General features: G+C 58.3%; 112 protein-coding genes and 3 pseudogenes (1 of these 115 running past the window's edge). 58 read left to right on the top strand and 57 right to left on the bottom strand.

Going from position 1 to position 113,960, the window contains the following annotated elements; all coding sequences use genetic code 11:
• From ACT6VE_RS20170 to ACT6VE_RS20140, 7 genes are all read left to right on the top strand, one after another.
• On the top strand, positions 1–388 hold the 3' portion of the coding sequence (locus ACT6VE_RS20170) for a cytochrome b (protein WP_052114352.1). 137 nt of this gene lie to the left of the window's left edge; only the last 388 of its 525 coding nucleotides appear in the window; its start codon lies beyond the left edge, outside the window; the stop codon is at positions 386–388.
• 970 nt (positions 389–1,358) lie between these two features.
• Positions 1,359–2,498 carry a YVTN family beta-propeller repeat protein gene (locus ACT6VE_RS20165; RefSeq protein ID WP_225246839.1) on the top strand — a complete coding sequence of 380 codons (1,140 nt, stop codon included), beginning with the start codon at positions 1,359–1,361 and terminating at the stop codon, positions 2,496–2,498.
• A 70-nt stretch (positions 2,499–2,568) separates the two neighbouring features.
• Entirely contained in the window at positions 2,569–2,970 is a 402-nt protein-coding gene (locus ACT6VE_RS20160; protein ID WP_115672697.1) for a hypothetical protein, read from the top strand.
• 75 nt (positions 2,971–3,045) lie between these two features.
• Positions 3,046–4,530, top strand: coding sequence for a multicopper oxidase family protein (locus ACT6VE_RS20155; RefSeq protein WP_037094843.1), 1,485 nt, complete (start codon positions 3,046–3,048; stop codon positions 4,528–4,530).
• Positions 4,527–4,961: a c-type cytochrome gene (locus ACT6VE_RS20150; protein WP_077546207.1), complete on the top strand. Its 435-nt coding sequence runs from the start codon at positions 4,527–4,529 to the stop codon at positions 4,959–4,961. Before ACT6VE_RS20155 ends, ACT6VE_RS20150 begins: the two co-directional genes overlap by 4 nt.
• Positions 4,962–5,225: 264 nt before the next feature.
• Positions 5,226–5,534, top strand: a complete 309-nt coding sequence (locus ACT6VE_RS20145; RefSeq protein WP_444800253.1) for a c-type cytochrome — start codon at positions 5,226–5,228, stop codon at positions 5,532–5,534.
• A 125-nt stretch (positions 5,535–5,659) separates the two neighbouring features.
• Positions 5,660–6,028 (top strand): hypothetical protein, encoded by a 369-nt coding sequence (locus ACT6VE_RS20140; RefSeq protein WP_052821447.1) that lies wholly within the window; start codon positions 5,660–5,662, stop codon positions 6,026–6,028.
• 38 nt (positions 6,029–6,066) lie between these two features.
• Here ACT6VE_RS20140 and ACT6VE_RS20135 read toward each other — a convergent pair whose 3' ends face one another.
• Together ACT6VE_RS20135 and ACT6VE_RS20130 are read right to left on the bottom strand one after the other, a co-directional pair.
• A complete protein-coding gene (locus tag ACT6VE_RS20135) occupies positions 6,067–6,351 on the bottom strand; it encodes a copper-binding protein (RefSeq protein WP_312360865.1) in 285 nt (94 codons plus the stop codon).
• A 48-nt stretch (positions 6,352–6,399) separates the two neighbouring features.
• Positions 6,400–6,981: a recombinase family protein gene (locus ACT6VE_RS20130; RefSeq protein ID WP_024897959.1), complete on the bottom strand. Its 582-nt coding sequence runs from the start codon at positions 6,979–6,981 to the stop codon at positions 6,400–6,402.
• Between the two features lie 165 nt (positions 6,982–7,146).
• Between ACT6VE_RS20130 and ACT6VE_RS20125 the strand changes: the two genes are divergently transcribed.
• On the top strand, positions 7,147–10,113 hold the full coding sequence (locus ACT6VE_RS20125) for a Tn3 family transposase (RefSeq protein WP_444800294.1): 2,967 nt from the start codon (positions 7,147–7,149) through the stop codon (positions 10,111–10,113).
• On the opposite strand, the gene ACT6VE_RS20120 is transcribed toward ACT6VE_RS20125, so the two are convergent.
• Both ACT6VE_RS20120 and ACT6VE_RS20115 read right to left on the bottom strand, forming a co-directional pair.
• Positions 10,041–11,693: an ABC transporter substrate-binding protein gene (locus ACT6VE_RS20120; protein WP_444800252.1), complete on the bottom strand. Its 1,653-nt coding sequence runs from the start codon at positions 11,691–11,693 to the stop codon at positions 10,041–10,043. The genes ACT6VE_RS20125 and ACT6VE_RS20120 overlap by 73 nt on opposite strands.
• Positions 11,694–11,719: 26 nt before the next feature.
• Positions 11,720–12,937, bottom strand: a complete 1,218-nt coding sequence (locus tag ACT6VE_RS20115; protein ID WP_444800251.1) for a trans-sulfuration enzyme family protein — start codon at positions 12,935–12,937, stop codon at positions 11,720–11,722.
• 110 nt (positions 12,938–13,047) lie between these two features.
• Between ACT6VE_RS20115 and ACT6VE_RS20110 the strand changes: the two genes are divergently transcribed.
• Positions 13,048–13,929: a LysR substrate-binding domain-containing protein gene (locus tag ACT6VE_RS20110; RefSeq protein WP_444800250.1), complete on the top strand. Its 882-nt coding sequence runs from the start codon at positions 13,048–13,050 to the stop codon at positions 13,927–13,929.
• 208 nt (positions 13,930–14,137) lie between these two features.
• Here ACT6VE_RS20110 and ACT6VE_RS20105 read toward each other — a convergent pair whose 3' ends face one another.
• The 4 genes from ACT6VE_RS20105 to ACT6VE_RS20090 are packed head-to-tail and all read right to left on the bottom strand — an operon-like array spanning position 14,138 to position 16,873.
• The gene (locus ACT6VE_RS20105; protein ID WP_444800249.1) at positions 14,138–15,190 is read right to left on the bottom strand and encodes an arsenic resistance protein; all 1,053 of its coding nucleotides are present in this window, start codon (positions 15,188–15,190) and stop codon (positions 14,138–14,140) included.
• Positions 15,187–15,897 carry a cytochrome c biogenesis CcdA family protein gene (locus tag ACT6VE_RS20100; protein ID WP_444800248.1) on the bottom strand — a complete coding sequence of 237 codons (711 nt, stop codon included), beginning with the start codon at positions 15,895–15,897 and terminating at the stop codon, positions 15,187–15,189. Before ACT6VE_RS20100 ends, ACT6VE_RS20105 begins: the two co-directional genes overlap by 4 nt.
• Before the next feature lie 2 nt (positions 15,898–15,899).
• A complete protein-coding gene (locus ACT6VE_RS20095) occupies positions 15,900–16,286 on the bottom strand; it encodes a thioredoxin family protein (protein WP_444800293.1) in 387 nt (128 codons plus the stop codon).
• Complete coding sequence (locus ACT6VE_RS20090; protein ID WP_444800247.1) at positions 16,286–16,873, bottom strand: hypothetical protein; 588 nt, start codon at positions 16,871–16,873, stop codon at positions 16,286–16,288. Before ACT6VE_RS20090 ends, ACT6VE_RS20095 begins: the two co-directional genes overlap by 1 nt.
• 78 nt (positions 16,874–16,951) lie before the next feature.
• On the opposite strand from ACT6VE_RS20090, the gene ACT6VE_RS20085 reads away from it, so the two are divergent.
• Positions 16,952–17,401, top strand: a complete 450-nt coding sequence (locus ACT6VE_RS20085; protein WP_444800246.1) for a MerR family transcriptional regulator — start codon at positions 16,952–16,954, stop codon at positions 17,399–17,401.
• Positions 17,402–17,635: 234 nt separating this feature from the next.
• Here the strand turns inward: ACT6VE_RS20085 and ACT6VE_RS20080 are convergent, their stop codons facing one another.
• From ACT6VE_RS20080 to ACT6VE_RS20055, 6 genes are all read right to left on the bottom strand, one after another.
• Positions 17,636–18,985: a DUF882 domain-containing protein gene (locus tag ACT6VE_RS20080; protein WP_444800245.1), complete on the bottom strand. Its 1,350-nt coding sequence runs from the start codon at positions 18,983–18,985 to the stop codon at positions 17,636–17,638.
• Positions 18,986–19,222: 237 nt separating this feature from the next.
• A complete protein-coding gene (locus ACT6VE_RS20075; RefSeq protein ID WP_444800244.1) occupies positions 19,223–19,825 on the bottom strand; it encodes a methyltransferase family protein in 603 nt (200 codons plus the stop codon).
• Between the two features lie 6 nt (positions 19,826–19,831).
• On the bottom strand, positions 19,832–20,452 hold the full coding sequence (locus ACT6VE_RS20070) for an SCO family protein (protein ID WP_444800243.1): 621 nt from the start codon (positions 20,450–20,452) through the stop codon (positions 19,832–19,834).
• A gap of 4 nt (positions 20,453–20,456) precedes the next feature.
• Complete coding sequence (locus tag ACT6VE_RS20065) at positions 20,457–20,951, bottom strand: copper chaperone PCu(A)C (protein WP_444800242.1); 495 nt, start codon at positions 20,949–20,951, stop codon at positions 20,457–20,459.
• A 37-nt stretch (positions 20,952–20,988) separates the two neighbouring features.
• Positions 20,989–22,179 (bottom strand): ZIP family metal transporter, encoded by a 1,191-nt coding sequence (locus ACT6VE_RS20060; protein ID WP_444800241.1) that lies wholly within the window; start codon positions 22,177–22,179, stop codon positions 20,989–20,991.
• A complete protein-coding gene (locus tag ACT6VE_RS20055) occupies positions 22,176–23,306 on the bottom strand; it encodes a multicopper oxidase domain-containing protein (protein WP_444800240.1) in 1,131 nt (376 codons plus the stop codon). Before ACT6VE_RS20055 ends, ACT6VE_RS20060 begins: the two co-directional genes overlap by 4 nt.
• Positions 23,307–23,490: 184 nt before the next feature.
• Between ACT6VE_RS20055 and mntR the strand changes: the two genes are divergently transcribed.
• From mntR to lspA, 9 genes are all read left to right on the top strand, one after another.
• Complete coding sequence (mntR, locus tag ACT6VE_RS20050; RefSeq protein ID WP_444800239.1) at positions 23,491–23,955, top strand: manganese-binding transcriptional regulator MntR; 465 nt, start codon at positions 23,491–23,493, stop codon at positions 23,953–23,955.
• Positions 23,956–24,123: 168 nt separating this feature from the next.
• On the top strand, positions 24,124–24,855 hold the full coding sequence (locus tag ACT6VE_RS20045) for a hypothetical protein (protein WP_444800238.1): 732 nt from the start codon (positions 24,124–24,126) through the stop codon (positions 24,853–24,855).
• 97 nt (positions 24,856–24,952) lie between these two features.
• The gene (locus ACT6VE_RS20040) at positions 24,953–25,438 is read left to right on the top strand and encodes an NAD(P)-binding domain-containing protein (protein ID WP_444800237.1); all 486 of its coding nucleotides are present in this window, start codon (positions 24,953–24,955) and stop codon (positions 25,436–25,438) included.
• Positions 25,435–26,049, top strand: a complete 615-nt coding sequence (locus ACT6VE_RS20035; protein WP_444800236.1) for a hypothetical protein — start codon at positions 25,435–25,437, stop codon at positions 26,047–26,049. Before ACT6VE_RS20040 ends, ACT6VE_RS20035 begins: the two co-directional genes overlap by 4 nt.
• Positions 26,050–26,316: 267 nt before the next feature.
• Positions 26,317–26,781 carry a hypothetical protein gene (locus ACT6VE_RS20030; RefSeq protein ID WP_444800235.1) on the top strand — a complete coding sequence of 155 codons (465 nt, stop codon included), beginning with the start codon at positions 26,317–26,319 and terminating at the stop codon, positions 26,779–26,781.
• A gap of 887 nt (positions 26,782–27,668) precedes the next feature.
• Positions 27,669–27,998 carry a hypothetical protein gene (locus ACT6VE_RS20025; RefSeq protein ID WP_444800234.1) on the top strand — a complete coding sequence of 110 codons (330 nt, stop codon included), beginning with the start codon at positions 27,669–27,671 and terminating at the stop codon, positions 27,996–27,998.
• Entirely contained in the window at positions 27,982–28,548 is a 567-nt protein-coding gene (locus tag ACT6VE_RS20020; RefSeq protein WP_092938519.1) for a L,D-transpeptidase, read from the top strand. The genes ACT6VE_RS20025 and ACT6VE_RS20020 overlap by 17 nt, the downstream gene beginning before the upstream one ends.
• Positions 28,549–28,716: 168 nt before the next feature.
• Positions 28,717–29,430, top strand: a complete 714-nt coding sequence (locus ACT6VE_RS20015) for a L,D-transpeptidase (RefSeq protein ID WP_444800233.1) — start codon at positions 28,717–28,719, stop codon at positions 29,428–29,430.
• 143 nt (positions 29,431–29,573) lie between these two features.
• Entirely contained in the window at positions 29,574–30,011 is a 438-nt protein-coding gene (gene lspA / locus ACT6VE_RS20010) for a signal peptidase II (protein WP_245292628.1), read from the top strand.
• Between the two features lie 481 nt (positions 30,012–30,492).
• Here lspA and ACT6VE_RS20005 read toward each other — a convergent pair whose 3' ends face one another.
• The 3 genes from ACT6VE_RS20005 to ACT6VE_RS19995 form a co-directional block, all read right to left on the bottom strand.
• Positions 30,493–31,152, bottom strand: coding sequence for a DsbA family protein (locus ACT6VE_RS20005; protein WP_312360961.1), 660 nt, complete (start codon positions 31,150–31,152; stop codon positions 30,493–30,495).
• A complete protein-coding gene (locus ACT6VE_RS20000) occupies positions 31,149–31,592 on the bottom strand; it encodes a disulfide bond formation protein B (protein WP_092938513.1) in 444 nt (147 codons plus the stop codon). Before ACT6VE_RS20000 ends, ACT6VE_RS20005 begins: the two co-directional genes overlap by 4 nt.
• 114 nt (positions 31,593–31,706) lie before the next feature.
• On the bottom strand, positions 31,707–32,627 hold the full coding sequence (locus tag ACT6VE_RS19995) for a cation diffusion facilitator family transporter (protein WP_092938511.1): 921 nt from the start codon (positions 32,625–32,627) through the stop codon (positions 31,707–31,709).
• 228 nt (positions 32,628–32,855) lie between these two features.
• Between ACT6VE_RS19995 and ACT6VE_RS19990 the strand changes: the two genes are divergently transcribed.
• Positions 32,856–33,044, top strand: a complete 189-nt coding sequence (locus ACT6VE_RS19990; protein WP_139056337.1) for a hypothetical protein — start codon at positions 32,856–32,858, stop codon at positions 33,042–33,044.
• A gap of 56 nt (positions 33,045–33,100) precedes the next feature.
• Here ACT6VE_RS19990 and ACT6VE_RS19985 read toward each other — a convergent pair whose 3' ends face one another.
• Positions 33,101–33,517: a MerR family transcriptional regulator gene (locus ACT6VE_RS19985; protein ID WP_092938507.1), complete on the bottom strand. Its 417-nt coding sequence runs from the start codon at positions 33,515–33,517 to the stop codon at positions 33,101–33,103.
• Positions 33,518–34,026: 509 nt separating this feature from the next.
• Between ACT6VE_RS19985 and ACT6VE_RS19980 the strand changes: the two genes are divergently transcribed.
• From ACT6VE_RS19980 to ACT6VE_RS19965, 4 genes are all read left to right on the top strand, one after another.
• Positions 34,027–34,197 (top strand): hypothetical protein, encoded by a 171-nt coding sequence (locus tag ACT6VE_RS19980; protein WP_444800232.1) that lies wholly within the window; start codon positions 34,027–34,029, stop codon positions 34,195–34,197.
• A gap of 177 nt (positions 34,198–34,374) precedes the next feature.
• The gene (locus tag ACT6VE_RS19975) at positions 34,375–35,010 is read left to right on the top strand and encodes a DsbA family protein (protein ID WP_444800231.1); all 636 of its coding nucleotides are present in this window, start codon (positions 34,375–34,377) and stop codon (positions 35,008–35,010) included.
• A 57-nt stretch (positions 35,011–35,067) separates the two neighbouring features.
• Positions 35,068–35,913 carry a peptidylprolyl isomerase gene (locus ACT6VE_RS19970; RefSeq protein WP_312360952.1) on the top strand — a complete coding sequence of 282 codons (846 nt, stop codon included), beginning with the start codon at positions 35,068–35,070 and terminating at the stop codon, positions 35,911–35,913.
• Between the two features lie 217 nt (positions 35,914–36,130).
• On the top strand, positions 36,131–37,201 hold the full coding sequence (locus ACT6VE_RS19965) for a hypothetical protein (protein WP_444800230.1): 1,071 nt from the start codon (positions 36,131–36,133) through the stop codon (positions 37,199–37,201).
• An 8-nt stretch (positions 37,202–37,209) separates the two neighbouring features.
• On the opposite strand, the gene ACT6VE_RS19960 is transcribed toward ACT6VE_RS19965, so the two are convergent.
• The 7 genes from ACT6VE_RS19960 to ACT6VE_RS19930 form a co-directional block, all read right to left on the bottom strand.
• Complete coding sequence (locus ACT6VE_RS19960) at positions 37,210–37,830, bottom strand: transglutaminase-like cysteine peptidase (protein ID WP_409514864.1); 621 nt, start codon at positions 37,828–37,830, stop codon at positions 37,210–37,212.
• 240 nt (positions 37,831–38,070) lie between these two features.
• Positions 38,071–39,723 carry a phosphoethanolamine transferase gene (locus ACT6VE_RS19955; RefSeq protein WP_092938505.1) on the bottom strand — a complete coding sequence of 551 codons (1,653 nt, stop codon included), beginning with the start codon at positions 39,721–39,723 and terminating at the stop codon, positions 38,071–38,073.
• A 414-nt stretch (positions 39,724–40,137) separates the two neighbouring features.
• Positions 40,138–40,842 carry a L,D-transpeptidase gene (locus tag ACT6VE_RS19950; RefSeq protein WP_312360947.1) on the bottom strand — a complete coding sequence of 235 codons (705 nt, stop codon included), beginning with the start codon at positions 40,840–40,842 and terminating at the stop codon, positions 40,138–40,140.
• A 27-nt stretch (positions 40,843–40,869) separates the two neighbouring features.
• Positions 40,870–43,524 (bottom strand): heavy metal translocating P-type ATPase, encoded by a 2,655-nt coding sequence (locus ACT6VE_RS19945; protein WP_312360945.1) that lies wholly within the window; start codon positions 43,522–43,524, stop codon positions 40,870–40,872.
• Between the two features lie 116 nt (positions 43,525–43,640).
• The gene (locus tag ACT6VE_RS19940; RefSeq protein ID WP_245292626.1) at positions 43,641–44,072 is read right to left on the bottom strand and encodes a hypothetical protein; all 432 of its coding nucleotides are present in this window, start codon (positions 44,070–44,072) and stop codon (positions 43,641–43,643) included.
• Positions 44,073–44,130: 58 nt separating this feature from the next.
• Positions 44,131–45,048: a cation diffusion facilitator family transporter gene (locus ACT6VE_RS19935; protein ID WP_444800229.1), complete on the bottom strand. Its 918-nt coding sequence runs from the start codon at positions 45,046–45,048 to the stop codon at positions 44,131–44,133.
• 65 nt (positions 45,049–45,113) lie between these two features.
• Positions 45,114–45,455 carry a TFIIB-type zinc ribbon-containing protein gene (locus ACT6VE_RS19930; RefSeq protein WP_092938497.1) on the bottom strand — a complete coding sequence of 114 codons (342 nt, stop codon included), beginning with the start codon at positions 45,453–45,455 and terminating at the stop codon, positions 45,114–45,116.
• Positions 45,456–45,709: 254 nt separating this feature from the next.
• On the opposite strand from ACT6VE_RS19930, the pseudogene ACT6VE_RS19925 reads away from it, so the two are divergent.
• The 5 genes and pseudogenes from ACT6VE_RS19925 (at position 45,710) to ACT6VE_RS19905 (ending at position 50,182) form a co-directional block, all read left to right on the top strand.
• A pseudogene (locus ACT6VE_RS19925) lies at positions 45,710–46,155 on the top strand (MerR family transcriptional regulator).
• Between the two features lie 273 nt (positions 46,156–46,428).
• Positions 46,429–47,604 carry a hypothetical protein gene (locus ACT6VE_RS19920; RefSeq protein WP_444800228.1) on the top strand — a complete coding sequence of 392 codons (1,176 nt, stop codon included), beginning with the start codon at positions 46,429–46,431 and terminating at the stop codon, positions 47,602–47,604.
• A 62-nt stretch (positions 47,605–47,666) separates the two neighbouring features.
• The gene (locus tag ACT6VE_RS19915) at positions 47,667–48,326 is read left to right on the top strand and encodes a TerD family protein (protein ID WP_092938493.1); all 660 of its coding nucleotides are present in this window, start codon (positions 47,667–47,669) and stop codon (positions 48,324–48,326) included.
• A gap of 43 nt (positions 48,327–48,369) precedes the next feature.
• Positions 48,370–49,416 carry a hypothetical protein gene (locus ACT6VE_RS19910; protein ID WP_444800227.1) on the top strand — a complete coding sequence of 349 codons (1,047 nt, stop codon included), beginning with the start codon at positions 48,370–48,372 and terminating at the stop codon, positions 49,414–49,416.
• A 13-nt stretch (positions 49,417–49,429) separates the two neighbouring features.
• Positions 49,430–50,182, top strand: coding sequence for a VWA domain-containing protein (locus ACT6VE_RS19905; RefSeq protein ID WP_092938489.1), 753 nt, complete (start codon positions 49,430–49,432; stop codon positions 50,180–50,182).
• A 35-nt stretch (positions 50,183–50,217) separates the two neighbouring features.
• Here ACT6VE_RS19905 and ACT6VE_RS19900 read toward each other — a convergent pair.
• From ACT6VE_RS19900 to ACT6VE_RS19880, 5 genes and pseudogenes are all read right to left on the bottom strand, one after another.
• Positions 50,218–51,004: pseudogene (locus ACT6VE_RS19900) on the bottom strand (pyruvate carboxylase); the annotation flags it as partial.
• Between the two features lie 546 nt (positions 51,005–51,550).
• Positions 51,551–51,706 (bottom strand): hypothetical protein, encoded by a 156-nt coding sequence (locus ACT6VE_RS19895; protein WP_175386672.1) that lies wholly within the window; start codon positions 51,704–51,706, stop codon positions 51,551–51,553.
• Positions 51,707–51,785: 79 nt separating this feature from the next.
• Entirely contained in the window at positions 51,786–52,853 is a 1,068-nt protein-coding gene (locus tag ACT6VE_RS19890; protein WP_444800226.1) for a hypothetical protein, read from the bottom strand.
• A gap of 39 nt (positions 52,854–52,892) precedes the next feature.
• Positions 52,893–53,174 carry a metal-sensing transcriptional repressor gene (locus ACT6VE_RS19885; protein WP_092938485.1) on the bottom strand — a complete coding sequence of 94 codons (282 nt, stop codon included), beginning with the start codon at positions 53,172–53,174 and terminating at the stop codon, positions 52,893–52,895.
• 499 nt (positions 53,175–53,673) lie between these two features.
• A complete protein-coding gene (locus ACT6VE_RS19880; RefSeq protein ID WP_444800296.1) occupies positions 53,674–54,141 on the bottom strand; it encodes a hypothetical protein in 468 nt (155 codons plus the stop codon).
• Between the two features lie 150 nt (positions 54,142–54,291).
• Here ACT6VE_RS19880 and ACT6VE_RS19875 point away from each other — a divergent pair, with 150 nt between their 5' ends.
• From ACT6VE_RS19875 to ACT6VE_RS19865, 3 genes are all read left to right on the top strand, one after another.
• Complete coding sequence (locus tag ACT6VE_RS19875; protein WP_444800225.1) at positions 54,292–55,386, top strand: DUF3991 and toprim domain-containing protein; 1,095 nt, start codon at positions 54,292–54,294, stop codon at positions 55,384–55,386.
• 66 nt (positions 55,387–55,452) lie between these two features.
• Positions 55,453–56,058, top strand: a complete 606-nt coding sequence (locus tag ACT6VE_RS19870) for a DUF1419 domain-containing protein (protein WP_444800224.1) — start codon at positions 55,453–55,455, stop codon at positions 56,056–56,058.
• An 89-nt stretch (positions 56,059–56,147) separates the two neighbouring features.
• On the top strand, positions 56,148–61,238 hold the full coding sequence (locus tag ACT6VE_RS19865; protein ID WP_444800223.1) for a helicase-related protein: 5,091 nt from the start codon (positions 56,148–56,150) through the stop codon (positions 61,236–61,238).
• Between the two features lie 176 nt (positions 61,239–61,414).
• On the opposite strand, the gene ACT6VE_RS19860 is transcribed toward ACT6VE_RS19865, so the two are convergent.
• Positions 61,415–61,963, bottom strand: a complete 549-nt coding sequence (locus ACT6VE_RS19860; protein WP_250966220.1) for a hypothetical protein — start codon at positions 61,961–61,963, stop codon at positions 61,415–61,417.
• Between the two features lie 357 nt (positions 61,964–62,320).
• On the opposite strand from ACT6VE_RS19860, the gene ACT6VE_RS19855 reads away from it, so the two are divergent.
• From ACT6VE_RS19855 to ACT6VE_RS19835, 5 genes are all read left to right on the top strand, one after another.
• A complete protein-coding gene (locus ACT6VE_RS19855) occupies positions 62,321–64,078 on the top strand; it encodes a ParB/RepB/Spo0J family partition protein (protein ID WP_444800222.1) in 1,758 nt (585 codons plus the stop codon).
• A complete protein-coding gene (locus tag ACT6VE_RS19850) occupies positions 64,075–64,968 on the top strand; it encodes a DUF7007 domain-containing protein (RefSeq protein WP_444800221.1) in 894 nt (297 codons plus the stop codon). The genes ACT6VE_RS19855 and ACT6VE_RS19850 overlap by 4 nt, the downstream gene beginning before the upstream one ends.
• A 118-nt stretch (positions 64,969–65,086) precedes the next feature.
• Positions 65,087–65,275 carry a hypothetical protein gene (locus ACT6VE_RS19845; RefSeq protein WP_444800220.1) on the top strand — a complete coding sequence of 63 codons (189 nt, stop codon included), beginning with the start codon at positions 65,087–65,089 and terminating at the stop codon, positions 65,273–65,275.
• Positions 65,276–65,662: 387 nt separating this feature from the next.
• On the top strand, positions 65,663–66,250 hold the full coding sequence (locus ACT6VE_RS19840; RefSeq protein ID WP_444800219.1) for a hypothetical protein: 588 nt from the start codon (positions 65,663–65,665) through the stop codon (positions 66,248–66,250).
• A 275-nt stretch (positions 66,251–66,525) separates the two neighbouring features.
• A complete protein-coding gene (locus ACT6VE_RS19835) occupies positions 66,526–67,449 on the top strand; it encodes an ArdC family protein (protein WP_444800218.1) in 924 nt (307 codons plus the stop codon).
• Between the two features lie 3 nt (positions 67,450–67,452).
• On the opposite strand, the gene ACT6VE_RS19830 is transcribed toward ACT6VE_RS19835, so the two are convergent.
• Positions 67,453–67,626, bottom strand: coding sequence for a hypothetical protein (locus tag ACT6VE_RS19830; protein ID WP_444800217.1), 174 nt, complete (start codon positions 67,624–67,626; stop codon positions 67,453–67,455).
• A 455-nt stretch (positions 67,627–68,081) separates the two neighbouring features.
• Between ACT6VE_RS19830 and ACT6VE_RS19825 the strand changes: the two genes are divergently transcribed.
• The 3 genes from ACT6VE_RS19825 to ACT6VE_RS19815 all read left to right on the top strand — a co-directional run bounded on the left by ACT6VE_RS19825 (position 68,082) and on the right by ACT6VE_RS19815 (position 69,343).
• A complete protein-coding gene (locus tag ACT6VE_RS19825) occupies positions 68,082–68,390 on the top strand; it encodes a DUF736 domain-containing protein (protein ID WP_018326263.1) in 309 nt (102 codons plus the stop codon).
• A gap of 322 nt (positions 68,391–68,712) precedes the next feature.
• Complete coding sequence (locus tag ACT6VE_RS19820; protein ID WP_444800216.1) at positions 68,713–68,877, top strand: hypothetical protein; 165 nt, start codon at positions 68,713–68,715, stop codon at positions 68,875–68,877.
• 292 nt (positions 68,878–69,169) lie between these two features.
• Positions 69,170–69,343: a hypothetical protein gene (locus tag ACT6VE_RS19815; protein ID WP_174007836.1), complete on the top strand. Its 174-nt coding sequence runs from the start codon at positions 69,170–69,172 to the stop codon at positions 69,341–69,343.
• 36 nt (positions 69,344–69,379) lie between these two features.
• Here ACT6VE_RS19815 and ACT6VE_RS19810 read toward each other — a convergent pair whose 3' ends face one another.
• The 6 genes from ACT6VE_RS19810 to traC all read right to left on the bottom strand — a co-directional run bounded on the left by ACT6VE_RS19810 (position 69,380) and on the right by traC (position 73,108).
• Positions 69,380–69,748 (bottom strand): thermonuclease family protein, encoded by a 369-nt coding sequence (locus ACT6VE_RS19810; RefSeq protein WP_444800292.1) that lies wholly within the window; start codon positions 69,746–69,748, stop codon positions 69,380–69,382.
• A 198-nt stretch (positions 69,749–69,946) separates the two neighbouring features.
• Positions 69,947–70,438 (bottom strand): WGR domain-containing protein, encoded by a 492-nt coding sequence (locus ACT6VE_RS19805; RefSeq protein WP_308385023.1) that lies wholly within the window; start codon positions 70,436–70,438, stop codon positions 69,947–69,949.
• Between the two features lie 3 nt (positions 70,439–70,441).
• Positions 70,442–70,639, bottom strand: a complete 198-nt coding sequence (locus ACT6VE_RS19800; RefSeq protein ID WP_142174458.1) for a hypothetical protein — start codon at positions 70,637–70,639, stop codon at positions 70,442–70,444.
• A gap of 28 nt (positions 70,640–70,667) precedes the next feature.
• Positions 70,668–72,605 carry a Ti-type conjugative transfer system protein TraG gene (traG, locus tag ACT6VE_RS19795; protein ID WP_444800215.1) on the bottom strand — a complete coding sequence of 646 codons (1,938 nt, stop codon included), beginning with the start codon at positions 72,603–72,605 and terminating at the stop codon, positions 70,668–70,670.
• Entirely contained in the window at positions 72,592–72,807 is a 216-nt protein-coding gene (gene traD, locus ACT6VE_RS19790; RefSeq protein WP_142174460.1) for a type IV conjugative transfer system coupling protein TraD, read from the bottom strand. The genes traG and traD overlap by 14 nt, the downstream gene beginning before the upstream one ends.
• A gap of 4 nt (positions 72,808–72,811) precedes the next feature.
• Positions 72,812–73,108, bottom strand: a complete 297-nt coding sequence (gene traC / locus ACT6VE_RS19785; protein WP_046797659.1) for a conjugal transfer protein TraC — start codon at positions 73,106–73,108, stop codon at positions 72,812–72,814.
• A 250-nt stretch (positions 73,109–73,358) separates the two neighbouring features.
• Between traC and traA the strand changes: the two genes are divergently transcribed.
• From traA to ACT6VE_RS19765, 4 genes are read left to right on the top strand one after another with little or no spacing between them, the layout of a single operon-like run.
• Positions 73,359–76,682 carry a Ti-type conjugative transfer relaxase TraA gene (gene traA, locus ACT6VE_RS19780; RefSeq protein ID WP_444800214.1) on the top strand — a complete coding sequence of 1,108 codons (3,324 nt, stop codon included), beginning with the start codon at positions 73,359–73,361 and terminating at the stop codon, positions 76,680–76,682.
• Positions 76,679–77,245: a conjugative transfer signal peptidase TraF gene (gene traF / locus ACT6VE_RS19775; protein WP_142174461.1), complete on the top strand. Its 567-nt coding sequence runs from the start codon at positions 76,679–76,681 to the stop codon at positions 77,243–77,245. The genes traA and traF overlap by 4 nt, the downstream gene beginning before the upstream one ends.
• The gene (locus ACT6VE_RS19770; RefSeq protein WP_142174462.1) at positions 77,235–78,401 is read left to right on the top strand and encodes a conjugal transfer protein TraB; all 1,167 of its coding nucleotides are present in this window, start codon (positions 77,235–77,237) and stop codon (positions 78,399–78,401) included. Before traF ends, ACT6VE_RS19770 begins: the two co-directional genes overlap by 11 nt.
• A gap of 17 nt (positions 78,402–78,418) precedes the next feature.
• Positions 78,419–79,030, top strand: coding sequence for a TraH family protein (locus ACT6VE_RS19765; RefSeq protein ID WP_444800213.1), 612 nt, complete (start codon positions 78,419–78,421; stop codon positions 79,028–79,030).
• 32 nt (positions 79,031–79,062) lie between these two features.
• Here ACT6VE_RS19765 and ACT6VE_RS19760 read toward each other — a convergent pair whose 3' ends face one another.
• The 3 genes from ACT6VE_RS19760 to ACT6VE_RS19750 form a co-directional block, all read right to left on the bottom strand.
• Positions 79,063–79,683 (bottom strand): RES family NAD+ phosphorylase, encoded by a 621-nt coding sequence (locus tag ACT6VE_RS19760; RefSeq protein WP_142174464.1) that lies wholly within the window; start codon positions 79,681–79,683, stop codon positions 79,063–79,065.
• Positions 79,684–80,439: an XRE family transcriptional regulator gene (locus tag ACT6VE_RS19755; protein WP_237681284.1), complete on the bottom strand. Its 756-nt coding sequence runs from the start codon at positions 80,437–80,439 to the stop codon at positions 79,684–79,686. It abuts the gene before it with no gap.
• A gap of 191 nt (positions 80,440–80,630) precedes the next feature.
• Positions 80,631–81,845, bottom strand: coding sequence for an acyltransferase family protein (locus ACT6VE_RS19750; protein ID WP_142174465.1), 1,215 nt, complete (start codon positions 81,843–81,845; stop codon positions 80,631–80,633).
• 571 nt (positions 81,846–82,416) lie between these two features.
• On the opposite strand from ACT6VE_RS19750, the gene traR reads away from it, so the two are divergent.
• On the top strand, positions 82,417–83,121 hold the full coding sequence (gene traR / locus ACT6VE_RS19745) for an autoinducer-binding transcriptional regulator TraR (RefSeq protein WP_142174466.1): 705 nt from the start codon (positions 82,417–82,419) through the stop codon (positions 83,119–83,121).
• A 14-nt stretch (positions 83,122–83,135) separates the two neighbouring features.
• Here the strand turns inward: traR and ACT6VE_RS19740 are convergent, their stop codons facing one another.
• Positions 83,136–83,435 (bottom strand): transcriptional repressor TraM, encoded by a 300-nt coding sequence (locus ACT6VE_RS19740; protein WP_142174467.1) that lies wholly within the window; start codon positions 83,433–83,435, stop codon positions 83,136–83,138.
• Positions 83,436–83,987: 552 nt separating this feature from the next.
• Between ACT6VE_RS19740 and ACT6VE_RS19735 the strand changes: the two genes are divergently transcribed.
• On the top strand, positions 83,988–84,707 hold the full coding sequence (locus tag ACT6VE_RS19735; protein ID WP_142174468.1) for a helix-turn-helix transcriptional regulator: 720 nt from the start codon (positions 83,988–83,990) through the stop codon (positions 84,705–84,707).
• A gap of 117 nt (positions 84,708–84,824) precedes the next feature.
• On the top strand, positions 84,825–85,487 hold the full coding sequence (locus ACT6VE_RS19730) for an acyl-homoserine-lactone synthase (RefSeq protein ID WP_142174469.1): 663 nt from the start codon (positions 84,825–84,827) through the stop codon (positions 85,485–85,487).
• A gap of 40 nt (positions 85,488–85,527) precedes the next feature.
• Here the strand turns inward: ACT6VE_RS19730 and trbI are convergent, their stop codons facing one another.
• The 11 genes from trbI to trbB are packed head-to-tail and all read right to left on the bottom strand — an operon-like array spanning position 85,528 to position 95,050.
• Positions 85,528–86,823, bottom strand: coding sequence for an IncP-type conjugal transfer protein TrbI (gene trbI, locus ACT6VE_RS19725; RefSeq protein ID WP_444800212.1), 1,296 nt, complete (start codon positions 86,821–86,823; stop codon positions 85,528–85,530).
• A gap of 12 nt (positions 86,824–86,835) precedes the next feature.
• Positions 86,836–87,279, bottom strand: coding sequence for a conjugal transfer protein TrbH (gene trbH / locus ACT6VE_RS19720; RefSeq protein ID WP_142174471.1), 444 nt, complete (start codon positions 87,277–87,279; stop codon positions 86,836–86,838).
• A gap of 3 nt (positions 87,280–87,282) precedes the next feature.
• A complete protein-coding gene (gene trbG, locus ACT6VE_RS19715; RefSeq protein ID WP_142174472.1) occupies positions 87,283–88,113 on the bottom strand; it encodes a P-type conjugative transfer protein TrbG in 831 nt (276 codons plus the stop codon).
• A 15-nt stretch (positions 88,114–88,128) separates the two neighbouring features.
• A complete protein-coding gene (locus tag ACT6VE_RS19710; RefSeq protein ID WP_142174473.1) occupies positions 88,129–88,791 on the bottom strand; it encodes a conjugal transfer protein TrbF in 663 nt (220 codons plus the stop codon).
• A 21-nt stretch (positions 88,792–88,812) separates the two neighbouring features.
• On the bottom strand, positions 88,813–89,994 hold the full coding sequence (trbL, locus tag ACT6VE_RS19705) for a P-type conjugative transfer protein TrbL (protein WP_142174474.1): 1,182 nt from the start codon (positions 89,992–89,994) through the stop codon (positions 88,813–88,815).
• 4 nt (positions 89,995–89,998) lie between these two features.
• Positions 89,999–90,175, bottom strand: a complete 177-nt coding sequence (gene trbK / locus ACT6VE_RS19700; protein ID WP_142174475.1) for an entry exclusion protein TrbK — start codon at positions 90,173–90,175, stop codon at positions 89,999–90,001.
• Entirely contained in the window at positions 90,169–90,972 is an 804-nt protein-coding gene (trbJ, locus tag ACT6VE_RS19695) for a P-type conjugative transfer protein TrbJ (RefSeq protein ID WP_142174476.1), read from the bottom strand. Before trbJ ends, trbK begins: the two co-directional genes overlap by 7 nt.
• Positions 90,965–93,400, bottom strand: a complete 2,436-nt coding sequence (locus ACT6VE_RS19690; RefSeq protein WP_444800291.1) for a conjugal transfer protein TrbE — start codon at positions 93,398–93,400, stop codon at positions 90,965–90,967. The genes trbJ and ACT6VE_RS19690 overlap by 8 nt, the downstream gene beginning before the upstream one ends.
• 10 nt (positions 93,401–93,410) lie before the next feature.
• Positions 93,411–93,710 carry a conjugal transfer protein TrbD gene (locus ACT6VE_RS19685; protein WP_444800211.1) on the bottom strand — a complete coding sequence of 100 codons (300 nt, stop codon included), beginning with the start codon at positions 93,708–93,710 and terminating at the stop codon, positions 93,411–93,413.
• Positions 93,703–94,095 carry a TrbC/VirB2 family protein gene (locus tag ACT6VE_RS19680; RefSeq protein ID WP_444800210.1) on the bottom strand — a complete coding sequence of 131 codons (393 nt, stop codon included), beginning with the start codon at positions 94,093–94,095 and terminating at the stop codon, positions 93,703–93,705. The genes ACT6VE_RS19685 and ACT6VE_RS19680 overlap by 8 nt, the downstream gene beginning before the upstream one ends.
• Positions 94,085–95,050, bottom strand: coding sequence for a P-type conjugative transfer ATPase TrbB (gene trbB, locus ACT6VE_RS19675; protein WP_299502112.1), 966 nt, complete (start codon positions 95,048–95,050; stop codon positions 94,085–94,087). Before trbB ends, ACT6VE_RS19680 begins: the two co-directional genes overlap by 11 nt.
• A gap of 378 nt (positions 95,051–95,428) precedes the next feature.
• On the opposite strand from trbB, the gene repA reads away from it, so the two are divergent.
• The 3 genes from repA (at position 95,429) to repC (ending at position 99,098) form a co-directional block, all read left to right on the top strand.
• On the top strand, positions 95,429–96,616 hold the full coding sequence (repA, locus tag ACT6VE_RS19670) for a plasmid partitioning protein RepA (RefSeq protein WP_018326379.1): 1,188 nt from the start codon (positions 95,429–95,431) through the stop codon (positions 96,614–96,616).
• Positions 96,617–96,700: 84 nt separating this feature from the next.
• Entirely contained in the window at positions 96,701–97,696 is a 996-nt protein-coding gene (gene repB / locus ACT6VE_RS19665) for a plasmid partitioning protein RepB (protein ID WP_444800209.1), read from the top strand.
• Between the two features lie 157 nt (positions 97,697–97,853).
• Entirely contained in the window at positions 97,854–99,098 is a 1,245-nt protein-coding gene (gene repC, locus ACT6VE_RS19660) for a plasmid replication protein RepC (protein ID WP_444800208.1), read from the top strand.
• A gap of 240 nt (positions 99,099–99,338) precedes the next feature.
• Here the strand turns inward: repC and ACT6VE_RS19655 are convergent.
• A pseudogene (locus ACT6VE_RS19655) lies at positions 99,339–99,536 on the bottom strand (integrase); the annotation flags it as partial.
• On the opposite strand from ACT6VE_RS19655, the gene ACT6VE_RS19650 reads away from it, so the two are divergent.
• A complete protein-coding gene (locus tag ACT6VE_RS19650; protein ID WP_234825365.1) occupies positions 99,494–99,835 on the top strand; it encodes an SDR family oxidoreductase in 342 nt (113 codons plus the stop codon). The pseudogene ACT6VE_RS19655 and the gene ACT6VE_RS19650 overlap by 43 nt on opposite strands.
• A 45-nt stretch (positions 99,836–99,880) precedes the next feature.
• On the opposite strand, the gene ACT6VE_RS19645 is transcribed toward ACT6VE_RS19650, so the two are convergent.
• Positions 99,881–101,029 (bottom strand): site-specific integrase, encoded by a 1,149-nt coding sequence (locus ACT6VE_RS19645; RefSeq protein WP_444800207.1) that lies wholly within the window; start codon positions 101,027–101,029, stop codon positions 99,881–99,883.
• Between the two features lie 198 nt (positions 101,030–101,227).
• On the opposite strand from ACT6VE_RS19645, the gene ACT6VE_RS19640 reads away from it, so the two are divergent.
• From ACT6VE_RS19640 to ACT6VE_RS19625, 4 genes are all read left to right on the top strand, one after another.
• Positions 101,228–102,349 carry an RHE_PE00001 family protein gene (locus tag ACT6VE_RS19640; protein WP_444800206.1) on the top strand — a complete coding sequence of 374 codons (1,122 nt, stop codon included), beginning with the start codon at positions 101,228–101,230 and terminating at the stop codon, positions 102,347–102,349.
• Between the two features lie 212 nt (positions 102,350–102,561).
• On the top strand, positions 102,562–103,779 hold the full coding sequence (locus ACT6VE_RS19635; RefSeq protein WP_444800205.1) for an AAA family ATPase: 1,218 nt from the start codon (positions 102,562–102,564) through the stop codon (positions 103,777–103,779).
• Positions 103,772–104,419, top strand: a complete 648-nt coding sequence (locus tag ACT6VE_RS19630) for a hypothetical protein (RefSeq protein ID WP_444800204.1) — start codon at positions 103,772–103,774, stop codon at positions 104,417–104,419. The genes ACT6VE_RS19635 and ACT6VE_RS19630 overlap by 8 nt, the downstream gene beginning before the upstream one ends.
• A 284-nt stretch (positions 104,420–104,703) precedes the next feature.
• Positions 104,704–105,777, top strand: a complete 1,074-nt coding sequence (locus ACT6VE_RS19625) for a T6SS phospholipase effector Tle1-like catalytic domain-containing protein (protein ID WP_444800203.1) — start codon at positions 104,704–104,706, stop codon at positions 105,775–105,777.
• A 49-nt stretch (positions 105,778–105,826) separates the two neighbouring features.
• Here the strand turns inward: ACT6VE_RS19625 and ACT6VE_RS19620 are convergent, their stop codons facing one another.
• Complete coding sequence (locus ACT6VE_RS19620; protein ID WP_444800202.1) at positions 105,827–107,920, bottom strand: helix-turn-helix domain-containing protein; 2,094 nt, start codon at positions 107,918–107,920, stop codon at positions 105,827–105,829.
• 273 nt (positions 107,921–108,193) lie between these two features.
• Here ACT6VE_RS19620 and ACT6VE_RS19615 point away from each other — a divergent pair, with 273 nt between their 5' ends.
• Entirely contained in the window at positions 108,194–109,114 is a 921-nt protein-coding gene (locus ACT6VE_RS19615; protein WP_174066272.1) for a HamA C-terminal domain-containing protein, read from the top strand.
• Position 109,115: 1 nt separating this feature from the next.
• Positions 109,116–111,215 carry a DEAD/DEAH box helicase gene (locus tag ACT6VE_RS19610; RefSeq protein WP_444800201.1) on the top strand — a complete coding sequence of 700 codons (2,100 nt, stop codon included), beginning with the start codon at positions 109,116–109,118 and terminating at the stop codon, positions 111,213–111,215.
• A 62-nt stretch (positions 111,216–111,277) separates the two neighbouring features.
• Here the strand turns inward: ACT6VE_RS19610 and ACT6VE_RS19605 are convergent, their stop codons facing one another.
• On the bottom strand, positions 111,278–113,353 hold the full coding sequence (locus ACT6VE_RS19605) for a hypothetical protein (protein ID WP_444800200.1): 2,076 nt from the start codon (positions 113,351–113,353) through the stop codon (positions 111,278–111,280).
• A 243-nt stretch (positions 113,354–113,596) separates the two neighbouring features.
• On the opposite strand from ACT6VE_RS19605, the gene ACT6VE_RS19600 reads away from it, so the two are divergent.
• Positions 113,597–113,960 (top strand): S1/P1 nuclease (locus ACT6VE_RS19600; protein WP_444800199.1); only part of this gene is annotated, 364 nt, incomplete at its 3' end.

Raw genomic sequence — 113,960 nt, 5'->3', positions numbered from 1 at the left:
GCACATGGCGCACCTTTTCTTGAAACCTAAACCCTTCGACCTTTTCCTGCATCAGGTTCACGCCTGGAGCGGATGGCTGATTATGGCGCTGGCGCTCAGTCAACTTATTCTGCGCTTCACATATGGCCGACCACCTCCGATCCAGGGCATGTCGGTGCTTGAGCGCATGATCGCAGGGGTCACTCATGCGGTGCTCTACGGCCTATTGCTCGCACTGCCGATCACAGGCACGATCGCTATGTACGTGACGTTCCGCATCGCTTCCCTGCACAGCCTGCTGAGCTGGATGCTTCTGGTCGTTGCGACCACTCACGCCCTCGCTGCTCTGTGGCATCACTTCTGGCGTCGCGACGACGTGCTGCGGCGAATGATCAGGAACACGAAATAGCGCGCCGGACAGTCAGCCCACGGGTAAATTCTATCTAGTCGAGCGCGCTTCTCCGCGCGAGCAGCACACTCATTTGCGGAGATTGGCGCGCAGGTCGTTTCGGTGAGCGGCCTCGCAAGCATTGATCCCTACGTGTTTGATGCAGCGCAAAGTGATCATTCTGGATCTGCGCTAGATTTGCCCCCAGTTTCTACATTCAAGCAAACCGAAGGATGAGCCGTGGTGGCCGCCGGCGTGACAATGGTCAAGGCGTTCAGAAGGTCGCATAATTGGGCGACCGCCTTGCGGCGCGGGTTTATCCTTTTCCTCGCCATCGCGTTCGGGCTTACGGCGTTTCTCACAGATGGCGGGCATCAAGCGCGTGCTGCTTCAAGGGAGGGCATCCCGGCGCTCATGACTCAAGCTGGGGATTGTGCCGACCTCCTCGTGCGCATGCCCTGCGACAACGATACCCAACGCGGCGCCGAGCACCCGTGCGACAGCGGTCACTGCCTGTCGAGCCTCGGGTGCTTCCTCTGCGCTCCGCTGAACACGGCCTGGAGCTGGCGCACGTTGAACGGCGAGACAGTCTCGCCGGCTGCATCGCCCGTGCCCTCATCCGCGGAGTTGCGTCGTCAGAAGCGACCTCCGCGATCCATCTTGGTCATCTGAGCACCTTCGGCCTGTTCTGTCCGTGTGCTCCAGCCGACCCGAGGACTGGCACAATGCCTTAGTCTTCCGACCGTGCGCGTCCCAGGCCGCCCAACGATACGGCCGAGGAGACGAGCCGTTCTGCGTGACGCCGACGTGACATAGCCTCCAATCGTCGGCTGCCGGCGAGCCAGAAAGGGCCATGCACGGACCTTGCCGAAATCGGTAGGCAGCGGCACGCGAGGAAGTCTTCGGTATCCGCACGCCGGGCCACTTTTCAAACTCACCTCAAGATGTGCTCGAGCAGCCCGCAAGGCTGCGAGCCGAGGAGCTGAATACCATGTTAAAGACCCACTCGACCCGTTCGATTTCCATCACCGCGGCAGTCCTGACAGCAACCGCGATTCGCAGACGTGCGGCCATGCTGGCCTTCGCGACGGCATCGGCCCTGGTGCTTGCTATTCCGTTCGCCGCCACCGTCCGAGCGGAGCCTGCTGCAACCGGCTTCGTCTATACGGCCGATGAATTTGGCAACACCGTTAGCCGCATCGACCTTACCACGGAAAAGATCGACATCGTTCCGGTCCCGATCACGCCCCACAACGTGCAGTTCGTATCGGGAAAAGATTTGGTGCTGGCGGTGGGCCTGCCGGTCGCCGGCAAAGCTGAAGACGCTCATGCGTCCAATGGGGCTGGCCATGGCGGCGACGGACATGGTGATGCCGCTGTCGCAGGCCAATTGATCGTCCTCGACGCGGCCGATATTTCCTCCGGCGTGAAGGCGTCGATCCCCGTGGGTGGGCATCCTGCGCATGTGATCGCAGACGCGCAAGGCAATCGCGCCTACGTCTCGAATTCCGAAGACGACAGCTTGTCGGTCGTTGATCTTGCCAAGGGCGAGGTCGTCGCCACGGTCGGCACCGGCGACTACCCCCACGGCCTGCGGATGAGCCCGGATGGAAGCGCCATCTATGTCGCGAATGTCCAGGACGGTACTGTTTCGGTTATCGACACAACGGCGCTTTCGGAAGTTGCCAGGATCAAGGTAGGCGTTGCGCCCGTCCAGGTCGGCTTCACACCTGACGGAAAGCGGGTCTATGTCTCGCTGCGCGATGAAAACAAGGTCGCCGTTATCGACACGCAGTCGCGCGAGGTGATCGCACGCATCAATGTCGGCCGTTCGCCCATCCAGGTTTACGCCACGCCTGATGGCCGGCTGGTTTACGTCGCGAACCAGGGAACCGAAACGGAGCCGGATGAGACGGTCTCGGTTATCGATGTCGTAGGCGGGAATGTCGTGAAGACCATCCAGACGGACAAGGGCGCTCACGGCGTGACGGTCGTTGCCGACGGAGCCTTTGTCTTCGTCACCAACATCGTGGCCGGGACCGTTTCCCAGATCGACGTCGGCAGCCAGTCCGTGGTCAAGACATATGCTGTCGGCAAGGGACCGAACGGCGTCACCTATCAGGCGCAGTGATGCAACGTCGGGGCGGCGCTTCGCCGCCCCGCACGACCTAAGCCTCAAACCTAGGAGCAGGACGGCCGGCATGCAGGCTTCATCAATGGACAAAGGGTCGGCGAGGCTCTATTCTTTGCCCATGCTTCGCGCGTTGCTTATCATTGTTACAACCATCTCGCTTGCCGCTGCTTCTTTTGCCGTTCAAGCACACGAGACCCGCATGTCCGGGATGTTGGAACGCGCCGCGCTGACGCAGCACATGGAGCAAGCCTCTTCTTCGATGGCCGCTTGCAGCGAAGGGAAATCCTGCAAAGCAGATGCCGGATTGTGCGCCTTCGCCTGCGCCGGAATATCGGCCTGGCTTCCGGTTGTGCGTACTTCGGCAAAGCAAATCAGCTCGCGGCAAAAATATCCCTTCCCGCCGGATGCCGTCTTCGTTGCGGCAGCTCCCGGCCGGAATGATCGCCCTCCTATATCGCGCCTCCTCTGAGCCTGCGGCGGGGCTGATCCCGCTGCGATCCATTTGGACCTTTCAGGCGGGACAGATCGTCCCGAGGTGACGAATATGACGACCTTTTCACGACGCGGCTTCCTCGCCGCCAGCGCAGCCATGCTTGCTGCATCCCATTTCCCCATCAGGGCCTACGGCCAGGACGCGGCTGCGATCCGCCTGGCCGCCACCAGCCGCACGCTCGATATAGACAATCGACCGGCCACCGTTTTCGGACTTGCTGGTCCCAACGGGCAGGGGCTGCTCCTCGATCCGGGCGAGCGATTTCGGGTGGATCTGACCAACGATCTCGCCGAGTCCACGATCATTCATTGGCACGGCCAGATTCCCCCGAACGCTCAGGACGGCGTCCCGGATATGCCGCAGCCGCTTCTTCAGCCCAGTGAAACGCGCAGCTTCGATTTCGCGCCCCAGCCCGGAACGCACTGGATGCACAGCCATGTGCCGATCCAGGAAATGCGATTGCTCGCCGCGCCGCTGATCGTCCGGAGGGCAGAAGACCTATCCGCCGATCGGCAGGAAGTCGTCCTGTTCCTGCACGACTTCGCGTTCAAGACACCGGAAGAAGTGCTGGAAGAGATCACCAGCGCAAGCGCTGATGGACATGGCGCTGCCGGCATGTCACGCGCGATGCAAGGCATGAACCATGGCGGCATGCCTGGAATGAACCAGGGCGAGGCCGGGGGAATGGGCTCGATGGCCATGGATATGGGTAACATGGCGATGGATCTCAACGACTACGACTGGGATGCCTATCTCGCCAATGACCGAACCCTGTCCGATCCCGATGTCGTTCAGGTCGAACGCGGCGGCCGGGTTCGCCTCCGTGTCATCAACGCAGCCGCAGCCACCGTTTTCTGGATCGACACGGGCGAAGCACAAGCCCGGCTCGTCGCCGTCGACGGGCATGAGGTCCAGCCGGTCGCGGGTTCGCGGTTCGGGCTGGCCATGGGGCAGCGTCTCGACCTGGAGATCGACCTTCCAAATGAGACCCGCGCATGGCCGATTCTGGCGCTCAGGGAGGGCGAACGTGAAAGGACCGGCATTATTCTCGCCCCCGCGGGCGCCACGATCGACAGGATCGATTCCCTTTCAGCGAATGACGCCCCGGCCTTCGACACGGACTTGTCTCAGGAGTCACGGCTGGTCGCTGTCGACACGCTTGCCGCCCGTCCGGTGGATCGAAGCCACATGATCATGCTCGGCGGCTCGATGCAGCCCTATGTCTGGACCATCGACGGAGCAACATGGGGCAAGCATCGGCCGGTTGCCGCAACGAGCGGCGATCGGGTGGAACTGATGTTCCACAATATGTCGATGATGGGGCACCCGATGCATCTGCATGGGCATGCATTCCAGGTTGTTGGCATCAACAGGCGACGCTTCGAAGGTGCGCGCCGCGATACCGTGTACATACCGCCGATGTCGATGGTCACTGTTGCCCTTGATGCCGGCGAGGCCGCGAGCTGGATGTTGCATTGCCATCATATGCCGCATCTGGCCACCGGGATGATGACCGAGTTCAGGATCGCTGCATGAAACCGCTCTGGATCGCGGTCGCCGCAACTCTCCTGGCGGCGGCCGGTGCGATCTTGGTCGGAAAGGGACGGTCCGGTCAGGAGGCGAGCGATCGCATCGCCCTTGGCCGGGCAGTCTATCTAGCGAACTGTGCGAGCTGTCACGGCACGAAACTCGAAGGCCAGCCCGACTGGCGCAGCCCGGGCACGAGCGGCCGCCTTCCGGCGCCGCCGCATGACGAGACCGGTCACACCTGGCATCATTCGGACAGGCAGCTCCTCGCAATCATCACCGATGGGACCGCCGCGGTGGTTGGCGGTGGCTACGAGAGTGACATGCCCGGCTTTCGGGAGGCTCTGACCTCCGCCGAGATCGAGGCTGTCCTCGACTACATCAAGAGTACCTGGCCGCAGCGAGAGGCAGACTACCAACGCCGCATCTCGAACGGCTGACACGCCGGAGGCCACGAAAACAATTTCGTGGCCCCACATCGCCATCGCGCGCCGCCCCACCACCACATTCATGCCGACGGGTTCGGCAGTTGATGGCGGCAGAGAGGGTGTTCGGCGGCCTAAAGACATAAGGATTCACAAATGAACAAGAGAAACGTCTTCGCTCTGCTCGTCGCCGCGGCAGCGGTTGCGGGCTTTGCGCTTTGGAATCGAACCGGATCGGAAGACGAAGCCAGAAGAGGAGTATCGGGCCAGGGGACGGCATTGTCGGTTGTCGTGCCTTCGTCATTGTCCGACACCGCAAAGATGGGAGAACGAGCTTTCAACGCCGTCTGTGCAGCGTGCCACGGCAAGAACGCGGCCGGAACCGATGCCGGCCCGCCGCTCATCCATCGGATATACGAACCTTCTCACCACGGAGACTACGCCTTTGAAATGGCCGTCGCCAACGGCGTGCGCGCGCATCACTGGAAATTCGGAAACATGCCTCCTCAGCCGGGTCTGACGAGGGCCGACGTCGCTACGATCGTGGCCTATGTGCGCGAGCTTCAGCGGGCGAACGGCATCAATTGAGGAGCATTGGCGGCGAGATACCCTGCCAGACCTGTCGAGGCGGGTTTGAGGAAATCGGGCGGCTGCGAGTGGAGTTGTGGTGTGATAGAATGAGGCGGCCAAGTCGCCTATGGGAGGGGTGTGCAATGCGAACTGGCATAACATGCGCATTTGTCGTTCTGGCTTTGCTGGTGTCGGCGTCAAATGCCCAAGAGGATCAGCCGTTTCATACGTCTTATTTCGCGGATGAAACGACCATCAGCCTGTCCGTGACCGTCGCGGCAACCTCTCTTGACCCGGAATATAATTTCGATGTGCAAGTCGCGCTCACAGAGCGCGGACCCGAGGGTCAGATCAGATTCATCGACCACAGCGCCCACCTTGCAAAGGTACGATGCGCCGCGCCGAAGGCCGTCATGATCGGCCAATCAGAGTTTATGCTGTCGGATTCGCCCGAGCCGGGGGATTGGAAGCAGGATCTCTGGCGCACCTTCTGCCTCCTGCCGGTCTCATGAGGAACGGGGCCGCGCTGCATCCAGCGCGGCCCTGTGCTTCACTTGACCTGGGTGACAGTCAGCTTTCCGTTGACGCGCTCGGCAACGAACTGGACCTTTGCGCCGACCTTGAGCTTTTCCAGCATCGCGTCATCAGCGACCTGGAATACCATCGTCATGGCCGGCATCTCGAGGTTCTTCAGCTCTTCATGGATGAGCGTGACCTTCTTCGCCTTCTCGTCCAGCTTCTTGACCGTGCCGCTGGTGAATTCCTGCGCGAAGGCGGCGGTGCCGAAGGCGAAGGCGACGGCGCCGGCGAGTGTGATTCTTGTGATAGGCGTCACGACACGAAAGTGGAGAATCTGTCCGACTTTTAAGAACGTATCCGGAATTCAGGTTGGTTTAACCGTGGATGTCGTTGCTTTTTCGGCCCTGAGAGCTTCGTAGAGGGCGGTTTTCCCGATTTTCACGCGGGCGGCGGCTTCCCGGACGTTCAAACCGGCCGCCAGATGCTGGCGGGCTTTGGCAAGTTTCTCCGGGGTTACGACGACTTGTCGGCCACCGCGTCGGCCGCGTTCCTCTGCGGCTTGCAGACCGGCACGTGTTCGTTCCCGGATCAGATCGCGCTCGAACTGTGCCAGCGCGCCGAACAGGTGGAATACCAGGCGACCGCCGGATGTCGTGGTGTCGATGTTTTCGGTGATGGATCGGAAGCCGACGCCTTTGGCCTCCAGTTCGGTGATGATCTCGATAAGGTGCTTCATCGACCGGCCGAGGCGGTCGAGCTTCCAGACTGTGAGCGTATCGCCGTCGCGAACGTAGCGGATCGCCTCAGCCAATCCGGGCCGGTCAGTCTTCACGCCGGATGCCTTATCCTCGAACAGCCTTTCACAACCTGCTTTGCGCAAAGCGTCGAGTTGCAGGGCGGTGTCCTGCTCGCCGGTGGAGACCCTTGCATAGCCGATAGAGGTCATGAGACGTGGTTTGTCCGTTTTTCCGTTGAATTCGGACATTGTCCGATTTGCCGTTTCATGACAAGGTTTGCGGACAAAACTTGTGGATGCCGCGAAACGTTCGTTTGTCGGACACGCATTTTCCGGTTCGCTGCACTCTCCGCAACGAAACGGGAAGATCAGAGAATGGCGCGAAGAGCACTACTGAGCGAGGCATGGTGGCAACAGGCGACGATCATCCCGGATGACGAAAGGGAGATCGCCAAACATTACACGCTGGATCGATCGGATCTCGACCTGATCATGCGACAGAACAAGACCTCGAATAGGCTGGGCCTCGCCTGTGTTCTGGCCACGCTACGATATCCGGGCCGACCGCTTGCGGATGGCGAGGTCCTGCCGGCTGGCGTCTTACGATTTCTGGCGCGGCAGATCGGCGTCGATCAACATGAGATCGATCGTTATTTCGAGCGCCCGCAGACGCGGCGCGAGCATCTGGCCCTGCTTTTCGACAGAATGAAGATGCGTCCGTTTGTGCCTTCGGACGTGCGGGCACTCACAGGCTGGCTGACACCTGCCGCGCAAACCCTGCGCCAGGCCGATGTATTGGCGGATATGGTGGTGGAAGAACTACGACGCAGGAGAATCCTCTTGCCAGCGCGGCCGGCGCTCGAAGCCATCATTCATGTGGCGATCAGGCGCGGCATTCGTATTGCTCATCGGGCCTTGGCCGGCGGGATCTCAGAAGGCCAAAAGCTCGATCTGGACAAGCTTCTCGATCCGCGTGAGGGGACAAGCGTGACCATCCTTGCCTGGGCGAGAACACCGGCATTGTCGCCAGCCGCCGTCAACCTCGACAGAATTGCCGAGCGCATTCGCTTTCTCCGGTCTCTGAACCTGCCGACGACGTTGATGGATCGCATTCCGGCCAAGGTCTTTGACGAATTTGCTGCAGAGGGGACGCGAATAAGCGCGCAGCATCTGCGCGACCTTAACACCGAACGCCGACATGCTGTCCTGGCTGCGACAGTGCTCCACCTTTCCCGCCATCTCACCGATTGCGCGATCGACATGTTCAAGAAACTCATGGGCATCCTGACGCGGCGAGCCAATAACCAGGCGGCTGCTCGCGTCACCCGATCCGTTCGGGAAGTGCAGAAGCCGTTGAAGGACGTTTCGAAAGTCTGCCATGCGATCATCGAGGCCAGAGAGAAGGGTGAGGACATGGCCAAAGCGCTTGATCGGGTCATCCAATGGCCAGCTTTTACAACCAGTGTCCAGGCGGTCGATACGCTGATCGCGCCGGATGTTATCGACGGTAAAATCGAAATGCTCCAGCGCTATCCGACGATCAGGAAACTGGCGCCACAGTTTCTCTCCACGCTCGTGTTCCGCGGTCACGCCGTGGCGGCGAACCTCTTGCGGGCGCTATCCGTGGTCGCGGGTCTATATCGTACGGGCAAAAGGACCATACCCGACAAGGCACCGATCTCCTTTGCGCCGAAGGGCTGGATGCCTCTCATACTCCAAGATGGAAAGATTGATCGCAGGGCTTATGAGCTTTGCCTGTTCAGCGAATTGAAGCGCCGGCTCGATGCGGGCGATGTCTGGGTGGAAGGAGCCAAACGCTTCCAGTCTTTCGAAAGCTTTCTCATTCCCACGCCGACATTCGAGCTGATGCGTGAGGAAGGACCGCTTCCAATCGCTGTTGATACCGATGTCGAGACGTATCTTCGCCAGCAGCGCCAGCTCCTGAACGATGGACTGGCTGACCTCTCCCGTCTGGCCGCAGCCGGCGAGCTCGACGATGTAGAACTGACCGGGGCGGGGTTTAGCGTCACGCCGCACAAGGCTATGTTTCCGGACATCGCCAAGTCGCTGAAGCTAAAGGTGGAAAGCCGTCTGCCTGCGATCCGCATCACTGACCTTTTGCTTGAGGTTGACGACCGAACGGAATTTTCGAACGCCTTTACCCATCTGCGCAGCGGTCGGACGGCCGACAACAAGCTTGCGCTCCTCACCGCCATCCTGGCGGACGGCATCAATCTCGGTCTCACGAGAATGGCGGACGTTTCCCCCGGCATTACGATGCGCCAACTCGCCTGGGCGCACGATTGGCATATTCGCGAGGAAGGTTACACGGCGGCGCACGCCATTCTCGTCAACGCCCAGAGGCAATTGCCTCTGGCAAGCTTGTGGGGCGATGGAACAACGTCATCCTCCGATGGCCAGTATTTTCCGGCGGGCGGACACGCCAAGGCGATCGGCGACCTCAACGCCCGCTATGGTCCCAACCCCGGCGCCAAGTTCTACCGGTTCACCTCTGACCAGTACGGCGCTTTCTACATCATCGCCATGAATGCCAATGCGAGCGAAGCCATCTATGTCCTCGACGGACTGCTCTATCATGGCACCGATCTCGCCATCGAAACCCACTATGTCGATACCGGCGGGGTAAGCGATATGAGCTTCGCCCTTTGCCATCTCGTTGGTTTCCAGATTGTGCCCCGGCTGCGCGGTCTCAAGGATCGCAAGCTCTATCTCTTCCCGGGCGACACGCCTCCCGAAAACCTTGCATCGCTCGTTGGCGAGCCCATCAACGTCGAGCGGATCAAGGCAAACTGGAACGACATCCTGCGGCTGGTCACGACGATCCGTTCCGGGCAGGTTCGGCCTTCGACCCTGTTGGCAAAGCTGTCCGCATTCCCACGCCAGAACGGACTGGCGTTGGCGCTACGCGATCTCGGTCGCATCAATCGGTCCATCTTTCTGCCCCAGTGGTGGCAGAACCCCGAAATGCGCAGGAACGCGACGGCCGGCCTCAACAAGAGCGAATCCCAGAACACCTTGGCCCGTGCGCTGTTCTTCAACCGGCTCGGAGAACTGCGAGACAGGACCTTCGAGAGTCAGTTCTACCGGGCGTCCGGGCTGAACCTGCTGATCAATGCCATCGTCTACTGGAACACTCTCTATCTCGAACCGGCCTTCGCCGAACTCAACCGGGAGGGTATCGCCACGCCGCCCGACCTAGTCAAACACATCACCCCGCTCGGGTGGCAACACATCAGTCTCACTGGCGATTACATCTGGACCTCGACGGAAAGCCTCGATCTCAGGCCGCTACGGCGCGAAACATCCATCCTCGCAGCGTGATCACCATACGTTCTCAAAAGTCGGACAGATTCAACACTTTCGTGTCGTGACGCCGTGCTGTGCGCCCAGATGCTGGGAACGTAGAGCAGCGGTGCGATGGCGGCATTGTCGTGAAGCCAGTCATAGACTTTCTGCAAGGACGATTGCATGTCCGCCTCGGATGCCGACATGGCCGCCGTCACCAACGGATCGAGATTGTCCGCATCCATGAAGAGCTTGCCGTCGACGCCGTTGTCATAGGTGGACAGGAACATGCCGACCACGCTGCCGAAGGGATCGTAGGGCGCATCATAGGTGAGGAAGAAAGCCAGATCGTATTTGCGCGCCGGGATGTCGCTGTGGCGAGAAGCATGGTCCACGGACCGGATGGAAAGGTCGATGCCGATATCGCGCAATTCCGATTGCAACACTTCGGCGACCGACCGCGACCCAGGGATCTGCTCCTCGCTGACGATGATTTCCATGGCCAGGGAAACGCCGTCCTTTGTGCGAATGCCGTCGCCGGTCCAGCCCGCCTTTTCCAACAGGTCGCGCGCCGCCTGCGGATCGATTGTCGGCACGTCGTAACGGGTGCCGGACATTGGTACGCCGGTCGCAAACAGGTTTGCGGCCACCTCCGCATAGCCTCGATACAGGACTTGCGAAATTGCCGCACGATCGATGCCCACATTGATCGCCTTGCGGACCAAAGGATCCTTGAGTGCAGCGACGTGGTCGGGGTTGAAGCCGAGGACCAACGTCGTGGTGCCGGGCTTGATCGCCACATCAACGCCTGCGCTCTTCAGCGTCTGGGCCTCGGTCGCGGTCAGCGGAGAAACATAGGCGCCGCCGATCAGATCGATATCACCAGCGCGCAAAGCAGCCATCCGGTTGCGGGAATCGGGCAGTACTTTCAGCTCGAGCGTCGCAAAGCCCGGCTTTTCGCCCCAGTAGGCATCGAAGCGTTCGAATACGCTGCCGGATTCCGAGGCGTTCGTCTGTTTCCACGGGCCAGTGCCGACGGGCGCGACATAAGTGCCGTCCGCCGCGACCGATTTGGGGCTGAGAAATCTGACGGGTCTGATATAGGTCAACTCCTGCAGTAACCCGAGCGGAGGCTCGCTGAAATGCAGCGTGACGTGATGGTCATCGACAACCTCGAGCGACTTGTAGAGGCGCGAGGAGTTCATCCAATTGGTAGAATCCAGCCCGATCCATTGCTCGAAGTTCCATTTCACAGCGGATGCGTCGAACGGCGTGCCATCCTGGAATACCACATTCTCGCGCAGGGTGAGCTTCAACGTCTTTCCGCCGTCTTCCACCGACCAAGCCGATGCAAGGCACGGCAGGATTTCGCCACCGGGGCCGTAGTTCATCAGCGGTTCGAACATCAGGTCCTGCGCGGCCCAAAGTCCGGCGAACTTGTGCGGGTTGAGATCGCCAGCGGGTTTGGTGATTGCGACACGCAGCGTGCCGCCGGCTCCGCCTGACGTCTGTGCCCAGGCAGATTTTGTCAAGGCGAGGCCGAGAGCGCCCGAGGCGCCGAGCAGGAAGGAACGACGTTTCATCGTGAGTGACTGGGCGAGCGAGTGGTTTTCCATCTTTATTCCCCTTTTTGTTGATTGGATTATTTCTGTTGAAGGCGGACCCAATTCTGGTCGTCAGCCCGATCCGTACCTGCCGCTTGAGCAATGCAGGTGAGAAACGCCGCGACGTCGGTCTGAAGATCGGACAGGGCCTCGAGCCCAATGCTGATGCGCAAGACGAGGTCTGCACCCGCCCATGGACGTGCAGTCCGGAAGCGCTTGACCGGCATTGGCGCCATCAGGCTCCGTGTTCCGCCCCAGGATGCACCGATAGCAAAGGTGTTCAGGACATCGAGAGCGTCTGCGACATGCGGCGTGGCTTCGGGTGTGAAGATCACGCTGAAGACCGCGCTGGAACCGGAGAAATCCCGTTTCCAGAGGTGATGTCCTGGGCATTCCGGGCGGGGAGGGAACAACACGGACCCGACCAACCGACTTTGCGCGAACTGATCGCAAATGACGGACGCGGCCTGCGAGGCATGCTTCAGGCGAACGCCCATGGTTTCCATGCCTCGCAGCACCATGGATGCGTCGTCCGGCGAAACGCCTATGCCGTATCTGCCGAGCGTTGCCTTGATGGCGCCGACAAGGTCCTCGCTGGCGACGGTGATCGATCCCATGAGAACATCGGAATGGCCGGAAAAATATTTCGTCAGGGCTTCCGCAACGATGTCTGCACCGTGCTCAAGCGGCTTGAAATTCAGCGGCGTCGCCCAGGTGTTGTCGCAGCCGACCAAAGCCCCTGAGCGATGGGCAATGGCCGCAATGGCAGGAATATCCTGCAGCTCCATCGTCGTGGACCCGGGGGATTCGCACCAGACGATGCGCGTGCGCTCGTCCATACGGGCCTCAAGGTCCGACAGCGATGTCGGATCGTAATATTCGACCTCGATCCCGAATTTCGTCAGATCGCGATCGGCAAAATCGCGCACCGGCGGATAGGCGGTGTCGGCGATCAGGATCTTGTCGCCGGCCTTGACCAGGGGAAGGATGGCAAGGCTGCAGGCCGCCTGTCCCGACGGTACCAAGAACGTTCGCAAACCGCCTTCGAGTGCGGTGATCTTTGCCTCGAGAGTGCGTGTCGTGGGTGTGCCATAGAGACCGTATGTGTAGCCATCATCGCCCCTGTCACCGCGGGTGGCATAGGCCTCTGCACTCTCGAAAACGATGGTCGAAGCGCGGTGTACACCGACGCCCAGGCTATCGAAGCCGTCCAGCTTCACCTTGGGTGTGACAACGCATTGTGTAAGGTCGTTCATGGACTGTTTCCTCGCTGTGTTGCCGATTAGATCACAGCGAGTTATATTCCGTCCAATATCATGATTCAGATCGACTATTCTTTCAGGTTATACCAGCTGCGGGCAAAAGCATGAATTTAAGGCAGATCGAGGTGTTCCATGCCGTCGTGACCACCGGCACAGCTTCGCGAGCCGCCGAGCTTTTAAGGATCTCCCAGCCAGCCGTTAGCAAAGCTGTCATGGAACTTGAGCGGCAAGTCGGATTCGAGTTGTTTGACAGGCGGTCCGGACGCATGTTGCCGACCGTTGAGGCCCGGCTTTTCTTCCGCGAGGTCGAGGGCGCTTTTTCGGGGCTGACGCATCTGAAGGCGGCAGCAGCGCGCATTCGCGATTTTGGCTCCGGCGAAATCCGCATTGCAAGCCTGTCGGCTCTCAGCACAAATATAATGCCGAAGGCATTGCGAAACTTCCAGAAACGGCACCCCGATGTTGCCATCACTTTTCAGGCGCGCATGTCGTCCATGGTCAAGGATCTTGTTGCCTCGGGGCAGTTCGATGTCGGCATCGCCGCCGACGAAATCGATCTGGCCGGCGTGGAGTCTGCGCCGTTTGCCGACTATCGGGTCGCCATCGCGATGCCAGTGGGCCATCCTCTTGAAGAAAAGAGCGTCATCCGACCGGAAGATCTCCACGGACAGGACTTCGTGGCTCTCGCACCCGAGGACACGACAAGGCGCCAGGCGGATCAGATTTTCTCTGAGCACGGCGTGCTGCCAAAAATCGTGCTGGAGACGCCCTATTCAACGACCATTTGCGCAATGGTGGACGCGGGTCTGGGCTGCGGGATGGTGAATCCCCTGACGGCCGAACCGTATTTGGGAAGGGGCCTTACGCTTCGACCGTTTGAACCTGCCATTCATTTCCGCACGTTGCTACTGCTACCACCAGACAGCAAGCCCTCGCGTGTCGTCAGCGATTTTATCGAAGAGTTGATGAAACTACGAAACCTTTAATCCGCGGACCTCATCGCCAGAGAAACGGCAGTATTAAACAAAAATATTCTAGCCTACATGCAGGGGCATCAATCCCGAGCCCAATCCGGGGTAAAAGGTTCGATTGCGTTCAACGCGTGAGATGGAAAATGCGGCCGGATCCGCAAATCATTCCGCCCTATTCAGTTCGCCACACTCTGTACATGTTTCCTCCTCGCAAACGATATCGCTAAATCGATGAGGGAGCCGTTATGGGGCCGAACTTCGGCGCCAAACGAATATATGCAAGTTCGCTGACGAGCTCGATCAAGGTTTGGGTAACTATGATTGCCGGTAGAACTGGCACGGCACCTGGAACCGCCAATGCGAGCGGCAGAACCACCAGGGAGTTGCGTGTGCCGGCGCTGAACGCGACGGCCCGCCCAGCCGGTGCATCGAGGCGGAACAGTCTGCTTGTAACCCACCCCGCTAACGGTGCAACGATCGCATAAGCGACAAATATCGGCAGCACCCGGAACGTGTCATCGAGCGCCGGCCCTATCTGCGGCACCACCGCGGCCACCACGACGAACAGAACGAGCGCGGTCGCTGGAACAGGTACAAGTCCGAGAACCGACGAGACACGCGCTCCAAATCTGCTTCTGCTGGCCAACCACTGCACGACGATCGCGAGGACGAGCGGGACGGCAATCAGCCAGAAGAACGCATGCACAAACGGCCCCACCTCGATGAGCGCTCCGGCTTCAGGCCCGAGGAACAGCCCCAGATAGATCGGGAGAAGCAGCATCTGCACAATCAGGAGCGTCGGCGTCGCTGCCAGCAGGAGACGGGCGTCGGCGCGGCCAAGATGCGAGAACGTGACGACATAGTCGATGCATGGCGCGAGCAGCACCAGCAGCACGCCGAGCCGAACCATCGGATCGGGCGGCAGAAACTGCACGAGTATCCACACAAGAACGGGCACCACCGCGAAGTTCGTCAAGAGTAGGACGCCGAGAAAGCGAAATCGCGACAATGCGACCCGCAACTCTGCAAGCGGGACTTGGAGAAAGGTCACGAACAGCATCAACGCCAACACGGGGTTGATACCGATCTCCAACGCGGTAGTCCCGGACAAACAGAGCGCTGCAAAGACGCCGAGGGCTGCGGCTCCGAAATAGATACGGACCTGATGATTTTCGAGGTTTTCGCGGATGTCGGTCAATTGAAAACTTTCACTTGTCATTTCGGCGCGACGAAGGGTCTGCGGACCGACTTCGATGGAAGCCCCTCGATGGGTCATATTTGCGTGGTGAGTCCTAATAGCCAATTTGGCATGGCGTTTTCCAGTGCCGTTTGAATCGTCCTGTCTATCCCCGTAAGCGTCATGGCGCCGGCGAGGATCAACAAGGCTCCCAAGCAAATCTTCAGGCCCTTTGCCGATTTTGTCATACGCCCCCGCCAATTCAGAAGCGCCTCGCGCGATAGAAATCCCAGAAGAAGGAGTGGCGACGCCGCTCCTGCGCCAAACGCCAGCATAGTCAGGCTGACCACCACAAGGTTCTCGCCACGGGCGGCCATGACAGATGCCGCGCCGAGCGTTGGTCCGACGCATGGCGTCCACACCGCACCCAGTAACAGTCCGACGCTGAACTGCCCTCCGATGCCGGACGTGGACATTCCACGGAAGTGGTTCTGCGTCCAGTCGCTCAGCGGTCCAGCAGCCGTGGCGAACTTTGCCTGAAGTGATGGCGTAACCAGTACCGCTCCGACCACGATCAAAAGAATAGCGGAAGCCGTCCTGAAAAGCGTCATGTCTAGGCCGATTGAAAATCCGATGGTCGCCACGAATATTCCGATCGCCGTAAAGGAAACCGCGACGCCGCCGGCCAGCGCCATCGGCGCGGCTCTATGCTCTGCCGCAGCACCTGCCATGACGACAGGCACCAGCGGCAGCACGCAAGGTGACAGGATCGATAGCAATCCCGCTATGAAGGCTAGCGACACCATGGTCAGAGGGCCTGGCGCAGGAACGCTTCGATCTCGGCGGGATCGCTGACGCCCACGCTTCTGTCGATCTCCTTGCCGTTTTTGAAGAGTACCATCGTGCTCTGCGTTTGAACCCTGAGCCTTTGAAGGACGTCCTTCTGGCTGTCGAAGTCGATGTCGAACTTCTTCATGCTTGCGAAGTCGTCATTTCCCACAAGATTTGCGACAACCGGCTTCTGTGCCTGGCAGACTTCGCACCAAGGTGCGGTCACATGAACGAGCACTGGTACGCCGGCAGCCGAAGCCTCGGCAAATCCAGGTGCGATTTCGTCTGCAGCAAGCAAAGAAGGTGCTGTCGGCACGGCAAAAAGAAGGGCGGAAGCGGTAAAGAGGAATAGTCGGCGGTTCATCACGCGGTCTCCAGACTCGGGGATTTGGACATCGGAGCGGATTGGGCAAAGAGCGTATCTGCAGCGTTGCGGGCAGCTTCCGGAGCGGTGATCGTCAGGTGCAAACCGTCGGCGTCCTCTTTGAGATCGAAGTTGAGAAAAGCGCAGCATTCCCTCTCCTTGCGAACGAGGTCGCGCAATTCGGACAGCGCTTCGGGAGCGTATGTGAGTGCGTTTGATAGCGGCTCCCGTGACACCTGCGTCAGGTGGCGATGCGCAAGGGCAGCCATCTGCTCGGTCCTCGTCTTGAAGTCGCCACTGTCCAGCGGGCAGGCGATAGGCATGTCGATTTTATCCTGTATGGAGCACGGCCCGCAGCCGCACGCGGCGTCGGCGGACGACGCAAGATTGCGCCCGCCAGCGACAGTGCTGCGGCGGGAGAGGAAGTAGATGCTTCCCAACGGCAAGAGCGCCATGAGAGCCAGTGGAGCCCAATAAGCGGTGACCCCGAGAACTGCTCCCGCTCCGACGAGCGAAAGCAAGGGAGTTGCGCAACACGCGGCGCAGGCCACCAGGCCGACGCCCGCAAGTTTGGTCGTGTTGTTCATTTTTTACTTTCTCCTTGAAACGTGAATGTTCAAACCGTACTCCTTCAAGTAACTTGAAGGGCAAGGAGCAAAATCGCCATGAACGTTCACAACCCCGTGTTCACCATCGGCGCACTGTCCAAGGCGTCTGGCGTGACCGCACCGACGATCCGATTCTACGAAGAGATTGGTCTGATACCGAAGGCGCGGCGGTCTGCGGCGGGTCAGCGGTATTACGACGAGCCGGACCTCTCGCGGCTGACCTTCATCAAACAGTGCCGTGACTTCGGTTTCAGTATCGAGCAGGTGCGAGTGCTGCTCGACCTTTCGATCAGCCGGGACAGAGATTGCATCGAGACGCGCGATATTGCGCAGGCACATTTGGACGAAGTCAGGAACAAGCTGGTTGAGTTGAGATCGCTGGAGACGCAGCTCACGATGTTTGTGAGGCAATGCACAGACGCCTGCGCGGGTGGTCCAGGAAGCGAGTGCGTCATCTTCAAGGACATGGCCAACTCCCAGCCAGGCTCATGCTGCGGCGGCCTTTAGGTTATCTGCATGCCAAATTTTCGCGGCGACGGGATGGGCGGCGACCCAGCCGTATCCTATGATTTCGTCGCTATCAGCGGAGAGGGTATAGGGGCGCCTTGTCAAGCTGACAGGCCGAAATCACAGACGCAAGGTGGTCATACTTCTGCGAAGCGCGTCATTGAACCCCCGTTTGGATGGAGACGTGGCAACAGGTGATTGGGGCTTGATATGACAGTGACGCTGCTCCGCTGATCATCCCCCAAAACGTTCACGGTCGAAGCTTTCGACCTCGGTGGCCTGAGCGATGCTGCCGCTTCCAACGAATTCCGCTGCGGTCGCCTGGAGCAATCGACTCGAAACGCGCGGCGCTTTCATGCCAATGACGTCACCGGGAGACTGCAGCGCCCACTTCAGCAAGGTCTTGCCGGAAATGTCGCCGAAGTTCGCTCCCCGATACGAGGCCGAACTTATTGGCAGCGACGAAACTGTCTCCATCTGCTTCTTCAAATTTGCCTTCGCGATTTCCGAGGGCTCAAACCCCATGTGGCTAGACGCTGTCCTCGTAGAGGTCGTGATTGGGCCCAGAGCAGCGGTTTTGATGTTGTCCACGAGGCCGGCCTCACTATCAATGAGTGGCCTTATTGCGGGGATCGGAACAGCGTAGGATGAGAGATCTACGAACGACTGTTTTTCGGTCTGACCGCCGACCTTTGTCTGCAGGGCCAGCGCATCCAGCGCTAGGTTTTTAGGTTTTGGATAAAGAGCGGTCAGCAGATTGGTCGAGACGTTATCCTCTCGCGCCGTCGGCTCGTCGCTTTCGCCAGCGGTGCTCGCAATTTCTATGGAGTTGCGGCCGATACGTTTCTTGTAGTCAGCAACCGCTTGGGCGTGACCGGGCAGGGAACTTCCGTCCGCCGCCAGATGCATTGTCCGGCCATTGGGGAAGGTTCTTGCAAGCTCTTTGCGCGACATGCGCGGCCATGCACGGACATTGCCAACGTCGAGATGGACAAATGGCGATCCCGACGTCGGGTAGTATCCAACACCACCGACCTGCATCTGCATCGCGAGGGCGCGAAGCTTCGAAAGCTGCACGCCCGGAATGTAGAAGTCCATCGCCTTGCCGAGCATGTGCTGGCTCTTCTTGGCCACGCCCGTGCTTCTCGAACGGGAGCGCAGCATGTTATTGGTCGCCGGGGATCTGTAAGCAGAGACGATGTGAATGAAGCCGTTCGCGTTGCTGCGGTCGTAGACCTCCCAAACGAGGTCAAGAAGACGGGGATCCATGCGGGCGGGCTCGTTCCTGCGCCAGTCACGTAGGAAACGGTTAATCTGGGCAAGGCCTTTCGGATCGAACCTTCCGTCACGTTTATAGGTAATCGTGGCTTTCTCTCCGGTATGGGTGAAGTAGAGTTTCAGCGCACGATCTTCGGCATTGGCGATGGCTGCCGACCCGACGAGCGCGGGAACCGCGAACAGCGTCGTCATTGCCAGTCGGGCGAACCGCCTGAGCGTATGGGAAAATGTTGCGGCTGCTTCTTCGAGAAGAAGACCGATTGAACTCTTGTCGGTTGCATACGCTGACACGAAAAACCTCGTCATGAACCATTACACTCACCGATCGGAAGGGTGCGCCCGACACGGTTGTTGAGGAATTATGGTCAACAAAGTGCTAACAAGCCGTTGACGACCCATTGTGATCTGTCAGTTCGCTTGCGCGTGTGCAGCCACCGAACCAAATTTTTGAGGATAAAATCAGAAAGTCTTACGAGCCGGTTTGTTTCAGCCGGACGGAAACTGCTTGGAGAAGGAAGCGGTTCCGGCTCCTCTCTCGCCGTCTTACAACCAGCGGCGGACCTGCTTCTTGTACGCTTGGTAGTCCTCGCCCATCTCGCCCGCAAGAACCCGCTCCTCGATGCCCACCTGGAGACGAACAGCGACAAACAAACCGATTGTGATCAGAAGTTGGGGAGCAGTCGGAAACACGATGAGCAATCCGATGAAAAGCACGCATTGTCCAACGAATACCGGATTGCGGGAGATGCGGAAAGGCCCGGTATCAACGATGTTTCCCAGATGGCCCGTGGCCGCACCTATCCGCCAAGAAGACCCCATATGGTTCTGACTGTAGAGTGCGAAAGTCGCGCCGATCGCCATGAGCGCAAGCGCGAACATGTCGACCGCGTGCCTCAGTCCGGAATGCGGGTCTGTCCCGACAAATGTCTCCGGTCTCGCGAGGAGCCAAATGGAAATCGGCGGATAAGTCACGGCAAGGGCGAATGCCGCACGAAATAGAAGCGCCGGCAACGCTTGTCGCTCGTTGCCTTTTCCAAACAGCCAGACTGATTTGCCGTTTCGGTGGCTCGTGATCGCGGTTAACACCAAGAATGCTACGACGTAGGACCATGCCCACGCGAAAGCAGCGAGAAGGGCAAAGTTCATCGTGGTTCAGTCCGTCGTCGCGGCAAGCATCGCAAGCTTCTTGAGCTGGGTCTCTCTTGGCTCATGCATGTCAAGGGTTCCTTGGAATGTGCCATCTGCCTTCATTAGCCAGACACCTGCAGTGTGGTCCATCGTGTAATTATCGCCATCAAGCGGAACCTTCTTGAAATACGCTGCAAAGGCCTTCGCCGTGCTGGCCGTCTGCTCGGGCGTGCCACGCAAGGCAATGATGCGGGGGTCGAAAGCGGTCATGTAAACCTTGAGCATTTCAGCGGTGTCGCGTTCCGGATCGACCGAGACCATGAGAGGCGTGATCTTCTCGGCAGACGGTCCCATCTCCTTGAAGAGGGCTGTCAGCTCAAAAAGGGTGGTGGGGCAGACATCGGGGCAGTTGGTGAAGCCGAAGAACACGAGATAGGGCTTGCCTTTGACATTGGCGTCGGTGAACGGCTTTCCGTCGGTGGTCGATAGTTCGAACGGACCGCCGACTGTCGCCGTTCCGGTGTATTGCACGGTGGAGGACGCAAGTTGGCCCGGCATCCCGAATAGTGCGATCGCGGCCATCGCCCCGACAACGGCCGCGACAGCCGTCCAGGCGGCGTATCGAATAATCTTCAGGGCGGTCACGGAACTACTTCCGGTGCTTCGAATGATCCTCGGCCTTCGCCGGGACGTCGCCCATGCCCTGGACCGCGAACTCAACATTGATCGTGCCCGCCTTCTCGAAGACCAGCGTGCCCGCGAATTTCTGACCTTCTGCAGGGCGCGACGTCGGCGCGACGAACATGATATGCGTGCCACCGGGCTGCAGATCGACCGTTTGACCTGGGTTGATCACGAGGCCGTCCTTGAGCGGTCGCATCCTCGCCACACCTTCAACGAGCGTGGATTCGTGGACTTCAAACTGGCCTGCGATCACGGAGTTGCCTCCGATCAGACGGTCTGGTTCGCTTCCTGTGTTAATGATCGTGACATATCCACCTAGCACAGGCGCCACGGGCGGCGCGACCCGCGACCACGGATGCTTCAGCTCGATTGTGCCCGACTTGAAGTCATGGGCGAGCGCCGGCTGCCCGAGGACGCTAGCGGTCAATAGGGTGAGGACGAAGAAACGGCTCCGTGTCATGGTGGTGCATTCCCTTGCGCGAACTTGTGGTGGGGCGTCAGATTTTGACGAGCATGGCGGTGATGTACATGAAGGCGACACCTGCTGCCAAGCCGCCGAATGACGCAGGCGCGACCAGTGACTTGATGCCTTGGTCGCTCGAACGGCTCATGAGGCCGCAGACCTCGACGATGACCTGCGCGATCGCGCCCGCACCAATGGCCAGCGCTACGGCGGTCCATTGAGGGGCGTAGGCGAGGCTGCCCGCCCATATCCCGATCACCGCTGGTCCGCCAGCAAGTAGCGCCAATCCCGCGAAAGAAAGGAAGCTTGGTCTGACCTTGAGGATCGGGGCGGCGATCCCGATGCCCTCGGTGATATTGTGGAGGGTGAAACCGAGGACGAGGAACGTGCCTAATCCCGCGCTACCCGCCGCAAACGCCGCCCCGATGGCCAGACCTTCGCCAAAATTGTGGAGACCGATGCCGAGCGCGATGAAGGTTGCGAGCGCCAGTCCCGTCGGGGTGCCGCGTCGCCGTCCCACAGCCATCAGGACGAGGAAGCTGGCCGCGGCCGTCAGAACGACCATGACGCTTCCTTGGAAGATCGGGGCTGACGCGTTTGCGAACTCCAGCGCCTCGACGACGGTGTCTACCAGCAGGAATGCAAGCAAACCGACCGTCAGAGCAAGCAGGAAGGTCATCGTCCCCTGGCCCGCGCCACGCAGGGCCGGGTAGCACATTAGGCCGATCGCGACGGGTAGAATGCCGACGAAGGCTCCTAGAATGGCTTGTGACCAGAGACTGCCGGACGTGGCAACGGGGGTCGGTACGGCGACGGCGATCTGGTGGTCGAAGGTGGCCCCGGTATTTGTCACGAACCTCATGTTATGAGTTTCACCGAGAACCCAAGGGTAGGGAATGCTGATCCATGCCGTATTGCCTCGTTCTATCGGTCCTTGCGGCTCCTGTTGAAATTCCCAATATCCGGCATCGACCTGAACCTGCGCGACCACCATCGGGTCCGATCCGCCAGCGCGGACCAGGACACGCAGGCCGTCGCTATCGAGGATCGTGCGTTCGATCGTCAGGTTCTCCACAGGGGGAGCGCCGTTGTTGAAGCCCTGCAATGGATTTGTCTGGAGCAACCAGACTATAGCCACCGCCAGAACCGCGGCGGGGAGCAGCAGCCAGAGGTAGCGGGACATGCCGGAGGCGGGGGCGGCGGTGTCGATCTTTTCGTGGATCATGACAGGGCCTCCACAACGTCGAACATGCCCATCCAGCCAAGTTCGGTGAATTCGGATTGGTGCGCATGGAACATGTAAAGCCCAGGCTCGTGTTCCTCGAAGGTGAATTCCAGAATGCCCCGTTGCGCCTGGCACTGAACGATCAGGTCGACCGTCTTCAATGTCGGTGTCAGGGTCGTTCCCTGATCGTAGTAGTCGAAGAAGTTGGCATGCAGATGGAACGAGTTGATCGGGTCGAATTCGACGATGTTGACGAGATAGATGCGGACCGGTCGCCCCTTGATGACCTTGATCGGTTCCTTGGCGTAGCAGTGCGCGACGGTGTTGCAGGCGTAGAATTCGTTCTCCCCGTCAAAGTTCGTGTCGAAGGCGTTCATGACCATCGCCATCTCCTGCCATCGCGCGTTTTCCGGAGAGCCGAGCAGGCGCGACTTGGCGACTTCAAGATGATCGAGGTGGCGGGTTGGATCGGGGTCGATGACAAAAAGGCCGTACATGCCCTTGTGGATGTGTCGCGCCAGCGGGAGGGCATGACAATGGTACAGATGGCAGCCGAAAGGTTTCGCGGTGAACTCGTAGACGAACTCTTCGCCGGGACCGATCACACCTGCGCCGGGCACGCCGTCCATCCTGGCCGCGTGAATGCCGTGGAAATGCAGTGAATGCGGATGGGAGCCATTGTTGATGAGTTTGATTTTCAGGCGTTCCCCTTCGGTCGCCCGAAGGGCCGGACCGGGGACACGGCCGTTATAGGTCCAGGCCGGAAACATGACGCCTGGCGCGATCTCGATTTCCTTTTCCTCTACGGTAATTTCGAAGCTGCGCAGCTTGCCCCCGTCCGGCAATTCGCTCAATTCGCCCGTATACCAATCGGTGAGCATGCTCATCGGGTCGAAGCCATTGCGGGCGCTGTCCACCGTTCCAACAGTAATCATCGAGCCATGCGCGGCCCTGTGAGCGGGAGCAATATCGTCACTTTTCGCTGCGGACGCAGCGGCTCCGTGATTACCGGAATGGGTTTCCTGGGCCACCGTCGTGCTGGTGCAGATGCTCGTGGCACCGAGCGCGGCAACCCCGCCGCCCAGCAGGCTGCGTCTACTCAAGGCGGTCTGTGCCCACTTCAGCATTTAGCGAAAACTCCAGTTAGCAATTTAAATGAAATAGAGCATCCCGCCATGATTATAGCAAGGGCTATATTAAGTCGCCGGAGAATCGGCAATTCCCTATTCCGAAGTTTCAAATGGCGTTGGAAACATAGCTGTTGCTATGATAGCTACTTGATGGATTTGATTATAACCAGGCGGAAATGATTTGAACGAAAACGACAGGCCGTCGATAGGACCTGAGAGCTCACTTGTCGCACCCGATACCCAGATGGAGAGTTTCAAGCAGGCACGTCACAACCGCCGCAGCGAACTTGTGGAAGACTACGTCGAACTTATCGCCGACCTTCTGGCCGACGGAGGCGAGGCCCGGCAGGTCGATATCGCCCAGCGCCTCGGGGTCGCCCAGCCGACCGTCGCCAAAATGCTCAAGCGGCTTATCGCGGAGGGTTACATCCAGCAGCGCCCCTACCGTGGAGTCTTCCTTACCGAAAGCGGCAGGGAGCTGGCGCGCTTCAGCCGCGAGCGGCACCAGATCGTCGAATCGTTTCTCTGCTCGATCGGCGTCAGCGCCGAGACGGCGCGGATCGATGCAGAGGGCATTGAACACCACGTCAGTCCTGAAACGCTGGAGGCCCTGAGGAAATTTACTGCTTCGAAAGGTTCCCAGTAGCTGGATGGCGCATGAGCTCCAAAAAAGTTTACCGCCGGCAAGATACGAGTGCGGCCGCATGCCGCAGACGAGGTTTTTGATCCGTCGTTTTATTTAAATTTTTCGAAAACCCTACAAGCTAAACTCCCGCAATGTCCGGCGTTGTTTGGTTACAAGGGGAGTGTGTGCATGGTCGCGACCAAGCCAATGGCGGATACGAAGAAATCACCTGCAACACGAACTTGGAAGTTTCGCAAGCTTACCCTTGTTTTAGCCGGGGCTGCCCTCTTGTCGGGCACATCCGCCTCGCTTGCTGTCTACCTCAAACCCGAGCTTGTTTTTCGCAAGGCTGAGGCCCCTTCGGTTTCGGGTGTGGCCTGCACGATCGTGCGGACGATAAAAGTGAGGAAAAACGGACAGAGGTGGGTTCGACAGCATATAAAGGTGGCTTCAACGGATGAGGCGGGACGTATCGCCACCGGACTGAGCATCGTGGGCCTTCTGTCTAAAAGTGAGGAGGCCGATCTGTACCAAGTCGTGGTCATGGACTCCGCCGCTCCAGCGGAGCGGGCGGCCGTTAGAGGATCAGTTAAAGGAGTAGATGTAGTGTTCACTCCTGATCCGGCGAAGATTGACGGTTTGGAAACACCGTTCAAAGTTACATATCGGGAAGGTTCCGCCAACACCGCCGGCGCGTACCCTGGAGCGCTTCGGTCGCTCTCAATGGAGCAGATAAACTCGGTTATGTCTTCGATTTCGGAACCACTGCCGTGCATCGACCCGGAAACGACCTCTGCAGAGGCATCAGGCGAAGAAACGGAGAACGCTAAGGCTTCTAATAGTGCGGAAGAAACTTCAACTGAAGGTTCGGCGGGAGAAGCCGTAGAAAATGAATCAACCGCCCTATCTTCAGAAAATTGACAAGTCCACTGGCGCAAAGACACTGTCGGTCAGATGCTTTCTTGACTCTCTAGCTGCTAGAGCAACTAGATTCGGCCTGTGATGAGAGATTGCTTCGATGTTGATGACCAAATCGCAGGACCGCACGAGTGAAAATGACAGGCACTTTGTGCTTGTGATAGGCGGAGGTCAGTCGGGACTAGCTACTGGTTACTATTTGAAGCAGGCCGGCATTCCCTATCTAATCCTGGAAAAAAACGACCGAGTTGGCGATACCTGGCGAAATCGTTACAGCTCGCTGACGCTGTTTACGCCGCGATCCCTCAGCATGTTGCCGGGACTGACGCCTGTCGGCAATCGCGACAGCTATCCGACACGAGATGAATTTGCCGACTATCTTGAACGGTACGCATCCACTCACAGGCTTTCTATTAAAACGTCAACGACACTTAACCGGTTGAGGCTCAACGCCGCCGGACAATTTGAAGCAGATCTCAGTACAGGAGAACGGCTTCGCGCGACGAGCGTCGTCGTCACGACGGGGGCTTTCAGACCATGTCCCTGCCTCAACTCCTTTCAGGCGCGCCGGATATCCAACAATTGACAGCGACCACATACCGCGATCCCTCGCAGATTGTCCCCGGTCGAACACTCGTCGTCGGAGACGGCGCCTCCGGCCGCGATATTGCTGCGGAACTTTCCGTTACCCACAAGGTACTACTTGCAACCGGAAAACCAAGGAAACTCATTCCAGAATTCTTTCTAGGCAAGAACGTGTGGTGGTGGCTTTCAATACTGGGTGTTCTTTCCGCTCCGGCAGAATCCTGGCTTGGAAAGCGAATGAGAACAACTGACCCGTTTCCGGACCGCGATAGAAGCCTCCCGTCCCTGCGGAAGCGTGGTGTCGAAATTATGCCTCGGCTCGTTTCAATCGATGAGCGAAAAGCACGCTTCGAAGGTGAGCACATGGTTGAAATCGATTCTGTCGTATGGGCCGTTGGTTATCGAGACGACACGAGGTGGCTTCAGGTTCCAGGCGCTGTATCGCTCGGCGGCGAATTTTTACACGATCAGGGGGTCTCGCCGATCCCGGGTGTGTACTATGTGGGGCGTCCTTGGCAACGAAACCGAGCGTCGGCCCTCATTTCAGGTGCAGGTCCCGATGCAAAAGAGATTGTGCAAGCGATTGCACGCCGACACAAGGAACTGGGTTGAGGGCCGACGGATTTACCAAGAATATATGCCTGAATCGGTGCTGGTTTGAACGGCAGACACGTTGGCTCGAACTGCCAATGGTGGAAATCTTGGCGTCCGGTTATTTGAGCAGATTTCGTTGAGACCGAATCCGTCTTGCAAAGAACGTCGGCGACCATCAACCTGGAATTCGTTCGTGGTAAAGGCGTGCCAAAATTTCCTGCGTCAAAGCCGCGGCTGAGCCACGATTCCAACGTAGGTGACAATTTTCAACGCATGGAAACTGAGATGCGCCGTTACCTTCCGCTATTTCTACTCTTTGTCGCAACTTCGAATGCAAATGCTCGGGACAACGAAGTCGGCAGGGGGGAGGCTGTCATTATCGAGCACGCGGAAATTGTCCGCGAACCTGGTTTCGACCTAGTCTATCTCGCAATCTGGAATGGAAGCGGCACTCCGAGAGTTATCTCAAAAATTTCAGCCTCTGGATACACTGATATCCGATTTGCTCGAATCAAGTCGGAGGAGACCTCATATCAAAGCGTAGCCGCAGCGGTGCTTACGATCCCGAGCCGTTCGGAAATTGTAATGAGCCCCGGCACTGTATTCCTCTCTATGGTTCCAAAAGAAAAATATCTCCTACCTGTCGACATAAAGATCGAATTTCAGACTGGGGATACAATATACGCGACCGCAACCGAGAAACCCTCGTCGTCAGACCTTGTCCATCACGACCATGGGGTGCCTGAGTGATGCCGGGCAAGAGGGCGATCTAGCTGACTTTCCCGCGACTTCCAAGTCAACAGAGCCTCTGCGCCAACCGCAAGACCCAATATGACGGATGTCGTCACGCCCCAGATCGCTTCCATTTGTGAGTGGCCGCCGATCCAGCATACGCCTCGAAACGAGACTGACAACAATGTGAAGCCGAGGACTGAGAAGCCAAGAAATAGCGCGGCTAATCGAATGGTCCTGTTCATCTTCGCCCACCTTCCTTTCGCCAAGGTAAGGCTCACGCAGAAATAAACCAACCGCAGCCATGATCAACATGATGTGTGCAGAGCAGCGGCAAAAACTCCGACATTTCATCCAATACGGTACTTGCATCTAAAGTTGCTAGAGGTTTTACAATGGCCCGATTCGGAGATCCCCATGAACAGGGAGCGCTCTTACGGTGACAGCATACTGGCGATGATCTCTTCAAAACAACCATCGGCAGGACAAGCAGTCGTGGGTCATGGTTGTTGGAGAAATTCGCCGGGTAGCTTCGGAAACGGTGAGCCAGAGACTATTGTGACACGAAGCAGAAGCAACAATACCAACGGACCCTGTGGCGTGAGCCTGAAAACTGTGAAAACCATCAATGCGTACACGGTCGTGAATTCGAACCATCGCTCCGATTGGCATTCAAATGCCGTCAAGCCGGCTCGCGTACGAATTCGTGCTTCACTTGAAAAGAAGTAGGCAAAGATCTTGGCCCGCGTTAAAGCAAAACCTCGTGGTGAAAAGCCGATGCCAGATCTTACCGTGTGTGAATGCAATCAGCACGGTCCCAAGACTGGGGTTGAACAGTGACATTTTCAAACCGGTGGACCGCAATATTTCGCTGCGTATTACTTCTAACCCTAGTCATACAGGGAATGCTGCACAGCGATATCGCGTCGGCAGGCCATCAGAGATCAGATTTCCTCACAAGTGTTGAAACCCAGCTGGCAATCTCCCTGCAAACAACTGACACCGCCGATCAACGTTCCTTTCTGACATCGAACCACTGCCATCAACAGGTTCTTGAAATTGAGCAGAGTGAAAGTTGTCCGGTCGAAATTGGCTTATCGAATGTCGTCGCACGGCAAGAGCGATATGCGAGAGAGTTTCTCGGCAATGTTATTCCACGCCCTCCCAAAATATTGGTCGCGACCTATTCCGACTTCGACCATTTTGGGAAACTTTTAGATGATAAAACGACGTGACGCGTTTCTCGGTATCGTAGCCTCTCTCGCTCTTGGGAAAGATGCAGCGGCATCGAGCAAGAAGAACGGAGTGTTTGCACTCGATCCTGTCTATTTGCCGCAGGTCGTGGGTATATCTACCGAATACCCTGCCGGAACCCTCCTTGTTGATCCAGCTAACCGCTTTCTTTACTTGATTGAAAGCCTTTCCAAGGCCAGACGGTATGGCATTGGGGTCGGCAAGGCGGGCCTTGCTTTTACAGGGACGGCAGTGGTGGGGCGCAAGGCAAAATGGCCGAGTTGGCGTCCAACGCAAAACATGATCAAGCGGGCGCCTGAAAAATACGCAAAATATGCGGACGGTCTTCCAGGTGGCCCTCTCAACCCGCTTGGCTCACGCGCCCTGTATTTGTATCGGGATGACCAGGATACCCTCTATCGCATTCACGGCACAACGGAGCCTTGGACCATCGGAAAGGCCGTATCGAACGGCTGTGTTCGCATGGTCAACGAGCACGTAGAAGACCTCTATGAACGCGTCCCAATAGGCGCGTTAGTCGTCGTGGTCTGAACAATGGTGCCATTCCCTGCCCAATCTGCAAATCACGGCTCCCTGCAGACATAAAACACGACCTTGCCGTTAGCCTTCAGAAGGCTGCGGTCGTTTAGGTTGTTGGAAAATTCTCGTGATTGCGCGCTTGATCGCGTTGCAGGGAACGAACAGTATGAGGATGAAGTATTGACAGAACTTAATATGGGTCGACGCGCATTTGTTTTTGGCGCCGCCGGCATTGGCCTTGTCTCGGTCGCCGGTTGCAGCACCTCAAACAATTCTGGAGAGATCTCGGCAGAGGCCCCGCCTTTGCCACAGAAGACCGTATTTTCCGACATGTATGCGGCAAAGCCGGATGAGCAATTTCCGCTGCCTGCTATCCCATATCGCAAGATCAAGCCCCGATTTTATCGTCAGTTCGTTGACGATCCGACCGGTGAACGCCCGGGTACTTTGGTCGTCGATACGGCCAACCATTTCCTTTATCTCACCTATGAAAACGGCAAAGCGATGCGCTATGGCGTTGGTCTCGGACGTGCGGGGTTCGAATGGTCAGGCAGAGGGGTCATTCAATACAAGCGTGCATGGCCAAGGTGGACGCCACCGGATGAGATGATCGCACGACAGCCGGAACTTGAACCCTATAGCGCCTCGAATGGTGGCAAGCCACCGGGCTTGGACAATCCTCTCGGCGCGCGCGCTCTTTATATTTTCCAGGACGGGCAAGACACGCTTTATCGCATTCACGGGTCACCGGAATGGTCGAGCATTGGAAAATCCGTATCGTCAGGCTGTGTGCGAATGATCAATCAGGACGTCGTCGACCTTTTCAATCGGGTTCAAAACAAAACGCCGATTGTGGTAACCAGCCTGCCCGAACCCCTCATGCATTCTGCGTGACGGATGAGACGACGTGCCGTATTTCCAAAATATGGCACTCGGCTAAACTGCAGTTTCTCCCGATCACCACCCCAGTTAACCATAGTGGTTTTATGACAAGATTCAAACAGTTGACAGTGGCTTTTCTGGCTGGACTTTGCGTCTTGGCCACCGACCAAGTGGTAAAGCTTGTCGTCGTCGAATTCGTAATGCAGCCCCCGAGGGAGATCCCGGTCCTTCCGTTTCTCAACCTCATTTTGGCCTTCAACCGGGGTGTAAGCTTCGGAATGTTTGCAGATCAGTTGGCAGACATCCCTGGTATCCTTGGTGGCGTCAAGATTCTCATTGTGCTGGGTTTGCTTATATGGGCGTTTTTGAGCAAGACCGCCGCTGAGGCGGTCTCACTTGGATTGATTGCTGGCGGCGCGGCGGGCAACATCGTAGATCGGTTGCGCGACGGGGCGGTGACCGATTTCATAGATATGTATGCCGGAAGTTGGCACTGGCCGGCATTTAACTTTGCTGACGTTGCGATTTTCTGCGGCGCGGTCTTGCTTGTTTTGTCAACGCGGTCGTCGAAAACTGCAACGCCCTCTCGATAGAGACTTCAACGTGAAGGATGTTAAAGGCCGAGATGTTTAATACGCCTCACCAAAAGAATATTCTGGGTCCCGAGCCATTAAGTCGCTCCAGAAATCGGCAAAATCGCATCTTTTTGCTTGTGCTGTTGACGTTCGTTGTAGCTGTTTTCTCATTCAGCTTTGTCCACCTTGCGAAGGAGACAGGCCGTAGTGTACCCGTAGATGCACCTAGGCAACCAGAGCACCAAGGCAGTTAGCCTTGGACGAAGCTCTCCCATTGATTTGGATCTGTCGCTGATTGGCGCTTTGAGTAGTAAATCTCGGCCTCTACTTGGTGGTTCCTCGGTGCCTTTAAGGCCATCGGTTGTTGCCTTTCATGACCCGGTAATCAGATGGGATTGACCGCCTTCGGCGGACGGTGCTCCTTGCTCCAGGCCAAGACTGTAAGCCGGGCATATTGGAGTGTGTTGGCTATCGTGCCGCAGCATCGACATCGAGCGGCTCAGGAGCCGGACTTCGCGGCCTGTATTTCGGTTTTGACCAAGTCGTAGAGTCCCTGCGGGCTGAACTCGGTGAGCGGCTTGCCGTTCACGAAGAAGGTCGGTGTCTGCTCGACGCGGTTGGCCTTCACGTCGGCAACGTCCTGGGCCAGCACGGCATCCACTTCGGGGGTGGTTGCGTCCTTGCGGGCGGGTTCAAGGTCCAGCCCCGCTCCGGCTGCGATCTGCCAAGCCTTTTCGATATCGGGCGCACCATGGACGGCCCATTCGGCCTGGTTGGCAAACAGGGCCTCGAGGACCGGCTGGAATTTTTGTTGCTTCCTGGCAGCTTCCAGAATCCTGACGACCTGGTCGGAGCCCTCGTGAAGGGGAGTGTAGCGCAACACGAGCCGCACGTCCTCGCCCGTTGCTTCCATGATCTGCTTCACGATCGGATAGAAAGCGCTGCACGCCTCGCATGAAGGATCGAAGAACTCGACGATCGTGACGGGTGCGGCCTCCGGCCCCATGACCGGAGAATGCGGCCTGACCAAGCTGTCGCCAGATGAGAGTGCAACGGCCTGTGGTGCAGCGCCTTCCCTGCTGCTGTAGAGCATCGCAGCCCCTCCGAATACGACGATGGCAACGAATGCCGTGAGCATGACAAGGGCACGTTTGGTCAAGACTGGATTCTCCGACGGACGATGAGCAAGAGGGCGATGATGGCGGTGAAAGCCGCAAGGGAAAGAAGTGGAAGCGGAACTGTTCCAAGCAGCGTCATGGCGTCGCCCGAGCAGGACGGCCCTTGGCCGCAGGGCTTGATCGCAGTCGGCACAAGCTTGAAATAGACGAGGTTGTGGAACACCGCGATCAGCCAGCCGACGAGGGCGACAGGAATGGCATATCGCCACACGTAACCATCCGAACGGAAGCCCGCCACCGCAAGGATCACGACCAGCGGAAACATGAACGCGCGTTGGTGCCAACAGAGATCGCAAGGAAGCTGCCCCATGACTTCGCCGATGAAAAGCGCGCCGAGGGTCGCGACCAAGGCGACGATCCACGCGCCGAAAAGAGGCGCCCATGCGGTGTCCGGTGAGGGAGTTGTCAGTTTTTGCTCCATTCGGCGTCTTTCAAGCGGTGTCGAGTCACTGAGATGATGAACCCTCTACCAGATGCAAGGTCAAGAGCCTGCCTCACCATCGCAGCGCTGCGCGATCGGTGATGGTGAGGCAGCTCAAACGACATTCGTCGGCGCGAGCGAGCAATCCATCCCTCCGGACTCGACCTGCAGTGTCGCGTGGTGGATTCGGTAGCGCTCGAGCAATTCGGTGCGGGCGTCGACGAGAAACTGGTCACCAGATGTTCCATCCGGCACTACCAGGTGGGCCGTGAGCGCCGTCTCCGACGTGCTCATGGGCCAGATATGAAGGTCATGCACGTCCGAGACGCCAGGCAGGCCCGCCAGACAATCCCGAACGCCTGCGGCATCTATGCCCTCCGGAACAGCGTTCAACGACATCGCTACGCTGCCTTTCAACAGGCCCCAGGTGCTCCACAGGATCACCACGACGATGACCAGGCTCACTGCGGGATCGATCCACGCCCACCCCGTCTTGAGGATGAGAAGCCCCGCGACAACCACGCCAGCCGACACTGCGGCGTCGGCTGCCATATGCAGATATGCGCCGCGGATGTTCAGATCGCCCTTGCTGCCGGAGGAGAAGAGGTATGCCGTCATGCCGTTGATCAGGATGCCGATACCAGCCACGATCATGACGGTAAGGCCAGCGACGGGTGCGGGATCAGAGAAGCGGCCGATGGCCTCCCAGGCGATCGCTCCGACGGCCACCAGAAGCAGCATCGCGTTGGCGAGTGCGGCCAGGATGGAGGAAGCTCCCAGTCCATAGGTGTACTTTGGCGTCGGAAGGCGCTTTGCGAGCATCACCGCTATCCACGCCACTACGAGGCCAAGGACGTCGGAGAGGTTGTGGCCCGCATCCGCGAGCAGCGCCATGGAGTTCGCATACAGGCCGTACCCGGCTTCAACCACGACAAATATGGTGTTCAGAATGATGCCCACCGCGAAAGCCTTGCCGAAACTCGCCGGGGCGTGCGCGTGACCGGGGCCGCCGTTGTCATCATGCTGGTGGGTCATCGACCTCGTCCCTTTCGATCGCTCCGCATTCTGTCCAGATCAACATCCTCTTCCTACATCTCGCTCACGATACATCCTCTTGCAACTAGAGGAGCAAGTGTTGGATGGGCAGGTTTCCCTGTCGCCAAACGCAGCAGCGCGCATCGACACTTCTACCATCGGGAAGAACGGGAACAAAGCAGGGGAGACCGCGTTTCTTGGTAGTCGATGAGCAGAAAGGAACACGCCATGACACAGGAAAAACCAGGACCTCATCACGATCATCCGGGGCATACTCCGGGCGATCTGGACGAGCATGGCCACCGCGACAAATCTGTCACGGAAAAGCCGGGTCCTCATCATGATCATCCTGGCCACCAGCCCGGCGATCTGGACGAGCACGGCCACCGCGACAAGAGCGCGCCGCCGAAACCGTGACCGCATCGTGGCGGGGGAACGAACGCTCCTCCGCCAAATTCTTAGGCCAATAACGATCAAGAATGGTCTGTCTCGCAGAGTTCGTGATTAGCCAGCGCCCTGATCACATAGCAATCCTTGACTTGCGTTCCGTGGCAGTGGCTCGTGATCCGCTCCAGTTCTGTTTCCAGCTTCCTCAGTTTTGCGATCTTGTCGCGCACCGCCACAAGCTGCGTCGCTGCGATCCGGTCCGCATCGGCGCACGGCCGCTCGGGATGCTGGCTGAGATCGATCAGTTCCCGGATCGCTTCGATCGTCAGCCCGAGTTCCCTGGCATGGCGGATGAAGGACAGGCGCTCCTGCTCGGGCCTGGAATATCGCCGCTGGTTTCCCTCCGAACGCTCCGAATGCGAAAGCAGCCCCATCTGCTCGTAGTAGCGGATCGTTGGTATCTTGACGCCTGTCGAGCGTGACAGATCACCAATTGTGAACATGAACGGACTCCCCAAAATAGCTACGGTGACTAGAGATCTGGCGTCGAAAGCAGGTGTCGTCAATAGGCGTGCGCACCCCTTGGAGTGGTACGCCTTCGAAAAGGTGAATTGCGTTGTCGCCATGACTGCGACAGTTAGCTATCCGAGCGTGAGGGTGTGCACGCCTTTCATATGATATTCACTGGACATACAGATGCGAGAAATTGCCTTGGTTTTGGTGGCCGCCTTCAGCGCTCTGTCCGGGCCGACCGGCGCTCGGGCCTCTTTCCCGCCGCTCGCGTCGGACGTGCCGGTCATCAACGGAGATCATCCTGGGACCGCGTGGAACCAAGGATCGGGCTTTTTTGATTATATGGAACGGCACGTCCGAGGAAAAATCGATCACACGCCTTCGGATCACCGGATACGGTCGAATAGCGCTCGTTCAGGCAGGTAGAACACCGGCTGACCGCTACACGAGCGATATCGATGACATGATCCTGACCGTTCCGAGCAATTCGGAAGTGTACTTGAAACCGAATACCGTGTTCTTCTCCATCGAGAGAGTGGGCGAACTTGAAGGCACCGTCGAGATCGAAGTCGAGACCGATAACAGCTACACGATCAAGTCGATCGTCGCACTAAAGCCATCCGGCGCCAGCGTTACAAGCCACCACCACGGTGAAGCCAACGACGGCTGAGGTCGACGGCCCGGAACGCGTCCACGTCACCGTGGTGGCCAGATGTTTCCGCTCAACTGGCGGATTCCACTAAAAATGGTGATCGAGGGGCGCGATTTCGCGAAAAATCTGGCAGGGACCGCTTGCAGCTAAAGCTACTAGAGGTCTTATGAAGAAGCCCTGGAATCAGGAGCAAACATGAAACGCAGAACCCTTCTTTCAAAGGTATCCGTCGGTGCGATAGCGCTTGGCCTTGGCATCTCCGCCGGGGTTGCACAGGAAACTCCTCCTGATCTGATGGCACCAGGGCCGCTTCCGGAAAAGTCGTTCGGACGCGATGATGCTCCGGTAACTGTCATCGAGTATGCTTCGATGACCTGCGGACATTGTCAGCGCTTCCACCTGGAGACCTTTCCCGCCATCAAGAAAGACTACATCGACACCGGAAAGGTGCGGTTCATCTTCCGTGAGTTTCCCTTCGACCCGCGGTCAACGGCTGCATTCATGCTGGCCCGCTGTGTCGGAGACGACAAGTGGTATCCAACGGTTGACCTGCTGTTCCGGACCCAGGAGAAATGGGCGCGGGCGGAAAGCGGCAGCGATGCGCTCAGGTCGGCTATGGCCGTCACAGGTATGTCGACCAAGGACTTCGAGGCTTGTCTGGGCGACCAGGCGCTGCTGGAAAAGGTCAACGCCGTCGCAGAAGGCGGAAAGAAGCTCGGGGTCGATGCGACACCGACGTTCTTCATCAACGGAAAAATGGAGTCGGGTGCTCTATCGATCGCGCAGTTCGCGAAGATCGTCGACCCGCTTGTGGCTGCGGCCGGAAAATAAGAACCAGATCGGGAAGACACCATGAAGTTTGAAACGTTTTTGAAAACACGCCACAAGGTGCTGATCTCCTCGGCGGCCATTTTCTGCGCAACGATGGTCGGCAACGTCTCCGCTGCCGACGTTGTCGCACGGGTGAACGGCCAGGACATCACCGCCGCCGATGTCGATATCGCCGGAAAGCTGTATGCCGGCTCGACCGGATCGATGCCGCCGGAGGCACGGCTATCCATGCTTGTCGACGCTCTCATCGAGTTCAGGGTCGTCGCAGACGCCGCCAAGGCCGCAGGTTTCGACCAGGACGAGGACTACAAGCGGCAAGTCGCGCTCCTGCAGGAACAGGTGCTGCGGACGATGTTCGTTGAAAAATCCGCCAAATCGACGGTCACGGACAAGATGGTGAAGGACACCTATGAAATCCAGGTGGCCAAAATTCCGCGCGTCGACGAAATCAGGGTGCGTCACATCCTGCTCGCGACGGAAGACGAGGCATTGGCAGCAATGCAGGCCGTCAAGGATGGTGCGGCGTTCGAGGTAGTCGCTGCGGAACGCTCGAAGGATGAAACCGCGAAAACCAACGGCGGTGACCTGGGGTACGCCTCGCAGGAGCAGATGCTGCCCGAGATCGTCGAGGCGGTGTCGAAGCTGAAACCGGGAGAGATTGTGACGACCCCTGTGAAGACCAGCTTCGGGTTCTACGTCGTGAAACTGGAAGACAGAAGAACACGGCCGCTTCCACCTCTCGAAGCTGTGTCGGGCCAGATCCGGGGTTCGCTTGAAAACGGCGCCGCCAGCAAGATCGTCGCCGACCTCAAGTCAAAGGCCAAAGTCGAGAAGCTAGTTCCAGACGTCGCGCCGCCAGCCGAAGCGGACGGCCATGATCATTCACAGGAACAGCCGAAATAGACGACCTGCTACAGGCCTGGACGAAAAGCCACGGACAAGGGCTTCAAGATAGTCTGATGCTGCGCGAGTTCGGCCGCCTCCAACCGTAACTTGGGGAAGGCTGACGAACTTGTGAATGACTTCAACCGACATGCTGCTTGGCGCGACCGTGCCCGCACGTTAATGCAACCCAACGATACCGTCCGGACATGCAATGCAGAGCGTTCGATACATGACCATGGCCCACGACAGCATGCAGACATTTTCGGCTTCAACCCGTCTTTTGAAAGCCTTGGCATCTCGTGTCGTATCGACGCTGGCACGGACGCTCGCGCTTCTCGCGATCGCCGCCACCGTGTCCGGATGTGTCTCCATGACCCTCGACGATCTGGGCGATCCATCTCCAGTGATCCCGGCAAAACTCGTCGCCGAGATGCGCGAAAAGAAGATGTCCCCGGAAAGCCCGGTGCTGGTCCGAATCTTCAAGAAGGAGAGCGAGCTCGAGGTCTGGAAACAGGACGTTTCCGGCAGATTCGCCCTTCTCAAGACCTATCCCATGTGCAGATGGTCGGGCAAGCTCGGGCCGAAAACGAAGACAGGCGATCGCCAGGCACCCGAAGGGTTCTACCATGTCTCCGCGGGCATGCTGAATCCGAAGTCGCAATACTACCTGTCGTTCAACCTCGGCTATCCGAACCGCCTCGAATCCGCACTTGGCTACACAGGCGAGGCGCTGATGGTGCATGGCGCCTGCTCGTCGTCGGGGTGTTACGCGCTCACTGATCAAGGTGTCGGCGAAATCTATGCGCTCGCTCAGAAATCGCTGTCTGCGGGCCAGGCGAAGTTCCAGGTTCAGGCCTATCCCTTCCGCATGACGCCGGAGAACCTTGCCATGTATGCCGGCGACGAGAACTTCGGTTTCTGGAAGGCTCTAAAAGAAGGATACGACATTTTCGAAGTGACCAGGCGGCAGCCAAAGGTGTCCGTCTGCGGACGTCGGTACGTCTTCGACAAGGAGTTTGAGCGCGAACCAACCGACCCGCTCGCGGAATGTCCTCCGTCCATCGGGCAGGTGGATCTGAGGGTCGCTGCAAAGCGCCAGCTTGAAGACAAGGCTCTGGCGGATCTGCTCTCAAAAGGCCAGTCATCGGTGGTGACCGCCTACGCCGATGGGGGAATGCATCCGAGTTTTCGCAAATTGATGAAAAAGAACGGGCCTGAAAAACTGGCTGCGAAGATCTCGGTCATCAAATATCCGATCAGCAGGCCGGAAGCGGCGCTGGCTGATCCCTTTGCAGGATCGGAATGAGGGAGCGCTCAGTTTTCGACCGAACCGACAGCGAGATCCTCGCCATTCGTTATAGTGACCCAACGCCCGCTATTGAATGATGCCTGCCGCTTGAGGAATTTGTAAGAGGTCTTGCTCCACAGCAAGACCTCTTCTTCAAGGTTGTCCAGGATGAAGTCGCCCTTGGATGTCCGTACGGTCACAACGGCGTGGCCTTCGCCATCCGGCTTCAGAAGCACCGTCATGAGAAGGTCCGCCGCCGAAAAACCCTGCTCCATCAGTTCGCGACGCTTGAGAAGAGCATAGTCTTCACAATCGCCAGCGTCCGAGGGATAGGCCCAGACCTCATCTTTGCCGTAGAGGTCCTCGTCGGTGATCGGCGCGATGGCCGCGTTGACAGACGAGTTGATCTCGCGGATCACCTGCCAGCCCCGCTCGGTGACCAGAGGCGGCGTTGTCGATCCGGACTTGATCGAGCACTCGTTCACGTACTGTTGGCAGAATTCGTAGTGGCCGATGGGCTGAGACGTTACGGAGCCAGTCTGCATCCACAGCGATGTCACGGAAGGGGCGGGGATTGCCGAGCCTGCAGAAAACACGAACGCTGCGAATGCGCCCGCCGCGTTTCCGATTGTCCGCATTCCTGACATCGCAAGTCCCCAGGTTAACCACAGCCTAAGCCGCATCGTTAACAAAGAGTTAATGCTGCCGCTCGCAGGGAGTCAATCGAGATCCGGGCAACATCAGTAGACGTGGTTAACGTGGGAGGTGTCAAAGAATCGCGGTGCCTCAGCTATTTTAATACACGATGTTGACGACGTCATTATGCACGAGTCCTGTATCATCGCGCGCGCCCGGCAGGCGGTGGCAAGCCGGTGGATACGATGTTTCTAAGACGATTTGAGAAGCTTGCAGTCAGCAAAGACATCGAGAGACCGATCGTAGACGCTGGTATTGATGTTGAGCATGCTTAGGACGCTGTTAAAGAGATTGTCATGCGAGCGCGGTGACGTCCTATTGTTCATCAAGCACGCTTTGTCCACGCCCATCGACGCCTGAAACGGTCGATCCATCCACAAAACGAAAGGTATCTTTGTTTGGACATCTGGTGCAAGCATATATGGTGCACCATGGAGGTATAATCCTTGCTCGCCTAAAGACTCACCATGATCCGACATATATATCATGCCACCTTCGACGCGGTCTGAACTCGCTTTCAACCGTTCTATAATGCTCGAGAGAATGAAATCAGTATATAGGATCGTATTGTCGTATGTGTTTACGATTTCCTCAGGCTTGCAGTCTCCAAGCTCGGCGGTGCGGCAATCCGGAGTGAAACGCCTGAAAGCGTCGGGATAGCGCAAGAAATAGGCGGGGCCATGACTGCCCATCTGATGAAGGACCAGGACGCTGTCTTGTTTGACATCACGAAGCCAGGTTTCGAGTTTGTCCAGAAAAACGCCGTCCTGACACTCGCCCGTCTTGCAGTAGCGTGTGTCCTTGGATGCCGATAGATTGACGAAGGGTATTCTATCGGCAATTCCCTTGCTGCCCGTGCTGTTGTCCCACCATTCGACCTTAATGCCCGAATTCTCGATGACATCAACCAGTGTTTCGTTTTCGAGACCCTTTTTGTGTGTGTAGTCGACACGCTTGAACTTGGAGAACATGCAAGGTAAGGACGTCGCCGTCGCGGTGCCGCAGCTATAAGTTTCAGGGAAATAAATGATATCCTGTTTCGCCAGAAGCGGGTTCGTGTCACGTTGATAGCCACCCAGCGAGAAATTCTGGGCGCGGGCTGTTTCGCCCGCAACGATGACGGTTACGCGCGGTTTGCGGGAGCCATTAATCGGTGGAACGACCTTCGCGTCATGTCCGAGCGGTTGGGCAACTATTTTAGCTTCGGCCCGTACCTGGGTGAAAAGTTTTACCGCACTCACGAGAGGTGTCACCGGGTTCAAAGCCCTGGCGATATCTCGGTGCTCGCGGACGGCAGCAGTGTAGGTCGCGGAATAGGAGAATGCTGCGCCGGCGAAGACAAGCATGCACCCAATAACGACAGCGCAATTGCGAGCGATCTTCCCCAATATTGGCCGATGAACAACGCGAACCCAAAGAATAAGACCCGTTGGTAAAAATGCGAATAGGGCAAGATGCCCCACAAAGCCCCACGTAATGAGATGCTGTGCTTCGGCTGGTGTTGTCTGATACGCGTTGCGCATCATATCGCTATCGATAACCACACCGAACTGATCCACAAACCATGAAGCCGTAGCGGATGTCATCACGAGAAAAATGAAGAACGGCTTAATCACGTACTTGGCCGAGAAAATCGTTAACGCAGCGATGAACAAAGCGCTCATGGCTATGTAGAGCATGGCAATCGCCACAGGCTCCTGTGCCAGATACGCATTGATCTTCGACCAGAACGTCCTGTTGCTCGTGAACAGCAGAAAGAGCGCCACACATACGCTCAACATGACACTGCCCAGGTGCGGCCTGTAAAGAGGCAATTTTTTAAAGCCTGTTTTCTTAAACTTCATGTTCTAACCCATCCTGTTCCGAGTCTAACGACCGACGAGGGCTGAGGCGCTTGTTTCACATTTCACACATCCCATCTCGCAGTGTTCAGAACCGGCCACACTCTCTAGCCGCTAGAGCTGCAAATAAAAAATCTTGAGCGGTGGAGAACCGTGCAAATTGATCTGGCCACGAACAGGCCGTTTGCCTGTAGCATCGAAGCTTCTGGATAGCCGGAGTTTGCGTCCCATACGTTCATGATAAATCGACTAGGACGTTGGCGAGATTGAAAGACGGCCAGTGTGATACACCGATACAGAAATCCAGATAATCGGTGACTGCGCGTTAAAAAAGCGGTCGGCGATACTTCCCCTTCACCACGTTTTGCGCAGAAAGTTCCATCGTCAAAGGGTCGAATTGCGCTAGTCATCCGAACATTACTGCCTGACTACAATTTTCGCCTTGTATGGGACCCGGGCATAGAGATCGATAATGTCCTGGTTGATCAGGCGCACGCAGCCCGAAGACACAGCCTTGCCGATCGAGCGCCAGTCCTTGTTGCCGTGGAGTCGATAGAGCGTGTCCTGTCCGTTCTGAAAAATGTAGAGCGCGCGCGCACCGAGCGGATTGTCGAGACCGCCGGCCATGCCGCCATTTTCGATGGAATATTGTTTGAGTTCGGGCTGGCGCGCGACCATCTCGTTCGGTGGTTTCCAGCGCGGCCAGGCTTGGCGCCAGTGAATGACGCCATCGCCCTGCCAGGCAAATCCGTCGCGGCCGATGCCCACGCCATAGCGCATCGCCGTGCCGCCCGGTTCAACGACATAGAGAAAACGTGAAGGCGTATCGACGATGATGGTTCCGGGCGCCTCTCCCGTCGGGTCGATGACCCGCTGGCGATAGAATGTCGGGTCGATCTGCTGATATGGCGTTGCCGGAATGAGAAACCCACCGTCCTGAAGTGGCCCGTACATAGCTTCAAGTTCAGCTGAGGTTGGCGGGCCGACGGGCCGCTTGACCACTACCGGTAAGGGGGCAATGCGGCCTTCGGGTGATGAGGTTGCGCAACCCGCCAGCGTTGCAACAGACGACGCGGCAACAATAAGAAAGCCGCGCCGTGACAGATTGGTTTCGAGCGTCATGGAGTGAGTGAATCCGCTTTGAAATGCTTAGGATTTAATGGGGCGAAGGAGACGCAGCGCGTTGATCGTCACCAGAACGGTTGCGCCGGTATCCGCCAAAATCGCCGGCCACAAGCCGGTTATGCCCATGATCGTGGTCACGAGAAACACCGCCTTCAATCCCAGCGAAAGCGTGATGTTCTGGAAGATGTTGCGCATCGTTCTTTTCGAAAGATCGATCATCTCGGCAATGTCGCCGACGCGGCCATGCAGGATAGCTGCATCGGCTGTTTCGAGCGCCACATCCGTGCCGCCCCCCATGGCAATGCCGACATCGGCGGCCGCAAGCGCCGGCGCATCGTTGATGCCGTCGCCGATCTTGCCGACCACGTAGCCTTCCTTTTGAAGTTCGCCGACGATGCGTTGCTTGTCTTCCGGCATCAGCTCGGCGCGAACTTCAATGCCAAGCTGAGCGCCGATCGCCTTCGCCGTGCGCGCGTTGTCGCCCGTCAGCATGACGGTCTTGATGCCCACATCGGCCAGTGCCTTCAACCCGGCCTTCGCATCCGCCCGTGGCTCGTCCCGCATGGCGATGGCACCGGCAAGCATATCGCCGACAATCAGCACCGACACAGTTTTGCCCTCGTCATTCAGCCTGGCGATCAGCGTCAATTGATCGTTCGACAACGGCATTCGATCGGCTGCCGACTTCGGCGATCCGAGGAAAATCTCGATACCCTCAACGGTCGCGGTCACACCTTTGCCACCGAGAGCTTTTGCATTTTCGGCCGCCGGAACCTGAACCTTTTCCTCCGCGGCCTTGCCGAGAATGGCCATGGCCAGCGGATGGCTGGACCCGGTTTCGAGCGCTGCGGCCAAGCGCAGCACATCGGCTTCATTGCGGTCGAAGGCGATCACGTCGGTGACCTTTGGCTTGCCTTCGGTCAGAGTGCCCGTCTTGTCGAGCGCAATGGCCGTCAGCTTTCCGAGGGTTTCGAGAACCGCGCCACCCTTGAGAAGAAGCCCGCGCCTCGCCCCGGCGGAAAGCGAGGCGGCAATGGCTGCTGGTGTCGATATGACCAAAGCGCAAGGGCAGCCGATCAGCAGAATGGCAAGGCCCTTGTAAACCCATTCCGACCAGACGCCGCCCATGAACAGCGGCGGAATGGTCGCGACGAGTGCGGCAACCACGACCACAGCCGGCGTATAGTAGCGGGAGAAGCTGTCGATGAACCGTTCTGTCGGCGCCTTCGATTCCTGCGCTTCCTCGACGAGCTTGACCACACGAGCAATGGTGTTGTCGGCGGCGGCGGCCGTGACGCGGACTCGAAGTGCTGCATCCCCATTGACCGTGCCTGCAAAAACCTTGTCATCCAAACCCTTGGCGACCGGTGTGCTTTCGCCCGTCACCGGCGCTTCGTCGATCGAGCTTTCGCCGGAGACGATCACGCCGTCGGCCGAGATCCGGTCACCCGGACGCACGAGAATGACCGCGCCAACGGCGAGGCTTTCCGCCGGCACTTCGCGCGTCTGCCCGTTCTCCTCCAGCAGAGCGTTCTTCGGAACCAGTTCCGTCAGGGACTGGATGCTCGCGCGTGCCTTGCTTGCGGCAACGCCCTCCAGCAGTTCGCCGACCAGGAACAGGAACACGACCGCAGCCGCCTCTTCGGTCGCATTGATAAACAGCGCGCCGACAGCCGCGATTGTCATCAGCATTTCAATGGAAAACGGCGTTCCGGCCAACGCCGCCATCACGGCGCGTCGTGCGATGGGTATAAGGCCGACGAGCATCGCAGCCGTAAAGGCAAAGAAGGCAATGGCCGGAAAAAGATGGCCTATCCCATAGGCTAAAACCAGCGCACCACCGGCAACGATCGTCAAGCGCCCCTTTTTACTTTTCCACCACGGGCCGCTCATCGGTCCATGGTCATGCCCGTGCAGGCTTTCCGGTTCGCCGCCAGCCTTGCCATGAGCATGGCCGGAATGATCACGATTGTCGCCCGCATCCACGGACGCGGCCTTCGATTTGTTTTCATCGGCAGCCAATGACACAACCGAATAGCCCAGCCCTGCGACCTTCTTGCCGATCGCGTCGAGATCGCTTGTCCCATCATGCTTCACCGTCATCGTACCGGCTGTGACCGAAACCGAGACATCCTCGACACCGGGCATCCGCCTGACGGCCGTGTCGATCTTTGTTGCGCAGGACGCGCAATCCATGCCCCCGACCCTGAATCGTATCTGCGGCGCCTCGACAAGCGGGATAACGGGGCTCTCGTTTTTGCCTGCTTGATTGCGATCATGACCTGCGTGATCGTGGTCGTCATGACCGTGACCACCGTGATCGTGGCCATCGTGGTCGTCATGATCATGCCGGTCATGGTCATGACCCGCGTGGTCGTGCGAACCGGCGCCGTGGTCATGGCTACAGCCCGGGCCATGCACATGCGCAGCCTTTGCGACCGGGGCAGCAGTGGCTTTATCGGCGATAGGAACTACATTGTATCCGAGCCCGGAGACTTTCTTGCCGATCGCCGTCAGGTCACTGCTTTCGCCATGCGTCACCGTCATCGTGCCGGCGGTCACCGAAACCGAGACATCCTCGACGCCGGGCATTCGCCTGACGGCCGTATCGATCTTCGTCGCGCAGGATGCGCAATCCATACCACTCACTCTGAATCGTGTCTTTACTGGCTCGGTCATGGGATATCCTTGAATTCAATGCCGCCACCATAGGACCTCAAGCGACTAGAGCTACAAGTGGAAAATCTGTTCCTGCTTAACTAAATTGGCGGACAGCACGAAGACCATCCGCCGGATCAGCGGCGTAAGCCGACCAAGAACCGCCGTGCCTTCGCCAGGATCAGGGGAACAGCGACCAGCACCAATGCACCGATCGCCCAGACGACGATAATGGCGGGCTTCAGAACGATCTTTAGCAAGGCAATCGCGCTTCCTGCCAAATCGCCGAGATTGAGGCCTTCAATGACAGTGATGGCGTCCTTACCGACGCCCGCTGCCCCGGCGATGGTCTTGCCGTTTTCAACAACGGTATAGGCGTTGCCGGCGATCCAGTTCAGAATCCCTTCGGCAGAGACGTAGCCGATCCACGCCAGAAACGACCAGAGGGCGAGCCCGATAACAATGACGAACCAGACCACCGGCCCGCCGGCTTTCGTCGGGCGTCCGCCTGTCGTTGGCTGCCAGGGCGGATGGCCGTATTGTCTTGCGCTTCTGTCGCGTTCATACATGTCGACGTCCTTAGCTCGGTTGATGGAGTTGTGCGGTTGGCCGAACAGATCGGCACCGCTAGATTTTCATCTCGCCTTCCGCCTCACGCATAACCTTATCCTCCACTTGGATCGTAACGTGCGACAAGCCGAAGCTTTCTTCCATCGTGCTGCGGGCGCTGGAGAGGATCGAACGGACCTCCGCCATATCGGTAACGACGAGGTGACAGCTCATGGCATCCAGTCCAGATGTGATTGTCCATACATGCAGATCGTGGACGGCTTCGACGCCGGGAATGCCCATTAGCTTCACTTCCAGCAGAGACATGTCAATTTCCGGTGGCGTACCCTCCATGAGGATATGAACGGCTTGCTTGAGGAGAACCCATGTCCGGGGAAGGATCAACAGCCCGATGGCGGCACCAATGATTGGATCTGCAAGCGACCAACCGGTCAGTATCACCACACCGGCGGCAACGATGACGCCGAGTGATCCCAGCATATCGCCGAGCACCTCGAAATATGCTCCCTTGACATTCAGGCTTTCGGACGATCCGGCGGAAAGCAGCTTCATGCTGATCAGGTTGACTGTCAGGCCGATGACGGCGACGATCAGCATAGGACCGCCGAGAATTTGGGGTGGATCGACAAACCGCTCATACGCCTCATAGAAAATGTAAATGGTCAGCAACATGAGAATCACTGCGTTTGCCAGCGCGGAGAGAACCTCCATGCGGACATAGCCATAGGTCTTTTGCGGCGTCGCGGGTCGTTCTGAAAACCGGATCGCGATCAGCGCCAGAGCCAGCCCACCGGCATCCGTCAGCATATGGGCCGCATCCGCCAAAAGCGCCAGGCTGCCCGTCCAGAGACCGCCGACGACCTCGACCAGCATGAACGCTACCGTCAGTCCCAGGGCCGTCGCCAGCCTGCTTTTGTGCCGCCCAGCGGATGTGCCTGTGGGACGTGCCGCCGTGTGAGAATGGCCAGCGCCCATATGTTAGCTCCTTGTCTTTTTGAATAAGCGATTGAGACAAACTCTTTTGGTGAAGCCTATTCCATCTAGTCGAAGAGCCGCCCCAGGAACGATCCGTGACGGCGGTTCTGCCCGTGGGCACCATGGCCGGAACCATGGCCGCCGTCACGATGATCCTCAGCGGGATAGTGCGGCGCGAACGGCTGCGACTTTGCGATCCCCGAACGCTGAGCAACCGGGGGTTCAGCGGTAAGGCTGCGATCGATAATCTTGTCGAGTTCTCCTCTGTCCAGCCAGACGCCCCTACAGTTCGGGCAATAGTCGATTTCGATCGACTGACGCTCGCTCATGACAAGATTGACCCTGCAAGCCGGGCAAAGAAGCCCCTGTGCTTTGTCCTGCACGTCCGGGGTCGCAAGATCGTTCATCGTCGTCTCCTGATGTTTTCGGCGTTATCCGCCAAAGGGATTGGCGAGCGCAAAAGAGAGTATCGGATCTCGAGTACCTAGAGGTTCAAGGGACACGCTTCACGATTCGTTACCGATCGTCCAACAGCCGGCAGTAGAGCAGTTCCGCTTTCTGCAAGTGAAGCGCCCCTGCATGCGTTATGTACCTACATATTGACGACGCCTGCTTTCATCGCCAGATCTCTAGTCACTTCAGTTCCCATCGGAGACCATTCATGCTGACCATTGGAGATCTATCACCCTCGACTGGCGTCAAAATACCGACTATCCGCTACTATGAACAGATGGGCGTGCTGAACCCGCCGAGCGCTCAGAGGGCAATCAGCGGCGCTACAGTGGGCGTGAGCAGGAGCGTCTCTCCTTCATCCGCCATGCCAGAGAACTTGGGCTCACGATTGAAGCGATCCGGGAACTGATCGACCTTAGCCAGCATCCGGAGCGGCCGTGCGCCGATGCCGAGCGGATCGCGGCGACTCAGCTTGCGGAGGTGCGCGAGTAGATCGTCAGACTTAGAAAACTAGAGACAGAGCTGGAGCGGATCACCAGCCACTGCCACGGAACGCAAGTCGAGGATTGCTATGTGATCCGGGCGCTGGCCAATCACAAACTCTGCGAGACCGACCATTTCCGATGTCGCCCCTGTGTGCGATCAAGCTCCTGACTCTTGCTCTTCTCATCGACAGACAACACGATGGCATGGGTCGGCGGTGGCGGAGAGGCCGACCACATCACGTATGTTTGAAAAGCATCACCGACGATCTCGCTGTGCGGGCCGGCCTCACCTTGACGGCCACGGACGTAGCGCTGGCGGCGGATAAGGCAGCGCTCGCCGCTTGACCCGCAGAATCGTATCGACTTGCGATTTGGATGCTTCAGCGATAAGAGATACTCCTCTCACGTCAAGCAAGAAATGTATGTTGAGGAGGATCAAGTCATGAAACCGACAATCATCGACTCTTCCCCCAGCCTCCTTACTGGCGAGCCACCGAAAAGTACCGTTCCGGCGATACCGATGAACACGGGGGCCATTGTGCTCAGCGAGGCGCAAGTGCTGGAAGCCGAGAAGGCGCTTGCCGCTCTCGACTTTCCCGCCATGCAGTCGGGCGACGTCATCAGGATCGGTCTGGAGGCCGAGCAGGCATTGCAGCGGACGCTGGACGGCTTCTTGGCACGGCTCGACAAGAACAGCGCGGCCGCCGTCTTCGCGCTGCTCGGCCGTCTCGAACAGGGCGTCGAGGATGCCGATCTCCCGGAAATCCTCGACAAGCTCCAGAACGGCGAAAAACCGGATTTCCTGAGTTCGTTGCTGGGAAGGTTTCGCGGCAAGCGGCCGGAGGAGGTCGCGGCGGAATTTCTGGCGGAAATCGGCGACCTTATCACCGGACGAACCAGGACGCTCGCTGACCGGATGATGAAGCTCGAAGGCGAACTTTCCGGCGAAATGCAGAAGCTGTTCGGCGAGTTGCAGGCGCTCGATGCCCTGAAGCAGAGCTACGGCGCGCATTTCAGCGATTTCACCGTGGCTGCGGCAGTCGCCCGCGCTTTCCTCGACAAGGCGCGCGCCTATGTCGCCGACGAGGAGGCGCAGCTCAATCCGGCCGATCCGGTGGCGCAGACCAGAATGATGGAGTTCAAGGACAGGCTGCGGCTGATCGAGAGCCGCGCGCTGGCGCTGGAAGGCACCTACACGCGGCTGCCGGCCGACCAGCTGGTGATTCAGCAGATCGAACAGGCCGGCATTGCGACCCTGCAGGAGACCGCCACCACGGTGGCGTCGCGGTTCGCGTCGATCAAAATGACGCTGCTGTCGATCCATGGCGCGTTCGCGGTGAAGAGCGTGCAGCAGCTGGCCGGCCGCCAGGCCAAGCTCGACAAGCAGCTGACCGAGATGCGCGGCCGCGCCCTGAAAGACATCGCGGTCACCGCCGCGCAGGCGCCGGGCGACAACCGCCTTGCGCAGGCACAGCAGATCGAGCAGATCATCGCCACCACCAGCGAGATCCACGGCCTCGTCGCGGCGGCGAAGAAGTCGACCGAGGAAAAATTCGAGCAGGCGCGGCAGAAATTCGCCGCCGCCCGTCAGGAGCTTGCCGCCCTGTCGTCGCGGTAACGCGCTCGCCGGCTTCCCGCGCCCAAACATGGGCGCAGTCAGATCACAGGAGTTTCACAAGCATGCTGACCCTTTCCCTTGAAAAGCCCGGCACCGCGACGCCAAAGCTCAAGCTTTCCCTCAACAAGGGAGCGCAGTTCACCGTGAAGGTTGAGTGGATGTGCGATGCCGACCACGCCGATGATGTCGACGTTCACGCGCTTGAGGCGCGGAGTGACGGGAACGGCGCGAAGGTGAGGGAACTTACCAGCGTGCTGTCGACCTACAATACCACGCGGATGAACCCGAATGGCGGCACCTTGCCGTCAAACCCCGAAGGATCTTTCCAGACGCCCAGCGGTGGGCTGTTCCACAGTGGTGACAAGAGAGTGCAGAACAACACCGAGACCATAGTCATTGACGGCTCCAAGCTGCCGGCGGGGGTCAACGAGATACCGATCTTCGTCACCGTCCATGAAGCCGAACATGGGGGCAGCCACGAGACCGAGCAGGGCGCCGAACAGGAGGAGGAAGCGGCGTTCGGCGACATCGACGTCTGCACCATCACACTGTCGGACGGCAGTGGGAAGCAACTCGGCGCCTACAAGCTGTCGGACGAATTCAAAGAGTTCAATGTCGTCCAACTAGGCAGCATATTGCTCGGCCCCGAGGGCTGGGAATACGCGGCCGTCGGCCGAGGCTTCACCGGCACGTTCAACGACGTTCTCGCGCACTTTTCCTGAGAGAGCGATGCCCCAGAACAAAGCCCCTCCCTCGCGTGGTACCATGCCGGATGATCGCCAGGGCAGGCTTCGCCCCACGGTGATCGTTCCGCCGGCTGAGCGGTCACGGACGCCAAGGGCCGAGCCAGGCGAAGCGGCTGGGACTGATGCGCCCGCCAAGCCAACAATTGTGGCGCCCGCCAGTACCCGGAACGACAGTGCGACTGCGACGGCGAAAACTGGACGGTCCGCGCAGATGCCGCTGGTGGCAAAGCCGACTGCGATCCCCGGCGTGGAACGCAAGCGGATCGCAGTCGAGCTTTCCGACATTCGGAAACTGTCGCCGTTGGCGAGACCTGAGGTGCTGGAGCAGGCGCTCCGGCTGATACAGTCGTTCGTGGTCGAAAGCGCGCGGGACAGGCAGGCGGTCCTTTGGGGCCATCGCCTCCAGCAGGATTACAGCGACCTGGTGTCGCGCACGCTCGAACTCTCGCAGGCCGATGTGCTGAAGAAGGCGACGGGATATATCGGCCGAATGACCGACATCCTTGGCGCGATCGACATCAAGGCCGTCTGCGGTGCCCCTGCAGCGGCTGGAATTTTCGGCGAGTATTTCAAGAAGGCGAATAGCAGGATTGACACAGCTGGCGAGCTCCAAGCGGCGCGCATCGAGCTCGACCAACTGGTCCGGCTGATGGGCGAGGTGCTTGAGCTACTCTTGTCATTCAAGGAGACGCTGGAACAGCACGCCCGCCGGATCGAGGGCATGGGGGACGAAGCCGAGGCCTCGGCACTCGCGGCGTCCTTTCTGTCGGACCATCTGCGCGTGAGCCGGCCGCCGCTCTCGCAACGTTTCCTGGAGCGGGCCATGAGCCTGACGCAAACCGTGGCGCAGATCCGCAGCGGCGCCTCGATGCGCGACGTGCAGATCGAACAGCCGATCCGGCTCATCGGGGCGATCCAGAATGTGGCGCTCGTCATGGTTCCAGGCTTTTTGGGAAGCATCGCGTCGCTGACGACGATGCTGGAGAACAACCGCAAGCTGACCCCGACCGAAGCCGGCGAACTTTCCTATCAGCTTCGGAACATCCTTCAGCAACTCAAAGAGTGAGGACCGATCGGCCATGGCACTGCAACTCAACCTCAAGAAGTCGGCGGAAACGCTGCGTCTTTCTCTCGACAAGGCGGGTGTCGCGGCTGACATCAAGGCCGAACTGATCTTCGACATGGACGTTTCGGGCTCTTTCGAGCACGAGCATGAGGAAGGCACCACAAGCAAGCTCGTCGCACGGCTGGTGCCCTACGGCATGGTGCTCGACCCCGACGGAAAGGTGGACGTCTTCAGCTTCAGCAACGGCAAGGGCCACGTTCACCATGTCGGAACGGTCACTCCGGACGATTGCGAGAACTACATCGTCCGCAACGTGATCGACAAAGTGCCAGGCTGGAAGGGCGGGACCACCTACAGCTATGTGCTGGAGCGCAATCTGCAGCATTTCGGGTGGTTGCCACGCGAAAAGGAACGCGAAGGCTTCTTCAGCCGGTTCTTCGGCGGGAGCACCAAGGAAGCGCCGGTTTCGGCAAAGAAACGGTCGGTCGTCATTTTCGTTACCGATGGTGAGAACGATCCTTCGGATGAAGAACGGACCATGTGGGTTCTCGAGGAATCGGAGAAGCGCGGCGACCAGGTGTATTTCCTGTTCATGGGCGCCTGCGAGCATACCGTGGAATTCAAGTTCCTCGAAACGATCGCCAAGCGTTTCAAGAACACCGGCGTCGTCATCGTGCGCGACCTCGACGGCTTCGTCGAACTCTCCGACGAGCAATTGAACGCGCAGCTTCTTGGATCCGAATTGCTGCAATGGCTCCGATCCTGACATTGGACTCAAACGCGATACGGAAACGGCCGCTTGTCCGGATGGTTCTTGTAGCCGACGCCGTTTTCGCCGCGCAGCAGCATCTGCAGAAGCAGATTCTGTGCATTTTTCGCGCACCTTGGCAAGACGCTGCCACGGATCTTCCGTGAGGAAACGCATCGAGACGTCAAAGGTCGCGCCGCCCCAGCATTCGAGTGAAAACCGGTTCGGCAAGGCCCGGGCATAAGGTGCCGGCGATGTCGGCGATATCATAAGTGCGCACGCGCGTGGCGAGCAGCGACTGATGACCGTCTCGCATGGTCGTATCGGTAAGCAGCACGCGCTTTTTGGCGCGCGCCCATTCGGCGAATTTCTTCGGGCCGAGCGCATCGAGGTTCTGCTTGGTGCCGTCGACGATCTCGCCCTTGATGCGCGGGATGACCGACTTGGCAGCATCGGCGTTCCTGCTTTGGGCGACCCTTGGCTTCGGGATGTCCATTGACGGTGACATCGGCGAGATAGGTGAGCACTTGCTGGCCCGGTCCTGGCGCTTCACCTGCTGGAACAGTTCCGGCGTGGTGTCGATGAACCGGGTCGTATAGGTATTATCCTTGAACTTCGGGTGCGAAATGATCGCTTCAAGGAAGGTCAGGTTCGTGGCGACGCCGCGGATACGGAATTCGCGCAAAGCACGGTCCATGCGGGCGATGGTTTCTTCAGGGCTAGGTGACCAGACTGTGACCTTTCGAGCAATGGATCGTAGTATCGGGTAACGCCGCCGGAATAAGCGGTGCCTCCATCGCGGCGGACACCAAAGCTCGAGGCCTGTCTGTACATTGTCATCGTCCAACTGAACTCTCTCACTGAAGCGCCGGCAATCTTATTTCACCTAGGCCTGACGAATCCAGACGCGCGGCTCCTGGGAACGGATGCAGAAAACATCATCCGTTCCATCGAATGGTTTAACTGCCTATCGAGTGCGGTTCACGCGGTCGCCGTCCGAATGATCTGGCGCGCCGACTTTTTCTTACCGGATCAATCGATGTACGAGCCCTTGGTTCATAAAGGAGAGGAGCACTTGGCTTCCGCGTTTGCGCTTATAGAATCCAAGTTGACGACCGAGATTGGGCCGTAGGAGAGTCCTATTCAATCGTTGATCCGTATTTGCTCGTCTTCTACAGGTGGGGAAATCGTATGGCCGTTGACATGCGAAATACCTATCCCGCTTGGACCTCTCATGCACGTCGGCTGGAGGAGCGGGCTGCTGTGCAACGAGCCTTAACCCAAGAGGGAATATCCCTCTGGGAGTAGTTGCCGCGTTGCCGAATCCAAAAAATTCGCAAGACCATCGATCCTACGCGGTCGTGCTTAAATGTCTGGTAGCGTTGTTTAGCGGGAAACCAACGCTACGGCCTCGGGATGGTCGGGATCAAGCGCATTGTGGACGTGTTCGATTTCATCCGGGTCATTGGCAGGCCACAGGCGCGTCGCCGCGACAGGCGCGACTGCGGCCATGATCGCGAGCGATGCGAAGGTAAACGGCAAGCCGACTTTCGCTCCGAGCCGTGATGAAACGGCATGATTTCTGGGGCCGCAGAGCAACCGGAACGAGGTTTTCGCGCGCCTAGAAACCGAAGAAGATGATGCCGATGCCCAGAAGCAAGATCATCGTTCCCAGAATGCCGCTCTCGTAACGTTCGAGAAAACCGAGCTTCAGACGCTCCGTGCCGGTCAGGGTCAGCCATGTGAAAACCACCATGCCAGCGATGGTCGCAAACGCCAGAACCGCGCTGAGGAGGATGAACCCGGCCCAACCGAAGGCAATGCCGGAGACGTAGACGGGTAGGAATCCTTCACAGGGCGAAAACGTCAACAGCGTAAAAAGTCCGAGGATAACGGTGCGATCCGATTTTGCCGGCGCCGATTTTGCAGCGCCTGGCTTGCTGACAACAGCCGCAGCGGCCTTGTGTGGGCCTTGGGCGTGCTCTTCGAAATCGATCGCGTGTTCATGCGCGTGGCTTCCGTGCGAGAGCGAGACTATTATTGCCCGGAATTCGTGCGGTTCGGGAATTTCATCGATTGATTCCAGAAAATCACCCTTGTCGAGGAATTGAAATGTCTGGTGCGTCCCATCCGGACGGACGGTTTCCACCGAAAGCGTGCCCTGTTTGGGAAGCAACATGCTTTTGCCTTCAGGCTTCACCCGGAACCGGGGCGGAACGCCTTCCTCGAAGATGTCCAGGATCAGGACGCCATGGCCCGTATCGATCCGTTTTGCTTCGTCGTGACCATGACCGGCATGACCGCCGTTTACGTGGCTGTGTCCTGTATCGTGTGAATGATCATGGCCGTGGTTATCTTCCCCTTCATGGCTGTGCCCCTTGCCGAAATGGTGATGCCCGTGTCCTTGGCCTTGCGCTTGACGAACGAGGTAATAGAGGCCGAACAGAACCAAGGCCCCACCGGCGATCCATGGAAAAATATCTCCTGTCCATTTGCTGGTCTCGATTCCCAGCCAGACAAGCAGGACCCCGAGAGCCGTCGTGAACAGCACATGGCCGAGGCCGCAAAGAGCCACGACCGCGAGTGCCTTCGATCTGGACCAGCGTTGCCCGCGGGCGGCCAGCACGAAGGGCAGCCAATGGGTCGGAATGGCTGCGTGTGCGAATGCAACGACAAAGCCGGTTGCCATGATGGAGAGCAGAAATGTCTGGTTCATGAGGTGGCCCTGTTACAAGTATTTCGTGATCGTCTTGAACTCGTCGATCGTGCGGCGCTGCTCGCTGCCGAGGCTCCCGACTGCATCCTCGAGGCAATGATCCAAGTGATCCTGTATCAATGCCTTCTTTGCCTGGCAGACGGCCTTTTCCACCGCATGAAGCTGCTGGGCGATATCGACGCAGGGACGGTGCGCCTCAATCATCGCGATCACGCTGCGCAGGTGGCCCTCAGCGCGTTTCAGCCGCTTGATGATATCCGGATGGGTTTCGTGCATGTGCGCTTGATCTGTCATGCGGCGGTGCTATCCCCCTGGAGGGGATATGGTCAAGCGCTATATTGTTCCAGCACTTTGCATTCTTCCTGGAAACTGGATAATAATTATCTCGATGATGGTTCGATTGGAAAATCAGAACCGTACACTGGATGGCTATACAATTAGTTCCATAAATATCCTTATGCGATTTTCTCTAAACTATTGAAATACTTCATATAATACCAGCTCTCTATCATTCGGAGTTTGTGGTAACTTGCCTCTGTCGCCACCTGTCTCGAGAGATTGATGATCCGCTTCCTCACACAGTGGCTCGCACATCGCCGGGCAATACGGCGGCGATGGCAGGCTGATGCCAGGCTTCTCGCAATTTCGGATCCAGCCGGGTCCTACTACGAAGCACAGCGCCGTGCGTTCCATAGCCGGTCCAGTGGTGATCTCGACGAGTTCTGGCACTGGTCGAAAGTCGCAAGCGAGATAGCCCGGATAGAACCACGCGCTGAGATGGACTTCGCTGTTCTCAAAGCCTTGTCCGATCAGGAGAAAGCCGGCCGTCGCTGACTGGTGGGCTGGTCAGACAGATGCTCGGCAACAAATGCTGAGCTGGCTTCCGTGAACGACCTGTGCCGAATACCTCAATTCCCGCCGAAGCAAACCAATCCCGCTCTTTATGGATGGCGTTCTGGACCATGTCCGGATCTCCGTCGATCAACCCACTATCGGGGTCGGCTAGCAAGCTGCCGCCGCTTGTCTTCGACTGCGCGGTGATCGCGACCGTCCCCGGTCCTTTGAGAAGCCATCGAGCGGGATCGGCCTGCTCCGGACGGAGGTTTCTCACATGGCACAGGATCTTGCACTTGCACAAAGCCACGCATTTTCGCTTTCCCGCATTCTTATGGTTCCTGTCACCCTGTTCAAATCCGGGGACGAATTCGGCGTCCTTCCGTCCGACGAACTCGATGACGAAGACGATCTTGAGATCGTGCATGAATATTTCCCGCGCGGGTCTCATTGAGACCCGCATGTCCCTGCCGCTGGCGACGTGTTGGCCGCAAGGGAAGCTCCGCCGCGGCGGGTGCAAATCTGCACCTTGATTGCCGCGCCCTTGCCCCCTCCATTCTTCGCGGCGGAAACGAGAATGGCCGCAGGTATGCGGATTGGAAAAGAAGGGCGATCGATAAGCGATCGGAAAACAATGAAGAGAGAAGAGTTGGAGGCGCTGCGCGCCAAGGTGAGTTGCGAAGCCGTGCTGGAGCGAGCCGGTTACTACGTCGATATTAAGGAAAGCACGCGCCGCGCCGTCAAATACCGGCGTGGCGGCAACATCGTCATTGTCACGCATGACGGACGCGGCTGGTTCGATCCGCTCAGCGACGAGAAAGGCGATGTCTTTGGACTTGCCATGTTCCTGGAAGGAATTTTATTCCCGTCCGCAACGCAAGCGGTCGCGTTACTTGTCGGGTATCAACTCTCCCGGCCGGAATGGAGGCCCTCGCGGTCTTCAGTGCCAGTAAAAGACATTTGCGACCGTTGGCGCAGCCGGCCCACGCCTTCGCCCGGATCCGGTGCCTGGCGCTATCTGTGCTGGGGGCGCTGGATCCCGACGGCCATCGCCCGGCAGGCTATTCAAGAGGGTGTCCTGCGGCAAGGACCCTTCGGCAGTATGTGGGCGGCCCATGTCGATAGCGAGGGTCGCGTCGTCGGCTGGGAGGAGCGCGGTCCCGACTGGCGTGGCTTTGCCACCGGGGGTTCGAAGGTTCTCTTCCGTTTTGGACCAAGCGATGCCTCTCGTCTCTGCGTTACCGAGGCCGCGATCGACGCGATGAGCCTTGCAGCGATCGAGGGCTCGCGCGAGCAAACTCTCTATCTCAGCACTGGCGGTGGGTGGTCTCCGGCGACAGATGCGGCGCTTGCCGAACTTGCGGTGCGCCCGGGCCTGACACTGGTCGCGGCCACGGATGCCAATTCCCAAGGGGATGTCTATGCAGAACGACTGCGGGCGCTCGCCGAGGCGTCCGGCTGCGACTGGCAGCGGTTACGTCCGCCGGCGGAGGATTGGAACGAGGTTCTCCAAAACAGGGAGAGGGAAAAATGGGAAAGGAAGAGCGAGAAGAACAACGAGGCCTGCCGCATGCGCGCCGGCCGCATCAAGGGAGGCTCCGCCCGGCATGCGCCGGCCCTTGACCCGGCCGGACACGAGGCCGGCAGCGCGGAAGGGGTCATGAAGGACTGAAGAGAATGGCAAGGTCGAAACGACTTGTACTGCCTTCGGTCCAACCCCCCCGAAAGGATCAAGCTGATGACCTCGATAGCCCTTCCCCGCAAAATATTCCAGGGCGTGGCCAAGCGCGCCGACATGTTCCGGATGTTCGACAGGCACGCGATGCGCCCCGGCCGCTTTGCTGGCGACCAGTCTGCCGTCTATGCCGGCGAATGGTTCGAGATCGATGAAACCTCCTACTCTTACATGCTCGACATTCTGCCGCCGCTCTGGATGCGCGGGCCGATCTTTGCGATGCGGGAATTCATGACCGGTTCGGTGACATCGGTATTTTACGCGATCCGGATCGATGAAGCGGTCCGTTATTTTCACACCTACTGCGACCTCTCGGACCCGAACTCTGTGGAGGCGATGCGAACCGCGATCGTTAACCGCGAAACCCGACCAGTCCGGGCGATGAGCCGCGAAGAACGGCTCGAGCATATCTGGAGCACGACCACCGACGACTATCGAGGCTATGCCAGCGCGCGTTGGCCCAAGCCCATGCAAGGCCATCGTACGGTGATGCTCTACGGTGGCAGTGAAGGCAGCTTTCTGAAGTTGCTCGACACCCTGTCTGACGACGAGATCGCGGCCAAGCTGCCGGTGCATCTACGCCACCTCCCCTCAGCCCTGGCCGCCTGAGCCAGATCATCATTCGCAAACTCCGCGCCAAAAGCGGTCTTCTCGGTGGCCGAGCGATGGCGCACGCCCTCATTTCAAGGAGCTTTCCCATGAGCAACGATCCATTTACATCAGACATGTTCGGCTCGAGCGTGCTTTCGTCCGGCCTCGGACTTGGCGTGACAGCGTTCGGCGGGTTCTCGCCTGATGCCGCCAATGACGACGATCCGGATCCCCTGCCGCCAGCACCTGCACCCGCCCTCCCCGTCGCTGCCACGCCTGCCCGGCGCGCGAGGCTTCGGGCAAACTTCTATCTCGACGGCGACCGCGGGCTGGCCGCCGCCTGGAAGGATCGCGCCCGCGCCAATGTCGCGGCGATCCTTATCGCCGACGACATTGCCAAGCAGGACCGGCCGGCGACGGCCAAGGAACAGGCGCAGTTGATCCGCTTCACGGGCTTCGGCGCCGGCGAACTGGCCAACGGTATCTTCCGTCGGCCAGGCGAGGTCGATTTCCGCCAGGGCTGGGACGATATTGGTTCTTCGCTCGAGACCGCGGTTTGCGAGAGCGACTACGCGTCGCTTGCCCGCTGCACCCAATATGCGCATTTCACGCCAGAGTTCATCATCAGCGCAATCTGGGCTGGGGTCCAGAAACTGGGCTGGCGCGGCGGCCGGGTGCTGGAGCCTGGCATCGGCACGGGGCTGTTCCCTGCCCTGATGCCGGAGCTATATCGCAACGCCGCCTATGTGACCGGGATTGAACTCGATCCCGTCACCGCCCGCATCGCCCGCCTGCTTCAGCCGAAGGCGCGGATCATCAATGGTGACTTTGCTCGTACGGATCTGGCTCCGATCTACGATCTCGCCATCGGCAATCCACCCTTTTCCGATCGCACCGTCCGCTCGGACCGCGCTTACCGGTCGCTTGGCCTTCGTTTGCACGACTATTTCATCGCCCGGTCGATTGATCTGCTGAAGCCCGGCGCGCTCGCCGCATTCGTCACCTCGCATGGCACCATGGACAAGACCGATGCTACGGCACGGGAGCATATCGCCAGATCCGCCGACCTGATCGCGGCAATCCGGCTGCCCGAAGGCAGCTTTCGCCGTGACGCCGGCACGGATGTCGTCGTCGACATCCTCTTCTTCCGCAAGCGGAAACCCGGAGAGCGGGAGGGAAATCAGCTGTGGCTCGATATCGATGAGATCAGGGCGGCCACCGACGACGAAGGCGCCATCAGGATCAATCGCTGGTTTGGTCGGCATCCGGACTTCGTGCTTGGTACACACGCCCTGACCTCCGGCCCGTTCGGCGAGACCTACACATGCCGCCCACGCGATGGAGAGGATCTCGAAGCCGCCCTTGCCACTGCCATCGAGCTTCTGCCGGCTGATCTCTATGACGGCGAGCCGACACCGATCGATATTGATCTGGAGGACGAACTCGGCGAGATCGTCGATCTGCAGCCGAAGGACGGCGCTGTCCGCGAGGGCAGCTTCTTCCTCGACCGGTCGAAGGGCCTGATGCAGATGCTCGACGGATCGGCCGTGCCGGTCACCGTCCGCAAGGGTCGCACGGGTGTTGGGGTCCCGGAAAAGCACGTTCGGATCATCAGCAAGCTGATCCCGATCCGCGATGCCTTGCGCGAGGTGCTGAAGGCACAGGAAACCAATCGGCCGTGGCGCGACCTTCAGGTTCGCTTGCGCATCGCCTGGTCGAGTTTTGTGCGCGATTTCGGGCCGATCAACCACACAGTCGTGTCCGTTCAAGAGGATATAGAGACCGGCGAGGTCAAGGAAACGCATCGCCAACCGAACCTCGCACCGTTCCGCGACGATCCCGATTGCTGGCTGGTTGCCGCAATCGAGGACTACGATCTGGAGACGGACACGGCGAAACCGGGGCCGATTTTTTCCGAACGCGTGATTGCTCCGCCGGCCGCACCGACGATTACCTCACCTGCCGATGCGCTCGCCGTCGTGCTGAATGAACGAGGCCACGTCGATATCGACCATGTCGCCGAGCTGCTGCACAGCGATCCTGCTGATGTGGTCGACGAGTTGGGCGAGGCCATCTTCCGTGATCCGGCCGATGGATCGTGGAAGACGGCAGACGGATATCTCTCAGGGGCCGTCCGCACAAAGCTCGCCGCCGCGCAGGCCGCAGCCGAGCTCGATCCGGCGTATGAGCGCAACGTGCGCGCCTTGGCAGTCGTTCAGCCCGCAGACTTGCGCCCCTCCGACATCACCGCCCGTCTCGGCGCGCCTTGGATCCCGGCCGCCGATGTCGTGGCCTTCGTGAAGGAGAAGATGGAGGCAGATATCCGCATCCATCATATGCCGGAACTCGGTTCCTGGACGGTGGAGGCACGACAACTCGGTTATAGCGCCGCTGGCACATCTGAATGGGGAACCAGCCGCCGCCATGCAGGCGATCTGCTCGCCGATGCGCTGAATAGCCGGGTGCCTCAGATCTTCGACGTGTTCAAGGATGCGGACGGCGAGCGCCGGGTCCTCAATGTCGTTGATACCGAAGCCGCGCGCGACAAGCTGCAGAGGATCAAACAGGCATTCCAGGACTGGGTCTGGACCGATCCGGATCGAAGCGACCGGCTGGCCCGCGATTACAATGATCGCTTCAACAATATCGCGCCACGCAAATTCGATGGCTCCCACCTGAAACTTCCCGGCGCCTCTGGCGCCTTTGTTTTGTATGGACACCAGAAACGCGGGATCTGGCGGATCATCGCCGATGGCTCGACCTACCTTGCCCATGCCGTCGGTGCCGGTAAGACGATGACGATGGCGGCGGCCATCATGGAGCAGCGCCGGCTTGGACTGATCGCCAAGGCCATGCTGGTCGTGCCCGGCCATTGCCTGGCGCAGGCGGCGCGGGAATTTCTGGGGCTTTATCCGAATGCCCGCATTCTCGTCGCCGACGAAACCAACTTCACCAAGGACAAGCGGGCCCGCTTCCTATCGCGGGCGGCAACCGCGACTTGGGATGCGATCATCATTACGCATTCTGCGTTCCGCTTCATCGCGGTACCCTCCGTCTTCGAGAGCCAAATGATTCAGGACGAGTTGCAGCTCTATGAGGATCTGCTGACCAAGGTCGACAGCGAGGACCGCGTTTCACGCAAGCGGCTCGAGCGGCTGAAGGAAGGTTTGCAGGAGCGGCTCGAAGGACTGGCGACCAGAAAGGATGATCTTCTCACCATCTCGGAAATTGGTATCGACCAGATCGTCGTCGACGAGGCGCAGGAATTCCGCAAGCTATCCTTTGCCACCAACATGTCGACGCTGAAGGGGATCGATCCGAATGGCTCGCAGCGCGCTTGGGATCTCTATGTAAAGTCCCGCTACATCGAGACGCGGAACCCAGGCCGCGCGCTTGTTCTCGCTTCCGGCACGCCGATCACCAATACCCTCGGTGAGATGTTCTCGATCCAGCGTCTGCTTGGGTATGCAGCGCTTGCCGAACGCGGACTGCACGAGTTCGACGCCTGGGCATCGTGCTTCGGCGACACGACCACCGAACTCGAAATCCAGCCATCCGGCAAATACAAACCGGTCAGCCGCTTTGCCTCCTTCGTCAACGTGCCGGAGCTGATCGCCATGTTCCGCTCGTTTGCCGATGTGGTGATGCCGGATGACCTGCGGCAATACGTGAAGGTGCCCAACATCTCGACCGGCCGGCGGCAGATCCTGACGGCCAAGCCGACGGCACTGTTCAAGACCTATCAGCAGACCCTCGGCAGCAGGATCAAGGCGATCGAGCAGCGCGAGGGTCCCGCCAAGCCCGGCGACGACATACTGCTGTCCGTCATCACTGATGGGCGCCATGCGGCGATCGACCTGCGCTTCGTCATGCCGGCGGCGGACAACGAGGAGGACAATAAACTCAATCTGCTCATCCGCAATGCCCATCGGATCTGGAAGGAAACCGGCGAGGCCATCTATCGACGCCCCGACGGCAAAGACTTCGATCTACCAGGGGCAGCCCAGATGATCTTTTCCGATCTCGGCACGATCAACGTCGAGAAGAGCCGAGGCTTCTCGGCCTATCGCTTCATTCGCGACGAGCTGATCCGGCTCGGCGTGCCCTCCTCGCAAATCGCCTTCATGCAGGACTACAAGAAGACCGAAGCCAAGCAGCGACTGTTCGGCGATTTCAGGGCCGGCAAGGTTCGTTTCCTGATCGGCTCGTCTGAAACGATGGGCACGGGCGTCAACGCCCAGCTTCGGCTGAAGGCGCTCCATCACCTCGATGTGCCCTGGCTGCCGTCGCAGATCGAGCAACGCGAGGGTCGCATCGTCCGCCAGGGCAACCAGCACGACGAGGTCGATATCTTCGCCTATGCCACCGAGGGTTCGCTCGATGCCAGCATGTGGCAGAATAACGAGCGCAAGGCCCGCTTCATTGCCGCGGCTCTGTCGGGAGATACCTCTATCCGGCGGCTCGAAGACGTTGGCGAGGGGGCGGCCAACCAGTTCGCCATGGCCAAGGCCATTGCCTCCGGTGACGAGCGCCTGATGCAGAAGGCCGGGCTTGAGGCCGACATTGCCCGTCTTGAGCGGCTGCGCGCTGCCCACGAGGACGATCAATACGGCGTCCGCCGGCAGATGCGCGATGCAGAACGCGAAATCGAGGTCTCGACCCGGCGGATTGGCGAAATCGGCCAGGACATCGCGCGGCTACAGTCGACCAACGGCGATGCCTTCACCATGACGGTACTCGGTAAGGAACATGCCGAGCGCAAGGAGGCCGGTCGGGCGCTGATGAAGGAAATCCTCACGCTTCTGCAGCTTCAGCAGGAGGGGCAGGTGCATCTCGCAACGATCGGCGGCTTCGATCTCGTCTATGAGGGTGAGAGGTTCGGCAAGGGCGATGGCTATCGCTACGAGACGCTGCTTCAGCGCACCGGGGCAGAGTATGGGATCGACCTTGCAATCACGGTCACGCCGCTCGGCGCCATCTCACGGCTGGAGCACGGACTCGACGGCTTTGAGCAGGAACAGCTTCAGTATCGCCGGCGGTTGGAAGAGGCCGAGCGCCGGCTGGCCTCATACCGTTCCCGAGACGGAGGAGCGTTCGCGTTCGCTGACGATCTCAAGGAGAAAAGGCGCGAGCTACGTGACATCGAAACTCAACTGGCGGGCGGCCTCGGCAATGAGACCAACGCGCTGGCCGCATAGCTCCATTGCACAATAAATGTTTTCTGATTGGCCAAAAATCAGGCATAAAGCCTACAGCTGATGCATATGGCGGTCTCCTCCCAGTTCCGCCGCCGCAGCTGTTCCCCTCTGGAGGTCAAAGATCTCCACACTTTATGGGCCGCGGTTTACTCCGTCGGCCCTTTTTTCTTGCCGTCTTATTGTGGCCACGTCATTTGCCACAAGACCGATGCGACGTACGAGCCCAGTACACCAAGCAAGAAGGCGATACCGCGCTCTGCCCACCGTTGCGCTTTCGTCGGTACTCCCAGCGCTTTTCGGACTGCTTCTGTCTCAATAGCTTTCAACGCCTCAAGTGCCTGCGCTTCTGTAATCAAAGTCGACTTTTGATCTTTCGCAGCTGCTATCGCTGTCGCAAGCATCGAAAGCTCTGCCTTGTTCCTGTCGGCTTGGATCCCCAGTTCGTCAATAGCCTCGAGCGCCTCGCGCATGTTTTGTCGGGCGGCGTCGATTTTCTTCAATCGCTCATCGACTGTTTCGCGTGACTGGCCTACCGCGATCGATAGATCGAAGGGCCCGAGCTTCGCTTTGATGCCAAGATCTCTTAGTAACGAGATGCTTGCGCCACGCAGTGCGTCTAGCACCTCCCCCAGGATCACGCCGCTTATCTGCGCCTGGCCTTGAGGCTTCATGTTCCAACGAGGCCCAAGGCCTCTGGCCTCTCCCGGTTTGTCTTTTTCGTCCATCTTTCCCCCTCGGTCCGAACGATCGGTTTCGAACCATGCGCCGCAACGACATTCGATTAAGCTGAAAGAAGCTTGGCCTGCAATGAAAAGGAGGAGAGTTGCAGGGAAGAATAGATCAAGAAAGCGCTCGCCGATCGGTCCTCCTGCCGACGCGTACGCTCAACCGCCGCCTGCGCTATCCCGGCCACTCGTTCTTCGCAGGGCTGTCAGCCCCGCTCGTCCTTCACAGCAGGGATGCTCGGCCGCAGTTGCGTCAGTCCGGCCGTTCGGCGGTCCTGGAGGTGTCTTCGAGAAAAATGAAGACAGGAAGGGCTGGCAAGGCGCCGGTCCGGAACTCTCTAGACAAGGACGAATCCCATGCAGATCATCAAGGTTGACCCGCGCGCTCTGAAAGAAAACCCCGACCGGATGCGCCAGTCGAAGTCGTCGCCGCAGGCCGATGCGCTGATGTTGGCGACGATCAAGGCCGTCGGCATCGTCCAGCCGCCGGTGGTCGCGCCGGAGAGGGATGGTGGCAACGGCTACATCATTGACGCTGGCCATCGCCGTGTGCGCCTTGCCATCGCAGCAGGCCTCGAAGAAATCGAAATCCTCGTCGTTGATGCAGCCAACGACAACGGTGCGATGCGTTCTATGGTCGAGAACAGCGTCCGTGAAGCGCTCAACCCCGTCGACCAATGGCGAGGTATTGAACGCCTTGTCGCTCTCGGCTGGACAGAGGAAGCGATCGCCGTCGCTCTCGCCCTTCCCGTCCGCCAGATCCGTAAGCTGCGCCTGCTTGCCAATGTCCTGCCAGCTATGCTGGAGCAGATGGCGCTGGGCGATATGCCGTCCGAGCAGCAGTTGCGGACCATCGCAGCGGCGGGCCAGGTCGAACAGAAGGAGGTCTGGAAAGCGCACAAGCCCAAGAAGGGCGACACGGCGCCATGGTGGCAGATCGCAAATGCGCTCACGAAGAAGCGCATGTATGCCAGGGACGCGAGCTTCGGCGATGATCTGGCTCAGGCCTACGGGATCGAATGGGTGGAGGATCTCTTCGCACCGGCCGACGAGGACGGCCGCTACACCACCAATGTCGAAGGTTTTCTTGGCGCCCAGCACGAATGGATGACGAACAATCTGCCGAAGCGCGGCGCGATCGTTGAGGTCAACAGCTGGGGCCAGCCGGAACTGCCGAAGAAGGGATCCCAAGTCTACGGCAAGCCGTCCAAGTCCGACCATACGGCGCTCTACCTCGATCGTGACGGCAAGGTCCAGACGGTGCATTACCGCCTCCCCGAGGCGGCGAAGCCGAAGGGTGCTGTTGGCGACGGATCGGTCACTGGCGGCGATGACGCCGACGCAGTCGCCACGCCGAAAGTCCGGCCCGACGTCACGCAGAAGGGCCACGACATGATCGGCGATTTCCGCACTGATGCCCTGCACGATGCGCTCGGTCGCGCGCCGATCGAGGATGATATGCTGATGGCGCTGATGGTCCTGGCGTTCGCCGGCCAGAATGTCCGCATCGACTCCGGCGCAGATGGCACCTTCTACGGCGGCAAGCGCTTCTCGCGTCATGCCGTCGGACTGTTTGACGAGCATGGCAAGCTCGCCTTCGATCAGGACACGCTTCGGGTCGCCGCCCGCTCGGTGCTGATCGACGTCCTCTCGTGCCGGCGGGGCATGTCGAACAGCGGCATGGTCGCGCGCATCGCCGGCGAGGCGATCGGCGCCGACGCGTTCCTGCCAAACATGGGCTCGGAAGATTTCCTCTTGTGCTTGTCGCGCCAGGCACTGGAAGCCTTTTGCGCTGAGGCATCGATCCAGCCGCGCCCGAAGGTCCGCGAGACGCGTACAGCGCTCGCCGAGCATTTCGCAACTAAGCACTTTGTCCATCCGTCGGGTCGCTTCGCACCGCCGGCTGACGAACTGCTCGACTGGATCCGGGCAGGCGTTACCACGGATGTCATCGGCGCGAGCCCCCAGGATGACGGGGAAAGCGATATCGATGATCCATCGGTAGATCAGCCAGAACACAATACCGACGATGTGGTCGAAGGCGAACCCGAGGATGCGGACCTGCCCGATCATGATGTGCATGACGAAGACTCCGACCAGAGGGCTGCAGCATGACCGCCGCCCTCCAGTCGAACATGGCAAACTCCACCCCCGATCTTTCGGGGGTGGAGTTTGCCACCAGCGCGGACGGGCTGCCCGTGGCCCGCATCGGTGACCTGGTCCTTGCCATGGTCACATCACCCAGCGGCATTGCGTTTGTTGCAAGCGCCGGTGCGATCCGTCGGCCACTTGCCGATCTGACGCGGGCAGATTTCATCGGGCATGACGGCCGGGTTGCCGATGAAGCCGAGTTCCGGGCGCGCGTTGCCGAGACCGCTGGTCACAAACGCGATCTGGCCAAGCTGAACCGCGTGCAAACTCGCATGTCGGCCAGCACACCATGGGGCGGATCGCAGATGGCGATCGTGTATGCAGAGGGCGTGGTCGCTCACATGACCTCGGGGCATGGCGGTTTCCATCTGTCGACAGAGCGCAATGCCAAGGTCCATCCGCTGTTGCGGAAGGACACGCCTTGGTATGAAGAGGACTGCGAATGGGCGATCGTCGCGATAAGTTTTCCGGACCTGTTCACCGCCTACGAGCGGTCGATGGCAGAAAAGACCATCCGCAATACCTGGCCCGACGTCTGGGAGATGATCCGCGGTTGCTCGCTTACCGAGGGTGAGAGCTGGGCCAAAGATCGCCGGGCGTTCGATCAACGCCATGCGGCTGACTACATCGTTATGTCGGCAATCTTGTCCGATCAGAGCCCCGGCATGACGGAGGTCGTGGCGAAGATCGGCGGAGGCCATATCCGCGGTGGTGAAGAACGCCGCTTTCTGGTGGCAAGCGACGAATATGCGGGGCGGGGGCGGTTCGGCTTCGTCATCAATCTCGCTCGCCACGCTGAATATGATGGCCCCTCCTCCTTCATTGGCTGGCGAAACCGGGGGGATGGGTCATGATCGACATCCGCCTCTTGAGGCCGCTGGCGAAAGCAATCGGCGCCGGCGCGAGACCCAGCGGCATCTCGATTGTCTAAGCCGGCAGATTGCGGCGCGCGCCGGAAGACAGGCGACCACGGTGAAGGTCCGGAGCCGCGCGCGGCGCCGGTCCGGTCACCGTCTCTACCATCGGGAGATCGTCGACCGCCTTGCCTTCGAGCGCTGGGTCGAACTCGACATGATCGCCTGCAGGCTGGCGATGCAGGAGCAGGTCATCGGGGCGTTCCAGCATCGCGACCGCGAGCCTGTGCTGCATCCGGCGATATAGGAAGACCCGAGGCGGGTGAGCTGGCGATGTGCTTGCCCGGCTTCGATGGCATCGGCATTGCGGGCTTGGCCATGTGCCCTTCTCTCGGGCAGCGGGAGTGATATCGGACCCGTGCCGGACTGCCCTTCTTGTTCGCTGCGGTCTGAACCGGCGGCCGGTCGTTTCAAGGCCGCTGTCGCGCCGCGGGGCGGCCGATCCAGCCTCTCTGCGCGAGGGCAGGCTCGCGGTCTGCTCAGGTCAAGACCTGCTGGCCCGCAAACCTGCCCTGCTGGCTCAGTTGGATCGAACCTGTGAAGCCACCCGTCCCTTGCCGGTTCCTGATCGTCCGCATCGAAGGGCAGACCGGCACGGGCCGGAACCGCTTCGCAAGCCAAGGAAGGAACAGACATGGCCAAGCCCTCTACCCCCAATCGCTCCAACACCAGGTCGTCGCAATCTCGCCGCGGTACCACCCTCGAAATGGTCCGCCTCTCCTGCCCCGACGCCACCCAGGCATTCAAGATCGCGACAAGCTTCTGCACGGCAGTCGTCGACAGCGATGGCATCCGCAGCCTTCACGAGCGGCTGATCGTCGAGACCGCCGAAAGCCTGTCTGAAGGCCTCGGCGAGAAGGCGATGCAGATCCACCTCCAGCGCATCGTCGGGGCCTTCGTCGGATCCGCGCATGGCGCCGGGCAATTCTACTCCCGCGCCGTCACCGAGGCGCGCGATGCCACGGCCAAGGCGTCCAACGACGCCCGCGATGAGGACCTCGACGGTCCGGTCGGCTATGACAGCGCCGCCCAGCGCAAGCGGGAGTTCGCGGCCGACATGGGTGTCCAATCGCACGCGCTGCGCATGGCAGCCGAGGGCGCAGTCGCGGCTTACGAACAGGTCATCGGCGAGACCTGGAAGCCTTTCGACCGGCCGGTCGAAAATCCGGGCGCATCGCTCGACCGCAAAGCGGCCGAAGCTCAGTTGGCCGCTTTCGGATAACACATTGGCGGGGTCGCACCCCGCTCTTTCTTCATGTTCCGAGGCAGGCGCTCGCAGGCGCCGGCCTTTTTCATGTCGCGAAGAAAGGCTGAAGACGCGCCTATCGCGGCCCGTCCCGGTCGGCGGTCCTGCAGGAGCCGGGCACCCATGCAACGGCTTTGCCGTCCTCCACGCTGTTGCGGCCGTTCCGGTGCATGGCTGCACCATCGGCCCCTGACTTCGGACCTCCGTAACGGACCGCGACAGGCGCGGTCCTGAGAAAAGGAGAAGAAGTCATGACGAAGAAAGCGGAATCGGACCGTATCGACATCTACACGCGGATCACCGATCGGATCATTGAAGATCTCGAACAGGGCGTTCGCCCCTGGATGAAACCATGGAGCGCCGCCAACACGCATAGTCGCATTACACGGCCGATGCGCCACAACGGCCTCCCCTATTCCGGCATGAACGTGCTGCTCCTGTGGTCGGAGCAGGTATCGCGCGGCTTCTCCTCCTCGATGTGGATGACCTTCAAACAGGCCCTCGAGCTGGGCGGGGCCGTGCGAAAGGGCGAAACCGGCTCGACAGTCGTCTTCGCCAGCCGGTTCACAAAGTCGGTGGCCGACGGAAACGGCAATGATGTCGATCGAGAGATACCGTTCCTAAAGGCATATTCTGTGTTCAATATAGAGCAGATCGAGGGTTTGCCCGACACCTATCATGCTCCGCCGGCCAAGATTCGGGATCCTGTCGAGCGAATAGAAAGCGCCGATCTCTTTTTCCGCAACACCGGCGCGGTCATCCGGCACGGCGGCAACCAGGCCTATTATTCGCCGATCATGGATTACATCCAGATGCCGCCCTTCGAGGCGTTCTGTGATGCTGCCGGATACGCGGCCGTCCTCAGCCATGAGGCGACCCACTGGACGGCGGCGGAACATCGCGTCGGACGTGACCTGTCGCGCTATGCGAAGGACCGGACGGATCGCGCGCGCGAAGAACTTATTGCCGAGCTCGGCAGTTGCTTCCTCTGCGCCGATCTCGGCATCGCACCGGAGCTCGAGCCGCGGCCGGATCATGCATCCTACCTGCAGTCGTGGCTATCGGTGCTGGCCAACGACAAGCGGGCGATCTTCCAGGCGGCGGCTCATGCGCAGCGCGCTGTAAGTTTCCTGCATTCCTTGCAGCCGCAAGCGGAAGTCAAGGCTGCAGCCTGACGCTCAGTCGCGGTTGTCACCGCCTGTGGCGACCGCGTGATCCATGTCCCGTTCGTCCTTGAGACCTTGTGCGATGTCAGCATCCAGCCTTCCCCAGATTGACGGTTTTTGAGCGTCGGGTTTGGGTTTGCGGGTCGGTCTACGTTCGACAATAAACGGCTTGGCCTGCTGGCGCATTGATCCTCCAGGTGGCAATCCGCGAGTGAAACGATATCGCACAGGGTAAGTTGGGCAAGCGGGCCTATTATGTGAGGTGCTCGTGTCCCCGACTGAAACAAGCAACGACGGTCGAAGCGGGGGATGGCGCAAGATGCCATTCGTGCCCGGGCGAGAGCGGCGGAACACCATTGCCATATCCCTTCACGTCAGAGTTTCCGGCAACCCATCTGCGGGCTCGATAAGGCATGTCTGACCGGAGACCGGCTGCGCCTCGATCGTTTTCCCGCAACGGCTAGCCGCAGATTTCTTACCCCGGAAGGCTGCGCCTTTCTCCTCGCCCACTAACAAATCTGCGACTTGCCGCCCTCCATTTCATTCCGGCCCTATTGGGTGCGGTCCGATCGTCACCGGTCTTTTGACAGCTATCGAGGTCGCGATGGGCGCGGCCCGAACACGAGAAAAGGAATACGACAATGGCAACCATCGGCACATTCACCTCCACCGAAAACGGCTTCACCGGCTCCATCCGCACGCTCGCCCTCAACGTCAAGGCCCGCATCGCCCGGGTCGAGAACCCCTCCGACAAGGGTCCGCAGTTCCGCGTCTACGCCGGCAGCGTCGAGCTGGGTGCCGCCTGGCAGAAAACCTCCGAACAGGGCCGCGACTACCTCTCGGTCAAGCTCGACGATCCGAGCTTCCCAGCTCCGATCTACGCAACGCTCGCCGAAGTTGAAGGCGAGGATGGCCTCCAGCTCATCTGGTCCCGCCCGAACCGGGACTGATTGACATCACGGGGCTCCGCCGTCGGCGGAGCCTTCTCCTCTGCCGAGAAGTCAAAGCAGGACCCGGTATCGAGCCCGGTCCTGCTTTTTTGGTGGCATACGGAAACGGGGGATAGCTGCTCAGATCTGTCGAGGATGCCGGGCCGGAATGACGGCCTCAAGGACGAGCGGTTCCCCCAATTTCGCGCGAACGCTCTTTGAGCGCCCGCACGAAATCGGCTCCCCCACTCGCCGCCGCTGGCGGTCGCATCCGCGATCCCTGACCCCGCCATCCCGTCCCGCCCTGCCAAATCGTCTTTCACAAACTCAAGGAGATGAGACGATGACGATCGAACAGCACATCGAAGAACTGCGGGCCGAGCTGAAGAACGCTTGCGACGCTGCGGAGCGCTGCGAGCTCCAGACCGAGCTAGACCTGGCTCAAACGGAGTTGGCAATCATCACGGCAGAGCAGGACGGAAGCGTTGATGCCGAGCCGCCCTTCTGAGAACGGTAGACTACACAGCCAGGCATTGTCTCTGTGTAAGGTGTCGAAAGGCGGAGACATTGCACGGTGTCCTTGTCGAGCGAGGCCATCGACATCAGGGATGTTGCAGTCCGGTCGTCGGGCAGCAACTCATCGCCATCAGAATTTTCCCCGCCGCTTCGCGTCTCCTTGCGCGCCAAAATTCAGGTGTCGATAAGTCTTCCGCTTCGCTGCGGTCGTACCGATGCAACCCTCCTTGTCCCGGCCTGCGGCCGATCCCTGCGATGTCCGCAATCGACAAGGAGAAACCACCATGCAACGCCTCGCACAATTCCTGGCCGCCACAGGCCGCAAGCTTTCTTCCCTTGGCAAGGTGATCGGCCACTTTTTCCGCAAGGGCAAACTCGGCCTGAAGCTCGCGATCAAGATCCCGTTCTTCGTCGAGATCGAGATCTCCTTTGAAACAGATTGGAGCAGGCGCCGATAACGGCGTTGTGCAACGGCCAGCAATCGTGGGCCGGTTTCAGCACCAGGGCTGTCTACGGCCCGTCCAGGTTCTGGCCAGGCCTTCCGATACGAGGATATCGCCGAGGCTCCTGCCGTCACGGATGAGGACGCGGAGCTTGCGACCGTATCTGTCTTCGTCGCGTCCGGGCCGTGCGCGAAGCTTGAAGGAACCCTGATTGACCAGTTCGATCAGGCGATCGGTCGCGCGATTTCCCAGCGCCAGTTCCGTTGCGCATTTCGGCTCGCTGATCTCGGGAGCGTCGATATCGGCAATGCGGATTTTTGCGCCCTCAATCCAGAGAGTATCTCCGTCCACGACGCAGGCGAAGCGATCACCACCGAAACATTTCCGGTATGTCGTCTCCGGACTGATGACCAAGCTCACAGCCTCGGCGACTGGAACGATCCCAAATATGTAAGCGCCCAGCGCACAGCCGGATACTGCGATCGCGAGGATGATCTTTCTCACGGGATAACGGACCTCTGGCCGACCGCCATGGTCATTCCTCTGCAATTCCATGGGTCTCAATTTGAATTCGATCCGTCACGTTGGTTTTCATATCGCTCTTCTGTGAAGCTGGCGCTAACGCCGCTGCAAGCTGTCCCGGTACGTATGTTGCGCCGAGTTGATTGTACGGTATCCCCGGTGGCGTTTTTGCCTGACGAGATCGAGGAACAATTCAACCGCGTCTTTCTCTTGTTCGAAGTGATGAACCTTTAGCTGGCCTCTGGTTCCGATGCGTCCCCAGCGCCGCATAAGACAGGCCTCTCCGAAGAGGGTCGGTTCGATCGACATGGCATAGAAGCGCGCCATGTTGTTCTCGGCGTCCGTGCGTTCGATATAGAGGTGATAGGGCTGGGCGATCATGGTGAGAGAATCGCGCAATCGGGCCCATGCGTCCAACGAGAGTTGTGAATCGATGGTCGCGGAACGATTCAGTTTTGTGAAGTATGGACAGAAGGAGCATTGGGCGGTCCGCCTTTGGCGTACGGCTCTATTCGCTGAAGCGAACGAAGCCCAGCTGTGGTCTTCGCCGATCCCGGTAACGATCCTCCCGCGATAGCCGACTGCCATTGATCAGTATCCCAGGTAACCGAGAATATCGGCGCCACAATAGTCGGCTTGGTCGTCTGGATGAGCGATGACATCACCGGTCGTGACATCCACCAAAGCGCTATCGCTATTGCGAACGATTGCCTCAATTTGATGGATGCGGCATTCTTCGATGGCCGCTTCTGCCGTGACCTGTGCCTCGCACGCTTCCCAATATCTCATCGACCGATCTCCGGGTCCGGGTTCTCCCTCAGACCTTGATTTCCAATGGTTCACGTTTTCCATGGAAGCGGTTATCGCCAACGCAGGACTTCATGTCGGCTCGCCGGAACCACATCGCGCGACCGCATCGAAGCGGCGCATTTCCCCCGGTGAACACAATCTGCTCATCGGCACGCATGCGCAGGACTTCGTGCGGCTGGATCAATGGTCGGCTGGCAAGTTGCTTTGATCGGGTTCGTGACGAACCCCTCGCCTGAAAGCTGCGGCTGACCTGGTCGATCTCGACCGTCGTTGTTCCACAACGCCGGGAGATATAGTCCGCGGTTTCCGGATCGTTGATCGCTGAGAAACTGATCCAGCTCGCGCTTTCGAACCACTTGCTGGTGGCGTCGCGTCCGCCATAGGTTTCGCGCATCTGGCCGATCGACTGATAGATCATCAGAAGCGTGATCCCGTACTTGCGGCCGGCATCGCGTGCCGTCTCAAGAATCCTCATGAAACCCAGGCGCGCGACTTCGTCGAGAAGGAACAGAGCGCGTCCCGGCATCGCCCCGTCACGATTATAGATAGCGTTCAGGAATGAGCCGATGATTACCCTTGCCAGACCACCGTGGGTCTCCAGCGTCTTAAGATCCAGCGCGACGAACACGTCGGTCTTTCCCGATGCGATGTCATCGGTCGAAAAGGTCGAACCGGACACGAGACCGGCATAGTTCGGATAGCTCAGCCAATGTGTTTCTTTGATCGCGTTGGCATAGACGCCGGAGAAGGTTTCGGGCGTCATGTTCACGAACGCTGCCACGATCTCCTTCACGAAATCGGACTCGGAGTTGTCGTAGATTTCCTGAAGCCGCGCGCGCAGCTTCGGCTCCGGTTCCGAGAGGTTCATGCGCACGGTCCGCAGCGTCTGATCCTTCTTTTCCGCATGACCCGAGAGGCAGACATCGGCGATGATCGCCGTCAGCAGCTGCAAGCCGGATGCCCGAAAGAAATCGTCCCGTACGCCGCTGGCGCGGCCGCTTTCGCTCATGATCCACGAGGCGACCGCAGCGATATCCTCTTCCTTCGTCCCGCCATGCTGACCGATCCAGTCCAGGGCATTGAACCCGATATCGGGATCTTTCGGGTCGAGCACGATTACATCACGGCCGGCCTCGCTCCGGTGCGCCTTGACCATCGGCGCCACCTCATTGGATGGATCAAGTACGATCAGCGTGCCGCCCCATTTCAGCGCCGTGGGTATCGTGACCGACGTTGTCTTGAAACCGCCGGAGCCGGCGAACACGATGCCATGTGACGATCCGAACGAACCGTCGAAGCAGAGCAGCGGTGACTTTCCCCCGGCGCCCCATGTCTCAGGCATATCGGCCCGAAACGAGAGTGCCGCCGTGCTGTCGCGATCGACACGATATCGCTCGCCGATGACGATGCCGCCGCCCTCTGCGAACAGCTTCCCTGCCTCCGGCAGTTTCATCCATTCCGCCTCGCCATGCAGTGCGCGTTTACCGCGGATGCGTTTCGGCTCGGAACGCGAGAATGCGGCGTTGCCGATCACCGCAACGCGAAGCGCGAAGATGCCGGAGAACAGAGCTGCCGCAGCTCCTGTCATTGTTGACGGATCGATATAGGACAGGATCGACCTGGCCGCAGGCACCTGTCCGGCAAATTGCGAAAGCCGCATTCCTTCCCGAACGACGGCAATTGCAATAACGGTGCCCGATCCGGCAGCGACGCCCCACCCTGCGGTCTTGATGTTGACCGATCCCTGGGCACTGAGGAGAAAGATCAGTGCGATCGCAGCGCTCGCCACATAAGGAAGTGCCAAGCCAATCCGACCAAGCGTCAATTTCGCTTCTGCCGTTTTTCCGAACGTCGCGAGCCACTGTTCGATCCCGGGCAAAGTCAGTGCAATGCCGATCATCATCAGCGGCGGGACAACGGCGAGCAGGATCCTATTCGCTGTCATTGCCGAATGCCTCCGCGCCGATTGCGATCAGACGGGATCGCTCCGCCTCATCGCCCTTGATTCTCTTCTCTGCTTCGATCAACAGACCGAGCAGGAGGGCGCGCTTTTCATAGCGCAGGCCGGCTTTGACGATCAGGCCGCCCAACTCGATCTTCTCGCGAGCGTCCTTCTTTCTGGCCTCTGCTGTGGTCAGCCGCTGCATCCGCTCAAGCCTCGCCAGCCTGGCTCGTAGCCGCGCCAGCGCTGAGCGACGTGGCCGAGGATGTTCCGGTCGCTCCAGCGGCACCCTTTTCTTTTCCGTTCGATCCGGCTTTCGTTCCGCGAAACCGCTTTGCAACGTCCTCGAACGCTGCCTGAAGGTCGGCGTCGTCGACTTCGATCTCTCCAAGTCCGGCCTTCAGCGCAATGCGGCCGATGCGTTCGGCGTCACGCGTTTCCGCCTGCTTCAGCTGTTCCTGCAGGCGGGCAAGTTCTTCGCGGATTTTCGACGTTGGCTTCTTCATCGGGATGCAATCTCCAGTGATATCCGTGGAATGGTGGGGTGAGAGTCCCCGATTTTTTCCCGGCAGGACAGGTACAAATTTGTACCTCGCCAAAGCGTCAGCATTTGGCGAATGATCCCGCCGCTCGACAAGAGCGGATCCAAGGGCGCAATTATACGTCGCTGACGCGACGTTCTGCTTTTGCCCCCTGGCGGGGCCACCTCTTGCGATCAACATGTTGATTTCGTTCGCAAGAAGGAGCGATCCGCCCGTGGCCGTCCCGCATTTCTCAGTCAGCATCGTCGCCCGTGGCTCTGGCCGCAGCGCAGTGCTGTCAGCGGCCTACCGGCACTGCGCCAGGATGGACTATGAGCGGGAAGCACGCACAATCGACTACACAGGCAAGCAGGGGCTTCTGCACGAGGAGTTCGTGATCCCTGCCGATGCGCCAGACTGGCTACGCGTCATGATTGCCGATCGATCGGTCTCGGGAGCCTCGGAAGCGTTCTGGAACAAGGTCGAGGTGTTCGAAAAGCGGGTCGATGCCCAACTCGCCAAGGACGTCACCATCGCTCTGCCGATCGAGCTGTCCTCCGAGCAGAACATCGCGCTGATGCGAGACTTCGTTGCCGAGCACCTTACGACGAAGGGTATGGTCGCGGACTGGGTCTATCACGATGCACCCGGCAACCCGCATGTCCATCTGATGACAACGTTGCGGCCTCTGAGCGAGGATGGGTTCGGTGCCAAGAAGGTCGCTGTTCTTGGACCAGACGGCCAGACCATGCGCAATGACGCCGGCAAAATCATCTATGAACTCTGGGCGGGTGGCGCCGAGGACTTCAATGCCTTTCGTGATGGATGGTTTGCTGTCCAAAATCGGCACCTGGCGCTTGCCGGGCTCGATATCCGCATCGATGGCCGATCATTCGAAAAGCAGGGTATCGACCTGACCCCGACCATTCATATCGGGGTCGGCGCCACCGCCATCGAGCGAAAATCGGAAACGGAAAACGGCCTGGCGACAGCCGGGTCACGGAAGCTCGAGCGGATCGAATTGCAGGAGGAGCGGCGCGCGGAGAATGTCCGGCGCATCCAGCGCAATCCCGGTATCGTGCTCGATCTGATCACTCGGGAGAGAAGCGTTTTCGACAACCAGGACGTGGCGAAGGTCCTACATCGCTATGTCGACGACGCAGCTCTCTTCCAGAGCCTCATGGCGCGGATCATGCAACACCTGGACGTGCTGCGCCTCGATCGCGAGCGGATCGACTTTACCTCCAGTGTCAGGACGCCAGCCCGCTACACGACGCGTGAGATGATCGGCCTTGAGGCCGAGATGGCAAACCGGTCGATTTGGCTGTCCCAGCGATCATCACATAGCGTCCGTCAGAAGATCATCGAGGCGGTGTTCGAGCGCCATGAGCGCCTCTCGGATGAGCAGAAAACGGCCATCGAGCATGTTGCAGGTCCTGAGCGGATTGCAACCGTGATCGGCCGCGCCGGCGCCGGCAAAACCACGATGATGAAGGCGGCGCGCGAGGCCTGGGAAGCGGCCGGCTATCGTGTCGTTGGCGCCGCCCTGGCGGGGAAAGCGGCCGAAGGATTGGAAAAGGAAGCGGGTATTCTTTCCCGCACATTATCCTCCTGGGAACTCCGCTGGGCCCAAGGTCGCGACCAACTCGACGACAAGACTGTCATGGTCCTCGACGAAGCCGGCATGGTCTCCTCCAAACAAATGGCGCTGCTTGTCGAAGAGGCGACGGTGCGCGGGGCAAAGCTCGTTCTCATCGGTGATCCCGAACAGTTGCAGCCGATCGAGGCAGGTGCCGCCTTCCGGGCCATCACGGAGCGCATCGGCTACGCCGAGCTCGAAACCATCTATCGCCAGCGCGAGCAATGGATGCGCGAAGCGTCGCTCGATCTCGCCCGCGGCAACATCGCTAGGGCTGTCGAGTCCTACAGCGCAAACGGTCGGATGATGGGATCGGCCTTGAAGTCGCAAGCCGTCGAAAACCTTATTTCCGATTGGAACCGTGATTACGATCCGGCCCGGTCATCGCTGATCCTAGCCCACCTTCGCCGTGACGTGCGGATCCTCAATACCCTGGCACGCGCCAAGCTCGTCGAGCGCGGGCTTGTCGATGGCGGTCACGCCTTCAAGACGGAAGACGGTATACGTCATTTCGCCGCCGGCGATCGGATCGTCTTCCTCAAAAATGAAAGCTCGCTTGGCGTCAAGAACGGCATGCTGGCCAAGGTCGTAGAAGCCGCCCCGGGGCGTATAGTTGCCGAGATTGGCGAGGGCGAGCGCCGGCTGACGATCAGCGTAGAGCAGCGGTTCTACAACAACGTCGATCATGGTTACGCGACGACGATCCATAAGAGCCAAGGCACAACCGTCGACAGGGTCAAGGTTCTTGCCTCACTCTCCCTAGACCGTCACCTGACCTATGTGGCGATGACCCGTCATCGAGAGGATCTCGGCGTCTATTATGGTTCGCGCTCCTTCGCCAAGGCGGGCGGACTGGCCGAGCTTCTATCGCGCAAGAACGCAAAGGAAACGACGCTCGACTACGAGAAGGGCGCCTTCTATCGCGCGGCCCTTCGCTTCGCCGACGCGCGCGGCCTGCATCTGGTCAATGTCGCGCGCACCCTCGTTCGCGACCGCCTCGACTGGACCGTTCGCCAGAAACAGAAGCTCTTCGATCTCACCGCCCGCCTGACGACGATCGGCGCACAGCTCGGTCTCAAGCGCTCCAATACCCAAGTGACCCCGAAACCCGTCATGGAGGCAAAGCCAATGGTATCAGGCATCACGATGTTCCCGAAATCGATCGACCAGGCCGTTGAGGATCGCCTGGTCGCCGATCCGGGTTTGAAGAAGCAATGGCAGGAGGTCACGACACGCTTTATACAAGTCTTCGCCGAGCCGGAGACCGCGTTCAAGGCGGTCAATGTCGATGCCATGCTGAAAGATCCGGCAAGAGCGCAGACAACGCTTGCGACGATCGCAGCGGAGCCGGAACGTTTCGGAGCGCTCAAAGGCAAGACCGGCATATTCGCCGGAGCGAACGAAAAGGCGGCGCGCGACACGGCGCTTGTCAACGCGCCTGCTCTGGCGCGAAACCTCGAGCGATATGTGACAGCGCGGGCCGAGGCAGAGCGCAAGCACGAAGCGCAAGAGCGGGCAATCCGTCTCAAGGTCTCCGTCGACATCCCTGCCCTCTCTCCATCGGCCAGGCAAACGCTTGAGCGGATCCGCGATGCGATCGATCGCAACGATCTTCCCGCCGGTCTCGAATATGCCCTGGCCGACAGAAACGTGAAAGCTGAACTTGAAGGCTTCGCCAAGGCCGTGTCCGAGCGTTTCGGAGAACGCAGCCTGCTGCCGATCTCTGCAAAAGATGCAAACGGCGAGACCTTTCACAAAATAACGGCCGGGATGAACCCTTCGCAGAAAAGCGAAGTGCAGTCGGCCTGGAACAGCATGCGCACTGTGCAGCAACTCGCCGCGCACGAGCGCACCACGCTGGCGTTGAAGCAGGCTGAAACAGCGCGGCAAACCCAGACCAAGGGGCTTTCACTGAAATGAATATGGCGATGCCTGAAAGCACTGCGATGTCTCGTCAACGACGCCGCGCCTGCGTCACGCTATCCGGATCTGCCGGCCTGTTGATCGTCCTTTTTGCTGCTGGTTGGATTGGTGGTCTGCGCTTCAACACGACCCCGAGTGAGCCGCTCGGACTCTGGCGCATCGTTCCGCTCACGCGTGCCGCCCGGTCCGGGGAAACGGTTTTCGTCTGCCCGCCTGACAATGTTGCTATGCGCGAGGCGAGACAGCGCGGATATCTCCGACCGGGACTTTGCCCCGGTGGGTTCGGACCGTTGATCAAGACCGTCATCGCGGTGGCGGGACAGCGCGTGGACGTCACCGATCGTGTCGCCATTGATGGCGTGCCGATCCCCGGCTCTCGCATCATGCAGAACGACGCACAGGGGCGATCTCTTCGGCGCGATCGAAGCGGGATAGTGCGGCCTGGAGAGATGTATTTGCACTCAGACTTCATCGGCTCATGGGATTCCAGGTATTTCGGACCGGTGCCTGTTTCAGGCGTTCTGGGCTTGGCGCAAGAAGTGTTGACCTATGAGCCGTGAGTTCATGATCACTGCCGTTCTCGTCCCGCTTTCAATCGTCGTCGGGGCGGTCGGCTGGAGCGGCCAGGCGCTCCTGCTGCCTGCGGCAACCTTCTTCCCGCTTCTGTGGGCCCTGTCACCAACGCGGATCGCAGCGGCCCTCGTCGCATCCGGTTATTTTCTGGCAGCATCACGAGGATTGCCTGCCGGCGTTGCCCAGTTCTTTTCCGCCGACCTCTGGGTTGGCCTCCTCTTCTGGATAGCGGCGGCATCGTCCTTCATTGCCGTCCATGCGGTACTCTGGACAGTGCGGGGCGGATGGGCAAAGCCCGCGCGCTATCTCATGGTTCTTGGTCTCACTGCTTTTCCGCCACTCGGGATCACAGGCTGGGCGCATCCGCTGACAGCGGCCGGCATACTATTTCCGGGATGGGGATGGTGGGGGCTGCTCGCTTTGACAGCCGTCCTGATCGGTCTCGTAACCCGGATCGGGCCTGCTATCGCCATTGCCCTGTCAGGTTTATGGCTTTGGTCCGCCGCATCGGGGACGCATCAGATTCTACCGGAGGGGTGGCGTGGTGTCGACCTTGAAATGGGCGCAAGTCTCGGCCGCGATCAATCCCTTCAACGTCAACGTGACGTGGTGACGATTGTTCGGAAGGCTGCCGGAACACGAGAGACCGTCGTCGTGCTTCCCGAGAGCACACTGGGCTTTTGGACGCCAACGCTCGAACGTTTCTGGCGGAATGAGCTGCAAGGAACCCACGTGACTGTGGTCGCCGGCGCGGCGGTCGTCGATGCGGTTGGCTACGACAACGTCATGGTGGCCATCGATGCGCATGGGGGGCGTGTCCTCTATCGCGAGCGCATGCCTGTGCCGGTTTCGATGTGGCGTCCATGGGCGCGATGGACAGGAGAGACCGGCGGCGCCCGCGCCAACCTCTTCGCCAATCCTGTCGTCGAGGTCGCGGGCCGAAAGATCGCGCCGCTTATCTGCTACGAGCAGCTCGTACTGTGGCCCATTCTCCAGTCGATGCTACACCGACCCGACGCGATCGTTTTGATCGGCAATGGCTGGTGGACGACGGGTGGCAACATCGTCGCCATCCAGCGCGCGAGCGCCAAAGCCTGGTCCGCTCTGTTCGGCGTTCCCCTTGTGATTTCCTTCAATACCTGAACTTTGGAGCCTTCGTCATGGATGCTGCCTTTATCGCGGAATGCGCCGATCCCTCCCTGAAACCCGCCATAGTCGAGCAGTTCGTGTCCGCTGTCGGTCCGGGCGATCCGCTTGCCGTCACCGTCAAAGCCGGAGGGCGGCTCATCCTTGTACCAAAACCGAAGACGCCCGACGAGGCTATGGATATCATACGCCAGTATGTCGGGCAGGCCGTCGTGCGTGTGGGCCTCACACAGTTCCCGGCGGGTGTCGGCGTGAAGGACGCATCCGAGCTGAAACCAGATCTGATCGCACCTTGCGAAAATCTTCGCATGGGGACGAAGATGTTTTCCAAGATCATGCGCATCGTTTCACAGTGGTATGGCAACCCAACGAGCAAAGAGGTGCTTCCACAGATCTTCGAAGATGCCGTTTACGCCTGGAACACCGGCCAGTTCGAAGGGCAAAGCGTGTTTCAGGCGCAGGATCCAGGTGGAACGATCGTCGATGGGAAGGAAGTTTCTTCGGATGCCGCGGACAAACCTGCGGATGCTAACCCCTCGCAGAGCGAAGCGGAGCCCTCAGACGAAGGAGAGGTTGGGACTGCGGGAATTCGGGTCGATTTGTCCCGGATCGGTGGGCAGAAGTAGTGCTGTATCCGACTTCGACGACAGGTAAAATATCAGGGATCAGGTTCGACAATTGCGACATTGAGGTCGTTGAGTACATCAGCCAGACCCGGCGCGCGGATCAGCTTCGTCGTGCGGACCGCCTTCAGTTTTCCAATAGCTCGATCGAACAGTGCAAGGTTGGTGTGGCCGTTGAGCCGAGACGGGTAGATGATGCCGTCCACCTGGCTGTCGTGTTCATTGAAGGCGACCGCCCAATTCCGTGCGAGGGATTGCTTTGAGCCCTTCGCGACATCCGTCGGCACACCCATCTTGATCGGCCCGTCGTCTCGAAGATCTACCATCATCAGCGGATTGATGACCTCGATCTCTGCGAAATTGCGGTCGTACAATTCGGATTCAGCTATCGGCAGGTCGCCGAGGACCCCATCGCGTTGATCGCGCAAGACGGCTTCGAGAAAGCACACCTTCACCGTATCGCCCAAATAGAGCACCCCGAACCGGTTAGCGAATTTGCGCCGGCGTGGATCGCTGAAACGGCTCGGCGTTTTACCGAAGCCCAGTGGATCAGGGTAGGTGCCCAGGTAGATGCGGCCGAACCGAAGTCCGGCTGCGACCGTATGCAGGTGAAGGCTTGCATTTGCAAAGCCGGGAGGCGGCAGAGTACGTGCCATTCAGCGGAAATCTCGACCAATGCTCTCGACAACCTCGAGCGCTTGCTCGGTCCGTCCCCGCTCCAATGCCTCGCGACCTGTCAGTCCGTCCAGCTCTCCGTGGGGCTGGACCAGGAACCGGTAAACCGCCCAGGCTCCGCCCAGTCGCTCGTGGAGCGTTGCAAGCGCTGCAAACGGCTTGCCATCGGCATCGATCTGCCAATCCGGGAAGCGAAAGCCGCGTTTCGCGCCATCCAGCCCCAATACCAGTCCGGTCTGGCGCTTTGAATTCACCGTTACCCGTGTCGTGCCAAGCAGCTTGGCGAATTCGTCGGCATTCAGCATGTCAGTGCCGCTGAGGACCTCAGCAGCCTTTATGCGTCCCCGCGCCCGTGCGGCCACCAACGCCTGCTCCAACTCCGGATCCAGTGCATCGTTCTCCTCTACGACAGGCACCGTTGTCCTTTCCACCGCCTCAACGGGAGTGACAACCATCTCACCTTCGGCATCGACATCGACACGGAAGCTGACCGGATGGCCAGCAGAACGGCTTTTTGCGATCGCCTGACCGTACTCCTGGAGGAGCGCCTTGACGCGATTGGGATTGCCGGTCAGCGCTTTTGATGCATTGTCCGGGATCTTGATCTTGAAGGCGGCTCTCCCCTTTGCAAGCGGGGCCGCCCCTGTCGTCAGGAAAAAAGCCATGGATTCAGCGCCCGGTTTGCCGCGCCCGCTCGCGCCGTCGCGTATGCTGGTTTTAGGCTTCAGAGATGCCATGTCTCACCCTCCGTTCAGAGAACTATATATGGCAAGGTTGGTTAAGTTCGTCAAGTTGGTAAAGAGCATAGCACTGGTGCATTGCGTTATTCGGGGCGAACAGACGGCTGAAGTCTGCTGTCGGCCCAAAGCGGTCATTCGCCGCCGGAGCAATTGCCGCGAAACCCTAACATTCGCGACAGTTCGCCGACCTACTTCGACGACGACAGCATTCTATCCCGAAGATGTAGGAAAGTTCGCTCTACACAGAACCAGAGAACAGCGGCGACAGCAAAGCTTCCGATCAGATAGGCGACAAAGCCGCCGGTACCTTGCAGGTTCTCTTCTCCGAAGATCAGGCGCATGACGTGAAAGACGGACTTGTGGGTGAGGTAAAGGCTGTAAGACAGCGTTGCTACGAGAGCAGCCCCCGGAACAGGCCAGCGGCTCAGAACGTGCTCAAGATCGAGCATGGCGCAGAACAGCAGTGCGATGCCGATCGAGATCAGCGGAAAGCCCGCGACCGCGCCGAGTTGTGCCTGAAACACCGGAAAAATGCCTTGTCCTGCGAGTGGTCCTCGATCAACGAAGCAAATGAGCGCGGCGATCACAAGGATCAGACCTGAGGGTATCGTGACCTTGGGCGGCAGATACTGCATGCAAAGCTCTGGCTTAAAGAAGCGGGCGGCCGCCAGCACCACGCCGAACAGCAGGCCGTCGAGACGCGTGTATGTTGGGTAGTAGACATCGCGGAGGTAAGTCGCAAAAGCAGGGCGGAACTGGCCTTCTGCGACAAGGGTGCCAACCTGTATGTCCCAGACCGCATAACGCAGCACGATGCCAGCGAGCGTTAACAGTCCGGCGAGCCCAAGCACCCGTCCTGTGCCAATACGCTTATACAGGAAAAGAACCAGCAAGGGCAGGACGAGATAAAACTGCTCTTCGACCGCAAGCGTCCATGCCTGAGAAAAGGCGTTGCCCGCCCTCGGATCGAACCCGAGATTGACCGTGAACGTCGCGAATTTCCACAGAGGCTGCATCGTTGGACTATCGCGTAGAATCGGGACTAAGGCGTAGAGGCCAAGGACCACGAAGAAGGCCGGGAAGATGCGGAAGGCACGCCGGAGGTAAAACGACTTGAAATCGACTGCTCCCGTGCGCGTCACTTCCTTGAACAGTTGCGTGCCGATCAGGTAGCCGCTCAGCACAAAGAAGATATCGACACCAAGCCAGCCATATTCGCGCATTGTCACCAATATGCCGGGCGTGGCATTCAGCGGAAGGTGGACAAGCATCACCAGGAGGATTGCCAGCGAGCGCAGGATATCGGGTCCAACCATCCGACTGCCTGTTGCCACGACGCTAGTATGCGAGAGCGAGGAGAAATTGCCTGCATGCGCATTGTTCGTGGTGGCAAGCATAGTCATGCGCAACGCTCCGGAAGTTTGATGGCAAAGGCTGATACGACTTAATTTACCGATCTGCGGTTGCGATGGAATGGGGTAAAAGTGAAACCGTCAATTAACGTAAATTTTTCGTAAAATTGTAATGACCTGCTTCTCTGGTGCTGGGATTGGGTGATCTGCGCTGCATACTTTAGGGAATTTGCGACGCTTTGGCTGCTTCGTGCCAATTCACGACTTTCGCGACGTCACAGAATAAGAAGGCGTCGTCCGGCAGCCGCAATGTCCGGTGTTGGCGCTATCCGTCCGTAGCTCTCTTCTGCGATTGAACATTGATAGGCCAGTTCGGTGCTATCCAGCCAAGCGGAGATCTGCACACAGCTTACTGTGCGCTGACACGTTTTCCGCGAATAAGCAATTTCCGAGGTTTTCAATCTCGCGGAAACGATTTAGAAAACCATTCCTTGATGGTCAACTTACGCGATTGAATATGCTTCATTCTTTACCATGTCACTGTTCGCGCGCGTCGCGGTCCTTCTGACTGCCGACGCATTTCGCCACCGCGCAACGGGTGCGATTTACAGGGAGAGTATGGATGTCAAACTGGGTCGAGAAACTGCTGGATATCACCGTGATCGGAAACGATCAGTCCATGGTGAAGGGCGCCCTGGCCAATCTTGCTGATCGGTTCGATTTTGTGGGCTATGCCTTCGTAAACATTCGTCCGGGGCAGACCTATGCGGTTTCCAACTACGATATCGACTGGCAGAAAATCTATGACACGCTGGACTACCGGTTCATCGATCCGGTCATGCGGCAGGCCCAGCTGATAAGGCGCGCTTTCGCCTGGTCCGGCGAAGCCGAAAAGAGCTCGCTGTCAAAAGAGCAGAAAAACTTCTTTTCGAAAGCCGCTGATTTCAACATTCGCTCGGGCGTTTCCATCCCGGTCGCCACCGCCAACGGTGCGATGTCCATGCTGACCTTTGCATCGGCGAAGCCTTCGCTTGCCAGTGATATGGAGATCGATGCGATTATGGCTGCCTCAGCGGTCGCCCAGCTTCATACGCGTCTTGAGCACATGCGGGTCACGCCCTCCATCGAGGAAAAGATCGTCCTGACGCCGAAGCAGGTGAACTACATTCGCTGGCTGTCGCTTGGCAAAACGGTCGAGGTGATCGCTGAACTGGAGCAGGCAAAGTATGCTGGCGTCCGCTCTGCGATTGACGATGTCAGAACGCGCTACAATCTGGCCAATCATGCGCAGGTGGTGGCTTTGGCTATCCGACGCGGCCTGATTTAGGCTGATCTGGCGGGTCAGGCCTTGGGCGTATAGCCCAGAATGTGCAGGAGGGTGGTCAGCGCCGACATTTGCGCGTGCATCCTGATGGTTGCTTCGAGATAGGCAATATGGGTATCGCTAACAAGCTCCTTGCCGGCTTTAACGTCAGCCGGCAGTTCATTGAACAGATTTTCTGCCCGCTCCAATAGATCCCGATGTTCGCGGATTGCATCGATCGTGAGACGCTCAACGAGCGGTGACGGAAGCCCATGCAAGAGCCCTATCAGCGGCTTCAGATCGACTGCCTCGCCATTCAATCGGTCGTCAGCGTTCATGTTCAACTCCCAAAACAGGAATGCGCGGTGCGCCCCCGCATAGTTCCTGACCCCTGGCGATCGGGGAGTTAGTAACCGAGCATGCGCCGGCCCATAGACCTTTAGTTCCGAGGAACCTGGACATACGTCCACGGCTCCCCGACCATAGGTCGAGGAATTCGGCGCCCTAACGGCGGACGCCAAACCGGCATGCGTCGGGTTACTAAGCCCGGAGGCAGCGCGTACTGCCTCACCAGCGCTTATAGCGACCTAACCTCATCTGCGCCACCGCAGATTTGTTGGCGAACGAGGTCGGCTCGCGGCCAACGATTGAAGAAGGAGACTGCGTCGTTGTCGCTTTGGTGTCCAAAATGAAACGGGTGATGGCCCAATAGTCAAACGAAATTAACCTCGGCATTGCAATGCCTCTCTTCGCCGGAAAGTTGCGTTTGAACCACGAAAGCAATCAGGCTACAGCACGATCCCTTGAAGTTCTGCATCGCCGCCGAACTCGTTTGGCCGATCATTCGATCTCTGCGGCGGATTGTCAGGTCGCAGTGCTGGAAGCGGATATTGACACGATCTCTCGCCGATTTTTCCGACGTCAAAGAGCGCCTTGCAAAGACGGGCTCGGTGACCGAAGCACTCCATTTGATACAGTCGGTTTATCGCGTCGATTTCATAACCTACCATCTCGCTTCGACTGTGATCGGCGATTTTGATGCTCCGTTCGTGCGCACGACCTACCCGGATGCGTGGGTATCCACCTATTTGTTGAAGGGCTATGTCACCATCGATCCTGTGGCGCGCGAGGGCTTTCTGCGCCAACTACCATTCGATTGGCGAGAACTCGAAGTCGCGCCCGAGATGCTGATGTTTCTGGAAGACGCAATACGCCATGGGATCGGCCGTTTTGGTTTTTCTATCCCGATATCGGATAAAGCCGGCCGTCGCGCCATCCTCTCTTTAAATTCGAACGCCTCCGCCGAAGACTGGGAGGATCTGGTCAGTGCTCATCGGAGTGAATGGGTCGATCTCGCGTATCTCGTCCACCAGATGGCAGTGTTCGAGCTACATGGAGCGAGCGATCCGATCCCGGTCTTGAGTCCGCGGGAACGTGAGTGCCTCTACTGGAGCGCGCTCGGCAAAGATTACAAGGATATCGCGCTTATTCTCGGCCTTTCCCATCACACGACCCGCAGCTACATCAAGTCGGCGAGGACAAAACTCGGTTGCGCTACGATCTCGGCGGCGGCCACTCTTGCCCTGAAGCTGCGCGTGATCACGATATGAGCCGATCGCACGCCAGCCTTTGACAATACCCGCATATGGGTCTGACCATATGCGGGAATATCTGGCTCCTGCGCCAGGCGGCATCTTCCAGCCAGTATCAACAGCTGGAGACAAACCTTGTTCATTCTGGTTCAAGCGCATCAGTACACCCGTTATCAGGCTCTCATGGATCAGGCATTTCGCCTGCGCAAACGTGTGTTTCACGATCAACTCGGTTGGGCCGTGACAATCGACGGTGATTGCGAGCGCGACGAGTACGATGCTCTGCGGCCAGCTTACCTGATGTGGTGCAATGATCGCGCGGATCGCCTTTATGGAACGCTGCGGCTGATGCCAACCACCGGCCCAACGCTTCTCTACGACGTCTTCCATAACACGTTTACGGGTGCAAACCTGATTGCACCTGGCATCTATGAGGGAACCAGAATGTGCCTCGATGAGGAAACACTTTCCGAGGATTTCCCGAGGCTGGAAACGGGTAAGGCTTTCGGCATGCTGCTGCTGGCGTTGTGCGAATGCGGATTGTCGCACGGTATCGAGACGCTGGTCTCAAACTACGAGCCGCACTTGGCGCGCGTCTATCGTAGGGCGGGGCTCGCCGTTGAAGAGGTTGGCCGCGCAGAAGGCTATGGTCGCTCTCCGGTTTGCTGCGGTGTTTTCGAAGTTTCAGAGGAGGTTCGCACGCGCATGCAGCAGGCGCTTGGCGTCGCGGCTCCCCTCTATGCAGGATATCGGCCGCGCAAAATTGCGGACAGCGAGACCGTGCGCATATCGGCCTGATCCAGGAGTTGTCCAAAGGACGGTTGCGACAACGTGTGCCTCAACCGCCATAATTTCCGGGAAAGACAATATCTTGGTCGACGAGAACGTTGAACTTGTAGCCCGGCCGGATCTGGATGGTGGGCTGAACATTCAAGTTCTTGGAAATCGTCTGCTCCGCGACGCGGCCGAAGGTCTCCGCAAAGTTCCGGCGTGCCGCGTCAGAGGCTGTATCCTGTGTGGCGAGGGTCGAACTCTCCGGAACCGCCATATCAATGCCAGTACCAATCAGTGCAACAAGCGCCGCCGAACCGAAGGTGCGGAAATAGTGATTATTGACCTTGTCAGAGAACCCGCCATAGCCCTGCGAGTCCGTTCCAGCCATGCCACCGATCTGCAGTGTCGAGCCATTCGGGAAGATGACATCCGTCCAGACGACCAGAACGCGGCTTTGGCCAAACGAGACCTTGCTGTCATAGCGTCCGAGTAATTTGGTACCTTGCGGAATGAGAAGAAAATGCCCTGTGGCGCTGTCGTAGATGTGCTGGCTCACCTGCGCTGTGATCCGGCCCGGCAAATCGGAGATGATGCCGGTAATCATGGTCGCCGGGATGACGGAGCCGCGTTTCAGTTCATAGCGTGACTGCTGGGGTACAACCTGGTTCGGCAGGTAACCGAGATCCTTGAAGTCGGCGTTGAAGAAATCTTCCTTCGAAGTCTGTCCGTTCGGATCGGCATTCTGGCCCATCAAACCCGATTTCATGGCCGCGGCATAGAGGTCGGAGGCACCGTTATTGGTGGTCGGCTGCCGGTCTGTTGTCCTGGTGTTGCTGGAGATATTTTCCAGCTCCGAGATTTTGACCTTCAGCGGCGAGTCAAACGCAGTCGCACGGGCCTGAAGGCTGGCCATCCGCTGTCGTTGCTGTTCACGCAGGACTTGTTCGCGCTGCTCGCGGCGAAGTCGGGCCAACCATTCTTCTTCCGACTCCATTTGCGGTCGGCGCTCTTCCCGGGCTTGCTGCTTTATCTGCTCTTCTTCAATCGGCTTGGCTTCCACCTTTGTCTGGGTTGTGGGCGTGGGCTGGAATACGGACTGCTCTTCGCGATCCCCGATGATGCCGTCTTTCACCCCGCGCTTCATCTGATCAGCGAAGGTCGAGGCCGGGACGTTCGAGCCTGCTTCATCCGGAATTCTGTCGCCGAACCGCAGTCCCCTGGATGAGATGCCGTAGACAAGGACACAGGCGACGACGACTGCGATACCGATGCCAAAGAACACCGGCAGGCGATTGAGCCGTTTCATGCCCTTTTCCTGCGAGGTGATGCTCGGATTGCCGAGCTGGAGCGACTGGACCATATCTGTCTCTCCTCAGTTTCGCTTCATTAATGAAAGCGGGCTCGCCGGCGTGGCGCCACCTGATGACACCGAATAGGCCCGCCCAAGCTCGAGTGTCTCGCTGGAAAGCCTCACGAGTACCTGTCCGTCAACGTCGATCAACGAATATGCCAGCTCGATCGGTTTGGCGGTGTTCTTCACGGAGCGTGCCTTATCATACGTCACGACAGTGAAACCCCACCCTTTTAACGCGGCCTCGAGCGCGGTCGCGAAATCCGAAGTGTCGTTGTGAAGCCTGATCGGCGCGGCGGTTGATCCTGCCTGCTCGGCGTAACGTCCAGCCATGTCGCCGGCGATCGCGCTTGCCGCGGGACCTGTTACCGTCGAGGGCGCGGCGCTCGTCGTGAGCGCGTCTTTTCCGGTCTGGCAACCAGAGAGAAGAACGGCAGCAACAATAGGAAAATGGCAAAGGCGCATCGATCAGCCTCCCCGCCGGATGGTGATTTTCTGCTGACGCCAGCCGACGCCCGAAACAAGGACAGCCTTGTCGATATTGTAATCGACGATCATCATGTCGTTCTTCATCCGGTAGTTTACGATCCGGTTTTGCCCGCCAGAAACCACGAAGAGGACCGGCGCATCCTGACCGGAGAGCGTTCGCGGAAACTGTATGTAGGTCTTCTGCCCATCCGAATAGACGCGCTTCGGCTTCCAGGGCGCGCTGCCGCTCAGCGAATAGGCGAAGGCAAGTTGCTCTGGCGGTACGCCGCCGTCGGAATTGGTCATCGTCTGAATGCGAGCGTTTATGTCGGACAATCTCGTCGCGGCCTCTTCCGGATACTCGAAGCCGACCCGGGCCATATACTGGTTTGGATGCGATTTGAGCTGAATATGATAAGTGCGCCTCGACGTCGTCACGACCATCGATGTGACCAGCCCGGCCTCAGACGGTTTAACTATCAGGTGAATTGCTTGGCCCCCTGCAGCACCGGATGTGGCCGGCTCGACCTTCCAGCGTACCGTGTCCCCGACAAGCACGTCGCGCACAATCTCCCCACCCTGAAGCTCGATGTCGCAGACCTGTAAAGGTGAGCAAACGACAGACGGCTGCGTCTCACCGAACAGGAAGATGACTTTTCCGTCAGCGCCAGTTGTTACCAGTCCCCGCTGCCCACGCCATTTGTTGGAGAGGGTGGTTCCTTTCGCCTCATTCGTCGTCAGGCTCTGGGCAAAGCCCGATGTCGTCGCCGTGATCAAAAGCGCAAGTGCGGTCATGCAGCAAAGCGCTGCCCGATTTAACCTTGTATTCATTGAAGTCCCCTGCCCTTACAGTTGCGCGGTCCAGTCGAAGTCCTTGACATAGAGGCCGATGGGATTGAGCCGGATCGTCGCCTCGTCCTGGGGCGGGGTGATCGCCACCGTGGCTATGCCGCGAAATCGGCGTGTCGCGATTTCCTTGCCTTTGCGATCGCGCTCATACTCGGTCCAGTCGATCTGGTAGGTCTGGTTCGACAGCGCGACGATGTTGTTCACCTCGATGGCGACGGTCGCATTCACAGCTTTTTCGAATGGCGAGTTGCCGCGGAACCAGGCATTGATCTTCTGGGTCGAAGGATCGCTCGTCCTGAGAAGCGCATAGGTCCTGTCGATGTATTGTTTCTGGACGACGGCGTCGGGCGTGATGGAGCGAAAACTGGTTATAAAGCCGCCGAGCGTTGCCCGGATGACCCGGGCGTCGGCATATTCGATCTGCTGCGGAAATCCTGCAGAGATGGTGTTTCCGAGCTTGTCGACCTCAACGATGTACGGAACAAGCTTCACTTGCGTGCTCAGATACAACGAATAACCGAAACCGATCACCGCCATGCCGAGGCTCAAGATGCCGACCGTCCGCCATGCCGAAGCCGCCCTCACGTAAGAGCCGTATCGTTCCGACCATTCCTGCCTCGCGGCAAGGTACGGGTTCTCGGGGGCGCGTTGCGCTGCCATATTGTGTTCCCTGTCTTGAATTTACGATTTGTCCTGCCGCTCCGGCGGCTGACCGGGTGAGGCTCCTTTGCCACGTGCCTGGTCGAGCTTCGCGTTCGCCAGGCCAAGGATGGAGCCGGCATAGGCACCGGGTGACCCGATCGCCTTCTCCTTGGCCGCGGATCCTGCGGCCTGTGCTCCTGAACCAAAGCTTGCACCAATCCCGCGAAGAGTAGCGCCGGCGGTCGAAGATCCCGCGGCCCGAGCCGATTGTGCTGCGGCATATCCTGCCCCCGCAGCGCCAGCCGCAAGAAACGCGGCGCCGGCAGCGAACGACGCAGCCTGGCCGCCATGACGAATGGTCTCCATGCCGCCAGTGACGGACGCTCCCTGAACGACGCCTTGGATAATGTTCGGCACATACATCGCGATGATGAACACCACGACGGCGATGCCGGCGATCGCAAGTGCGGTCTGAAATTGATCACCGATATTCGGTTCGTTGGCGAGCCCGATTAGTACCTCGGAACCAATGCGGGAGATCATGACGAGCGCCATCAGTTTCATGCCAACCGAAAACGCGTAAACCAGATATCGGACAGCAAAGTCCTTGGTGAACGACGAGCCGCCAAGCCCGAGCATTATCATCCCGGCGAGAAGGCCAAGATACATCTCGACCATGACGGAGACAAAGATTGCGGCAACGAGTGAAAATGCGATCACCGTCACGACCATTGCAAATGCGGCCGAGATCGCCAGTGCATTGTCCTCGAATAGGCCGAACTGTACTTTCGCCGACATCTTCGTCGCTACCGTCAGACCGGCATTGAAGACGTCTGCAGGTGAGGCCGTACCTCCACCGGCGCCGATCTGAAAGAGACTATCCACCACTGCTTTGGCGAATGTCGGTCCTTGCGTCAGCACGAAGGCAAAGAATCCGACAAACATGATCCGCCTGACGAGCTCGGCGAACCAGCTGTCCAGTGATGCGGTCTGCAATGCCAACCAAACAGCGGCAATTCCAATCTCGATGGTGGCGAGAATCCAGAAGAGAGATTTCGCCGCGTCCATCACGGTGGTCTCCCACCCTTTGGCCGCAGTTGTAATCTGGGTCTGAAGAGAAGTCAGAACAGATCCTTCCTGGGCAAGAGCCGGTTGGGCAATCACGACAGGCACGGTGACAAGCAGCAGAGCGACCCGCAATTCGCTGTTGGAGATTGTCATTGGTTCACCATTCGATCTTCATCTTCTCACCACCAGAAGTCGGATAGGTCTTCGACGAACCGAAAAACGTCGCGCGGCGGTGCTGCGCCTCCTGTTTCTCGGACATCAGGAACCATAGCCCGACGCTGCCAACGGCGAGCAAAGATGCGATTGCGATCAAGATCCGCTTCGTTCTCACCATTCCACCTTCATCTTCTCGCCGCCGGAGGTGGACGGTGCTGCGCCGCTGAAGAATTCCTTCCGTCTTGCTTGTGCCAAATCCTTGTCGGTCTGCTCGCTTTGCAACCACGTCCCCATCATCGTCATCTGCTGGGATACGAGACCACGCAGCTTTTGCGTTTGCGCAACCTGCTGCGCCGCAATTTCGTGGCCGACCTGGAGGGCTTTCATCTGACCGTCGGCGGATTCGGACATGTTCCGCAGAGAACCCATCGTGTCCTCCTCGCTGTCGAACTGGTCAGCCGTCAGGCTTGCAGCCTTGAGCGTGCTGGCGATGGTGTCGCGGTTGGTATCTGACCAACGGGCATAGTTCGAGGATAGGTCCGTCCCGTTGCCGGCGGCAGTCTGCAGATCAGCATAGGATTGAAAGCGCTGCTTCAGGACATCATCGGCGCTCCCCATCGAGAAAGAGATGCTCTGTCCCTGATCGATGATATCGCGGAGCTGGTTGAGGTCGCTCTCCACCTGCCCCCAGATGTGATCGGGCAGCTGCGCCGTGTTTTGCAGCATGTTTTCGTAGATGTTCAGCTGGTTCTGGATCTGCTCGGCCAACTGACTGATCTGTGTCAGCTGATTGTCGACTTGCAGGCCGGAGCTTTTAAGGAGGTCGACGAGCTGTGCATTGTTGGCAAGCTGTGTCCACTCGGTCGCAGCGCCCGTCGCTGAGCCGGCAAATGCTGGTGCCGAAGCGCAGACTGCAAAAGCTGCCACGACAGCGGTCGCGGATTTTCTTCTGAGCGATAGGATATGGTCAAGCATAGCGATTGATCCCTCTTTCATTGAGCCATTGGGTCGGCCAGTCTTTGCCGTAGGTTGAGAGAAGTTCCCGGATCCGAGCGAGGTCGGCTTTGCCGGAAGCACCGACGAAGGAGAGGGTGAGCGGCCCCAGCGCCATATCGAAAAGGCGGCGTCCGTCCGGCGACGTCACGTAATATTCCCGCTTTGGAATAGCGGCTGCGACGATTTCGATCTGGCGAGGATTAAAGCCGATGCGCTCATAGAATTCTCGTGTCCCGGACTCGCGGGCAGCCCCATTCGGGAGGCAGATCTTGGTTGGGCAGGATTCCTTCAGGACATCGATGATGCCCGAACGCTCTGCGTCCGAAATTGATTGAGTGGCGAGAACGACGGCGCAGTTTGCCTTTCGCAGCACCTTCAGCCACTCGCGGATCTTGTCGCGGAAAACCGGGTGACCGAGCATCAGCCACGCCTCATCGAGAATGATAAGGCTTGGTGCCCCCGTTAGCCGCTTTTCGATACGTTGAAACAGATAGGTCAGCACGGGGACGAGATTTCGCTCGCCCATGTTCATCAGTTGCTCGATCTCGAAGCACTGGAATTGACCGAGGGTCAGCGAATCCTGTTCAGCGTCGAGAAGCTGGCCCATGGGGCCGTCAACAGTGTAGTGGTGCAGCGCGTCCTTGATCTCCCGCATCTGCACGCCACTCACAAAATCCGATAGCGACCGGCCTGGAGCCCCCGCCATCAAACCGATCTGCCGAGATATGGCGTTTCGGTGGTCCGGGTTGACCGTGACACCCTGCAGGGAGACGAGTGTTTCGATCCACTCGGAAGCCCAGGCGCGGTCGGTATCGGTCGAGAGGTCGGAGAGAGGGCAAAAGGCAAGCCTAGCCCCCTCCCCTGCCTCGCCGCCGATTTCGTAATGATTACCATCAACGGCCAGCGTCAGCGGCAGAATAGAGTTGCCTTTGTCGAAGGCGAAAACCTGTGCACCCTTATACCGGCGAAATTGCGCTGCGATGAGCGCGAGAAGCGTTGACTTGCCGGAACCGGTTGGTCCGAAAATAAGCGTATGCCCGACATCGTCCACATGAAGGTTCAGTCGGAAGGGTGACGATCCGGAAGCCACCTGCGTCAGTGGCGGCGCGTCGGGTGGATAGAACGGGCAGGGCGCAAGCGGACTGCCCGACCAGACGGAATTGAGGGGGATGAGGTCCGCGAGGTTGCGGGTGTTTATCAGCGGTTCCCGGATGTTGCAGTACCAGCTGCCTGGCAGGCTCCCGAGGAATGCGTCCGTCGCATTCAACGTCTCGATCCGCGCGCCAAATCCTTCAGCCTGGATCAACCTTCGAACGGACTCGGCTTTTTCGGCAAGCTTCTCTCTGCTTTCGTCGAATAGAATGATCACCGGCGTGTAGTAGCCATAGGCGACCAGCTGCGAAGATGCCTCGGCGATCGCGTCTTCAGTCTCCGCGACCATCGCCATTGCGTCTTGGTCAACCGATCGGCTCTGTGTCTGGAAGAGTTGGTCGAAGAAAGGCCGTACCTTTTGCTGCCATTTCTTGCGCGTGCGCTCCAACCGCTGTTTGGCTTCCTCAGCATCCAGAAAGATAAAGCGCGACGACCAGCGGTAGGTGAGCGGCAAGAGATCGAGGCTATTCAAGATGCCTGGCCAGCTCTCGGCCGGCAAACCGTCGATCGCAATCACGCTGAGGAACCGGTTTTCGACCTTCGGGGTAAGGCCGTGCTCCAGCTCCGCGGTCGCTAGCCAATCCAAATACATGGGAATTTCAGGCAGACGGACTGGGTGGTTTTCACCTGTGATGCAGAATCTGATGAACTGGAACAGCTCATCGTAGCGGGCAATACGGGTGCCACCGCGTTCCGGCACCTCACGCGTCCGCATACGCTCAATGGAGATGACGTTGCCAAGGTACTGTTCGATCTCTCGTGTGGAGCGCCTGAAACTGTCGAGCACCGTGTCGGCATAGGTCGCCGTCCGGCTCTCAGGGTCCGAGTAGATATAACGCGTGACGCCAGATCGCCGGCGCTCGGGAGGGCGATATGTCAGGACGAGCGCATGCCGGCTCTCGAAATGCCCGCGCTCTTGTTCGAAGTGCTTGCGCCGCTCATCATCGATCATGCGAGTGACAGCATCGGGGAAATGACTGCGCTCCGCAGAAGGATAGTCAGTCGTTGGGATGCGCACGGCCTCTACCTGGATCATCCAGCCGGAACCTAGCCGTGAAAGGATCGTATTGATCTGTCGGGACAGTTCGTTGCGCTCGAAATCCGTGGCGCTCTCGGAGTCAGGGCCGGCAAAATACCATCCCGCCATGAGACTTCCGTCCTTGAGAAGAATGATCCCGTTATCGACCAGTCCGGCATAGGGCACGAGATCGGCGAACGACGGTGAAGACGGGCGAAGGGAACGCAAAGCGACCATCATTGCACCTCTAGAAACGTCGCCACGGCGAAGACGTGGGCAGGTAGTGATGCCGGTAGCGCAAATGCCGCACATAGACATGACGCATGAGGGGATCGGATTTTGCCATCATGCGCAGTGCGCCGACGATCACGAACCAGATGGCGATGCCGAACAGCGCTGAATACAGGGTGAGCACGACGAAGATCAGGATGATTGCCACCAGCCCTGTGACAAGCAGGAGCTCCCGGTCTGCCCCCATCACCAGGTTCGGTCGTGAAAGAGCGCGGTGAATGCGATTGCGTTGGAGAGCGGAATGCGGCTCACCCATTGGCCCCCTCCCCTCTTGAAACGGACATCGGATGCGAAACGGTACCTGGCAAATTTTTGGCAGAGATGCCGATCGATGCGCCGGTCGCACCGAACAGTCCGACAATCGTCGTGGCCCCCAACAGGATACCGGCGACCAGTACGATGTAGACGAGGCGTCGAGCGAAATCGTTGAGCTCGCCGCCGAAGATCAGCATTCCGCCGGCGATCGCCATTGCGGCAAGGGCAATCGCTCCTGCGACTGGCCCAGTGATGGATTCCTGAATCTGTTCAAGCGGCCCCTCCCAGGGAAGACTCCCACCGGAACTGGCAAGGGCTGGCGCGGCAAGCGCCGCGCAGAACATCGCAGCGAGCAGTCCGAGGCGAAAAGAGCGATTATGCAGCATGAATGTCCTCATCAATTTGAGCGTAATGTTCGGTCTGGTACCGGCTACCGCTGAAGCCCTCGACATTGATGACCTCTCGTACCCGTCTCCCCCTCCCCGCGCGCTCGATCGAGATGACAAGATCAACGGCCTCGCCGATCACAGCCTGCATCGGTTGCTGGCTGACCTCGGCGGTCAGTTGCTCCAGACGACGCAAGGCGGACATGGCGGTATTGGAGTGGACGGTGGTGACGCCACCGGGATGGCCAGTATTCCAGGCTTTCAGCAGCGTTAGTGCGGCGCCGTCGCGGACTTCGCCAACGATGATGCGGTCGGGACGGAGGCGCATGGTGCTCTTGAGCAGTCGCGCCATATCGATCGTGTCACTGGTATGCAGGCACACCGCATTCTCTGCCGCACACCGGATTTCCGCAGTATCTTCAAGAATGACCATGCGGTCGTCCGGCGCTGAGGCTATGATTTCGGCAATCACGGCATTGGCCAATGTCGTTTTGCCCGAGCCCGTTCCCCCGGCGATCACGATGTTGAGGCGGTTTGCGATTGCGCTCCTGATGACTGCGGCTTGTGCTTCAGTCATCACCTTGTCAGCGATATAGTCGTCGAGTGGGATCAGCCTGGAGGCTCTGCGCCGGATCGTGAACGTTGGGGACGCAACAACCGGGGGCAGCAACCCTTCAAAGCGGTGTCCGCCAATGGGAAGTTCGCCCGAAATGATCGGCCGCTCATCGTCCGCCTCAGATTGTAGAGCGTGTGCGACGGAGCCGATGATTGTTTCCGCTGCTGTCGCAGCCATCTCACCCGCGGGCGCAATGCCCTGCCCTAACCGCTCGATGAAAACTTTTCCGTCCGGGTTGAGCATGATCTCGACGACCCCAGGGTCGTCGAGGGCGATACATAGACGATCGCCGAGTGCTTCTTGAAGCTTGCGCACAAGGCGGGAATGCGACTGAAGCATTGCAGCTTTCTCCTCGCTGATTGGTTTGTGAGGGAAAAGAGCCGCGCCACGCTTTGATGTCCACGTACAAATTTGTGGGTCGCCTGCGTGAGGTGATTCCGTCAGGTTCCCATCGATTCTCTCAATGGGCTTCTGGGTCGCCTCAGATAAGGGCGGAAAAATCTGAGGAAAGAACGGATATGGACGATGGCGATGAAATGCTCAACACACTGAAATATAACACCTAATCACGCGTTTTTGCGATGGTCTTGGATCATCTTAAGACATTGTTAACTTTAAATTCCTTGTCGCGCAGGGGGAATCGGACGATAGTTGCGCAAATTATGGCTTTATGGCCATTTTTTCGAAAGTGACGCCACCTAGGAAATAGTTTGCAAAATGAGCCAGCTGCCCAACAGATTTGACGTCGAGATCGCCCAGCAAGGGGCAAAGATCTCAAGCGCGTTGCATATGCTGCGCAGCCAACAGTATCCGCCGGACGCTCGTAAGGGATTACGCAAGTTTCAGCTCGGCGAGGTCGCCGATTTCATGGGTGTGACCCAAAGCCATCTCCGACAAATCCATTCCGAAGGGAAAGGCCCGGAGATCGAATCGGTCAGCGGTCGCCGATATTATACGGCCGATCAAATGCGGGAGCTTCGCGAATATCTCGAAGCCAACAAAAAATCCGACAAGCGCTATTACGTTCCTCAACGTCGCGAAGGCGAGCCGATGCAAGTCGTTTCGGTCGTGAACTTCAAAGGTGGAAGCGGGAAGACAACGACCGCCGCACACTTAGCACAGTATCTCGCCCTCACCGGTCACCGTGTGCTTGCCATCGATCTAGATCCCCAGGCGTCACTAACGTCACTGTTCGGCATTCAGCCCGAACTCGATGATACAGCGTCCCTATACGAAGCGCTTCGTTTCGATGAGGAGCGAAAGCCAATATCAGCGGTAATTCAGTCGACCAATATTCCAGGACTAGACGTTGTACCGGCGAATCTTGTGCTGCAGGAATTTGAATACGATGTGCCACTGTCAATTTCTTCTCGAAAAGGTGACGAGGGTCGGTTGTTCCACATGCGCATCGTCAATGCGCTTAAAGAAGTGGACGACAAGTATGACGTGGTTGTCATCGACTGCCCGCCGCAGCTCGGCTACCTTACTATCACCGCGTTGATGGCTTCCACAGGCATCCTGATTACAATCCATCCCCAGATGTTGGACATCATGTCGATGAGCCAGTTCCTACAGATGCTGGGAGGGATTATGACCCCTGTTGCAGAGGCTGGTGCCGAAATCAGGGTGGAATGGTTCCGCTACCTCGTGACACGCTTTGAGCCGACCGACATTCCGCAAGCGCAGATGGTCGGCTTCATGCAGTCGATGTTTGCTCAGCAGATGCTGCGAAACCACGTTCTTAAATCTACTGCTATTTCCGACGCTTCAATCAAAAAGCAGACTTTGTACGAGGTCGAGCGGGGAGAGTTCGTTCGGTCTACTTATGATCGAGCAATGGAAAGCCTGAATGCCGCAAATGGTGAAATTGTCGACCTGATACACAATGCTTGGGGGCGGAAATGACAAACTTGTCAGCCGTTTTTTTTCCTATTTTTGCAAGGCGAAATAATGCCTTAGCGGAGTTGAAGTCAAAGCTGGAGTTCGGGCATGGCGCGTGACAATCCATTTGCGAAGCTTGATATAGCGTCGATATCGACCGACAAATCTCCCGTAAAGCCTGGATACGCGATGACGGGCGCCGCGAAGACGGTTGTGCGATCGATTGAAGATCTCGCCGAAAACACCAAGAAGCTCATGGAGGGCGAGGTCGTCGTGGAGCTGGATCCGCGGCTGCTGGATGTATCATTCGTGGCCGATCGGCTGTCGGATGAGGGCGAAGAATACCAAGAGCTCAAACAGGCGATCAAAGAATCCGGTCAGACGACACCAATCCTGGTTCGGCCTAGCTCGTATGACAGCCAACGCTTCATGGTCGTTTTCGGGCACCGTCGTCTCAAGGTCGCCAAAGAGCTCGGGATTTCGGTCAAGGCGGTTGTCAAAAAACTTGACGACATCACGTCCGCAATCGCTCAAGGGCAGGAAAACTCTGCCCGCTCAAACTTATCCTTCATCGAACGTGCGTACTTCGCACAGAACCTGCTTGCGTCCAACATGACGAAGGACGTGGTGCGGTCGTCTCTCGCGATCGACGAGGCGATGTTGTCCAAGATGCTCGGTGTCGTGGAAGTGGTCCCTGCTGCGATCATCAAAGTTCTCGGTGCGTCCAAAAAAATCGGGCGCGACAAGTGGCTTAGCCTGCGTCAACTACTTCTCGTTCCTGCCCTCTTGAAGGTTGCCACTGAATTTACGGAGACCGCAGGGTTCGTTGAACTGGCAGAAGAGAAGCGGTTCGACGAACTTCATGATTACCTGAAGCGCTACAAGGTCAAATCGGCTGCTAAGAAGCCCAAGGGCAACGCATCCGGGAGGGATTGGACGTCGAGCGACAGTTCACTGAATTTGTTAATGAACACCAAATCGAAGAAGGTTGCGATTGAGCTTTCGAATGTCGAAGCGAAGCCCTTCAGCGACTGGCTTTCGGGCCGGATGGACCGTTTGTATGACGAGTACAAACGGTCAAAAACCGAACGCAACGGAGATTAAACCGCAAAAGAAAAAGGCCCCCAAACGGTAAACCGTGGAAGCCTCTCTCGTCATCTCTAGCAGGATCGAGAATCGCATTTCCCGGAATCGCAGTCAAGAGTGTTGGCACCGATTTGGTGAGCGAATTTCTTTTGCCTAGAGAAAGGTGAGAGAAAAAATGCAAACGGGACATGTAACGACGCCTTTTGGGCGGCGACCGGCTACTCTTGCCCTAGTTAAGGGGCAACTGGCCATCACAGCACCGAGCCCAGGCGCACGCGTGGAAAAGTGGAAAGTGTTTCGTGACGTATGTGAGGCGAGGGAGCGCTTCGGTCTGCAAGACAGAGCGCTCGCTGTTCTCGATGCTCTCTTGACGTTCTACCCTGAGCCACAGCTCGACCAGGATCATGGACTTGTCGTGTTTCCATCTAATGCGCAGCTATCTGTCCGCGCTCATGGGATCACAGAAAGCACACTCCGCCGGCAACTCGGAGCACTGGTCGATGCCGGACTTATCCAGCGCCGGGATAGTCCAAACGGCAAGCGTTACGCGCATCGCAGTCGAGATGGCGTAATTGAGCAGGCATACGGCTTCGATCTCAGCCCGCTGCTCACGCGCGCGACGGAGCTTGCCCTACTTGCGCAGGAAGTCGCAGCAGAACGTGTACGCTTCCGCAGGGCAAAAGAAGCACTGACGATCTGCCGTCGCGATGTCCGTAAGCTGATTACGGCTGCGATTGAAGAAGGAGCGTCAGGAAACTGGCTGGACGTCGAGATGATGTATGTTGGAATTCTTGGTCGACTACCTCGTTATCCCGACAGAACCCAGGTCGAAGCAACACTCGACGAGATGGAACTTTTGAGGAATGAAGTCATCAACCTCCTGGAGATGCAGTTAAATACCGACTATATGCACGGCAATGCCATTCAAAATGAACGCCACATACAGAATTCAAATACCGAATCTATCTATGAACTTGAACCTAGCTCTGGAAAAGAGCGGGGCGAAAGCTTGCCGGAAGAGCCGCCAGCTAAGAGGATAGGCGTTGAACAGAAAAGGGCGAATGCAGAACAGATCAAGTCGTTTCCGCTCGGTATGGTCCTTCGAGCTTGCCCCCAGATCGTAGACTATGGGCCGGGCGGTGGCATATCGAATTGGCGCGAGTTGATGACGGCGGCCGTAGTGGTCCGCTCAATGCTCGGAGTAAGTCCCTCAGCCTACGAAGAGGCCTGCAATGCGATGGGGCCGGAGAATGCTGCCGCGGCAATGGCGTGCATCCTAGAGCGCTCGAACTTCATCAACTCGGCCGGTGGTTATCTACGTGATCTGACTAAACGCTCGGAACGAGGAGAGTTTTCAATTGGGCCTATGCTGATGTCGCTGCTCAAGGCAAACGGCGATGGCAACCGGCTTGCGGGTTAGCGATGTCAATAAGCGCAATGTGTTGAACCTAGATGACGAGGTAGGGCTCTCATACAACCGCTACAATCTTGTCAGCCGTTTTTTTCGGAATTTTCCTCATAAATTACTGATGCTTATACGAGATGAGTGCGCGTAATTTCTCGTTGAATTGATGGCTGGGCCTGGTCTATGCCAATCGACGCGAGAGCGGCTTTCACGCTACCGGACGACGAAAGCTTTATCGTGGTTAGACGCCTGCCTTCACAGCAAACGTGAAGCACGACCGCTTCGACGGGTAGCGCCATTGTAATAGCTCGACGCCTGCTGCACCGAACGATGCCTCGACTGCTCCATGGCTTCGGGGAGGGGTATGCCGCGGTTAGCCGCTTCGGTCAGATATCCTGATCGTAGCCCATGTGCCGAAAACTCCGCAGGCTCCAGCCCCGCCAAGCTACGCCGCAGCAAAGGCGGCGCTTGTCAGCTTCACCCGGAGCTGGGCCCTTGAACTGGCTGCGGGCGGAATAACGGTGAACGCCGTTTCGCCGGGGCCAACGGAGACGGCGTTGTTTCGGGCGAACAATCCTGTCGGCAGCGAGAGCGAAGCGCGTTACCTCTTCGGCGTTCCAATGGGCCGCTTCGGAAGACCGGAGGAAGTCGCTGGGGCAATCGAATTCCTGCTATCGGATGACGCTGGGTTTATTACGGGGCAGACGCTTCATGTCGATGGCGGGGCCTCAATCGGCAAGTCTTCGTTGTAGATTCATCGCGGTCTATCTGGAGGCAGTGCCGGCCGATCCGCGTCTTCAAAGCATACGCGCAGCGCGCCCGCTTCGGCGGGTCGCGTTGTTGTAATAGCTGGAGGCCTGTTGCACCGAACGGTGTCGCGACTGCTCCATTGCTTCGGGGAGGGGGATCCCGCGGTTGGCGGCTTCCGTAAGATATCCCGACCGCAACCCATGCGCCGAGAATTCCGCAGGGTCGAGCCCAGCCATCTCAGCCCGCTGCTTGACGATCGCATTGACCGCGCCCGGCTCCAGCGCCCGCTTCGAGACATTGCCCCAACGATCGATCTTCCGAAAAATACTCCCGCTTTCGATTCTTCCAGCCGCCATCCATGCGTTCAAAGCATCCACCGGCCGGCCGCTCAGATAAACGACCTCATCGTGCTCGGCCCCTGACGTCTTGGTGCGACCCAGATGGATGGCGAGAGAGGGGAGGGGAGGGGCACCCTCGACGGTGATGGGTGGCTCGACGGTGAGCTGCTCCCTGCGCAGACCGGCAATCTCACTGCGACGGCGACCGCCCGAGGCAAAAGCCACCATCAGGATTGCCCGGTCGCGGATGTCACGAAGGCTGTCGGTGCTGCAGATCGCGAGCAGCTTTGCCAGGACGTCGCCGGTGACGGCCTTCGCGCTCTTGCGTTTCCTTGGCCGCGGCGTCGCCCGAACTGCGAGGCGTATCGCGGATTTCAGCGAAGGGGAGGAGAAGACACCCGTCAGCCCGCGCCATTTTGTCAGCGTCGACCAACTGGCAAGCCGCCGACGCACCGTATCGGGCGCATGCGGCCCGGAGGATCGAAGGAACCGCTGCTCGCGCAGGCTCTGCTCAACGGCATCAGGCATCCCGTGGTTAGGATCGATGTTGCGTTGTTCGGGCTGCCAAAGATGGTGGGCGACGAATTTGAGGGTCATGGCTTCGGGCGCCGGCCAGGGGAGGGAGGCGCCGGTTGCCGCCAGCGACCAGGCCTGCAGATAGGCAAGATCGGAGGTGAGGGCGCGCAGGGTGTTTTCACCCATACCCTCATTGACCAGATGGCGCAGCGTTTCGATGTCCTGGTCGGTCAGCAGTTCGGCGAGTTCGTCGCGCCGGTCGATCGGCAGCACGCTGGCAATGGTGTCGAGCTCGTCTGCGCGCCGATCGACGGCGGTCTTTGAAAGGGATGACTTGGCCACAGAAAACTCCGGATCGACGGTTCCGACGGCCGCGCTCGCCGTGCTTGGCCTCTGTTTTCGATGATTTGCGGGGAGAAATCAATCACCTCCGATAAGGGATACTTATCGATGGTTATAACCTCACCTGTCAACCATACCATGTGAGGAACTACAGTATCTATATAGCGTTCCTTTGAGAACTCGTTTACCATAAAATCAATGGCTTACGATCTCGCGAAAATCAGCATGACTGCCCTGATGCGGCCGGCTTTTGACGCCGGGGTCGCTCTGACGCGTCTCGACGAGCGCATCGCCCGTTCGCCCGTCGGAGTTGGCTTCCTCGAACGCACCCAATTCACCGATGCCTGCGCCTCGCTGTGGATCGACGGCGAACTCGTCCATCTCGAAGACCTCGTCCTCCATGATGCCACGCGAGATATTCGCACACCGACCCATGAGCTGACAATCGCCCGCGACGTCTTGCGCAGCCGTCGGCGCATCGCTGCGCAGTCGCCAGATTGGGCCTTATCGACAGAGGGTATCCGAACGTTGCGACGGACGTCGGACATCAATCCGGTTGGCGCTGTAGCAGAGAAGCCAGCCGACGCCATTCGGCTCGGGGTAGCCATCGATAGGGAAGGGGACGATGGTGATGACGTGGAAAATCTACCTGGCGTCGATTATGCAGCCATCGATGCGCTGCTCGCCCGATCGGAGGCCGCGATCGAGAGTGCCACACGGCCTGGCCGCGCTATCCGCGAACGAGACCCTCTCGTCTATGATCTTGACTGGGACGAAGACGCACGGCTCGACGAATGGCGCGGCGTGTTGCGCAAGGCCGAAAACTTGCCGGCGGTGCTGCAGGCGATCGTCGCCCTTGATGCCTGGAATGAGCTGGCCGTCCTGCAGCATGCGCCTTGGCTCGGCCGGCTACTGGCCGCCTCCATCCTCCGCCAGGTCGGCATCACCACCGGCGCCCATCTGGCCGCCATCAACCTTGGCCTCAAAACCATTCCGGTCGATCAGCGCCGGCATCGCGAGCGGGAAACGCGGTTGCTCGCCATTGCCCACGGTTTTTTGGCGGTCGCCGAGATCGGCATGAAAGAACATGGCCGGCTGACGCTCGCTCGGCAGATGATGGACCGAAAACTGGAGGGGCGACGGATATCGTCGAAATTGCCGGAGCTGGTCGAGCTGGTGATGGCAAAGCCGCTCGTCTCGGCCGGGATGGTGGCGAAGACGCTCGAGGTGACGCCTCAGGCGGCGCGGCGGATTGTTTTGGAACTCGGCCTCAGAGAGATGACGGGGAGGGGGAGGTTTCGGGCGTGGGGAATTCTGTAAGCGTCGAGGCGGAAGCCTACGAATCCAGAAGAACGGTAGGCGGGCCCACTTGATTTATACGTCGAGCAACGGCTATCGCGACCAGGCCTTCGGTAGAAATCATTTTCTCGCACCTTACAACTGGTTGCAATCGTTTCAACTAAGGAATAGTGCGGAGAGGGACCTTTAATTTCGAGAATTGGGCTGGCGTTAGCCTGTTGGGGGAGAAGACCTTGCTTGATTATCTTAAAGCAGGGCTGAACGTCACGCTTGTCGTGGGCGAGAACGGCGCGGGGAAAAGCCGTCTCCTTCGCGAAATCGCGACGAGGGAGCGTTGGCAACGAAAGGTGTTCGCAATAAGCAACACCGTCTACGATCGTTTCTCTAACCTCCGTGGCGTAGAGCGCATGTCGGCTAGTTCCGGCAAAAACCTTCCTCAGAGAATTTTGAAACGGGCTATCGTCAACGCGATGACGGAGGGGCCAATTCGTCTCCGCGCACTGGCAGAGACATTGAGCTACTGTACCTACGAGCCGAGAATTGGACTAAAGGTCACCTTCAAGACTGCAAAAAAAGCCATGGACGATGGTGTCAGTGAACGCACTACGTCGCCGGACGAGATCGTCTCAGTGATTGCAGCCGATCCTACTTTATCGTTGGAGGACAATCTCTCAATCGATGATCTGCGCTACCTGCTGCCGCTTCTGATGAACAGAGATAACCTCGGGCGTGACGGTCTCTGGTGGCTGGACTTCGACGATTCCTACAGTAGCTCTCGTAGTAATCAGGCTGCTCAGATTCTTGTCTGGGAACCTCACCTCCGAGCTGCAGGCTATCTGTCTCGTGTCGAGTTGTTCCTCTCAAAGAAAGAATGGGGTACCGTCCCGCTTCATGAAGCCAGCTCGGGCCAGCTTACGCTGATCGCTTGCTTGGCGTTCCTGAACGCATCAGTCACGGACGAATCGATTGTCCTGATCGACGAACCCGAGAACAGCCTGCATCCGCGATGGCAGCGCGAGTACGTCGAGCGACTCCTGGCCGTCCTTTCTTATCGACAGCCGAACATAGTCATCGCGACGCATGCGCCTATTATCGTTTCCGGGGCGCAGCTTCTAGATGACGTGAGACCTGAGGTGCTCCGCCTGACGAATGACGGTCTAAACGATGTTACCCCGAATCTTCGACCCGGGGAGAAGGCAAGTTTAGAGGAAACGTTATTCGAGTCTTTTCGCACGGTCACGCCAGCCAATAGGTTCGTCAGCGAAAGCCTTTCTCGCGAATTTTCGAAGCTCAGGGCAGGGACCACCACAGCAGCGGATGTCGCCGAATTGGTCGACCTCCTTCGCGACGGCAGTTTCGACCCACAGCAAATCTCTTTCCTGGACCGCGTCGTACAACTCGCAAGAACTGTCGAAGCCGAACGCATCAACTTCGGGGTAGATGGTGCCTGACGCTTATTTGCCCGCGCTCGCCGACTTTGAATTAAGTGACGACGAGATATCCGCGATCGAAACAGCCCTGCAACACGCCGATCCATGGGCCCATGATGATGCGGCGCTTGCTGCGGTTCGCACTCACCTTCAGAGCGCGAAGCAGAAGCTTGTCGACCACCATATGGCGCGGCATCATGAAACTTGCTGCTATTGCCGTACTCTGATGGGCGGTGGCGGGCGATTTGTCCGAGATCGCGAGCATATCTTGCCAAAGGGGCGATATCGAGCGTTGAGCTATCGGTCGAGCAACCTTTCGGCATCGTGCAAGCGTTGCAACATGGAGTACAAGGGCGAGAAGATTGACTTCGTGGTCGACCCTAACACCATCTTGGACGATCATGAAAACCCTGACCGATACCTCATCGTCCATCCAAATTTCGACCGGTACGAGAGCCATATTCGGCGCAGGTCGGTCCAGGATGGCATGAATTATATCGTATCGTACATGCTCAAACCCGGCGACGCCAAGGCACAGTACACTTTCGAGTTCTTCGGCCTAGCCGCGCTCGAAAAGGAGTCTTTCGACGAGGCACAGGGACTTTTCTGGTCATCAGAGTCGGAAGACAACGTCGAGGGCGAGTTCCCCGACCGCATCTAATGCCTTGAGGCATCGACATTTGATTTCCGGTTATACCTGATCTGATCGTCGAGTCTCGCTTTCTAATGGTTGGCAAGCATCGACATGAGACCGTCTGGAAGCTAGGTAAAGAAATTGCATGCGGTATAGGTCGGCATACCCGCGGAAGGCTTAAATCAATGGCCCGAAGATGTTGCAATCCTCTTCTCTGTTCCTCCAGAACGTGTAATCTGGCCGTGAAGAGGCAGGCGTTTGATGCCTGGCTCGAAGGGGCAACGCGCAACTAGATACCGGGAGCAGAGCTTATGAAAAGCGTTGTGGTCTGTTGCGATGGCACGTCAAACCAATTCGCGGCAGACAAAACAAACGTCGTTCGGCTGTTCTCCGTGCTGGCAAGAGACGACAATCAGCAGACATTCTATCATCCCGGTCTCGGGACGATGGAGCCGCCTGGAGCAATAACCGACGTCGGTCGGAAGCTACGACGGACACTTGGCATGGCGGTCGGCTGGGGCCTCGAACGGGACCTCGTCGAGGCCTATGCGTATATCATGAATACATATCAGCCCGGGGATCAAGTCTATCTTTTCGGCTTCAGTCGAGGGGCGTACATGGTCAGAGCGCTGGCGGCCTTGATCTACATGTACGGGCTGTTTCCACCCGGCAACGAGCCGTTGATACCTTATGCAATCAGGCAAATGACCGGGTTCAACGAGGACGATGGTGACGTACATGAGAAATTCAAGCTGGCCGACGGTTTCAAGTCCACCTTTAGCTCGATCGATTGCCCGATCCATTTCATGGGTATCTGGGACACGGTAAGTTCTGTTGGCTGGATCGCCAACCCTTTGAGCATTCCCTATGCCTCCAAGCTTCCGAACGTCCAACACATCCGGCACGCGGTGGCGATCGACGAGCGTAGGGCGTTTTTCAGGACAAACCTTCTTACTCAGCCGCAGCCGGGTCAGCTGCCGCGCGATATACAAGAGGTCTGGTTTCCAGGATGCCATGGAGACGTGGGCGGAGGATACAAGGAAGCGGAGAACGGTCTGGCGAAGCTTTCTCTCGAATGGATGCTCTACGAAGCGGAACTGCTCGGGCTGCGTGTCGATCATCAAAGGGCGAGGGCGATCTTGAGGGCACCCGAGGAAATCGGCGAGGATGCGAAAATACATGAATCACTGTGCGGTCGCTGGTGGCTTGCGGAAGTCGTGCCGAAAAAACGGAGACAGACCGGAGAGTGGAAGCCGAACTTTGCGCACCGGCGGGTTATACCTGAGGGAGCGAAGATCCACAGATCAGCGCTTTCTCGGAAGGGATACAAAATCCAGCTTCCGATGAACTACACGGTGGTGGAGCGTCCGCAGGACTTCATTTGACAAGTCTCAAGCAACCCTTCAACCAGTTGAGGCGGATCGCAAGTATACCTTACTCGTCGGTGGCTTCTTTGAGCGCAGAGCTTTCAAGAACCCTATCGAGAACGAGTTCTTTCCAGGCTTCGGCAAGCCGCCGGTCGATTTTCGCGCGAGCTTTATTCAACTCTTCCTTCTCGAACCATTTCTCCATCATGTCCGCAATTTCGTTTCGATAGCCCGAGCCTTGTCCCCAGCGGCGCTTGAGTTCCTTCCAAAACTCGACGTCGGCATCAAGGAATTGCTTGAAGGCGTTTTTGCCGATTGTCACAGCCCGAACGAGGAAGTCTTGGTGCCAATCCGCGAGGTCTTCAGCTAAGGTGTCCACGAGAGCAAGTGCCTCGCTTGTCGAATTGAACTGGTCACGCAGGGCATCAAGACGGCCTTGAATTTTTCGGACAAGACCGGATGTCCGCAGATTTGCGTCTGAGCGTACCCCTGTTCCGATGAAGTGGTGGATGTCGAGGTTGTACCACGCTCCTTTTCGGACAACCGCCGCAGCAATTGTACTGGGATGACTGCGCTTCAGTTCTGAAATTAATCCCTGCTGAGCTGGCCTGACGGCGGTCGGAATATCCTGGTATGCGTTCCAGATATTCTGGCCTTCCCTCGCCAACGTGTTTCGTGCCTGCTGGATCTTATGGGCGTCTGCGCTGTTCTGGAAATCAAGCGCCAGTGCCGTGAAGCGCGATAGTCTCTCCAGCTGCCGTTGGCGAAGGACGTCGATGTTCTCGCTGATCTCGCGCCATGTGGTAGCTGATCCGTCCTCAACGGCATTGAAGTATAAGATCGGCACAGAAGGGATGTTTTCTGCCGCCAAGGAATCGAGGATTTGTGAGGTCCTGTAAGCGTAGCCTTCGGCCACGCTTTCGACCGGCTCGCCCATGCCGTTGATGACCTTCAATGCTTCGTCTGCACGCGGGAGCACCAATAGCATTACGCGCTGACGCTCAATCGCGTCCGACCCCATGTCGACGAGGCCCTTCAAGATATCAAGCGTTTCCTGACCAGGAGCGTCGTTGAAGGCGCAGCAAAGGATGCTGAGCGTCCTTGGGTTGCTATACATTGACTGCAGATCAGGCCTATCGGTCGCGCCATGGATGCCCTTAGTGTCGATGATCGTCAAATCGAAATCCGACTTCCTCATCGCCCGCTTCGGCACGAACACCGTCACTCTCTGGGGAAGAGAGAACCGAGCGTGGCGTCCGAAATTGATTTCGGTCACGACTTTTGAAAGCCATTCCAGGCCGCCCGCGTTATCTTCGGACAAAAGAAGTTGCGTCTCTGTTCGCTGCTCCAACTTCATCCGCGCCACGATGGCGTGGACAATATCTTCTCGCGATTCGGGATAGTCTCTAGTCAGTTCCCTGATCGGGTCGATCAGAATTTTTGGATCATTTGGGTCTCTTGCCTTTGGGAGATCAGCCATATTTCTGATGGCGCGATCGATCTCGGTGGAAACCCCGCCCTTGCCGTCGAGTGCAGCATCAACAATCTCAGTGACGAGTATCCTGATCTCATCCTCAGTCTTCGGCTCGACGGCCACACCAAAGGCCGGTCCCAGCCGAACAACTACCTCGCTGGTGGTCGTTCGACCACCAGATGCCGGGAATATCGGCTTGGGCCGTCCATCCGTGCCTGGAAGAATGAGGTTCGTCAGGTGGGACAGGGCAGTAGTCTTCCCGATCCCTACAACTCCAATCCATGCCAGAGCGTGATCTGTTTGCCAAACGTAATCAGCAGTCGAGATCAGGTTGCTTCGCAGGAATTTCAGAGGCTCGGCGAGAAGGGCATCGAACTCACCTGCCTCGAATACCTCCAAGCTCTGCAAGGCGGTCTCAGCTTGCCACAAGACGTCGCGGTTCGGATGTTTAAAATCGGGGCGCTTCGAAATCTTCCATTCGCGCGAATAGTAATCGAGCATCGCCAAGCTTTGTTCTGTCCCAATCGCCTTGAGGTACCGCTCCGCCATAGCCTGGTCGGTCGTTTCGGTTTTCTCAAGTCGCGAAACCACGCTGTTGCTACTCACGCCCAGACGTTGAGCCATCTCAGTCTGATTGATATTGGCGGCCTCGCGAGCCTTTTTCAACGCTGCTGTGGGAACTGTCATGTGCACCTCCTGACGATAGACGTCATATATCGCATCGAATTGTTGAGTGCAATATGGATTTGCAAACTTGCATTTTCGGTTTGCATGTGTCTTCTTAGGCGCAGACACCAAACCACAGTTGCAAGTGTTCGCAGTCCAGCGATCCACAAGAATCCCTGCAAATATTGGTGTCCTCGTAGGTAATAGTTATGCACGAGCAAAACCATTGCTTGTGAGATAATGCTAGTTTATCGAATATAAGCATTGGCTTAAGCAAGCGCTGGTGGCAGTAAAATGAGCAAAGTCAAATTCGAGATTTTTGTCGATGATACGCTTTCGAATGTGACTTCTATTGCTCAGTTGAAGGCTGCGTTGAACAAGCGGCTCCTGAGTTACGTTAACGACTTCGAGGACGGAAAGTGGTGCCACCAGGATTTCCAGAACTTCATCTGGGACAATATCGCTCAAACCGCCCTCTCGGAGCGAGAACGAGCAGCGCTTACTGACCAGAGCTTCACTGCTCTGTTGGCCGCAGCGAAGAATCTGCGGCTGACTGACAATGACAAGATCGGCGAAGGTAGCGAGGTCGCCGAGATTTTCCTTTACGGCTTGATGCGCGAGCACTTCAAAGCTCTTCCTGTCGTTCCAAAGATTTTCTACAAACAGAACAGCCAGGACAACGCGAAAGGGGCGGATAGCGTCCACATCGTCGTAGACGGAAACGACTTCACCCTTTGGTTTGGCGAAGCAAAATTTTACAACTCAATAGCCGATGCTCGGCTCGATACTGTTGTGAACTCGGTCTACGAGGCCCTCACCACGGCGAAATTGAAGAAGGAAAACTCGATCATCACTAATGTGAATGATCTCGATCTTCTTCCGATCGACGCGGCATTGAAAGAAGCTATCAAAGCGGCCTTGTCGCCTCACCACTCGATTGACAGGCTAAAGCCTAGGATTCATGTTCCGATCCTGCTCATCCACGAGTGCAAGATCACGTCTGCAGCTACAGATCTGACACCTAAATATCGACAGTCGATCATCGATTACCATCGCGATCGGGCTGAGGCATATTTCGCCAAGCAGATGGCGAAGGCCAGCACGGTTCACAAGTACACGGACATCACCTTCCATGTGATCTTGGTGCCAGTCCCCGACAAAAAGGCGATTGTCAAAGCGTTCACGAAGCAAGTTAAGCAGTTCAAGGGCGATTGATATGGATGTCTTCGACACTTGCCATGAAATCAACGACCACTTGAACCGAGGGGACGAGGTCGCCGCCAGGAATACCCTGATCAAGCTTCTGAGCAATATGAAAGAGAACGGGGAGCCGTACCCGCAGGTCCTGAACCACCTTATCCGGACCACGGGTCTTTATCCCTATATGGAACTCGATTCCGGGTCATGGGAGCAGAGATATGTTCATTCTGCCTTCGAGGTGGATGTCGGTGACCGTCGCGCAACCTTGCATCGTGAGCAGTCCCTGGTTCTAGGCAAGCTTATGCGTGGCACAAATCTTGCGGTGAGCGCACCCACGAGCTTTGGAAAAAGCTTCATCATCGACGCTTTCATCGCCTTAAATGACCCCGATACAGTCGTCATCATCGTGCCGACAATCGCGCTGATGGACGAGACGCGGCGCAGGATTTTCAAGAAGTTTTCCCGAAAATATCGAATTATCACCGCGCCGGACACCCAGTTGGGTGAAAGGAATATCTTCATTTTTCCGCAAGAGCGGGTGTTCGGCTACCTTAGCAAGATTGAGAAGATCGATCTTCTCGTCATCGACGAATTCTACAAGGCCAGCAAGGTCCATGACAAGGACAGGGCGCCTTCGCTGATCAAAGCGATAATCAAGCTCTCAAAGAAATCTGTTCAACGCTACTACCTTGCGCCGAACATCAAAAAGCTGACGAGCAACGTCTTTACCGACGACATGGAATTCCTTGAGCTGCTCGACTTCAATACGGTTTTCCTTGAAAAGCACGAGCTTTTTAGAGAGATCGCGGGTGATGAGGATCGGAAGGCGGACAAGCTCGTCGAGCTTATAAAGCCAAGAACTGCAAAGGCTTTGATCTACGCGGGTACCTACACAGACATCAACCGAGTGGCGAAAATCGTCAAACGGAGCATGGATATCGTCGACAGGCCGCACACAAACCACTTTGCGAAGTGGCTTCGAGAAAATTATGTGCAGGACTGGGATTTGGCCGACCTAGTCGAGCGCGGCACAGGCATTCACAACGGCAGCATGCACCGGTGTCTCAGTCAAATCCAGATCAGGTTGTTTGAAAACGACCGTGGACTCGACAACATCGTTTCGACCTCCTCGATCATCGAGGGCGTCAACACTTCTGCGCAAAATGTCATCATTTGGCGCAGCAAGATCGGCAGCTCGAAGCTGAAAAACTTTTCCTACAAGAACATCATTGGCCGAGGCGGCCGTATGTTCAAACACTTTGTAGGGAATATTTACCTTCTGGACGAGCCGCCAAAGGACGAGGACGCGCAGCTAGAAATCGAGTTTCCGGAGCAGATCCTTGGTGATCTTGATGAGCAGCAGGATGGTGATAGGCTCACGCCGGAGCAGCTGGAACATGTCGTCGAATATCGGCAATCAATGTCGGGCATCATTGGGGAAGATGAGTTCGCTCGATTGCGGCGGGACAACGTCTTGCACGACAGCGACTCCGAATTCTTGCTGCGCCTTGCGAGCGACATGCATAACCATCCTGAAGAGTGGAATGGCTTCGCATTTCTGAATTCCGACGACCCTCAGCATTGGGAGCGGATGCTCTACAAGCTGCTCAATTTCAAGAGTACGGGCTGGGACGGCCGCTTCACAGACATCGTAGTTGCCACAAAAGCGATGTCACAGAACTGGAACTCGCATCTGTCGCGGATACTCGACCGGCTGGATGACGACGGTATAGGCATCGATCAATTTTTCAAACTCGAACGCACCATCACCTATAAGCTGTCGGCGTTGGTCAGTGACGCCAACGAGCTATATAAGATCATTATAAATTCGGAGGTGGATGTCTCTCGCTTTGTCGGCAGCCTAAGTCGTGCCTTTCTACCCGGGCCGGTATACTCGCTTGAAGAATATGGGCTCCCTCGGATGATTTCGAAGAAGATTCATCGAAGCAGGCTCATCGACTTCACGACGGCAAACTTCGGGCTGAACGATGCCATCCAGAAATTCCAGGATATCGGGCTGGAACGGATGTTGAAGATTGATTCACTTACGCCCTTCGATAGATATGTGATGAAGTTCTTCTATGATGGGATCACACCTATCGAAAACGATGCGTAATCGTCGGCGTGACGTCCGACTCGCTATCGATCTTCGCCCTGGTTTCGCAGGCTTTTCTGAGCCTATTGGGCCGCAGTCGTGATTTCCTCGTCGACCTCATCAAGCACGTCGTCGATGGCGTCGCTTGTTCGCTCCGCTCCAGGATCTACGTTGGTGATGCCAAGCTTCTTAAAGAAAATGCTGTTTCGCATCTTCGCATCAGCCAGGAGCTTCGGGTAGGAGATAATTTCAACGTAGGCGTCAGGGTTCGTCAGGTAGCCCACCAGCCCCATTCCGTCGGGCGTCTTCTCAAAGCGATATCCTCCCAGCTCATCCATGAGCGAGTTGGTCAGATCGGCGACGATATAGCAGTGGAAGGCCGCGTTCTGCATATGAGGCGACAAGATGCGCCCCTTCGAGTCCTTCAGAGATGTAGAGGTTTTGAACTTCTTTATGTAGCTGATAACCTGACGGAGCGGGTTGTCATCACCGTCGTAATTGTCTCTGGCCGGACGTTTAAATTCCACCAACACCACCGTATTCGGCGTCTCCTGCTCCCGCCAGGCAAAGCAGGTGTCATAGAAGAAGGCGACGTCTGGTCGGTCGAGAGAAGGGTTGTCGGTGTAGCTTTTGAAGGGGCGGTCGGACGAGAAGTGAGCGAAAAACGCCAATCGGTCGTCAATTAGCCAGAGGTTATGGTCGCCGATTTCCATTGCTGCGGAATCGGTTCTCATTGGAACGATGAGCTTATGTACGGCCTCTTCGAGATGGTGTTTCTCTGTCCCTTCCTGATATTCCGAGTATCGGTCAAGGATATCTATCACCGCCTTGCGAAGCAGGACATATTCAGCAAGGACCCCGCGCTGCTGTTCCTGCACGAATTTTTGGTACTCAGTCACCCGAGCCTCAAGCTCTTTTTTTAAAGCAGATCCAGGCTTGGATGCTTCTTCAAGCTTGTTGTGCTCCTGGTTCATTCGCCGGTAGCGGTGGCGGCACATCTCGACATAGACGGCTTCTCGGGAAGTAACGCCAGGTGCGAGCTTCTTGATAAATGCTTCCATCTCGCTTTGAAGATAAAGGAACTGAGGGTACTCAGCGATAACTTGCTGAACTAGGCGGCGCTTCTTCTCACGCTGCTGCGACACATAGGAACTTAGATAGGACATGACGGACGCTTGTAGCGCCCGGCGGATTTCACGGCTCTCGCTCGCGTCAAAGCTGAAGCCGGTTCGCTCCTGGTTGACGTGCCGATCTAGATGAGAGCCCGACACGCAGCCAATATAGACGTCGCCGCCATCAAGAGCCTTAAGGCCAATCTGGTCGTCAATAACCGTTTCCTCGACGGCGCGGTCATTTGCGGAGAGGAACAGCCAGTTATATGCCTTCTTGTTTACGTCAGGTCGTATCGCCTTCGCTGCGCGGATGTGGCGGATTGTAAGGTCGAACTTCTCGTCGTCTGAGAGCGTGACAGAAACTGTCTCCTCCGACGTATTCTGAATAAGGTCCTTGAAGGCTTCCCTTAGATCGATGCTCTCTAAGCCGTCTTGCATCATGATGGAGGGAGCTGCATTGGCCGCGAAGAGTTGCATGAAGTGCCCGATGACGCGTTGGCGCAGCGTCGCTGCCTCCACTGGGCACTTTGAGCCGTACAGCGTATCAAAGACCTTCAGAGAGACGCGGGTACCTGGACCAGTAGGCGAAGGCTTCGCGTCAGGCTTCCAACGAACTTGCTCATCGTCGCTCAAAACGAAATCAAATGAACGAACGGCCGCGTCTCCTTGAGCATCTTGATATGTGCTGTCTACGCGGATTTCCTTGAATACCTTCAGCCAGCCAAGGCGGCCCACACCTTTGCCACCACGGTCAAACTTGTGCTGAGAGTCTGGTTTCAAAAACGAATTGTAGTTGTCATCATTTAAGCCGATGCCGTTGTCTGTGACCACAAACCCAACCACTGGCGACGCCGCTTCTTTGGGGTCGTGGCGAAGAACTTCAATTACTATCTTGCCTTGCACGCGAGCGTTAGCTTTGTGACGATCATCTATGGCATGCAGTCCGTTTGAAACTGCTTCGAAAACAGGCATAAGAGCTGACGTCGCCGAGGGCTTCAGTGGCAAGCGCCTCACGCGGCCGATGAGATCGGTATTAAGTGTAGGCATCAGCGCTCCCGTATGGCAAACAAAGCCATGATCTGCGATACAGTCGGTGGTAGAATATCGCGTTTGCCGCGTCTAGGTAGTTCGTTTGATCGTTCGCACGATTCACACCTAAAAAATAAGCAAAATCCTTCTCCTAAACCGCGATGAAATTTGCTCTGAATATCGATCAGCTCGGCTGGAACCGTCTTGCCAATGTTGCAGAGCTGATCAATACTCGCCTTATACTTGTCGAGGGGATGCGGCATGCGTAGTTTTTTTCTTTCCATATTTCTCGTCATCATCGGACCGATCAGTGCGCTTGCCTGGGGGCAGGAGGGCCATTCGATCGTCGCCGAAATCGCCCAGCGGAGACTGTCACCACAGGCCGCCACGATGGTCTCGACCCTGCTTGGGCCTGGCGTATCGCTGGGGTCAATCGCGAGCTGGGCTGACGATGCCCGCGACGCCAGACCGACTACCTATAACTGGCACTTCGTTTCCATTCCGATCGGCCGGGCGACCTATGATCCGACGATCGACTGCAAGCCTGATGCAGCAAAAGGCGACTGCGTTGTGGCCGAGGTTGAAAGGGCACGCAAGGAGATGAACTGCGCGACCGACCAGGCGG

Source organism: Shinella sp. (assembly GCF_052438155.1).
Lineage (GTDB): Bacteria > Pseudomonadota > Alphaproteobacteria > Rhizobiales > Rhizobiaceae > Shinella.
This window is presented reverse-complemented; position numbering and strand designations above follow the sequence as displayed.

Coding starts and splice junctions, on each gene's coding strand:
- ACT6VE_RS20140 (WP_052821447.1), top strand. CDS start 5,660: ATGCGAACTGGCATAACATGCGCATTTGTCGTTCTGGCTTTGCTGGTG.
- ACT6VE_RS19855 (WP_444800222.1), top strand. CDS start 62,321: ATGCAGATCATCAAGGTTGACCCGCGCGCTCTGAAAGAAAACCCCGAC.
- traD (WP_142174460.1), bottom strand. CDS start 72,807: ATGCAGCGGCTGACCACAGCAGAGGCCAGAAAGAAGGACGCTCGCGAG.
- trbG (WP_142174472.1), bottom strand. CDS start 88,113: ATGAATACAAGGTTAAATCGGGCAGCGCTTTGCTGCATGACCGCACTT.
- ACT6VE_RS19615 (WP_174066272.1), top strand. CDS start 108,194: ATGAGCAAAGTCAAATTCGAGATTTTTGTCGATGATACGCTTTCGAAT.
- ACT6VE_RS19755 (WP_237681284.1), bottom strand. CDS start 80,439: ATGGCATCTCTGAAGCCTAAAACCAGCATACGCGACGGCGCGAGCGGG.
- ACT6VE_RS19850 (WP_444800221.1), top strand. CDS start 64,075: ATGACCGCCGCCCTCCAGTCGAACATGGCAAACTCCACCCCCGATCTT.
- ACT6VE_RS19865 (WP_444800223.1), top strand. CDS start 56,148: ATGAGCAACGATCCATTTACATCAGACATGTTCGGCTCGAGCGTGCTT.
- ACT6VE_RS19835 (WP_444800218.1), top strand. CDS start 66,526: ATGACGAAGAAAGCGGAATCGGACCGTATCGACATCTACACGCGGATC.
- ACT6VE_RS20095 (WP_444800293.1), bottom strand. CDS start 16,286: ATGAACCGCCGACTATTCCTCTTTACCGCTTCCGCCCTTCTTTTTGCC.
- ACT6VE_RS20160 (WP_115672697.1), top strand. CDS start 2,569: ATGCAGGCTTCATCAATGGACAAAGGGTCGGCGAGGCTCTATTCTTTG.
- ACT6VE_RS19815 (WP_174007836.1), top strand. CDS start 69,170: ATGCAACGCCTCGCACAATTCCTGGCCGCCACAGGCCGCAAGCTTTCT.
- ACT6VE_RS20100 (WP_444800248.1), bottom strand. CDS start 15,897: ATGGTGTCGCTAGCCTTCATAGCGGGATTGCTATCGATCCTGTCACCT.
- ACT6VE_RS19945 (WP_312360945.1), bottom strand. CDS start 43,524: ATGACCGAGCCAGTAAAGACACGATTCAGAGTGAGTGGTATGGATTGC.
- ACT6VE_RS19690 (WP_444800291.1), bottom strand. CDS start 93,400: ATGGTCGCTTTGCGTTCCCTTCGCCCGTCTTCACCGTCGTTCGCCGAT.
- ACT6VE_RS19910 (WP_444800227.1), top strand. CDS start 48,370: ATGCCGGATGATCGCCAGGGCAGGCTTCGCCCCACGGTGATCGTTCCG.
- trbB (WP_299502112.1), bottom strand. CDS start 95,050: ATGCTTCAGTCGCATTCCCGCCTTGTGCGCAAGCTTCAAGAAGCACTC.
- ACT6VE_RS19825 (WP_018326263.1), top strand. CDS start 68,082: ATGGCAACCATCGGCACATTCACCTCCACCGAAAACGGCTTCACCGGC.
- trbJ (WP_142174476.1), bottom strand. CDS start 90,972: ATGCTTGACCATATCCTATCGCTCAGAAGAAAATCCGCGACCGCTGTC.
- ACT6VE_RS19875 (WP_444800225.1), top strand. CDS start 54,292: ATGGCCGCAGGTATGCGGATTGGAAAAGAAGGGCGATCGATAAGCGAT.
- traF (WP_142174461.1), top strand. CDS start 76,679: ATGAATATGGCGATGCCTGAAAGCACTGCGATGTCTCGTCAACGACGC.
- ACT6VE_RS19965 (WP_444800230.1), top strand. CDS start 36,131: ATGGCCCACGACAGCATGCAGACATTTTCGGCTTCAACCCGTCTTTTG.
- ACT6VE_RS19680 (WP_444800210.1), bottom strand. CDS start 94,095: ATGCTGCATAATCGCTCTTTTCGCCTCGGACTGCTCGCTGCGATGTTC.
- ACT6VE_RS20115 (WP_444800251.1), bottom strand. CDS start 12,937: ATGAACGACCTTACACAATGCGTTGTCACACCCAAGGTGAAGCTGGAC.
- ACT6VE_RS20060 (WP_444800241.1), bottom strand. CDS start 22,179: ATGATCCACGAAAAGATCGACACCGCCGCCCCCGCCTCCGGCATGTCC.
- ACT6VE_RS20125 (WP_444800294.1), top strand. CDS start 7,147: ATGGCGCGAAGAGCACTACTGAGCGAGGCATGGTGGCAACAGGCGACG.
- ACT6VE_RS19955 (WP_092938505.1), bottom strand. CDS start 39,723: ATGAAGTTTAAGAAAACAGGCTTTAAAAAATTGCCTCTTTACAGGCCG.
- ACT6VE_RS20105 (WP_444800249.1), bottom strand. CDS start 15,190: ATGACCCATCGAGGGGCTTCCATCGAAGTCGGTCCGCAGACCCTTCGT.
- ACT6VE_RS19915 (WP_092938493.1), top strand. CDS start 47,667: ATGCTGACCCTTTCCCTTGAAAAGCCCGGCACCGCGACGCCAAAGCTC.
- ACT6VE_RS19770 (WP_142174462.1), top strand. CDS start 77,235: ATGAGCCGTGAGTTCATGATCACTGCCGTTCTCGTCCCGCTTTCAATC.
- ACT6VE_RS19940 (WP_245292626.1), bottom strand. CDS start 44,072: ATGTATGAACGCGACAGAAGCGCAAGACAATACGGCCATCCGCCCTGG.
- traG (WP_444800215.1), bottom strand. CDS start 72,605: ATGACAGCGAATAGGATCCTGCTCGCCGTTGTCCCGCCGCTGATGATG.
- ACT6VE_RS19740 (WP_142174467.1), bottom strand. CDS start 83,435: ATGAACGCTGACGACCGATTGAATGGCGAGGCAGTCGATCTGAAGCCG.
- ACT6VE_RS19975 (WP_444800231.1), top strand. CDS start 34,375: ATGAAACGCAGAACCCTTCTTTCAAAGGTATCCGTCGGTGCGATAGCG.
- ACT6VE_RS19800 (WP_142174458.1), bottom strand. CDS start 70,639: ATGAGATATTGGGAAGCGTGCGAGGCACAGGTCACGGCAGAAGCGGCC.
- ACT6VE_RS20080 (WP_444800245.1), bottom strand. CDS start 18,985: ATGACGAGGTTTTTCGTGTCAGCGTATGCAACCGACAAGAGTTCAATC.
- ACT6VE_RS19930 (WP_092938497.1), bottom strand. CDS start 45,455: ATGAACGATCTTGCGACCCCGGACGTGCAGGACAAAGCACAGGGGCTT.
- ACT6VE_RS20110 (WP_444800250.1), top strand. CDS start 13,048: ATGAATTTAAGGCAGATCGAGGTGTTCCATGCCGTCGTGACCACCGGC.
- ACT6VE_RS20030 (WP_444800235.1), top strand. CDS start 26,317: ATGCGCCGTTACCTTCCGCTATTTCTACTCTTTGTCGCAACTTCGAAT.
- ACT6VE_RS19860 (WP_250966220.1), bottom strand. CDS start 61,963: ATGGACGAAAAAGACAAACCGGGAGAGGCCAGAGGCCTTGGGCCTCGT.
- ACT6VE_RS19820 (WP_444800216.1), top strand. CDS start 68,713: ATGACGATCGAACAGCACATCGAAGAACTGCGGGCCGAGCTGAAGAAC.
- trbI (WP_444800212.1), bottom strand. CDS start 86,823: ATGGTCCAGTCGCTCCAGCTCGGCAATCCGAGCATCACCTCGCAGGAA.
- ACT6VE_RS19640 (WP_444800206.1), top strand. CDS start 101,228: ATGGCTTACGATCTCGCGAAAATCAGCATGACTGCCCTGATGCGGCCG.
- ACT6VE_RS19610 (WP_444800201.1), top strand. CDS start 109,116: ATGGATGTCTTCGACACTTGCCATGAAATCAACGACCACTTGAACCGA.
- repC (WP_444800208.1), top strand. CDS start 97,854: ATGCAAACGGGACATGTAACGACGCCTTTTGGGCGGCGACCGGCTACT.
- ACT6VE_RS19950 (WP_312360947.1), bottom strand. CDS start 40,842: ATGACGCTCGAAACCAATCTGTCACGGCGCGGCTTTCTTATTGTTGCC.
- ACT6VE_RS20075 (WP_444800244.1), bottom strand. CDS start 19,825: ATGAACTTTGCCCTTCTCGCTGCTTTCGCGTGGGCATGGTCCTACGTC.
- ACT6VE_RS19840 (WP_444800219.1), top strand. CDS start 65,663: ATGGCCAAGCCCTCTACCCCCAATCGCTCCAACACCAGGTCGTCGCAA.
- ACT6VE_RS20040 (WP_444800237.1), top strand. CDS start 24,953: ATGTTGATGACCAAATCGCAGGACCGCACGAGTGAAAATGACAGGCAC.
- ACT6VE_RS19605 (WP_444800200.1), bottom strand. CDS start 113,353: ATGCCTACACTTAATACCGATCTCATCGGCCGCGTGAGGCGCTTGCCA.
- ACT6VE_RS19625 (WP_444800203.1), top strand. CDS start 104,704: ATGAAAAGCGTTGTGGTCTGTTGCGATGGCACGTCAAACCAATTCGCG.
- ACT6VE_RS19880 (WP_444800296.1), bottom strand. CDS start 54,141: ATGCACGATCTCAAGATCGTCTTCGTCATCGAGTTCGTCGGACGGAAG.
- ACT6VE_RS19885 (WP_092938485.1), bottom strand. CDS start 53,174: ATGACAGATCAAGCGCACATGCACGAAACCCATCCGGATATCATCAAG.
- ACT6VE_RS20055 (WP_444800240.1), bottom strand. CDS start 23,306: ATGCTGAAGTGGGCACAGACCGCCTTGAGTAGACGCAGCCTGCTGGGC.
- traR (WP_142174466.1), top strand. CDS start 82,417: ATGTCAAACTGGGTCGAGAAACTGCTGGATATCACCGTGATCGGAAAC.
- ACT6VE_RS19995 (WP_092938511.1), bottom strand. CDS start 32,627: ATGACCCACCAGCATGATGACAACGGCGGCCCCGGTCACGCGCACGCC.
- ACT6VE_RS20155 (WP_037094843.1), top strand. CDS start 3,046: ATGACGACCTTTTCACGACGCGGCTTCCTCGCCGCCAGCGCAGCCATG.
- ACT6VE_RS20000 (WP_092938513.1), bottom strand. CDS start 31,592: ATGGAGCAAAAACTGACAACTCCCTCACCGGACACCGCATGGGCGCCT.
- ACT6VE_RS19990 (WP_139056337.1), top strand. CDS start 32,856: ATGACACAGGAAAAACCAGGACCTCATCACGATCATCCGGGGCATACT.
- ACT6VE_RS19890 (WP_444800226.1), bottom strand. CDS start 52,853: ATGGCAACCGGCTTTGTCGTTGCATTCGCACACGCAGCCATTCCGACC.
- ACT6VE_RS19765 (WP_444800213.1), top strand. CDS start 78,419: ATGGATGCTGCCTTTATCGCGGAATGCGCCGATCCCTCCCTGAAACCC.
- trbK (WP_142174475.1), bottom strand. CDS start 90,175: ATGGTGAGAACGAAGCGGATCTTGATCGCAATCGCATCTTTGCTCGCC.
- ACT6VE_RS19905 (WP_092938489.1), top strand. CDS start 49,430: ATGGCACTGCAACTCAACCTCAAGAAGTCGGCGGAAACGCTGCGTCTT.
- repB (WP_444800209.1), top strand. CDS start 96,701: ATGGCGCGTGACAATCCATTTGCGAAGCTTGATATAGCGTCGATATCG.
- ACT6VE_RS19750 (WP_142174465.1), bottom strand. CDS start 81,845: ATGACTATGCTTGCCACCACGAACAATGCGCATGCAGGCAATTTCTCC.
- traC (WP_046797659.1), bottom strand. CDS start 73,108: ATGAAGAAGCCAACGTCGAAAATCCGCGAAGAACTTGCCCGCCTGCAG.
- ACT6VE_RS20025 (WP_444800234.1), top strand. CDS start 27,669: ATGCTGCACAGCGATATCGCGTCGGCAGGCCATCAGAGATCAGATTTC.
- ACT6VE_RS19710 (WP_142174473.1), bottom strand. CDS start 88,791: ATGGCAGCGCAACGCGCCCCCGAGAACCCGTACCTTGCCGCGAGGCAG.
- ACT6VE_RS20165 (WP_225246839.1), top strand. CDS start 1,359: ATGTTAAAGACCCACTCGACCCGTTCGATTTCCATCACCGCGGCAGTC.
- ACT6VE_RS20065 (WP_444800242.1), bottom strand. CDS start 20,951: ATGACACGGAGCCGTTTCTTCGTCCTCACCCTATTGACCGCTAGCGTC.
- ACT6VE_RS19960 (WP_409514864.1), bottom strand. CDS start 37,830: ATGTCAGGAATGCGGACAATCGGAAACGCGGCGGGCGCATTCGCAGCG.
- ACT6VE_RS19805 (WP_308385023.1), bottom strand. CDS start 70,438: ATGGCAGTCGGCTATCGCGGGAGGATCGTTACCGGGATCGGCGAAGAC.
- ACT6VE_RS20120 (WP_444800252.1), bottom strand. CDS start 11,693: ATGGAAAACCACTCGCTCGCCCAGTCACTCACGATGAAACGTCGTTCC.
- ACT6VE_RS19760 (WP_142174464.1), bottom strand. CDS start 79,683: ATGGCACGTACTCTGCCGCCTCCCGGCTTTGCAAATGCAAGCCTTCAC.
- ACT6VE_RS20085 (WP_444800246.1), top strand. CDS start 16,952: ATGAACGTTCACAACCCCGTGTTCACCATCGGCGCACTGTCCAAGGCG.
- ACT6VE_RS19985 (WP_092938507.1), bottom strand. CDS start 33,517: ATGTTCACAATTGGTGATCTGTCACGCTCGACAGGCGTCAAGATACCA.
- ACT6VE_RS20020 (WP_092938519.1), top strand. CDS start 27,982: ATGATAAAACGACGTGACGCGTTTCTCGGTATCGTAGCCTCTCTCGCT.
- repA (WP_018326379.1), top strand. CDS start 95,429: ATGAGCCAGCTGCCCAACAGATTTGACGTCGAGATCGCCCAGCAAGGG.
- ACT6VE_RS19830 (WP_444800217.1), bottom strand. CDS start 67,626: ATGCGCCAGCAGGCCAAGCCGTTTATTGTCGAACGTAGACCGACCCGC.
- ACT6VE_RS19870 (WP_444800224.1), top strand. CDS start 55,453: ATGACCTCGATAGCCCTTCCCCGCAAAATATTCCAGGGCGTGGCCAAG.
- ACT6VE_RS20130 (WP_024897959.1), bottom strand. CDS start 6,981: ATGACCTCTATCGGCTATGCAAGGGTCTCCACCGGCGAGCAGGACACC.
- trbH (WP_142174471.1), bottom strand. CDS start 87,279: ATGCGCCTTTGCCATTTTCCTATTGTTGCTGCCGTTCTTCTCTCTGGT.
- ACT6VE_RS19685 (WP_444800211.1), bottom strand. CDS start 93,710: ATGGGTGAGCCGCATTCCGCTCTCCAACGCAATCGCATTCACCGCGCT.
- ACT6VE_RS19920 (WP_444800228.1), top strand. CDS start 46,429: ATGAAACCGACAATCATCGACTCTTCCCCCAGCCTCCTTACTGGCGAG.
- ACT6VE_RS19620 (WP_444800202.1), bottom strand. CDS start 107,920: ATGACAGTTCCCACAGCAGCGTTGAAAAAGGCTCGCGAGGCCGCCAAT.
- ACT6VE_RS20090 (WP_444800247.1), bottom strand. CDS start 16,873: ATGAACAACACGACCAAACTTGCGGGCGTCGGCCTGGTGGCCTGCGCC.
- ACT6VE_RS20045 (WP_444800238.1), top strand. CDS start 24,124: ATGGTCGCGACCAAGCCAATGGCGGATACGAAGAAATCACCTGCAACA.
- ACT6VE_RS20150 (WP_077546207.1), top strand. CDS start 4,527: ATGAAACCGCTCTGGATCGCGGTCGCCGCAACTCTCCTGGCGGCGGCC.
- trbL (WP_142174474.1), bottom strand. CDS start 89,994: ATGACAATCTCCAACAGCGAATTGCGGGTCGCTCTGCTGCTTGTCACC.
- ACT6VE_RS19935 (WP_444800229.1), bottom strand. CDS start 45,048: ATGGGCGCTGGCCATTCTCACACGGCGGCACGTCCCACAGGCACATCC.